The following is a 115,343-nucleotide window of genomic DNA, read 5'->3' as shown; positions in this document are numbered from 1 at the left end:
TGGGCTTGTGGCGCGAGCTGGCGCGGGCTGCCGGCCAGGAAGACCAGCGTGCAGGCGCTGGCACAGGTGCCCACGGCGCGCGCCTCGTGCCGGTGCTCCTTCATGGCGGCGGCCATGCGCTCGGCTTCGCGCACCCGGCCACCCGGCGAGGCCAGGTCCACGCGCTTGAGGCCCCGTGCCGCCTCGCTGGCCAGCAAGGTCTTCAGGCGCTGACCATCGCCCATGCCGATGACGCCGTCCAGCCGCAGGCTGCGGCCGTCAGCGGAGAAGGTGAAGGTCGCCTGGCCGATCGGGTCGATGCCCCGGGCCATCTTCCAGTACCCGCCCACCTGGGGCAGCAAGCCGAACAGCACCGACACCGCGAGCTGCAGCGTGCTGAGCGCCAACGTGACGCGCGCGAGCCAGCCCCACAGGGCGGAGCCGCCTTCGCGCAGGTAGTGGGCGGCGGAGCGCCACGCGCCGACGATGCACCAGACATCCAGCATCAGCAGCAAGGGGCAGCCGATCAGGATGACGATGGAGAGCACCTGCAGCGAGTCTCCCTTGGCGCTGATCCAGCCCATCAGCCCGGTCAGTGCGAAGGCCAGCGGCGCCGCGACGACAAAGCTGTTGACCCAGTAGCTGCGCACCAGGCTGTGCTCGCCGCGCCAGTGCGCCTTGAAATAGCCCGTCTTTCTGACCCTCGCCGGCTGCCTTGGCCGCTGCGGCGTGCGACGCGGCTGGTGTGAGGCCTGCTCCCAGCGCGCAGGCTCGGCGGGCGCGGACGGGGGCGCGGGTGCGTGGTGGTCGACCTGCGTGGGGTCGAGGTAGGGGCGGGGCGGTCGGGCGTCGTTCATCGTGGGGCCGGAAAGAACAGCCGCTGGGTCGGCCTGAGCCGGCGGCATATCGGGGCACAGTCGTGGCGTCGAGTGGAAGACCGCGCGGGCAGTTTCCACTGCGCGGCGATGTGGGCAGCGGGCGGTGCGCTCGCCGGTGCCCTGACGGCGCCGCCATCGCGGTGCTCCGTCGAGAAGATCATGCCCTGGCGACCTGCGAGATCAGAGGCCGGCGATCCACCAGCGGCCACGCGACCTCTCGAGCCTCACGTAGTGAAGAGAGTCCTTGCCATTGCGGGCCAACACGGTGGCCAGTTGCGCGCGCGTTGCATCGACTTCGAGCACATCGAAGTCCTTCTGCATGGACTTCACTTTTGACAATGCAGCGAACGCAGAAGGCGCGCCGTATTCCGATCGGAGCTGAGGCGCCAGGTAGTTGAGGGCAGCACGGTCGTTGTTCGCCGCCTTGTCGAGGAAGCCCTGCCAGGTCGACTCCACCTCCGCCAGCAGCGCATCTTCGGAGCGTGTGATGGCCTTCTGCGGACTGCCGTGTGCAGCGGCGGGCGTTGCGATGCCCGAGGCCGCCAGGAGGTAGGCGGCCAGTGCAGCGATCTTCTTGACGGTGGCGAGCATGATTCCCTGGCGTCGCTGCGCTAGCTCTTCAGTTGCGCAGACAGTTGTTGTCTCCGCAGCATCATCGGCGTTTCTGCCGGGAGGAGCCGAGCGACGCGGTGTAACTATTTCCGCATCGCTCGCAGTCGATAAGTTAGGGAATTTGTGGTCGGTGTCGTGCTGCGGCGCTGGCGCCGAGCTGGGCGATGGGTGCCCGGCGCGCGTGAGCCGGCGCCGCTGAGGTCACTGCTGCGGGCCGGGCGGGGCGGTCAGGCGCGGTAGTTGTCCTGCATCGGGTAGCGCCTGGCGACCAGCGCGAACAGCAGCGCCGCCACCAGCGCGAAGCCGGCGAAGAAAAACATCAGGCACGCCGTCTCGCTGTAGCCGGTGCTGTGGATGACCGCCATCGCGCCCGGGCTCTTGACGCTGACGTTGGACAGCAGCACCCACAGGTTGCCCACGGTCACCGACAAGTGCCACAGGCTCATGATGGTGCCCTTCATCGACTGCGGCGCCTGGCTGTACGCGAACTCCAGGCCCGTGGCGGACACCAGCACCTCGCCCAGCGTCAACAGCGCGTAGGGCAGCATCTGCCAGACGATGCTGACCGTCTCGCCACCGTCCAGCCACAGCTGCAGCGTACCGGCGACGATCCAGGCGAGGCCCGACATGGCAATGCCGGCGCCCATGCGACGCAGCGCGGTGACGCGCACACCGGCCTTCGTGATCAGCGGGTAGAGCACCAGGTTGTTGAACGGGATGAGGATGAGCACCAGCGCCGGGTTCAGCGCCTGCATCATGGACGACTGGAACCAGTCGGGCTTGGCCATCTGGTCGGCCTGCAGCACCCAGGTCGAGGCCTTTTGATCGAACAGCGACCAGAACGGCGTGACGAGTGCGAACAGCACCAGCACGCGCAGCACGGCGCGGGCGCCATCGACGGCATCGTCGGGGTGGGCGCCCCGCGCACGCTCCAGTTGCAGCCACGCGCCGACGCCGCCGAACCCCATGACCAGCACCATCGCCAGGCAGACGGCGGCAACGAAGCCCAGGTCGCCCATGCGGCTCAGGCTGTAGGCCGCGGCCAGCATGCCCACGGCTGCGACACCCAGGCCCAGGTTGCCGGCCTTCAGTGCCGTCCACACCACCTTCAGGAAGTTGTGCGGGTTGGCGCCCCGCGCCGGCTGGTGAACGTACTTCTTGCGGCCGCTCCAGAAGATCAGCGTGGCCAGCGCCATCAGCACGCCCGGCAGGCCGAAGGCGACGCTGGCGCCCCAGTGCTTGAGCACGACCGGCATCAGCAGCGAAGCGAAGAAGGAGCCGAAGTTGATGATCCAGTAGAAGGCGTCATAGACCTTCTGCGCCATCGACCTGTTGCTCTTGTCGAACTGGTCGCCCACGAACGCGCTGACCAGCGGCTTGATGCCACCCGAGCCCAGCGAGATCAGGAACAGGCCGACATAGAAGCCGCGGATGCTGTGCTCGAAGATGGCCAGGCAGGCATGGCCCACGCAGTAGACGAGGCTCAGCCAGAAGATGGTGTTGTACTTGCCGAAGAAGCGATCGGACAGCCAGCCACCCAGCAGCGGGAAGAAGTACACGCCGATGACGAAGGTGTGGAACACCTCCTTGGCCTCGGCCTTGCGCAGCGGCTCCGGAATGGCCAGCAGCAGGCTGGTCATCAGGAACACCGTCAGGATGTTGCGCATGCCGTAGAAGCTGAAGCGCTCGCATCCTTCGTTGCCGATGATGTAGGGAATCTGCGGCGGCATCTTGGCCGCGGCTGCAGCGGTGGCGGGGGGCGTCGTCATGAGGGCCTCGGGGTTGGGCTCGGGATGTGAGAACGCCGCCCGGCTTGTGGCCGAGCGGCGTTGCTTGGGGTGGGATCAGGCCGGGAAGATCAGGCTTCGAACGGCAGCTTGACCTGGCTCAGGTCCTTGCGCGTTTCGACGAGCACCAGCGGGCCTTCGTCGACGACAACGACCGGTGCCGGCTCGCGCCCCAGCGGCGCGGGGGCAGGCTCGGCGGCGATGGCGGCCTGTGCGGCGGCGATCTTGTCGGCGTCGGAGTTGACCCACTGCAGGCCCGCGCCTTCGGCGATGGCGTGCAGTTCACCCAGCGGCAGCTCGAAAGCCTGGGCGACCGGCGCAGGTGCCGGCGCCTGTGCAGGCGCTGGCGGCGGCGGGGCCACCACGTCCACGACAGGGGCTGGCGCCGGCGCCGCGCTGCTCATCGCGTCCTCGATCAGCGAGCCTTGCTGAGGCGCGGTGACCGCGGCCTCGTCGGCTGCGGTGGCCTCCTGGCCCTCGACGGCGCCTTCCTCGCGGCGGTTGCGGTTGCGGTTGCGGCCACCGCGGCGGCGGCTCTCGCGAGCCTGGCCTTCGCCGGCGTCGTCACCCTCGGCAACCGGGGCGGCTTCGGCAGGCGCGGCGTCGGGGGCGTCTGCCGTGAGGGCAGGCGCTTCGGCGCTGTCTTCCGTCGCGGTCGACTCGCCCGTCGTCACGCCGTCTTCGGCGCGGTCGCGGCCACCACGGCGGCGGCGGCGGCCACGGCCTTGGCGCTCCTCGCCGGCCGGTGTGTCACCGGTCGGGGGCAGGCCGGCCTCGGCCTGGCTGTCGACGAAAGCGGGCGGTGCGTCATGAACCGCAGCCTGTTCGGCCGTCAGCGGCAGGGCGGTCTCGACGGGCGCCTTGTCCTGGCGCTCGCCACGTGGGCGGCGCTCACCACGGTCGCCGCCGCGCTCACCACGTTCCGGACGCTCGCCGCGCTCGGCGCGTTCGGCCCGCTCGGGGCGTTGCTGCTGTTCGGGTTTGTCGCCGGTCTCGTTGCGGGGCTTGCGGTCACCGCGTTCCGGGCGTTCGCTGCGTTCGGCACGCTCGCCGCGGGCTTCCTGCGGCTTGCCGTCGCGGCGGCCGCCTTGCGAGTTGCGTTGTTCGCCGCGCTCACCGCGTTCGTTGCGCTCACCACGGCGGCCATCGCGGCCGCGGCCGTCACGGCCGCCTTCGCGCTTGGGCTTGTCGGTCGCCGCAGCGGCCGGGGCGGGGGCCTCGACGGCCGCCACCGGGGCCGGCGCGGGGGCGCCACCGCTCAGGAAGCTGAACAGGCGGCTGAAGAAGCCCTTGGGCGCGGGCGCGGCCACTTCAGGGGCCGGTGCCGGTGCAGGCGGCGGCGGGGCGACGACCGGCGCGGGCGCTGCCTTGATGGGGGCCGGCTGCTCGGGCAGGATGCCCTTGATGACCGGCTCCTGCTTGTTCTTCTTTTCGATGTCGCCGCGGCGCGTGATGCCCACCTCGTCGGTCGGCTCGTCGATCATCGTGTAGCTGGCCTGCAGGTTCTCCAGGCGCGGGTCGTCGTGGCGCAGGCGCTCCAGCTTGTAGTTGGGCGTCTCGAGGTGCTTGTTGGGCACCAGCAGCACGGTCACGCGCTGCTTGAGTTCGATCTTGGTGATCTCGGTGCGCTTCTCGTTGAGCAGGAAGGAGGTCACTTCCACCGGCACCTGCACGTGCACGGCGGCGGTGTTGTCCTTCATGGCCTCTTCCTGGACCATGCGCAGGATCTGCAGCGCCGAGCTCTCGGTGTCGCGGATGTGGCCGGTGCCGTTGCAGCGCGGGCAGGTGATGTGATTGCCTTCGCTGAGCGCCGGGCGCAGGCGCTGGCGGCTCATTTCCAGCAGGCCGAACTTGCTGATGGAGGCGAACTGCACGCGGGCGCGGTCGCTGCGCAGTGCATCGCGCAGGCGCTGTTCCACGTCGCGGCGGTTCTTGGACTCCTCCATGTCGATGAAGTCCACGACGATCAGGCCGCCGAGGTCGCGCAGGCGCATCTGGCGGGCGATCTCGTCGGCCGCTTCGAGGTTGGTGCGGGTGGCCGTTTCCTCGATGTCGCCGCCACGGGTGGCGCGCGCCGAGTTGACGTCCACCGACACCAGCGCTTCGGTGTGGTCGATGACGATGGCGCCGCCGGACGGCAGGTTCACCGTGCGGCTGTGGGCCGTCTCGATCTGGTGCTCGATCTGGAAGCGGCTGAACAGCGGCGCGTCGTCACGGTAGCGCTTCACGCGATGGCCCTGGTCGGGCATCACGTGGTTCATGAACTGGTGGGCCTGCTCGAACAGGTCGTCCGTGTCGATCAGGATCTCGCCGATGTCGGCGGTGAAGTAGTCGCGGATCGCGCGGATCACCAGGCTGGATTCCTGATAGATCAGGTAGGCGCCCTTGCCGCCCTTGGCCGCCTCATCGATGGCGGTCCACAGCTTGAGCATGTAGTTCAGGTCCCACTGCAGTTCTGCAGCAGAACGGCCGATGCCGGCGGTGCGGGCGATCAGGCTCATGCCCTTGGGGTACTCGAGCTGGTCGAGGTTTTCCTTCAGCTCTTCGCGGTCCTCGCCCTCGATGCGGCGGCTCACGCCACCGCCGCGCGGGTTGTTGGGCATCAGCACGAGGTAGCGGCCGGCGAGGCTCACGAACGTCGTCAGCGCCGCGCCCTTGTTGCCGCGCTCTTCCTTCTCGACCTGGACCAGCAGTTCCTGGCCTTCCTTGATCGCGTCCTTGATGGTCGCGTTCTTGACGTCGCAGCCTTCGCGGAAGAACTGGCGCGAGATTTCCTTGAACGGCAGGAAGCCGTGGCGGTCCTCGCCGTAGTCGACGAAGCAGGCTTCGAGCGAGGGCTCGACCCGTGTCACGACGGCCTTGTAGATGTTGCCCTTGCGCTGCTCGCGGCCTTCGATTTCGGTTTCGAAGTCCAGCAGCTTCTGGCCATCAACGATGGCGAGGCGCCGCTCTTCCGGCTGCGTCGCGTTGATCAGCATGCGTTTCATGTCATCTCCTCACGCGCCGGGCGACCCGAAGTCGCCGCGGACGCGCACGTCCATCACGCCACCAAGCTCAACACTTGGCGGCTTCCAGATGCACGGGCGATGACGGAGAACCGAGGAAGGAATCGCCCTGGACCGATGGCGTGGCCGACCGGGTAGGTCAGCGTGCCGCCGGCGTTGGCGCGTGCGCCGCCGCAGTGGCGGTGCGAGCCGAGCTGCCGGCTCCCGCGCGCACCCGCCCGGCCGAGGGCCGGGGCAGGGCGGCCACTCCGGCATCGAGCCGGGGCCGCAGGGGTGCGTTGGGGGGGAGGGGCATGCTCATCGCACGTGAACTGCTGGACGCTGGTGACAGCTTGCTCGACCTGGGCCGAAGCGCGCTATCGCCATGGAAACCTTGTTTGTCTGCGGGGGCCTGGTGCCTTGACACGATCAAAGGCAGCGGGTCTCGCGGGTTCTTGTCATCGCTCTGCCGCGTCGGGCGGCGGGCCGTTCTCTCACTCGGGGAGGGAACCTGCCGGCCATCTTTCGCGTTGCATCGCCTGTCGGCCGCCGGGCATTTGCGCCGTCGGCCCCACATCGCCGCCGCTAAAATCAAAAAAATCAAACACTTACGACAGCAACGTGGTGAAAAGGATTATAGGGGCAGGCCCTGAGGCCCCCGCCACGGGCGTGACTGCGGTCATGGGTCCGGACAAACCCGCAGTCCGGCGCGTCGTCGTGGACGAGGGATCGGCCGGCCAGCGGCTGGACAACTTCCTGCTTCGCGAGCTCAAAGGCGTGCCCAAGACCCATGTCTACCGGGTCATCCGCGCCGGCGAAGTGCGGGTCAACAAGGGCCGGGCGCAGGCCGACACGCGCCTGGAGCTCGGCGACGAGGTGCGCATCCCGCCGGTGCGGGTGCCGGAGAAGGCCGCCGCGCCGGCCGCGCCGGCCCGTGAATTTCCCGTCGTGTTCGAGGACGACCACCTGCTCGTTATCGACAAGCCCGCTGGCGTCGCGGTGCATGGCGGCTCGGGCGTCAGCTATGGCGTCATCGAGGCGCTGCGCCGCGCGCGGCCGACGGCCAAGTTCCTGGAGCTCGTCCACCGGCTCGACAAGGAGACATCGGGCCTCCTGATGATCGCCAAGAAGCGCAGCGCGCTCGTCAACCTGCAGGACCAGCTGCGCGACCGCGAGACGGGCAAGACCTACGCAGCCCTGGTCTGGGGCGACTGGCCGGCCAAGCTCAAGGTCATCGACGTGCCGCTGGTGAAGTTCGTCGGCAGCGACGGCGAGCGCTGGGTGCGGCCGGGCAAGGAGGGCGAGGAGGACGCCAAGCGGTCGATCAGCCTGGTGAAGGTGGTTCAACGGGCGAGGGACTTCAGCCTGCTGGACGTGACCATCAAGACGGGCCGCACGCACCAGATTCGCGTGCACCTGCAGCAGGCCGGGCACCCCATCGTCGGCGACCCGAAGTACGGCGACTTCGAGAAAAACCGCGAACTGGCGCGCGGCGCGGCGAAGTTCGACCGCATGTTCCTGCATGCGCGGCGGCTGTCGTTCCAGCATCCGGCGACGGGGGAGACGGTGACGTGCGAGGCGCCGTTGCCGGCAGAGTGCGCCCTGGTGTTGGACCGTCAGGCCTGAGTGCGTCGCGCTATGCTGAGGGCCATGTCTTGCCGGGTTCCTGCATTGATGCTGAGCCTGCTGGTCTGCGCGTCGGTGGCGCATGCGGCCGAGGCCGGCCTGGCGGCGTTGCGCGGCATGCGGGTCTATGTGTCGCCCGATGCGGCGCCGGTCGACGATGGTGTGGTGTTGATCGGGGGCGGCCGCATCGTGGCTGTCGGCACGAGTGCTGCGTATCCGGCAGGCGTGCCGTCGCTGAATCCGGCCTGCGATGGCGGCGTTGTGGTGGCTGGTTTCCAGAACAGCCACGTCCACCTCAATGGCGGCGCGTTCGCGGGTGCCAGGGAGGCGCCGGCCGGCCGGCTGGAGGCCGGGCTGACCTCGCTGTTGACGCGTTACGGATTCACGACGGCCTTCGACATCGCCTCCGACCGCGACAACACGCTGGCCCTGCGTGCGCGGGTCGAACGTGGCGACCTGCAAGGGCCGCGCCTGCTCACGGCGGGCATGCCGCTGTTTCCGCCGCAGGGGCTGCCCTTCTATCTGGAGCACTTCACGCCTGACTTGCTCGCCAGGCTGCCTCAGCCGGCCTCGGTGCCGGCTGCGCTCGAGACGGTGCGGTCGAACCTCGACGCGGGTGCCGAAGCGACCAAGCTGTTTCTTGTCACGCCGCAGCGCAATCAGCCGCCCAAACGCATGCCGGCAGACATCGCCAGGGCGGCGGCAGATGAGACCCATCGCCGTGGGCGGCTGGTCTTTGCGCATCCGACCGACCTGGATGGGCTGCGTGCCGCTTTGGCGGCCGGCGTGGACATCCTGGCCCATCCTCCGTTGGGCGTGCCCGGCCCCTGGCCTGACGGGCTGATGGAGTCACTGCGCGCCGCCGGCGTCTGGATGGTGCCGACGCTCAAGCTGCTCGACTACGAGCTCGCGAAGGACAAGGTGCCGCCCGAACAGGCCGATCGCATCCTGCGAGACAGCGTGCGCGAGTTCGGCCGCTTCGTCGCGGCCGGCGGCAAGGTCTTGTTCGGCACCGACGTCGACTATGTGGAAGACAGCGATCCCACCGATGAATATCGATTGCTGGCCCAGGCGGGCATGCAGCCGATGCAGATCCTCGCCGCGCTGACGACCGCGCCCGCCGAGCGCTGGCAGGAATCGCGCCGGCGCGGCCGGGTGCTCCCCGGGATGGATGCGGACCTGGTGGTCCTGCAAGACGATCCCGCACGCGCGGCGACGAACTTCGCACGGGTGAAGTGCACGGTTCGCGGCGGGCGGGTTCTCTACAGCCGTTGACCGGCGTCGCGGCTGCGGCTGCCGCGCAACGACAATCCCCCCCATGACCACCCGCCCCCAACGCTTCGACCTCATCGCCTTCGACTGGGACGGCACGCTGTTCGACTCCACCGCGCTGATCGCCCGCTGCATCCAGCGCGCCGCTGTGGACATCGGCCTGCCGGAGCCCGAGTTCTCGAAAGCCAAATTCGTCATCGGCCTCGGGCTGCGTGACGCGCTGGAGCATGTAGTGCCGGGCCTGGCGCCCGAGCGCTACAGCGAGCTGGGCCTGCGCTACCGCCATCACTACCTGGCCGCCGAGCACGAGGTGTCGCTGTTCGATGGCAGCCTGGCCATGCTGCAGGCGTTGAAGGCACGGCACCACTGGCTGGCCGTGGCCACCGGCAAGAACCGCGTGGGCCTGGACCGTGTGCTGGCGCATGCCGAGCTGACGAAGATGTTCGACGGCACCCGCACGGCCGACGAGACCCGCTCCAAGCCGCACCCGCAGATGCTGCTGGAGTTGATGCGCGAGTTCGGCGTGGAGCCCGAGCGCACGCTGATGATCGGCGACACGACGCACGACCTGCAGCTCGCTGCCAATGCGGGTACGCCTTGTGTGGCGGTCAGCTTCGGCGCGCACGACCACGAGACCTTTGCCGAGTTCGAGCCGTTGTTCGTGGCGCATTCCACGCGCGAATTGCACGACTGGCTGATCGAGCATGCCTGAGCAGGACATCGCGCCGCCGCAGCCCCTGTGCGGGTCGGCGGACCTCGCCGAGCGTGGCCAGGCGGTCAGCTTCGACGTCCTGCAATGGCGCCAGCCGGCCCGCGCGTTCGCGCTGCGCTTCGACGGGCAGCCCGTGGCCTACCTCAACCGCTGCGCGCATGTGCCCGTGGAGATGGACTGGCAGGAAGGCGAGTTCCTCGACGACGGCAAGCGCTTCATCATCTGCAGCATCCACGGCGCCGTCTATCACCCGCTGACCGGCCACTGCGTCATGGGCCCCTGCCCGCGGGGGCGGCTGACCAAGATCGAACTCACTGAACGCGACGGGCAGGTGTACTGGCACCCGACCCGCGACACCCAGCCTGCTTTCCAGGATTGATATGAACAGCGCCCCCGACGAATCCCTGCCTCCTCCCATGCCTGACCCGGTGGACGCGCCGCAGCCGCAGCAACCCGCCGCGTCGCTGTCTCATCAGCACGAGACGCTGCTGGCCCAGCTCGCGCGAGACTTCCTGCGTGAGCGGCGGCTGGAGCGGCGTTGGCGCACGGTGTTTCGGCTCTTCTGGCTGCTGCTGGCAGCGCTGCTGCTGTACGCGATGTGGCAGCAAGGCCGGCATGTGACGCAGACGTCGACGCCGCACACAGCGCTGGTCGAGGTGCGCGGCGAGATCGCGGCGGACACCGAGGCGAGCGCGGAGCTGCTGCTGGCGGCGTTGAAGGATGCGTTCAAGGACGACGGTGCCCAGGCCGTCGTGCTGCGCATCAACTCGCCCGGCGGCAGCCCGGTACAGGCCGGCATCGTCTATGACGAGATCAAGCGGCTGAAGAAGCTCTACGACAAGCCCGTCTATGCCGTCGTCGAGGAGATGTGTGCGTCCGGGGCCTACTACATCGCCGCTGCGGCGGACGAGATCTACGTCGACAAGGCTTCCATCGTCGGCTCCATCGGCGTGCTGATGGACGGCTTCGGCTTCACCGGGCTGATGGACAAGGTCGGCATCGAGCGGCGGCTGCTGACGGCCGGCGAGAACAAGGGCATGCTGGACCCGTTCAGCCCGCTGCATCCCAAGCAGCGCGCCTATGCGCAGGCCATGCTCGACCAGATCCACGAGCAATTCATCGCCGTCGTGCGCGAGGGCCGCGGCAAGCGCCTGCAGGAGACGCCGGAGACGTTCTCCGGGCTGTTCTGGAATGGCGAGCAGGCCGTGCACATGGGCCTGGCGGACCACTACGGCAACCTCGACTACGTGGCGCGTGAGGTCGTGAAGGCCGAGGACGTCATCGACTACACGCCGCGTGACAACGTCGCCGAGCGGCTGGCCAAGCGCTTTGGCGCGGCCGTCGGGGCCGGCGCCGTCAAGGCGATGAAGGAAATGGCGCCGATCCGCTGACGGCTCAGCGGCGCGCCCGGCGGCGGCACGCCAGCCCGGCCGCAGCGAGCGCCAGGCCCGTCAGCGCCAGCGGTGCAGGTTCGGGCAGCGCGCGCTTGTCGGCGCCGGTCGGCACGGGCATGGGCGCGTCGTTGACCTGCACGCTGCTGTTCCAGTCCTTCACGACGACTTGGCCGTTGATCTGGCCCCAGCCGGCGCCGACGCTGGCGTTGGTCGCCAGCAGCGAGGCGTTGATGCCGCCATTCAACGTCACGCGGGTCGCGTCCGGCAGGTTGAACAACACCTGGCCCTTGTTGAAGCCGGTGTAGCCGTGGTTGCCGAAGTCCACCGTCGAACCGTGGATGTTGATGACGATCTGCGCGCCTTCGGCGAGGCCGTCGATCTGCAGGTTTCTCATCGCGTCGGCCGCCAGGATGTCGAACACGGCCAGCGTCTGGCCGCTGGCGTTGAAATGCAGCGTGCCCCATTGGTCGATGGCTCGGCCGGTGTTGAGCAGCGCATCCAGATCGGAGGAGAGCGACGCCAGGCGGCGCTGCTCGCTGGCGAAGGAGAACGCCTGGCCGCCGACGCTGCCGCCGATCACGTTGCCGCTGCTGTTCGCTGCGTACTGGCCGCCGACGACGGCGCCGCCCCAGATCGTGCCGTTCGTGAAGACGAGGTTGCCGGCCACCGTCAGGCCGGTGCCATCGTGCAGTGCCGCGGCACCGGTCTTGGTGTTGATGGAGTAGCCGTTGATCGTTGCGTTGCCACCCACGGCGACGCGGCCTTCCACGTCGCTGCTGGCGACGTTCATGTTGCCGAAGGCGAGCAGGTTGAGGCTGGGGTCCAGGCCGAGGCTGACAGGGGCTGCGTGAGCGGTGGCGGCGGCGGAGAGGAGCGTGGCGGCGAGAGGCGCGAGTCGGCGGGCAAAAAGCATGGCCGGCAGTCTAGGAAAACGGCCGATTTGGCATCACGCCCTGTCGCGGGGGTTGGGAGCCACGTTCGCGAACCATTTCACGCGCCGCATCGACGCCCGATGAAAAAAGGCCGCAGCCGGTGAGGGCTGCGGCCTTGCGCGGAGCGCTGTCGCGCTTACTGCGTCTTGGTTTCGGTCTTGGCTTCGGCGGCCTTGTGCTTGGCGGCTTTGTGCTCGGCCTTGTGCCCTGCCTTGTGGGCCGGCTTGGCGGCGCTGGCGGCTTCGGCAGGAGCGGCGGCGGCGGGCTTCACGGCCGGTGTGGCGGGGGCCGCAGCAGGGGCCGGTGTCGTCGTCGCGGCGGGGGTGGCCGGCTGGGCCATCGCGATGCCCGAGGCAAGCGTGATGAGGGCGGTGGCGATGGTGGTCTTCAGCGTGTTCATCTTGAGTGCTCCAGGGGTTGGTTTCGGTTGTCTTGGGCTTCGCGAAAGCTTGTGTCCTCAACGACATGACTCGCACTTCGGTTGACCTTTCGCACTGGCGTTGCAAAGCCTTACACGCGCAGAATCGCGCGCCATGAACAACGCCTCCCGCTTCGACTGGACCGCTGGCTACCCGAGCCGGCGCAGCCCTTTGTTTGCTCGCAACATCGTCTCCACCTCACATCCGCTGGCGGCCCAGGCCGGCCTGCGTGTGATGCAGGCCGGTGGCAATGCGGTGGACGCCGCCATCGCCACGGCCGCCTGCATGACGCTGGTGGAACCCTGCAGCAATGGCCTCGGGTCCGACGCCTTCTGCATCCTGTGGGACGGCCAGCGCCTGCACGGCCTGAATGCGTCGGGGCCTGCACCGGCCGCTTGGACGCCCGGCTTCTTCGACGGCCCGACGATGCCGCGGCGCGGCTGGGGCTCCGTGACGGTGCCAGGTGCGGTGGGCGGCTGGGTGGCGCTGAGCGAGCGCTTCGGCCGGCTGCCGTTCGCCGACCTGATGCAGCCTGCCATCGAGATTGCCGAGCGGGGCTTTGCGGTGCCGCCCATCGTGCAGGGCAAATGGGCCATGGCGGCGGCGCTGGGCGAGATCACGTCGCAGCCGGGCTTTGCGCGCGCCTTCCTGCCGCATGGCCGTGCGCCGGCGGTGGGCGAACTGTTCCGCTTCGAGGAGGCGGCGCGCAGCCTGCGGCTGATCGCGCAGACGCGCGGCGAAGCCTTCTATCGCGGCGAGATCGCCGCGGCGCTGGCGCGTTTCGCGCGCGAGACCGGCGGCGCGTTGACGGAGGCCGACCTGGCCGCCTATCGCCCCGAGTGGGTCGCGCCGCTGGCCAAGGATTACGCGGGCCACACGCTGCATGAGATCCCGCCCAACGGTCAGGGCATCGCCGCGCAGATGGCGCTGGGCCTGCTCGAGAACTGGGACCTCACCGCGCATGCCATCGACAGCCCCGAGGCGCAGCACCTGATGATCGAGGCGATGAAGCTCGCGTTCGCCGACGTGTACCGACATGTCGCCGAGCCGGCGGCCATGCAGGTCAGCCCGGCGCAACTGCTGGACCCGGCCTACCTGGCCGAGCGAGCGAAGCTCATCGATCCGCGGCGCGCCCAGGTCTTCGGCGCGGGCAACCCGGTCAAGGGCGGCACCATCTATCTCACGGCGGCCGACGAGTCGGGCCTCATGGTCAGCTTCATCCAGAGCAACTACATGGGCTTCGGCTCGGGCCTGGTGCTGCCGGGCTACGGCATCAGCCTGCAAAACCGCGGCCACTGCTTCACGCTGGAGCCCGGGCACCCCAACCAGGTGGCGCCGGGCAAGCGGCCTTTCCACACCATCATCCCGGCGTTCCTGACCAAGGATGGCGCGCCGGTGATGAGCTTTGGCGTGATGGGCGGCAATATGCAGCCGCAAGGCCATATGCAGACGTTGGTGCGCATGCTGGCCTACGGGCAGAACCCGCAGGCCGCCTGCGACGGGCCGCGCTGGCGCTTCAACGAGGGCTTGTCGGTGAACATCGAGCCGCACATGCCGGCGGCCACGATCGAGGCGTTGCGGGCGCGCGGCCACCAGGTGGGCGACATCCACGACAGCTACCAGGACTTCGGTGCCGGCCAGTTCATCTGGCGGCTGGGTGACCCGGCGGTGCAGGGCTATGTGGCGGCCAGCGACCCGCGCCGTGACGGCGCCGCCGTCGGCTGGTGAGTCACGCCTGGATACGTGAGGCGCGGCGGCGCTGCTAGCATGCAGCGATGACCAAGCTGCTCGACCTCGACTGACGGCGCTCGCGGTTCGTCCTGCGCCGTTTTGCGCCGCCTTGGCGCGCCCTTCCGTCGAGTTCGCCAGCCGTTGTCGTCATGCTCTCCCGTCTGATTTCCTATTTCGCCCTCGCGCCGCAAGACCTGCTGCGCGACGCCGTCTACCGGCGCCTGTGGACCTCCATCCTGTGCTCCTCGCTGGGCGGCCAGATCACGCTGCTGGCGCTGCCGCTGACGGCGGCCGTCATGCTGCACGCCACCCCCACGCAGATGGGGCTGCTGCAGGCGCTGGAGGTGCTGCCGTTCGCGCTGTTCTCGCTGCCGGCCGGCGTGCTGCTGGACCGCGTGCGCAAGCTGCCGGTCTACATCGGCGGCGAGGTGACGCTGGCGGTGGCCGTGGCGTCGGTGCCCGTGGCGGCCTGGCTGGACATGCTGGGCATGGGCTGGCTCTACGTCATCGGTTTCATCATCGGCAGCGTCAACACGACGGCGGGCAGTGCCGCGCAGATCGTGCTGACGCAGGTGGTGCCGCGCGAGCGGCTGGTGGAGGCGCACGCGAAGAACGCGCTGGCGTCGTCGGGCGCCGACGTGGCGGGGCCCGGGCTCGCGGGCCTGCTCATCAAGCTGCTGGGCGCGCCGGTGGCGCTGGCCGTCAACGCGGTGATGCTGGCGCTGTCGACGGTGATCCTGCGCGGCGTGCGCGTCGACGAGCAGCTGCCGCCGCGCAAGAGCAGCGACTTCTGGGCCGAGCTGAAGGTCGGGCTGCGTTTCGTGCGCGACCGGCCGCTGCTGGTCAGCATGGCCATCACCGTCGCGGCCTGGCATCTCTTTCATAACGCGGCGCTGGTGGTGCAGATCCTGCTGGCCACGCGCGAGTTGCAACTGGCGCCGCAGACGGTGGGCTGGTCTTACGTCGCCATCGGCGTGGGCACCGTGCTGGCCAGCGTCTTCGGCCACCGCATCAGCCGGCGCCTGGGGCCCGGGCCTTGCCTGGTGCTGGGCTTTTCACTGTGCGGCGTGGCCTGGCTGCAGCTGGCGTTTGCGCCGGCGGGGGCCTGGGGTGTAGCGAGTTTTGCGCTGATGCTGTTCACCTGGGGCGTCGGCGCGGTGCTGATGTTCATCAACTTCCTGTCGCTGCGCCAGGCCGTCACGCCGGCCCCGCTGCTGGGCCGCATGACGAGCACCGTGCGCTGGCTGATCCTGTTGCCCGCGGCGCCCGGCGCGCTGCTGGGCGGCTGGCTGGGCGAGCACCTGGGCCTGCGGGCGGCGCTGGCCTTCGCGGGCATCGGCTGCGTGCTGACCGCCGCCTGGGCCTGGCGCCACCCGGTCATCCGTGGTGTGCGCGAGCTGCCCAAGCCCGTGGAGGTGGTGCCGGCGTGAGCGACCCCATCCTGCTCGATGTGCCCGAGCGGCTGGACGCGGCACGCACGCTGATGCTGGCGGCGCGCGTGGGCATGGGGGTGGAGCTGGCGGTCGTCATTGCGCAGTCGCGCGCGACACGGCGGTGTACGCGCGGCTGGCCTGAGCGCCGTCAGAACAGCGCGATCTTCAGGCCCAGCTTGTAGGTACGGCCGTACTGCTCGTACTGGTAGTTCAGCTGCGGCACACCGACATAGGTGTAGTAATGCTCGTTGTTGAGGTTCACGCCCTCGAACGTGAGCTGCACGGCCGGCGTCACCTTGTAGCTGACCGACAGATCCAGCTGACGCTGGCCGGCGACGACCTGGTCCTGTGCGGGGCTGGTCACGTCGCTGCCGAACTGCAGCAGGTATTTGGACTTGTGGTTGACGGCCAGGCGCGTGCTCAGCGGGCCGGCCTCGTAGCCCAGCATCAGGTTGACGGTCGTGTCCGACTGGCCCGGCATGCGCGAGCTGCGCACGCGCTGCGTCTGGCTGGCGGTGTCGTAGCGGGCGACGTCGGCGCGTGAGTGCGTGAAGGCCGCATTGGTGCCGACGATGAAGCCGCTCATCCAGCCGGGCAGCATGCGCAGCGGCTGCTGCCAGGACAGCTCCACACCTTGCACGCTGGCCTTGGCGCCGTTGGCGTAGCCGGTCACGCTGGTGTAGCCCGCCCAGTCGCCGGTGCCGGCGAGGTTGGTTGCGTAGGTGAAGTCCTTGATGTCCTTGTGGAACAGGTAGGCCGACACGGCGCCGTCCTCGCCGAGCAGGCGTTCGACGCCGACGTCCAGGTTGTGGGCGCGCATGGGGTTCAGCAGCGGGTTGCCGACGCTGGCTTCCGTCGTGCTGCTCAGCGTCACGGCGGGGGACAGCTGGTCGAAGTTGGGGCGCACGACGCTGTTCGTCCAGGCGGCCCGCAGGCTCGTGGCGCGGTCCAGCTTGTAGCGCGTGTGCAGGCCCGGCAGCCAGTTGGCGTAGCCCTTGTCGGACTGCGTGGCCGACAGCGCGCCGGCCACCGAACTGGCGAAGCCGGCGGCGTCAAAGCGCGTGCGCTCGTGGCGCAGGCCGGCCAGCACGTTCCACGCGGGGCTCAGGTCCAGCGAGGCCTGCACGTAGGCGGCGTCGATGTCCTCGTGCATCTCGTAGTCGGCCAGCGCCGAGGCGCCGGCCACCTTGGCGGCGTCGCGCGGCAGGGCGGCCAAGCGCGTGCGGATGGCGGCGGTGTCCATCGCGGGGCCGATGGCGCCCATCGAGAAGTCCAGCGTCTGGCCTGTGACGAAGGCGGACAGTGTCGTCGGGCCGGCGCCCCAGTAGTTGGGGCTGGTTGCGGTGCCGCTGCTGTAGGACCACTGGTCCGTGTCGTTCTTCTTCTCGCGGCGGCTGAGCTTGGCGCCGAACTTCAGGTCCAGCTTGGTGCCGCCGGCCAGGCTGATGGCGCGGCTCAGGTCCACGCGGGCGTTGTGCTCGTTGTCGTCGCTGGCACGCTTTTGCAGCGTGAAGGCGTTCAGCGTGAACTTGCTCGCGTCGTACAGCGTGCTCGGGCCGGTCACGATCGGCTTCACCGTGTCGGTGAACGACACGCCGGCGACGTTGTTCTGGCGGAAGCGGGCATCGTTGAGCTGCTCGGGCGTGCGCTCGGTGCCATTGCCCAGGCCCACGTTGGCCTGCACCGTCCAGTCGCCCCAGTCCTGCTCGGTGCCCAGCACCAGCGACGTGAGCGTGCGCGTGTACTTGCGTGCGCGCAGCCGGCGCTCGGCGCGCACGGTGGCGGTGGCACCCTCGGCAACGGAGCCGCCGGTGATGTTGCTGATCGTCAGCCGGTCGCGCTCTTCGTCGTCGCTGAAGCGGGCCAGCATGCCGCGGGCGTAGTAGCTTCGGCCCTCGCTGGGCTTGTAGTCGATGTTGGTGGCGAACGCCGCGCGGTCGCGGTTGGGGCGGTAGTGGCGCAGCTCCACGCCGGCCAGCTTGCCGGCGTTCCAGGCGCCGTCGGTCTCCACGTCCTCGGACCCGAACTTGCGCTGGTCCACGTTCAGCGCCGCGGCCACGCCCAGCGTGCCGCCCATGAGCCGCGTCGCGCCCAGCAGGCTGCCGGCGGGGCTGGTCTGGTGCGACAGCGAATCGCGGCTGGCCGACAGGCCCGCGCTCAGCAGGCTCTTGGGCAGGTCGAAGGCCGACAGCGTCTTCACGTCCACCGTGCCGCCCAGTGAGTTGGCGTCCATGTCGGGTGTGAGGGACTTGATGACCTCCAGCGAGCGGATCAGCCCCGAGGGCAGCACGTCCATGCTGACGCCGCGGCGGCTGGCCTCGGGCGAGGGCATCAGCGAGCCGTTGATGGTGATGGTGTTCATGTCGGGGCCGAGGCCACGCACGACGACGTAGCGGCCTTCGCCCTGGTCGCGCTGCACCGACACGCCCGGCAGGCGGGCGAGCGATTCGGCGGCGTTCACGTCCGGCAGCGCGCCGATGTCGTCTGCCACGACGGCGCTGACGATGTTGTCCGCGTTCTCCTGCATCTTCAGCGCCTTGCGCAGGCTGGAGGCCTGGCCGGTGACGACGACGGTCTCGACCTTCTCGGGCGGCGTCTGTGCCTGGGCCGAGGCGCTCAGCAGCAGGGCGGCCGTGGCAAGGGCGGTCAGCGGGATCGACGGGTTGTCACGGAACATGGCTAGGCTCTCGGCTTCCAAAAAACCTCGAAGCCTAGGAAGCCGATGCGAAATCCTGATGACATGAGACGCGTGTGTGTGGCGCTTGCCCTCAGCGGACTGGCGATGAGCGCCGCTGCCGGTCAGGCGCTCGGCTCCAAGACACCGTATGCACCGCGACAGGAGGCCGCCCGCTACGAGGCGCCGCCGGCGGGCTTCGCGCCGGTGGCGGTGCAGTTGGTTGCGCGCCACGGCAGCCGGGGCCTGACCAAGCCCGGCAGCGATGAAGCCGCCTTGAAGCTCTGGCGCGAGGCTGAAGCCGCCGAGGCGCTGACGCCGCTGGGGCGCCGCTTCGGGGCAGACCTGCAGCGCTTCATCGACGCCCAGCGGCGGCTGGGTTATGGCAATCTGAGCCAACTGGGCGTCGAAGAGCAGGAGCAGCTCGCGCGCCGCCTGGTGGCCCGCCTGCCGTCGCTGTTCGCGGCGGGGCCGGCCGTGGAGGTGCTCAGCTCCGGCGTGGACCGCGCCGTGGACAGCTCGCGCAGCTTCGTGGCCGAGTTGCAGCGCGCGGCGCCACGGGCGCGCGTGCCGGCGAACTGGGGCAGCGACCGCTTCCTGCTGTACTTCCACCGCCTCGACCCCTCTCGCGACCGGGCCGACACGCCGGCACGGCGCGCCACGCTACAGCGCAGCGCCGACTACCAGGCCTGGCTGCGCAGTGCCGAGCTGGCCGCGCAGCAGCGCCGCATCGAGGCCGACCCGCGCCTGCCGGCCGCCGCGCGTGAGCTGCTGGCCGGGCTGTACAGCGCGGATTTCGTGGACCGCCTGGCCGACCCGCTGCGGGCGGCCGGCCATGTGATGGATGTGCGCGGCGCGGCGGCCGGTTTGCGGCGCGAGCTGGGCGAGCCATTCCCGGCCTATGTGCCGGAGGCCGCTGCGGCGGTTTTCATGGCGGCCGATGACGCCGACGACTTCTATCGCAAGGGGCCGGGCCTCGTGGAAGCCGGGCCGGTGACGTACGCGATGGCCACGCAGCTGGTCGACGACATGCTGGGGCGGCTCGCGCAAGGTGAGGGGGCCGTGCTGCGCTTCGCGCACGCCGAGATCATTGCGCCCCTGGTGTCGGCACTGGGCATTGCCGGGGTGCACCAGCCGCAGCCGCTGGCGCAGCCCTACAGCCATGCCAACAACCCCTGGCGGGCCGAGACGGTCATCCCGATGGCGGCCAACGTGCAGTGGGAGGTGTGGCAGGCCAAGGATGGCGAGCGCGTGGTGCGCATGCTGTTCAACGAGGCCGAGGCCGACTTCAAGCCCGACTGCGACGCCGCCCGGCTGAAGGCGGGCAGCCATTTCTACCGCGTGACGGCGCTGCTGGCGTGCTACCGGCCGGCGGCAGGGGGTGGCAAGGTCGTTGAGGGGCGCTGACGGTCACTGAAGGCCGGCGCGGCCTCAGCCGCCGACGCTGCCCGTGTCCTGCCCGAGCGTGCCGTCGGCGCGCAGCCGGCCCAGCTCGAAGTCGATCCGTTTGATCGTCGAGGCAGGATCGGCCACACCCATCGTCAGGCACTGGACGAGTTCACCGTCGATCTGCAGCTGCGCCGCTGCGCGATGCCAGCTGACATTGCCGGCCGCAGCAAGGCCGCGATCAACCTGCAGCAGCCGTGCGCTCGGCTTGAGCAGCCGCAGCGACAGCCCGCCGTCGGGCGGCGCTTCCTGCAGGTCCACCAGGTCCAGCTCGAACAGCTGGCCGAGCACGACCGCCAGCGCCTGGCCGAGCAGGTCGGATGCCGTGTCGGGCTGCTGAGCCCAGGCCACGAGGCCCAGGTCGATGCGGGCGGCCCAGCGCTCCTGGTAGCCCTTCACCGCGGTCCCTCGCAGCAACGCCCGCACCGGGGCGGTCGGCGCCTGCAGCAGGTGCAGGCCCGCTGCATCGGCGACCCAGGCATCGGCCTGCGGCAACAGCCGCCCCGGGGGTGACTGCACCTCGGCAACCCGGCTGGCGGCGCCGGGCGGCAACGCGAACAGGCGGGGATCGGCAGCACTGGCGGTGAGGGTCAGCATCGTCGAGGCGTAAGCCGGCTCGCGGCCGGCAGCGTCGCTGTCGGGGGCGGCGGGGGCGCGCGTCAGCCGCGTGGCCAGCAGGGCGAGCTGGGGCTTCTGGGTGTCGGGCGGCTTGTCGCCCGCCGCGAGGACGAGCGTGGCAGCGGAGCCCAGCGCCGTCGCCAACGGCGTTTCGAGCAGCGTTTCCAGGCGGTGCAGCATGGCTCAGTGGCGCGGCGGCGTGGCGGGAGAAACCGGCGCCTGGCTCATACGACACCTGCCGTGTCGATGAACTGCAGGCGCGCTTGCAGCCATGCCGGCGCCCCCGGCTGCACCGGCATCCACGGGCCGCCCAGGGCCTGGAACAGGCCGGCGGCCGCCCCCGGCGGCGGTGTGGCGGCCTGGTACCAGAGCAGCTCGCCGGCCTCCACCTGCAGCATGGCCCACCAGGGGCTGGCCGGCGCGACCGCGGGCAGCGGCAGTTCGCAGCGCAGCCATTGCGCGGCCGCGGTGGCGTCGCCCGCGTAGTGCCACGGCTGCGGCGCCATCAGCGGCTCGGCGGCGGGACGGCCGGCATCGTCGGCGTGAAGGCTCAGGCTGCCGCGCAGCGCGGCTGGGTCGCCCAGTGGGCGCACCCACAACTCCACGGCAGACAGGCCCAGCCCTGTCGGCACGGCGGCGAAGGCCTGCGCCGCGAGGTGCTGCGGCCGGCACCAGCGGCCCTTCTGCGCCGCCGGGTCGCCGGGCGGCTGCGTGCCGGGCTGCTCCGGGCGCGGCGGCGGCGGGGGCGGTTGCGACGCGGGTGGCTGGCTGCCCGGCAGGGGGTCGAGGACGGCGTCGAAGGCGACAACCTTCAGCCGCGACGCTGCGGCCGCGCGCAGCGTCAGCGGAATCGCGGTGGCGCCGGCGTTGTCGCCGAGATAGCGGTTCAGCGCCCGGGCCAGCCCCTCCATCGCCACGGCCTGCGTGGGCAGCGGGCCGGCCACGCGGAAGAACGGCGCGTCGTCGGCCACGGCGGCGCTGACGTGGCAGGGCTGCGGCGTGGCCTGCACGCTCACCGTCACGTTGGAGATGTCGACGGCGCCTGGCACCAGCACGCCGGACCATTTGTCGTTGACCTTGTTCTCGGTCTGCAATTCCAGCATCAGGCGACTGACCGCGCAGGCCGGGAAGCGCACGCTGGCCTGGCCGTTGGCAAAGGTGAGCACGTCGCGCGGCGGCAGCGGCAGCCAGTTGCCGGCGCTGAACATGCGCACACGGGCCGCCGTGGCGGGCGCGGCAGTGCTGGCCGATGCGGCCTTCACCGTGAGGGCGACGATGGCGCGCTCGACGTCCCAGCTGACGCTCAGCCAATGGGCATTCGCGGCGTTGGCCGTGTTGACGGTTCCATTCGCGCCGACGGTGAACCCGTCGGAATCGAGCTGCGGCGCCGGTGACAGCTCGGCGCCCACAGCGCCGCTGGCCGCGATGCTGAACGCGGCTCGCTGCAGGCGCCGGCCGGCCGGCAGCTGCACCAGCAGCGACAGCCCGTTCGGCCCCACGTCCACCTCCTGTGACGGCAGCACGGCCGCGCCGGCCGCGGTCGTCAGGCGCACGGTGTCGGTCATGCGGGCCTCGCCCTCGGGCTCATGGCTGGTCCTGGGGTTGTGTGTGGGCAGCAGTCTGGCCAAGCAGTTCCTCAAGCACCTGGATGGCGCCGCCGATGCGCAGCAGCATGGCGCGCAGTTCCTCCTGCTTGCGGCCGATTTCGGCCATGGCTGCCTGGCCCGTGGCGAACTCGCCGCGCAGGTCGAGCAAGCGGGCTTCGAGCTGCTCCCTCATGGTGCGGAGCCCGGTGCGACGGCACGCTTCAATTGATCGATCATCGTTTGCTGCTCCCGAATGGCCTCGATGAGCACGCCGATGAGCCCGTTGTAGTTGACGCCCTTGAACCCGTCGGGACCGGTGTGAACCAACTGCGGCATCACGGACTCGACTTCTTGTGCGATGACGCCGGCATCTCCGCGTTCGTCGGGGGCCGCGTTCCAGTGGAACGTCACACCGCGCAAGGACAGCGCCTTTGTGAGTGCGCCGCTGATGGGGGCGACAGCGTGTTTGAGGCGCGCATCCGAGCCGGCCAGCGTCCCCTTTGACGTCCACATCTTGTCAGCCGCGAAGCCACCGTAGTAGCCATTGCCGCTGATGTTGAACAGGCGCAGCCACTCGTCGTTGGCCGAGCTGTCGCCGACGCCGGACAGTCGCCACTTGTCGCCCAGGCGCAGCATGTCGGTCTTGAAAATGCCGCTGATAGTGTCGAAATGCATCCGGATGCCGCGCGAGCTGTCACGGATGTACAGGTTGTCGTCGACATTGATGTAGACCTGTCCGTCCCAGCGGTAGAACGCACCATCGTTTGTCACGTGGGAAGACACCTGATCCTCGACGATAAGAGCGTGTGTTCGCAGGTTGCCGGAGGTGACGGTCTGATTGGCGATCAATGAGATTTGTGGCACCGGCGTGGCGTTGACCCCGGTCAGCAGCAGTTCGGCCGCACTGCCGTTGCCGGCGGTGTTGAAGGCCTCGAGATAGAGGCGGTTGTCATTGGTGTTATTGGCGAGGACCAGTTGGCCGCCGCCATTGCCAGCCAGGCTGAAGCGCATCTGGGTTCCGCGCGCCATCAGGTTGCCATTGATCGTGGTGACTCCGTTGACGGTCAGTGGTCCATTGATGTCGACTTGTGTATTCAGGCGCGATGCGCCGTTGACCTGCAGCGTGTTGGCCAACACAAGAGGGTTGTTGGTCAAGTCTTTCACCGACGCCACGATGGCATCGATCTCTTTCAGCAGCACCCGTCCGTTGACCTTCAGTGCCTTCAGAGCCACGTCGGCTTGCGGGTCGATGAGGGTGCCGTCGACGGCATTGGGCGCGATGCGGCTGCGGTCCACCGCACCGGGCGCTATACCCTCGCGCGTGATCGGTTCTGCGTCAGCCCCGCCGGTGTGGCGGTGGCCGGCAAGCGCTTCGCGGGCCTGCACCTGCATCTCGTTCCAGTCCGCGGCGAGCATGATGTCGCCGGGGTCCTTCTTCACGTAGGGGTTTGGTCGAGTTGCCATCAGAAGCTCACTTCCCAGCTGAAGGTCATTTCAAGATTGCCGGCGCGGTGGATCACCGGGAAGGTGACCCGGTTGTAGACCACCACGCTGTCGGGCAGCACGATCAGGATGCCCGCCTCCTGGATGGGTTGCGGCGTGGTGTCGCCGCTGGCCGGCAGCGTGGCGACCACGCGGGCCAGCGCGCGCTGGTCGCTGCTCGAGTCCACGATCACGCTGGCCTTGGCGTCGGCCACCTTGGTGATGGTGGCCTGCGACGCATCCAGCGCCGTGGCGTTGGTGCCCACCGCGATGCGCAGTTCGTTGGCCTGGGCTTGGCCCGCGAACAGCCGCGCCACCAGTTGGCGCCCGGCATCGGTGATCAGGTTCTTGACGTGCCGCTCGCCCACCACCCGGCCGTGTTCGGTGAGGGTGATGTGCAGGCGCCCGGACAGGCCGTGCTGTTCCTTGAGGCTCATGGCGGGTTCGCTCCAGGCAACGGGTGGGACGTGGATCCGGTGGTCATTGCAGCGTGCTCCAGTCGAAGCGCGTGGTGTCGATGATGGCGCCCAGGGTCAGCCGGCCCTCGGCGAGCGGATGGGCCTCCGTCAGCGCCTGGCGCAGCGCGAGTTGCGGGGCGTGGGCGTCGTCGGGGGCCGCGTCCTCGCGCCAGACCAGGCGGGCGTCGAAGCCGGTGAAGGCTTGCTGCTGGGGCTGCTGTTCGCGGTAGATCGGCTCGGGGAAGTCGACCCGGGCGCTGACGCCGGCCGGGCGTGCGCGCTCGATGTCGGCGCGCAGCAGGTCCACCGCGCCGCGCAGTTCGGCGGCCTGCACCCAGCCGTTCTTCGGGATGCGCAGGTTGAACAGGAAGGCGGGCCGTGCCACCCAGTGCGCGGCGAGCTTGAAGTGGGGCAGCGTGGCGGGGTCGGCCACCTGGTCGTCCGTGCGCTTGAGCCACTGGAACAGCTGGGTCGCGAAGTCGGCGCCGCCGTCGCCGATGCCGGCGTCCAGCAACGCGAAATGCGCGCCCGGGTCGTTCGGGCCTTGGGCGAAGGTCGTGGTGGGCGCATCGAAACGGTAGGCCGGCGCCGTGAAGGTCAGCAGCACCCAGTCGTTGTCGCCGGGCTCCAGCCGGGGCGTGCGCACGGCCTGCTCCAGCACGCCGCAGCGCAAGCCCTCGACGTTGACGCCGCCGAGCCGCGAGGCCGCGTCGTCGAACTGGCTGCCACGCAGGTAGAAGACCGACGCGCTCACGTCGCGGACGCGGCCGCTGGCCTTGTCCACCAGCTCCGCGCGGCCGTGCGGGCTGCGCAGCAGCCACTGGTGGCTGACCGGCCGGTCGTAGGACTGCGTGGCGGCAACCTCCTGCGGGTCGAGTTGCGGCAGCAGCCGCAGCGTGTGGCCGGGCAGCAGGTCGTCGGCGTACAGCACGATCTCGCCGGACGCCCGGCTTTGCAGCGCCGGGAACGACACCGGGCGGTCGACCTCCATCGTCAGCTCCGGCCGGTCGCCGACCAGGCTGTCATTGCGCAGCGTCAGCACGCGTTGCAGCTGTGCGTCGTTGTCCTGCCAGTCCACCGGGTGGGCGGGCTGCTCCGAGATCCAGGCGTCGAACAAGGTGGCCTGGGGGCAGGGCAGCGCCGGGTTGCCGCAGGCCTGGCAGCGGCGCTGCGCCCGCTGGGCCACGCCGCGTGCGAGCGTGGCGTCGGCGCGGCGCTGGAACTTGGGGCAGGGTGCCGCCCCCAGGTCGGCGATGGCCAGCGACAGCACGGCGCGCGGCGTGGCCAGCCCGGCCGACGTGACGGCCATCGTGATCTGCAGCCGCTGCCGGTAGGCGTCGGTCGGTTCGGGCGAGAGCAGTTCCTGCAGGCGGGCCAGCGGGCCTTGCTGCGGGTCGCCCGCGTCGTCCGGGTCGGCCGTGTCGCCCGTCTCGCTGCGGAAGACCAGCTGCGTCGGCCCCTCGATGTCCACCGCCAGGCCGGCGATGCGGGGCAGCGCGGGGCCGTCGCCGTCGGCCCGCAGCTCCAGCAGCAGCAAGGCCTCGTCGCGTTGGGCCTGCGAGACGAAAGTCACCGCCACACGGCCGTCGGCCAGCGTCTGGGCGCCGGCGTGGCGCACGGCCGCTGGCAGCCGCGCGATCTGCAGCAGCGCGCCGAGCCGGTCGAGCGCGGCGGCGGCGTCGCCGTCCCGCGCGTCGGGCACGCCGCAAGCCAGCGCCACCCAGCGGTCGTGCAGCACGCGCTGCAGGTCTTGATCGAACACCGCCAGCCGCTGGGCCATCGCTTCCACCAGCGTGCCGATGGCGCTGTCGGGCGACTGCGCCGCGTAGATGCGCGGCAGCAGGTCGAGCATGCGCGCACGGCGTTGGCTGGCGTCGGGGCTGGCGCTCATGGCTTCACCGTCACGGGGGTGTTGCGCAAGCGGGGCAGCTCGCGGTCGCCGAGCGCGTCCTCGGGCAGGTCGTCGGACAGCTCCACCACGCGGCCATCCGCCTCGTGCACGACGGTCACCCGCAAGGACACGCGCTGGTCGGCCGGGACGATGAGGTTGATCGCGTCGCGCAGCGGCTGGAACTCGATCTTGTGCGCCCTGGCCGCGTCGGCGATCAAGCGCCCCGGCCCGGCGACCAGCCGCTCGGCAATGCCGGCAGGGTTGGCGCCAGCAGGCAATTCGAGCGCGATGTCGACCAGCACGGCCGGCGCCGGCCCCAGCAGCGTCAACCGGATCGGCAACTGCGCGGGCAGCAGGCCGATGCGTGCGCGCTGGCCGACCAGGATGTCGCCGTTGCTCAGCAGGTAGCGGCTGGCTTGCGAGTGCGGCATGCCGTCGATCAGCTCGAAGGGCTCCAGCAGGCCGTCGAAGCCCGGGCTCGCGTCGCAGCCGATGACGCTGTCCTGGCCCAGCAGGATGGAGCGGATCTTGGCCTGGTGCACCGTCTCCCCGACACCGAGCTGGCCGAAGTAGGCGATCAGGTCGGACTGCAGCCGCGACTCGATGGCCTTCTTCTCCGGCTCCGTGCGTTCAACGTCCAGCGTCAGCGTGGCCGTGATCTGCACCCACACCCGCGTGGCCGCGCCGCTGCCGACCTGGATGCCGACCGGGCGGACCTGCTCGATGCGATCGGCCACCTGCTCCAGCAGTTGCGCCGACAAGTCCGGGTCGCCGACGACGACATGGATCTGGCCGGGCAGCAGCGCCGGGTCCAGCGGGTACTCGAGCACCCGCACCTCCTCGATGCCCAGCAGGCGCACGGCCTGCTCGATGGCAGCCACCGTGCCGGTGTTGGTGGAGCGGGCCTGGGCGCGGGCGCGCTGGCGCAGTTCGTCGTCGGTCTCGGCCCGCTGGCGCGGGATCAGGTCGGCGGCGTTGGCGACCTGCTCGATGCCGGCGATGGGCCGGGGCATGGTCGTCAGCAAGCCGGCCTTGACCTCCTGCACGTCACCCTCGACGACGGCTTCGAGGCTGAGCACGCCGACGCTGACCAGCCGCTCCCCCTGGGCCAGCACGGCGCTGTCGACGGTGGCGAAGGCCGGCTGCCCCCGGCCCGCCACCAGCGTGCCGGCGGGGATGTGGATGTCTTGCGGCGCCGGCTGGCCGCGCGAGAACGTGACCTGGCCCTCCAGGTGCCCCGGCGGCCGGCGCTGCAGCCCGGTCAGCGCGACGACGTAGTTCAGCGCCGCGCCGCTGGCGGTGTCGAGATAGGCGCTGCGGTAGACCAGCTCCAGCTGCTCGTAGCAGACGGCCATCTCGCGCGCGTACACCTCCATCAGCGTGCGCACGACGCTGCCGCCCGCGGCATCGGTCAGCACGGTGCGGCCGCCGCGGCCGGACGCGGCGTCCTCCAGCAGGCCGTCGACGATCTCGGCGAAGCCGCGTTTGCGGAAGGGCTGGTCAGAGGGCATCGAGCGTCACCTGCAGTTGCGCCTCGCGCTCGTCGACGGCCTTGACGACGGCGCGCACGTCCACGCTGTCGGGGGCGCGCACCGTCACCGCCACCTCCACCACCTCCAGCACGCGTTCGTCCTCCAGCAGCGCGCGGCGCACGTAGCGCCGGATGAGTTCGAGGTTGGGGCGGTCCATGCGCTCGCCGATCAGGTCTCGGATCTTGCTGCCGTAGCGCGGGTGGCCGAGGCCGGACACATCGCCGCGGTCGACCAGCAGCCGCATCGACAAGGCCTGTACGAGGTTGTCCAGGCCGCTGACGGGGCGCAGGCCGCCGGCGTCGCAGGCGAGATCGACCCGGCCGTCCTCGAACCGCAGGCACAGGTCGGCGCCCAGCAGTGCGTCCTGGGCCGGGCGGGTGGCGGCGGTGGTGGTGGTGGCCATGTCGTCTCTCCTACATGAGGCGCCCGGGCGCGGCAGAGGCGCCGGGCGGGCAGGCGATGCCGGGGCTGACCATGGCTTGCGCGGCGAACTGCATGAAGGCCAGGTCGATGGCCTGGGCCACGGCCTGGGCCAGGTGCGGCTCGTCCTCGCCGCGCAGGCCGTTCTGCTGCAGCAGGCCCGACACGATGGGCTGCAGCGTTGCCTGCAGCGGCACCGGCATCAGCAGGCCCGGCGCCACGGTGACGAAGCCGGCGATCGCCATGCCGGGCAGCACCTGGCTCTGCGCGGTGAACAGCTGCACGGCCTGGGCCAGCGCGCCGGCCAGCGCCTTGGCCAGGCCGTCGGCGTCCTCGCCGCGGATGCCCTGGCCCGCCAGAAAGCCGCTCAGCAGGCCTTCCAGCGCCGAGGCGCCCGGGCCGCCGGCGGGTGGCGGCATCAGCAGGCCGGGGCCGGCGGTGGCGCCGCTGCCGCTGATCGGGTCCACCGGCGACGGGATGCCCGGCAGCACCTGGGCTTGCGACAGCAGCAGCGTCAGCGCCTGGCCGGCACCGTCTGCGAGCGCCTTGGCCAGGCCGGGCGCGTCTTCGCCGCGCAGGCCGGCGCTGGCGACGAAACCCTTGAAGGGCGATTCGAACTGGGCGGCGGGCGGTGCGGGCATCGGGCTCACCCCTTGGCTTTGACCGTCTTGGACGGCACCAGCGCCTTGCCGGTGAAGTAGCACTTGTGGCTGGCCTCGGTGATGACGCCGGCACCGCCGTCACCGAGGTCGATGTTGCCGGACGCGTCGATCTTGCAGTCAGTGCACTTGAGCTGCACGGCCCCCTTCACCTCGATCTTCAGCTCGGCCTCGCCGGCCACCTCGATGGCGCCGTCCTTCTTGACGGTGACGATGGTCTTGCCAGCGGTCACGACGACGGATTCGTCCTTGTCGATGGCAATCGAGCTGGCGCCGGCCAGCGGCGACTCGACCCGCCATTCGTTCTCCGCGTGCTTGGGCGGGTTGGCCTTCTCGGAATAGAGCCGCCCCACCACCACGGCGCGGTTCGGGTCGCCACCGACATAGGCCAGCAGCACCAGGTCGCCGACCTGTGGCGCGCTGACCATGCCGACATGCGGTGTCGCGATCGGCACCTTGCGCAGCTCCAGGCTGCCCTCGCGCAGCTGCACATTGCACTCGTGGTTGTGGCCGTCGTCGTCACCGCTGTGCGCGAAGACGCTGGTCACCACGGCCAGGTCGGGCAGGCGCAGCGCCGCGAGCTCGTCGCGGACGATGGCGCGGATGGCGGCAGCGGCGTCGGTCATGGCGGCGTGGTGCGGCGCATGGGCGCGTCAGGCTCAGGACGCCTTGGTCGGGTCGAAGCCCGGCGGCAGCAGGTCTTCGCGGAAGGGCTTGGCGCGCTTGAGGTTCTTGGCGTCGTAGTCCAGGTGCAGCAGCCGGTTCAGCGTGGGGTTGTCCAGCTTGCCGGTGACCGGGATGTCGTTGATCTTCTGGAACGCCCGCAGCCGGGTGGCGAAGTCGGCGGCCAGCGCCTTGGGGTCGGCCACCGGGTATTTGTCGTAGCCCAGCGCGGTGAGGATGGCGTTGGCCTCGGCGATGTCCTTGCCGGCGTTGGCGCCGGAGAAGTCGAGGTCGTACACCGTCTCGATGCCGCTGCCTTCGCCGAAGGTGCCGCGGGCGCGCAGTGGCGACTTCGGCGCGCCGACATCGGGCAGCCGCCTAGAGCCCAGCGTGAACACCTCCACCGGGCCCTTGCCCTTGCCGAGGTTCTGCACGCGGAACGACTGCCAGAAGCCCCAGTGCAGCAGGCGCAGCTTGCCGGTCTTGGACACGTCGACGTGGGCGATGGTGGTGTCGTCCACGGTGCCGGTGGTCAGTTGCTCGACGGCCAGCAGCCCGTAGAGCTGGGCGCCGATCACCTTCAGGTCGTCGGGCTCGGGCACCTTGTCGGCGATGTCGACGATCTTGTCGATGATGTCGGCCACGCCGGAGATCGGCGAGCCCGAGCTGGGCTCCTGGCCGACGGCGACTTCGAGGGCGTTGATGAACTCCTTGCTGGCCACCTGCTTGACGAGGTCGGCCGAGACCTCGACCAGCGCCTTGGCCGCGTCGCCCTGCACCAGCAGGTCGGTGGCGTCCAGCGTGAAGCGCTGCATGTAGGCGATGCCGAGGGTGACGACGCCCATGGCCTTCATGACGCCGCTGGCGATGGCGTCGGCGTCGCCGGTCGTCGGGTCGACGAACTGGCGCACGCGGTCGATGCGCACCCAGCGTGGCGCCTGGTCGGGCCGCTTGCTGCCCTCCATCGAGCTGCGCACGGCGCTCAGCAGCAGGCCGACGGCGGCGAAGGGGTTGGCGTGCGTGGCGGCGGGAGCCGGGGCCGGCGCGGGCGTGGTGACAACGTCAGTCATGGCAGGGTCCTTTCAAAGTGCGCATCGCGACTTCAGTGCGCGGTCAGGCCGGCGCTGCCGGCGGTTCCTTGAGAGCCGCGAGTGCGGCCTTCAGGTGTTCGAGGCCGGCGAGCACGCCGGTCCATTGGTCGGGCGCCACCAGCGCCAGCGCGCCTTCGGCGGCGTCGACGCCCATGTCGAGCACGCCGGAGACTTCGTTCAGCGGGCCGCTGACCTGCCGGGCCGCGCCCGCGACGTCATCCAGCCCCAGGCCCAGCGTGGCCAGCCAGCTCGCCGAGCTGTCGACGGCGTCGCCGACCGACGCCACCATGCCCGGCACGAAGCCCAGCAGCGCGACCAGCGCGTCGGCGTCGAGCAGCGTGCGCCGCAACGGCACGACGACGCCCTGGATCTGGTCGAGCGCGCCGCCGATGGCGTTCAAGCCCTGCACCAGCTGGGGCCGCACGCCCAGCTCGCGTGCGATGGCGGGCGCCTCCTTGGCGGTCTTGGTTTCCAGCAGCTTGGCCAGGCTGTCGAGCAGCGCGGCCAGGTCGCGGACGAGGTCGGCCGGCGTGCTCATCGCTTGCCTCCGCGCTTGACGATGGCGTCGATCTCAGGCGGCAGCTGCAGCGACCCGATGTCGCGCACCAGCTTGGCGGCCTTGTCGGCCACGTCCTTGAGCGCCTTCAGGAACTCCAGCCCGCCGGAGAAGGCCTTCATCAGCGAGCTGAGCGGGATCTTGCGCAGCTGGTCGATGAAGCTGCTGCCCTCGGCGATGTACTTCTGCAGCATCTGGCCCATGCCGCCGGCCTTCTGGATGCCGTCGAACAGCGCCGAGGCCTTGGCCGGGTCGACCTCGCCGACCGAGGCCAGCATGCCGCCCAGCTGGCCGGTGTCCATGGCGTCCAGGTTCTGCGTCACGGCGCCGCCCAGGTCGTCCATGTCCAGCTGCTGCAGCACCTCCGGGCGCTCGGCCAGCGTGCCCGCCAGCGAGGCCGGGTCTTGCAGCGCGCCGGCCGCCGCGAGGTTGTCGTCGGCCCAGGAGGCGGCGTCCGCCTGCACGCCGCTGTCCACGGCGGCCGTTGCGGCGCCGGCGGGCTGCGGCGGCTCCACGTGCTCGCGCAGCCGCAGGCTGAACCGGAAGCGCGCGGCATAACCCGCCATCTGGCGGGCGCGGAAATCCTCGATGACGACTTCGGTCAGCTCGCTGCCTTCGGCGATGTCGGCGGCGAAGGACAGCGGCTCGGCCTTGGCCTGGGCCTGGCGCAGCTTCTCCAGCGTCTGCAGTGCCTGCTCGCCCAGCAGCAGGCCTTCCAGCATCAGCGTCACCGGGTCGCGCCCGAGGTCCTGGAACACGCTGCCCTGCTGCTCGGGCACGCGCTGCTCCACCAGCGTGCGCGACTCCTCGGTGTGCAGGCTCTGCACCGCCGTCAGCTCGATCTTGCCCAGGCGTACCGTCATGTGGCGCGCCTAGAAATGGAGCCGGGTCACCAGACCCAGTTCGCGGTCGAGCCAGTGCCGCACGCCGCGCACGCGCAGCGGCGTGCCGTCGGCCAGCAGCCGGGCCATGCCGTGGCTGGCCGGCAGCCTGTCGATGCGCACGCTGTCGCCCGGCATGACGGCCGGCGCGCCGTTCACGTCCATATGACCCGCGAGGCGCCGTGCTGCCAGCCAGGTCATGCGGGCCTTGGCCGAGTCCTGTGCCGCGCCGCCCGAGCGCAAGGCACCGTCACGCACGCGCAGCGGCCGCTTGCCGAGCTTGCCCACCGTCACCACGCCGGTGTCGTCGACGGCGGCCTTGCCGCTCACGCCCGACAGGTCGGTGCACAGCCAGTGCGATTTCTCGCTGCCCTTGGCGCTGCCCGCCCCCTCGCCCCAGACCTCCACGCTGTCCCAGGGCAACACGGCCGCGCCGATGGCCAGGCCGCGCACGTCCTCGCCGAAGCGCAGCGTGTGCCGGGCGCCGGGCTGGTCGGGCGTGGTGACCTGCACCTTGCCGTCGCCGCTCGAATAGACGTCGGCGCCGCAGGCCTGCGCCAGCCGCCAGACCTGGCCCAGCAGGCGCGGCTGCCGGTGCACGGCGTAGGCGGGCACGTCGGGGCCCTTGCAGACGCTGCCGACCTGCGCACCGCCTTGCTGCAGCAGGTCCTTGATGATGAAGTCCAGCGAGACGTTATCGTACGCGGCTTCAAGTTCCTGCAAGGCCAGGGCCGCCAGGCCGTCTTGCGCCTCGATGCACTGCGTGGTTGCCGTTTGCGCACCGCCGGTCACGGTGCCGGTGAACACGGTCACCGCGCCGGCGCCGGCGTCAAGCTCGATCTGCACCGACTCGCCCAGTGCCACGGGCGCGAACTCGGCCCCGGCCAGTTCAGCGCTGCAGCGCCCACCCACGCCGTCCATGCTCTGTTCCACGGTCAGGTTCAGCAGCAGCCGGTCGCCGTCGCGCGCCTTGTCGCGGGCTGAATAGCTGCCGAAGCGCAGCGTGTAGTGCGTGCTCATGGCAACAACCCCTGCCGGCGTACGCAAGCTCGCAGCCACTCCCCCAGGGCTTCTTCGATCTTTCGCGGCTCCAGCGCGCCCGCCGCGCCGCCCAGCGCGACGTTGACGTTGAAGGTGTTGCTGATGCGAGGCGCGGCCTGTTCCGGCATGTCGTCGTCGCCGGGTTGGAGCGCGCCGGTATCCAGGGCGCGGCTGAAGACGGGCGCCATCGCACGGTCCAGCCGGTTGGCCACCAGGCGTAGCGGGCGCGACGTGGCCATGACGGGTTCGGTCGGCTCCGGCACTTCGGGCGTGGCCGCCGCCGGCGGTGGCAGGGCCGTGGCCGCAGCCGCGGCGTGTGACCCGCCGGTGGCCATCTGGTCTGGCACCGAGCCCCATTCCGGCGAGGCGCGCGGCGCGACACGCAGCACCGGGCGGGGCGCCCGGGTCGGTGCGGCGTCCGTCGTCGCGAGCGTGGCGAGGCCGAGCCGTGTTGCGGTGCTGAGCCGTGCCGGGGCCTGACGACGGGCGGGCGTGACCGGCGCGGCCGGGCGATCGCCGGATGCCGGCTGCGGTGCGGTGCCGACATCCGGCGGCGCGACGGCGCTGTCGGCCCTGTCGGCGCCCGTTGCGGCCGCGACTGCCGCCGCAGGCATGGCGACCGCCGGCGCGTGAGGTAGCACCGCCACGCGGCGAGGCAAGGTTCGCTCGTTGGCCACGGTGTCGCGCCGCGGCGAACGCTCGGGAACGGCGCCTGAGGTGTGTGCCGTGGTGGACGGCCGCGCGACGGACGCCGGCCTGGCGTCGGCTCGCCACGCCTGTCGCGGCTCAGCGAGTTCAGCGGCGGCGCTGGGCGGCGACGGCGCCGCATCGCCCGTCGTTGCAGCGGGCGCGCTTCGCGGGGGAGCGCCGGCGGGCGAAGTGCTGACCGGCGGTACGGTCACGGCCGTTGGCGGCGCCAACGGTGGCGCGACGGCCGCCAGCGAGCCACCCACGCTCGCGGTCGGCACCGCCGGGCGCGCCAGGTCGGGGCGTGCCGCCGTCGGCGGCAGCGCACGCGCCGGCGCGATGGCCGTCAGCGGCTCGCCGGCTGCCTTCGGTGTGTCTGCCACGTGCCGTGGCGACGCGGCGATGCCGCGCGCGGCATCGTCGGCAGCTTCAAGCGCAGCGTCCGGCACGGCGGGCGGAGCGCTGACGTCGTCGTCCGGCGCAATGGCCAGGTCCAGCCGGCGCAGCGCATCGTCCGTCGCGCGGGCGAGCGGGCGCCACAGGCGCTCGACCAGCGCGTCCAGCATGGGCGATGTGGCGGTGGCGGCCATGGGCGGTCAGTGGCTGGGCGCCGGGTTCTCGGCTCAGTCCTCGATGCGGATCACGACCGCATCGGGGTGGCTGGCCAGGCCCGGCCTCTTCGTCTCATGCCGTGGCGCGGGCCGGGGTTCGGCCAGCGCGATCAGTGCCAGCAGCCGGTCCACCTCCGCCGCCGGTGCGGCCCACACTTGCGACGGCGTCCAGCCCAGCGCGCGGCACAGGCTGAGCGTCTGCGCGGCAGCCGCCTGCGCTCGTGGCCCGGTGCCCGGCAGCGGCTCTTGCTGCGGCTGCGTGACGTTCAACGCCACGACGGCATCGATCAGTGGCAAGGCCCAGCGCGCCGGCAACTCGTCGAGGGCCGGGCCCGACAGGCCCGGTGCCACGGCACACCGGACCATGGCGTCCAGGTAGGCCACGGCGTCGAAGTGGCGGGCATCCTCGGTCGCGCTGTCGTCGTCGTCAGCGTCCAGGCAGGACAGCAGGCTGGCCAGTCGCTCGCGATGGCTCCAGCGGCGCAAGGTGAATGGGCGCCCGTCGATCGTGAGCTGGCCTTGCGCGTCTGGCAAAACGGTGGGCGCGTCGTCACCGCCACCCGCCCACCACAGGGCGACCGGCAACAACTCGCGGCGGCTGGGCTCTTCCAGGTCGGCGAAGGCGGGCGAGCTTGCCAGGTAGCGGCGTGGATCGAGGTGCACGCGCGCGCTGGCGGCGTCATTGCCTGCGCGGTGCCCGGTCGTCGAGAGCCCGGCGCGCAAGGCCGTGAGATGGTCGCCATAGCGCCAGCGCGGCCAGTGCACGGTGCCGGCGTCGGCCTGGCCCACGGGCCACGACACCTCCAGCACCTGGCCCTGTTCAAGTTCTCGCACGGCCCAGCGGGTGTCGCCCAACGCCAGCCAGCGCCAGTCGCCGGATTGCAGATCGGCGGCGGTGTTCACTCTTCGCGCACACGAGTCGCCGAGAACGCGTAGGTGGTGATCACCGTGCCGCCGGCGCCGATGTTGAAGTCCTTGTTCTCGACAAAACAGTCGTCGAAGGACACGGTGCGCTTCGGGCCGTCGGCGGCCTCGTCCTTCTTGAGGTTGGCCACGATCTGGAAGGCCGACTGCGCCGTCAGGTGATCGTCGAGCTTGTAATTCGCCGAGCGGACCGCGATTTCCCCCTGCACGGTGCGCAGGCCGAAGCTGATGCCGACGCGCTCGGCGCTGCCGATGGCGCGGATGTCCTCGCGCTCCGTGACGACGCGAAAGGCCAGTGACTGCAGCCCTTCGATGGCTTCGCCGTCGACCAGGACGTTGCTGCGGTTGGCGGAAAAGATGGTTGCCATCGTCGGCCTCTCAGACTTGGACCAGGACGGTCGCGTAGATGTAGTCGATCGCGCGCACCGGCCGCACGGCCATGTCCACGCGCACGATGCCCTGGGCGAAGTCCGCCTGGCTGGAATAGACGTTGACCTTGAAGGCCGGGTCCTTGCCATCGGTGGACGGCACGATGGCGCCGTCCTTCTCCATCTGCACGAGGAAGCCGATCAGGTTCTGCTTGAGGGCGCCGCGCCCCAACTCGTTGTTCAGGCGGCCGATGAACTGCTCGCCGATGGTCTTGACGCCGCGCACCGCACGGTCGGCCACACGGCGCACGCTGACCTGATCGCCGTCGGTCGTGAGGCCGCGCACGACGATCACGCCGCGCCCGCGCTGGGCCACGATGGGCACGACGTTCTCCTTCAGCAGCTCCTGCTGCGCCTCCACACCGATGGCGGGGTTCACGCCGCCGAGCGCCAGGCGCTTGAAGGTCGGTGACTGGAAGAAGTCGAGGCTGCCGACCATGCCGGCCACCGCGCCCACGGTGTTGAAGGGGGCCACCAGCATGAGGCGGTCCGACACCAGGCTGTTGACGAGCGTGGCGCTGTTGGTGCGGATCAGCGCCTCCGTGTTGCCGGGCACGCCCGCGAAGGCCACGCGCCCCTGGCTGCGCGTGCTCATGCGATCGCAGTGGGCGATCAGGTCGGCGTAGATCTGCGCCAGCCGGGGCAGGTTGCTCAGGTCCTGCACGCTGACGAGCACCATGTCGACATCGGGCTCGTTGACGAGCTTGTCCAGCGCGGCCTGGTAGTCGGCCCGGCCGGCATCCTTGCCGCCGGCCAGCTGGTACGGCGCCTTGCTGTCGCTGGCCTTGGGGCCCTTCTTCTTGTCGATGTCGGTGACCGTGACGATCTGCGACTGCAGGCTCACCACCGTCACCACGTAACGGGGCGAGGTGGGGTCCATCGAGAGGTTGCGGAAGGTCTCGGCATCGCCGGTGCTGCCGGGGCGCTGCACCGCCAGGTCGAACACCTTGATGGGCGTGTCAGGCGTGCCGTCGTCCTTGCTGGTCGCGATTGATCGAAGCTCGATGGTCACGGTCAGGCCGTTCGCCCAGACGCCGCCGGCCCTGGCGGTCAGCGTGAAGGCCTTGCCGCTGCCGCTGTCAGAGGGAATGTCGAGGCTGGCGGCGGTGGTGGTCGAGGCGTCGACGGCACTCACCACCAGCTCGAACACGCCGTTGGCCAGCGCTTGCGTGGCCTCCGGTGCGCTGAATGCGCTGGCGGCGCCAAATGACTCGGCAAAGCTGTTCCAGCTGGCGGCGCGGCCCACGCCGCCGGGCGGCTGGACTTCGGTCACGGCGATGAGGCCGAGCACGCCGGACGGCGCCAGCTGCGGCGTCAGGACGTCTTTGACGACTTTGACTTCGACTCCGGGAACGATGAGCGTCATGGGGACTCCCGCGCTTGGCACAAGACCATGGAGGCACAGGACCCGACGGCTCGTCCCGCACTGTTTTGGCGTTACGGTAAGTCAAGACGAACGCCAGCGCGCAGGGCTGCGTCAGCAAGTTTGAGGAGGTTCGTGCCGCGTGGGGCGCACGGGCCGAAGCTCGGCCGTAACGAGGTTGTCACGCGGACGGTGCGCCAGCCTGGCGGGTCGCGCGCGGCGCCGGGCGTGCCGGGTCAGCGCGGGCCGAGCAGGTCCACTCGGTCCGTGATGATCCCGTCGATGCCGTCGGCGATGAGCCGCTCGGCGATCGGCGCGTCATTGACGGTGTAGACCAGCGCGCGCCAGCCCTTGGCGTGCAACTGCTGCACGAGCGCGCGGTCCATGAGCCGCCAGTTCGTGATGACGGCGGCGACACCCAGCGCGTCTGCCGCCTCGGGCCAGCCGGCCCACAGCTCGTCGAGCAGCAACGCGCGGGGCAGGGCGGGGGCGGCGTCACGGGCGCCTTCCAGCGCGTCGGGCTTGAAGGAGCTGAGCAGCGGTGCCACGGCGGCGCCGGCCCACAGCCGCTCGGCCTCCCGCGCGACGACTTCGCCGGTGACGCGCTCGACGCCCGGGCAGGGCTTGATCTCGATGTTCAGCACGCAGCCGTTGGCCTGGCAGAAGCCGGCGATCTGCGCCAGGCGGGGCAGTGGTTCGGCGGCGAACGGCGGGCTGTGCCAGCCACCGGCGTCCAGCCGCGCCAGGTCGGCCCAATCCACCTCGGCGGGCGAGCCCCGGCCGTCGGTCGTGCGGTCCAGCGTGTCGTCATGCAACAAAAAGGCTTCGCCGTCCCGGCTGAGCTTCACATCGCATTCGAAGGCTCGAAAGCCGAAACCCGCGCCGACGCGGAACGCCGCCAGCGTGTTCTCCGGGGCCAGCTTGCCGGCGCCGCGGTGCGCGAGCCAAAGAGGGTAGGGCCAGGGCTTCATCCCGCTGATTCTGGGGGAAACAGCGCTGCGCTACGATCCTTTCCCTCTATGAACGCCCCCCATCCCCTGATGCCGGTTGCCGCTGCTGCAGCCGACACTGACGCGCCTCGCCTGCGCGAGATTCCCTACAACTACACGTCGTTCTCGGACCGCGAGATCGTCATCCGGCTGCTGGGCTCCCGGGCCTGGTCGCTGCTGGATCAGTTGCGGCTGGAGCGGCGCACGGGCCGATCCGCGCGCATGTTGTACGAGGTGCTGGGCGACATCTGGGTGGTGCAGCGCAACCCGTATCTGCAGGACGACCTGCTGGACAACCCGGGCCGGCGGTCACTGCTGATCGAGGCCCTGCATCACCGGCTGGCCGAGGTGCAAAAGCGCCGTGACCCGGCCGCCGATGCGCAGCGCGACGCCGCCGTGGGCGAGCTGCTGACGGCCGCCCAGGCCGCCGTGGCCGAGTTCGCGGCGATGTTCGAGCGCGTGGCGGGCCTGCGCAAGCGCGCGTCCAAGACGCTGGCCCGGCACACGGCCAAGGACAACATCAAGTTCGACGGGCTGTCGCGCGTGGCCCATGTGACCGACGCGACCGACTGGCGCGTCGAGTACCCCTTCGTCGTGCTGACGCCGGACACCGAGGCCGAGATGGCCGGCCTCGTGGGCGCCTGCTTCGAGCTGGGCCTGACCGTCATCCCGCGTGGCGGCGGCACGGGCTACACGGGCGGCGCGGTGCCGTTGGTGTGGAACAGCGCCGTCATCAACACCGAGAAGCTGGAAGCGCTGCGCGGCGTCGAGATGCTGAAGCTGCCGGGCCTGGACCGCGACGTGCCGACCATCTTCAGCGAGGCCGGTGTCGTCACGCAGCGCGTGGCGGACCTGGCCGAGCAGCATGGCTTCGTCTTCGCGGTGGACCCGACCTCGGCCGAGGCCAGCTGCATCGGCGGCAACGTGGCCATGAACGCGGGCGGCAAGAAGGCGGTGCTGTGGGGCACGGCGCTGGACAACCTGGCGAGCTGGCGCATGGTCACGCCCGAGGCCAAGTGGCTGGAGGTCGTGCGCCTGAACCACAACCTCGGCAAGATCCACGACGTGGAGGTGGCGAGCTTCGAGCTGCGCTACTTCGACGCCTCGGGCAAGACGCTGGAGAAGACCGAGGTTCTCAACATCCCTGGCCGCGTGTTCCGCAAGGAAGGCCTGGGCAAGGACGTGACGGACAAGTTCCTCGCCGGCCTGCCGGGCATCCAGAAGGAAGGCTGCGACGGGCTCATCACCAGCGCGCGCTGGATCGTGCACCGCATGCCGGCGCACACGCGCACGGTCTGCCTGGAGTTCTTTGGCAACCCGAAGGACTGCGTGCCCAGCATCGTCGACATCAAGGACTACATGTTCTCGGTGGCGTCCACCGGCGTGCTGCTGGCGGGCCTGGAGCATCTGGACGACCGCTATCTGAAGGCGGTGGGCTACGCGACCAAGAGCAAGCGCGGTGGCTTCCCGAAGATGGTGCTGATCGGCGACATCGTCGGCGACGACGCTGATGCCGTGGCACGCGCCACGTCGGAAGTTGTGCGCCTGGCCAACGGCCGCTCGGGCGAGGGCTTCATCGCCGTCAGCGCCGATGCGCGCAAGAAGTTCTGGCTGGACCGCAAGCGCACCGCAGCGATCAGCAAGCACACGAACGCGTTCAAGGTGAACGAGGACGTCGTCATCCCGCTGCACCGCATGGGCGAGTACACGCTGGGCATCGAGCGCATCAACATCGAGCTCAGCTTGCGCAACAAGCTGGCGCTGGTGGCGGCGCTGCAGGCGCTGTTCACGACGGGCAAGTTGCCGCTGGGCAAGAGCGATGACGCGGGCGAGATTCCCAGCGCCGAGCTGCTGGAAGACCGCGTTCAGCAGGCCCTGGCGCTGCTGCGCGAGGTCGGCGCGCTGTGGCAGCAGTGGCTGGATGGGCTGGACAACGGCTTCTTCGAGCAGTTGCAGACCCATGATCTGCGCGCCTCGTGGAAGGCGCAGATCCTCAAGCCGCTGCAGAACCTGTTCGCCGGCGCCGCCTTCGAGCCGCTGATCGCCGAGCTCAAGCGCATCCACAAGGACGTGCTGCGCGGCCGCGTGTGGGTGGCGCTGCACATGCATGCCGGCGACGGCAATGTGCACACCAACATCCCCGTCAACAGCGACAACTACCAGATGCTGCAGACGGCCCACGAGGCCGTGGCCCGCATCATGGTGCTGGCGCGCAGCCTGGACGGTGTCATCTCCGGCGAGCACGGCATCGGCATCACAAAGATCGAGTTCCTCAGCGATGACGAACTGGCCAACTTCACGGCCTACAAGCAGCGCGTGGACCCCGAGGGCCGCTTCAACAAGGGCAAGCTGCTGAAGGACGAGTCGCTGCCGGCGGATTTGCGCAATGCCTACACGCCGTCGTTCGGCCTGATGGGGCATGAGTCGCTCATCATGCAGCAGAGCGACATCGGCGCCATCGCCAACTCGGTGAAGGACTGCCTGCGCTGCGGCAAGTGCAAGCCGGTCTGCGCCACGCATGTGCCGCGCGCCAACCTGCTCTACAGCCCGCGCAACAAGATCCTGGCCACGTCGCTGCTTGTCGAGGCCTTCCTGTACGAGGAGCAGACGCGCCGCGGCGTGTCCATCAAGCACTGGCAGGAGTTCGAGGACGTGGCCGACCACTGCACGGTCTGCCACAAGTGCCTCACGCCGTGCCCGGTCAAGATCGACTTCGGCGACGTGACGATGAACATGCGCAACCTGTTGCGCAAGATGGGCCAGAAGACCTGGCGCCCCGGCAACGCGGCGGCCATGTTCATGCTGAACGCCACCAACCCCGAGACCATCAAGCTGGCCCGCACGGCCATGGTGGGCATCGGCTTCAAGGCGCAGCGCCTGGCGGTGGACCTGTTCAAGCCCGCGGGCCGCAAGCAGACGAGTGCGCCGCCGGCCACGGTCGGCAGCGCGCCGGTCAAGGAACAGGTCATCCACTTCATCAACAAGAAGCTGCCCGGCGGCCTGCCCAAGAAGACGGCGCGCGCACTGCTGGACATCGAGGACAAGAACTACGTGCCCATCATCCGCCCGCCGGCCACGCCCAGCGAGACGGAAGCCGTGTTCTATTTCCCCGGCTGCGGCTCCGAGCGGTTGTTCAGCCAGGTGGGGCTGGCCACGCAGGCCATGCTGTGGCATGCCGGCGTGCAGACGGTGCTGCCGCCCGGCTATCTGTGCTGCGGCTACCCGCAGCGCGGCTCGGGCCAGTTCGACAAGGCCGAGAAGATGATCACCGACAACCGGGTGCTCTTCCACCGCGTCGCCAACACGCTGAACTACCTCGACATCAAGACCGTGGTGGTGAGCTGCGGCACCTGCTTCGACCAGCTGCAGGGCTACAAGTTCGAGGACATCTTCCCCGGCTGCCGCATCATCGATATCCACGAGTACCTGCTGGAGAAAGGCATCACGCTGGGCTCCAAGAGCAGCTACCTTTATCACGACCCCTGCCATTCGCCGATGAAGCAGCAGGAGCCGATGAAGACGGTGAAGGCGCTCGTGGGCGATGGCGTCGTGAAGAGCGAGCGCTGCTGCGGCGAGAGCGGCACGCTGGGCGTCACGCGGCCCGATATCTCCACGCAGGTGCGCTTCCGCAAGGAAGAGGAGCTGCGCAAGGCCGAGGCGCAACTGCGCGAGTCGGGCAAGGTCGCGGCGGACGACAACCTCAAGATCCTCACGTCCTGCCCCAGCTGCCTGCAGGGCCTGTCGCGCTACCAGGGTGACCTGCAGAACGGCCTGCTGGAGGCCGACTACATCGTCGTCGAGATGGCGCGCCAGATGCTCGGCGAGAACTGGATGCCGGACTACGTGGCCAAGGCCAACGCCGGCGGCATCGAGCGGGTGCTGGTGTGAGTTGCCCGCTGTGTACCGGTGACGGCGGCCTCGTGGTCGCCCGCACGCCGCAGTACCGCGTCGTGCGCGTCGTCGAGGGCGACGAGGCGCGGCGGTTTCCGGCGTTCTACCGCCTGATCTGGGCGGCTCACGTGGCCGAGTTCAGCGACCTGTCGGCGCCCGAACGCCACGCCTGCATGGACGCCGTCACGGCGATCGAGCAGGTGCTGCGCGCACGGCTGGCGCCCACCAAGGTCAACCTGGCGACGCTGGGCAATGTCGTGCCGCACCTGCATTGGCACGTCATCGCGCGGTTCGACTGGGACAGCCATTTCCCGGCCCCCGTGTGGGCCGCGCCGCAGCGCGACGAGGTGGCCGGCGGCGCGGCGGCGCGCCTGGCGCAGCCGCTGGCGGCGGTGGACGCCGCCATCGCCCAGGCCCTCAGCCGCTGATGCGCAGGCTGTCGTCGGCGGCGGTGCGGGTTGCGCTGTCGCTGGCCGGCCGGTCGGGGTCGACGAACTCGACGCTGAAGCGGTAGAGCTGCGCGCTGCTGTCGCCCGGCGCGCAGTCGAGCCGGCGCACGGCCTTGCGCACGTTGCGCGCGGTTTCGTAAGACAGGCCGCGGGCCTCGACGGTGGCGATGTCGCCGTTCAGGATCACCATCTTCACCTTCACTTCGCCGAAGAGGTGTTCGTCAGCCCAGGTGCGGGCCAGCGTGCGCTGCAGCTGGCGGTCGATGTTCTGGCAGGCCGCTCGCACGTTGTGGCGCGGCGTGGCCTCGACGACGCGGCCGCGGATCTCGACGCGTTCCAGGGCATCGGCCTGCGCCAGCAGCGGAGCGGCAGTGGCAGCCAGGGCCACGAGGCCGGGGATCAGATGGCGGGCGAGGGGGGATGTGGGCATGGTGGTCTCCTGTGGGGGGCGGCCGCTGACGCGAATTGCCGCGACCTGTGTTCAGGCTAGTGGCCCGGTCAGAGGACCCCAAGCCACAGGCGACGAGTTGCTGCCCGCGTGCGATGGCCCGCGGGAAAGCGCCGACGAGCTGCAACCGCCGCAGGCCTGATCACTCGCGGCGCCCCATGCCATTCGTCACCACCAGGCCATCGGGACATGCCCGCTTCGGGCCACCCCGTCCCTGCGTGGGGTGACAGCTCTGCGGCGCCGAACTGACAGACTCGAACCCGCTTCGGATGGCGCCACGCCGGCGTTGGACAACAGGGCCTACGGGAGGTCCGCCGGCAAGCCGCGAACAGGCGGCGCCCCATGGGGAGATCCCCTGTGGCCGGGCCGGCGCGCCGTCCGACACGGCGACCTTTGCGGAAACACCAAGATGAGTTTTGTCTTTGCAAACCGGAGATCCCTGATCGCGTTGGCCTGCGGGCTGCTGGCAGCCGGTGCTGGCCAGGCGGGCGTGTCGACGGCGCAGTCCGATCTCGGTATCGCGAGCCTCGTGCAGCGCGCCACGCCCCACACCGACCGCCTGATCATTGCCTACCGCGACGCGGCGGAAACCGACACGGCGGATGCTCGCGTGCTGCGTGCGCGCAGCGTCGAAACCGATGCGATGACGCAGCGCGTGGGCCGGCTCAACACGGCGCTGGGCGTGCGTGGTGCGCAGGCCCGGGTGCTGCGCCAGACCGGCACCGGCGCCCATGTCTTCAAGCTCGATCGCGCACTGCCGCACGCCGACCTGGAGCGCCTGGCGGCCGAACTCAAGGCCAGCGATGCCAACATCGCCTACGCCGAGCCGGACCGCAAGATGTACCCGATGCTCACGCCCAACGACACGAGCTACACGTCGCAATGGGACCTGTACGAGACCACCGGCGGCATCCGCGCCCCGGCGGCCTGGGACGTGGCCACCGGCACGGGCGTTGTCGTCGCCGTGCTGGACACCGGCATCCGCCCCCATGCCGACCTGTCGGGCCAGACGGTCGCCGGCTACGACATGATCATCGACACCACGGTGTCCAACGACGGCAACGGCCGTGACAGCGACCCCAGCGACCCGGGCGACTACACCGCAGCCAACGAGTGCGCGAGCGGCGAGCCGGCCTACAACTCCAGCTGGCACGGCACGCACGTGGCCGGCACCATCGCCGCCAAGACCAACAACTCGCTGGGCGTGGCGGGCATCGCCTACAACGCCAAGATCCAGCCGGTGCGCGTGCTGGGCCAGTGCGGCGGCTACACCTCCGACATCGCCGACGGCATGATCTGGGCCTCGGGCGGCACGGTGTCGGGCCTGCCGACGAACGCCACGCCGTCGCGTGTCATCAACATGTCGCTGGGCGGCAGCGGCGCCTGCGACACCACGTCGCAGAACGCCATCAACAGCGCCCGCTCGCGGGGCACGGTCGTCGTCGTCGCGGCCGGCAATGAGAGCACCAACGCCAGCAGCTCCAGCCCGGCCAACTGCTCGGGCGTCATCGCCGTCGCGGCCACCAACCGCAACGGCGGGCGCGCCTACTACTCCAACTACGGCTCTATCGTGGCGCTGGCAGCACCGGGCGGCGACACGAGCTCGTCGAGCAGCAACGGCATCCTCAGCACGCTGAACGCGGGCACCACCACGCCGGGCGCCGACAGCTACGCCTACTACCAGGGCACCTCCATGGCCACGCCGCACGTGGCTGGCGTGGCGGCGCTGATGCTCAGTGCCAAGCCCACCGCGACGCCCGACGAGATCAAGGCTGCTCTGCAGAGCAGCGCGCGCGCCTTCCCGGCGACGTGCTCGCAATGCGGCTCAGGCATCCTCGATGCGGCGGCAGCCGTGGCGGCCATCAGCGGCACGACGACACCGCCGACGACGGTCAATGAAACGGAGTCCAACAACACCATCGCCACGGCCAACACGGTGGCGTCGGCGGCGACGGTCAACGGCTCCATCAGCTCGACCAGCGACACCGACTACTTCAAGGTGGTGCTGCCAGCCGGCAAGACGCTGGCCGCGACCCTGACCATCGCCAGCAGCAGCAACGACTTCGACCTCTACGTGAAGAACGCCTCGGGCACGACGCTGGCGAAGAGCGAGAAGGCGGCAGGGCAGGTCGACAGCACGAGCTACGCCAATGGCGGGTCGGCTTCGGTGACGCTGTATGTGCAGGTGCTGCGTTACAGCGGCACGGGGGCGTATACGCTGAAGCTGCAGTGGTGAGCGGCTTGGGCTGCTGAATGGGAACGGGGCTGCGGCCCCGTTTTTTGTGGGTTGCTCTTGCGGAGGGGGCGCGTGCTCGGTGCATTGCCGGGAGTCCCGCCCGGCGGCGGGGTAACTTTCTTCTGCGGGGGGCCAGAAGAAAGTCACCAAAGAAGAGGCCCTGAACCGCACACGACCGCGGCGCCGCGATGAGCGGCGCGCGAAAACCTTCGGTCGCAAGGCGCCCCTATGCGAACCGCTGCGCTCTCGCGTCTGACTTGTGACGAGCGCGCTTGATCGCCCCGCCTGTCCGTCCGACGCGCGGCTGCACGCCGTGCTCACCAAAACAGCCCAATGCAGCGCCGCCGGCGGCGCGGCTGTTGGTATTTCGACTGCCTAGCGCCGGCGTGCAGCCGCGCGTTAAGCGGGGTGCTGGTCCGAGCTGTGTTGCTCGGCACAAGTGGTGGGCGAGAGCGCAGCGGTTCGCGTCGGGGCGCGTTCTGGTTCAAGCACTGCGAGCGCGGAGCCCCGCTCGAGTGCGGATTGCGTTCAGCGCTTCTCTTTTGGTGACTTTTCTCTGGCGCGACAGGGAAAAGTTATCCGCCCGCCGGGGCGGACTCCCGGCAACTCGGCAACGAGTCAATAAGGCTCGTCGCCAAAGCAACCAACGAACAAGCCCATCAACAACACTTCACCAGACCGTCAACGGATCCGCTGCCACCATCGCGCTCCCCGCCTTGCAGGCGAAGGCCTGGGCGAAGTAGGGCGAGTTGCTCATCGGCGTCAGCACGCGGTATTTGGCCGGCGAGTGCGGGTCGGTACGCAGCTGGTTGATGAGGTATTCCATGCGCACCTTGGAGCGCCACACCAGGGCGTTGCTGAGGAAGAAGCGCTGCGCGGGGGTGTAGCCGTCGATCTTGCGGTCGGCGCCGCCGGTGCGCTTGAGCGCGCGCTGCAGGCCCTCGTAGGCGATGGGTAGGCCCGACATGTCGGAGATGTTCTCGCCGAGCGTCAGCTGGCCGTTGATGTTGTAGCCCGGCAGCGGCGAGATCGCGCCGTAGCGCTGCGCCACCTTGTCGGCGCGGGCCTTGTAGCCGGCCGCGTCGGCCGGCGTCCACCAGTCGGCGAGCGAGCCGCCGGCGTCGAAATTGCGGCCGCTGTCGTCGAAGTGGTGCGTGATCTCGTGGCCGATGACCATGCCGATGCCGCCGTAGTTGCTGGCGTCGTCGGCCTTGGCGTCAAAGAACGGCGGCTGCAGGATGCCGGCCGGGAAGATGATCTGGTTGAGACCGCCCGCGAACGCGTTGACGATGTGCGGGCTGGTGCGCCAGCGGCCACGCTCGACCGGCGCGTCGAGGTCCTTGACCTGCTGGCCGCTGTGCCACAGCGCGGTGCGCAGCCAGTTGCCGGCATAGTCGTTGGCGGCCAGCTGCAGGCCTTCGAACTGCGGCCACTTGTCGGGGGCACCGATCATGGGCTGCATCGCCGCGAGCTTCTCGAGCGCCTTGGCCTTGGTGCCGGGCGTCATCCACTCGAGCTTCTCGATGCGCTCCTTCATGCTGGCGCGCACATCGTCCAGCAGCTGCAGCGAGCGTTTCTGCGCTTCGGGCGAGAACGCGCGGGCCACGAACAGCTCGCCCAGCGCCAGGCCCACGGGCTCGCCGCCGGTGCGCCCGCCGATCTGCAGGATGACGTCCTCGCTGCGCGGCGGCGGGGCCTGCAGGCCGGTGATGGTCTTGCCCCGATAGTCGAAGGCGGCGCTCGCGAAGGCCTTGGGCAGCCGTGGCGCTGCGGCGTCCAGCGTGCGCAGGGTCAGGTAGCGGCGCCACACGTCCAGCGGCGTCTCGGCGGCGAGCTGGGCCACGCGCGTGGCGAACTCCGGCTGGCCGACGATGAGGCGCTGCGGCGTCTTGGCGCCCGCCGTCAGCACGGCCAGGTAGCCCGCCCAGTCCAGGCCCGGCGCGGCCGCTGCCAGCTCGGTGGGGCTCATCGGGTTGTAGCTGGCGTTGGGGTCGCGCAGCTTGGCGCGCTCGCGCGTCGCGTCGGCCAGGCGGCTCTCGAAGGCCAGCAGCGCGTCGAGCTCAGCGTCGCCGGCCGGGCGCCCGGCGGCGGACAGCACCGCGGCGGCAAAGCTGCGGTAGGCGGCGGTGACGGTGCGCGTGCGCTCGTCGGTGCGGAAGTAGTCGTCACGGTCCGGCAGGCCCAGGCCCGACTGACCCAGCATCAGCACGTTGCGGCGCGTGTCCTTGCGGTCGGGCGCCACGCCCCAGCCCAGCGGCGCGGCCACGCCGCTGCGGGCCAGCAGCGCCAGCAGTGCGGGCAGGTCTTCGCGGCGCTGCAGGCCGTCGATGCGGTTGAGCAGTGGCGACACGGCGCTGAGGCCGCGCGCCTCGATGGCGGCCTCGTCCATGCCGCTGGCGTAGTAGGCGGCAATCAGCTTGAGCCCGGGCGTCGTCTGCAGGGCGGGCTTGTCGGCCAGGTCCTTCAGCGCCTTGGCCAGCAGTGCGTCGTTGTTCTGGCGCAGTTGGTCGAAGCTGCCGATGCGGGCGCGGCTGGCCGGCAGTTCGGTGGCGGCCTCCCAGCCGCCGTTGACGAAGGCGTAGAAGTCGTCGCAGGGCTGGACGTCCTTGGACAGGCCGCTCAGGTCGAGGGCCGAGGCGTGGGCGGCAAGGCCCAGCAGGGCAGCGGCGAGGGCCAGGCGATGGCGGGTCGGGCGAAGCATGGTGCAGTAGGTTCCAGGCCAATCAAAAGCGCGATTAGAGCGCTCGCCTTCGGCGGGTCCCGGAAGGCACAGGGCATGATCGTGGGTTTCCACCAAGATTTTTTCGAGCGCTGTCATGTCTGTCCTCAAACGCTTGGCCCTGGTCGTTCCGGCCTCCCTGCTGTTGGCCTTTGCCGCTGCTGCGCAGCCCGTGCAAGGGCAGGGCGCCACCTTTCCGTCCAAGGTCTACAACACCTGGGCCAAGGCCTTCGAGAAGGCCGGTGGTGGGACGGTGGCCTACAAGGGCACGGGTTCGGGCGATGGCGTCAAGCAGATCGGCGCTCGCGCCGTGGACTTTGCCGGGACCGACACGCCGCTGCCGCCGACCGGGCTGACGGGCCAGCGCCTGGTGCAGATCCCGATGCTGGTGGGTGGCGTGGTGCCGGTGGTCAACCTGCCGACGCTGGCCGTGCCGTTGCAGCTCGACGGCGAGCTGCTGGCCGACATCTTCCAGGGCCGCGTGAAGGCCTGGAACGATGCGCGCATCGTGGCGCTGAACCGGGGCGTCACGCTGCCGGCGCTGCCCATCACCCGCGTGGTGCGCGCCGAGAAGTCGGGCACGACAGACGGCTTCACCCGCTACCTCGCCGCCGTGTCGCCCACCTTCAAGACCGAGGTGGGCGCCGGCCAGGCGCCGGCCTGGCCGGGCGAGCTGGTGAAGGCCGAGGGCAACGACGGCATGGTGCAGTCGCTGCGCGCCACGCCCGGTGCCATCGCCTATGTGTCGTTCGACCGCGTGCTGCACGACAAGCTCGCCGCCGTGAAGCTGCGCAACGCCGATGGGCGCTTCGTGCTGCCGACCGAGGCGGGGTTCCGCGCGGCCATCCTGGAGAGCGACATGTACCGCCAGGGTGACGACCTCGCCACGCTGCTGAACCGCCCGGGCAGCGACGCCTGGCCGATCACGCTGACCAGCTTCGTCCTCGTCGACGCCGAGCCCGCCACGGGCGCCAAGGCTCTGGGGGCGCTCAAGTTCCTGTACTGGTGCTTCATGCACGGTGACGACCTGACCCGTGGCACCGGCTTCGCGCCGCTGCCGGTCAGCGTGCAGTCCCGGCTGGCCGCGCGCTTCACGCAGGTCCGACCCAAGGACGGGCAGTTGCCGACCTATCAGGGCTTCTGACGGCGCGCGCCGCGATAACTGAGGGAAACTCCCGGTATGCCCGCGCCCATCGACATCACTGTCCACCAGCAGTCCCGCGTACTGGAAATCGCCTTCGACGATGGCGCCCGTTTCCGCATCCCGTTCGAGCTGATGCGCGTCTACAGCCCGTCCGCCGAGGTGATGGGCCACGGCCCTGGCCAGGAAGTGCTGCAGACCGGCAAGCGCGATGTCGTCGTGACGGGGCTGGACCAGGTCGGCCATTACGCGGTGCGGCCCGAGTTCAGCGACGGCCACGCCAGCGGGCTGTTCACCTGGGACTACCTCTACAAGCTCGGCAGCGAGCAGGACGCGCTGTGGCGCGACTACGAGGCCCGCCTGGTGGCGGCCGGCAAGGGCCGCGACGACCCCATGCCCGTCAAGGCCGGCGGCTCCTGCCACTGATATGGCGCCCCTCGCCCGGTCTAGCCGGCTTGGGAGCGGCCCGGCGCGCGGCCCGCATACGAAAGAACTACTGACATGAGCCAAACCCACTTCGGTTTCAGCACCGTCGATGAGAGCGAGAAGGCCGGCAAGGTCCGCAGCGTCTTCGACTCGGTCGCCTCCAAGTACGACTTGATGAACGACCTGATGTCGGCCGGCCTGCATCGGGCCTGGAAGGCCTACACGCTGCAGGTCGCGAACCTGAAGCCCGGCGAGCGGGCGCTCGACATCGCGGGCGGCACGGGCGACCTGTCGCGTGCGTTCGCGCGCAAGGTCGGCGAGACCGGCGTGGTCGTGCACACCGACATCAACGAGGCCATGCTGCGCCAGGGCCGGGACCGGCTGCTCAATGAAGGGCTCATCCTGCCGACCAGCCTGGCCGATGCGGAGAAGCTGCCGTTCAAGAGCGAGAGCTTCGACCTCGTCAGCGTCGCGTTCGGCCTGCGCAACATGACGCACAAGGACCGCGCGCTGGCCGAGATGTGCCGGGTGCTCAAGCCCGGCGGCCGGCTGCTGGTGCTGGAGTTCTCGAAGATTGCCGAGCCGTTGCGCAAGCCCTACGACTGGTACTCCTTCAACATCCTGCCCAAGCTGGGCTCGCTGTTCGCGGGCGATGCCGAGAGCTACCGCTACCTGGCCGAGTCCATTCGCATGCACCCGGATCAGGCCACGCTCAAGGCAATGATGAAGACGGCCGGCTTCGGCCATGTGGATGTGCACAACCTCAGCGCCGGCATCGTCGCGCTGCACGCCGGCATCAAGTGCTGAGCACACCCGCCGCCGGGATGGCGGCGGTTTGAAGATCGTCTGAATTCGCAGGACTGCCCCGCAGCCGGCGCCGGTGGCGTCGCGCGGAGGGCGCTGCGTGAACGCGCGGCCCCGCAGCAGAGACAGGGCTTCTTGGGGCGACGCCCTTTGCTCCGCCCCCCCCTGCGCCGCGCAAAGCCCGTGTCATTGCGTGTCTCGCCGTCCGTCTCGTCGCCCGTCTCGCCGCACTCGCCGGGCCTGGCTGAAGCACTTCTGCCCCGCGTGCCTGGCGCATCGCCCAGCGTGGCCGGGGCCCATATCACGACCTGATCCTGTCAGCCAGCTTTTTGTGCAGAAAGCCCGTGAGACACGTCTTCGCCGCCTGCAGGCACTGTTCAGGGGGGCGCTGATTCGACAAGATTGATATTAACGATGCTCAGTGAGCGCGGTGGCCCGGGCTGCCAGCTCGGCGCGTCGCAGCCCTGATGGGAGACGGTCGAAGATGAGCTATCCATCATTTGCGCCTCGAGCAACGGGTGCCGCGCCCGCAGCGGCGGCCGCCTTCCCGCCGCGCCGCTTGCGTGTGGCGGCGGCGTCGGGATTGTGGTTGCTGGCTGGCGTGGCACTGGCGGTTGGCGGCATGGCGGCGGCCTGGGGCCTGTGGGCGCTGGCCGTGGTGGGTGTGCTGGCCATCGGCTGGCGCTGGCAGTCGCGCCGCAGCGGCGCTGCCCAGGGGGCCGGCGTGGCAGCGGCGGTGAGCGACATGCCGTCAGGCGAGTTGGCGAACCGCCTGGACGAGGCTTCGCGCACCTGGGCCACTCACATTGCCACGGCACAAGCGCAGTTGCGCGACGCAGTCGAGCAGATGCTGGGCTCGTTCGGCGACATCCTTCAGCAACTGGACGGCCTCGTGGGTTCGGCCGGCGGTGCCCAGGGCGATACGGCCGGGCTGGCCGTCCTGGCCGATTGCGACGAGCAATTGCGCGGCCTGCTGGCCAACTTCAACCGCTTCGTCCAGTCGCGCAACGAGATGCTGGGCACGGTGCGCACGCTGGGCGAGTCCTCCGGGCGCCTGCACAGCATGGCCGAGGACGTCTCCCACATCGCCCGCCACACCAACCTGCTGTCCATCAACGCAGCCATCGAGGCCGCGCGCGCGGGCGCCGCAGGGCGGGGCTTTGCGGTGGTCGCCAGCGAGGTGCGCCGGCTGTCCGCCGAATCGGGCGAAACCGGCCGACGCATCGGCGAGCAGGTGCGCGAGTTCGATCAGCACATGCAGCAGGCGCTGGCGATGGCGACAGAGTCTGCCTCGCGCGACACCGAAGCCATCCAGGCCTCCGAGCAAACCGTGGGTCAGGTCGTCTCGCAGGTCAACGCGACGGTGGCGGATCTGCAGCAGCGCAACGCCGAGCAGAGCGCTCAGGGCGAGCAGGTGAAGGCGCAGGTGGAGCAACTGCTGATGGCCTTCCAGTTCCAGGACCGCGTGCACCAGATCCTGGATCAGCTGCGCGACTCCATGACGCAGGCGAGCGCTGCCGTGCAGCAGGCGGCAGCCCGCGGCCAGGCGCCAGACGAAAGCGCCTGGCAGCAACTGCTTGCCGCCGGCTACACGACTGCGGAGCAACGCGCAGTCAGCCGCGGCGACGTCGTGCAGGCCACGCCGGCCCAGCTCACTGAGACCACCTTTTTCTGAGGACGCCAATGGCCAAGACCATTCTCATCGTCGACGACTCGACCTCGTTGCGCACCGTGGTGCGGTTGGCCCTGACCCGTGCCGGCTACGACGTCCTGGAAGCCGGTGACGGCGTGGCCGCGCTGGAAGCGCTGGCCCAGGCTCCGAAAGTCCACCTCATCGTGTGCGACGTGAACATGCCCAACATGGACGGCATCACCTTCGTGACGCAGGTCAAGCAGCACCCGCGTCACCGCTTCATCCCCGTCGTCATGCTGACGACCGAGGGCGAGGAAGACGCCAAGAACCGCGGCCGTCAGGCGGGCGCCAAGGCCTGGATCGTCAAGCCCTTCAACCCACCGCAGCTGCTGGACGCCGTGTCCAAGCTGGTGCTGCCCTGAGCGCGGAGGCTCCCATGGATGCGCTGGCCCTTCCTTCCGAACTGAGCATTTACACGGCGGCGGAGCTGCATCCGCAGTGGCTGGCGTGGGCGGGCGAGGCGGCCGCAGCCGGTGGCGAAGCACTGGTGGACGGCCAGGCCGTCGACCAGGTCGACGGCGCCGGCGTGCAGCTGCTCGTGGCCTTGCAGCGCGGCCTGGCCGCGCGCGACTGCGTGCTGCGGCTGCAGGCTCCCAGCCGGCCGCTGAGCGAGGCCTGCGCGGCCCTGGGCCTGGCCGACTGGCTGAGGGATCTCCAGCCCGCAACGACTCCGGAGGCCGCATGAGCACCGATGCCGATTTCATCGCCGAGGCGCTGCCAGCCTTCCTGAGCGAAGCGCAGGAGCAGATCGAGGGCCTGGAAGCCTTGCTGCTGCAACTGGAAGACCGCCCCGACGACACCGAGCTGCTGAACGCGCTGTTCCGCTGCGCGCACACCGTCAAGGGCTCGGCCGGGCTGTTCGGGCTGGACGACATCGTCGGTTTCACCCACCACGTGGAGACACTGCTGCAGCGGCTGCGCGAGGGGCGGGTGGTGCTGACACCGGCCTTGAGCACCTTGCTGCTGCGCTGCAACGACCAGATCCGCGCGCTCGTCGCCGAGGCGGGCGGCGAACCGGCCGATGAGGCGGCTGCCGAGCAGCGCGGCGCGCTGGTCGCCGAGCTGCAGGCCGCAGCGGGCGTGACGGCCGCGCCGAGCGCCGACGAACTGCCCGCCGAGCCACGCGGCGAGGCGCCCCTGCAGCGGCCGTGGCACGTGTCGGTGGCCTTCGGCCGCGACGTCTTTCGCAACGGCATGGACCCGCTGGCGGTGCTGAACTACGTGCGCGGCCTGGGCGACGTGACGCACATGGTGTGCGACGTCGGCGGCGTGCCCGCTCTGGACGAACTCGACCCCGAGAGTTGCCACCTGGAGTTCATCTTCAGCCTGGTGTCGGAGGCCAGCCGTGAGCAGATCGAGGATGCCTTCAGCTTCGTGCGCGAGGACTGCCAGCTCCATGTGATGAACCCGGGCGCGACGGCCGCGCAGTTCGCGGACCTGATCGACGCCATGCCGGACAACCCGCGGCTGGGCGACATCCTGGTGGCGGCCGGTGCCATCAGCCCGATGCAGCTGCAGCAGGGCTTGCGCAGCCAGCAGGCCGCGGCCGCGCTGGGCGAGCCGGCCCTGCTGGGGCAACTGCTCACCGAACAGACGGGCCTGGCGCCGCAGGTGGTGGACGCCGCGTTGCGCAAGCAGCAGGAGCGCCGCCGCGAGGCGACCGGCACGGCGGGTGCTTCGGGCAACGGCGAAGACCAGCGCTTCATCCGCGTGCAGGCGAACCGGCTGGACGCCGTCATCAACCTGCTGGGCGAACTGGTCATCGCGGGTGCCGGCGCCGAGCTGCTGGCCCGGCAGACGCAGCAGCGCCAGCTGATGGAGGCCAACGGCCAGATCAGCCGGCTCATCGAGGAAATCCGCAACGGCACGCTGCAGCTGCGCATGGTGCCCATCGGCGAAACCTTTGCGCGCTTCCGCCGTGTCGTGCGCGACACGGCCGCCGAGCTGGGCAAGTCCGTGCAGCTGGAAATCATTGGCGGCGACACCGAGCTCGACAAGAGCGTCGTCGAGCGCATCGCCGACCCGCTGATGCACCTGGTGCGCAACGGGCTCGACCATGGCCTGGAGACACCGGACCAGCGCGAGGCGGCGGGCAAGCCGGCGCAGGGGCGGCTCACGCTGTCGGCCCACCACGAGGCCGGCAGCATCGTCATCCGCATCGTCGACGACGGCCGCGGCATCCAGCGCCGCAAGGTGCTGGAGCGCGCCTGGGAGCGCGGCCTGCTGGAGCACGGCACGGTGCCGGACGACAACGCCATCCTGCGCCTCATCTTCGAGCCGGGCTTCTCCACCGCGGAGACGGTCACCAACCTCAGCGGCCGCGGCGTGGGCATGGATGTCGTGCGCAGCAACATCGAGGCGCTGCGCGGCAGCGTGCTGCTCGAGAGCGTGGAGGGGCAGGGCTCGACCATCGAGATCCGCCTGCCGTTGACGCTGGCCATCATCGACGGCTTCCTCATCGGCGTCGGTGCCTCGCGCTTCATCTTCCCGCTTGACGCGGTGGTCGAGGTCATCGAGGGCCGGGCGGGCAACGCCGTGCTCGATGCGCGCGGGCGCGGCGTCGTCGAGCTGCGCGGGCAGCTGCTGCCGGTCGTGTCGCTGCGCACGCTCTACGCGATCGACGGGCCGCAGGCCGTGCGCAGCAGCATCGTCGTGCTCAAGGCCGGCCACACCCGCTTCGGCGTGCTGGTCGATGCCTTGCTCGGCCAGCACCAGACCGTCATCAAGCCGCTGGGCTGCCTGTTCCGCCGGCTGCGCGGCATGGCGGGCTCTTCCATCCTCGGCAATGGCGAGGTGGCCCTGATCTTCGACGTACCCGCCCTCGGCCAGCTGGCGGCCGAATCCACGAGCCGGCGACACGCCAACGAGCCCGCTGCGGAACACCTCTCCGCCTGACTGACCGCACCAACGCACATCGCTGCAACGAAGGACAACTGCCATGAACAAGGCCTCCTGGATCATCCGCCTGATCGCCGGCAAGGCACTGGACGCCGCCGAGGCAGCTCGCCAGTCCGCCGAGACCGCCCGCGCCGACGCCGAGGCGCGCCTGCGCGACGCGCAGGCCGAACTGAAGGTTCGCACGGACATCATGAACGTCACGAGCATCGTCTCGGAGGCGGACAAGAAGGGCGACATCCTGTCCATCAACGAGAAGTTCCTGGAGGTGTCCAAGTACAGCCGCAGCGAACTGATCGGCCACGGGCACAACACCACGCGCCACCCCGACATGCCCAAGGAGGTGTTCAAGCAGATGTGGTCCACCATCGGGCGGGGCGAGATCTTCCGTGGCATGGTGAAGAACCGCGCGAAGGACGGCACGCCTTACTACGTGGACGCGGTCATCGCGCCCATCCTGGGCGAGAACGGCAAGCCGTTGAAGTACCTCGGCGTGCGCTACGACATCACCGAGCAGGAGATCGAGCGGCAGAACGCCCGCGGCATCCTGGCGGCGGTCGACGCGAGCTATGCGTACATCGAGTTCGACCTGACCGGTCATGTGCTGCACGCGAACGACAACTTCCTGCGCACGTTGGGCTACAGCCTGGACGATGTGAAGGGCCGGCATCACCGCATGTTCTGCGACCCCAAGCTCGCCGCCAGCCCGGAGTACGCCCAGTTCTGGCGCGACCTGAACGACGGCCGGCCGCAGAACGATTTGTTCCGGCGCATCGCCAAGTCGGGCCAGGAGGTCTGGATCCAGGCCGTCTACGCACCGGTGAAGGACGAGATGGGACGCGTGATCAAGATCGTCAAGATCGCCACCGACGTGAGTGCCCAGGTGGCGTCCGCCCGTGCGTTGGAGCAGGCAGTCGGCGAAGCGGAGCAGGTGGCCGCCGCCGCGCGCAACGGCGACCTGACGCAGCGCATCCCGATGGCGGGCAAGTCCGGGCTCGTGTCGCGCTTGTGTGAGGGCGTCAACACGCTGCTCGAGACAACGACGGTCATCTTCGGCGACGTCAGCCGCGTGCTGTCGGCGTTGTCCGAGGGCGATCTGTCGCAGCGCATCACGAGCGACTACTCGGGCGTGTTCGGGCAGCTGCGCGACGACGCCAATCGCACGAGCGAGAAGCTGTCCGCCATCATCGAGGAAGTGCGCGGCGCGGCCGATGCGCTCTCCGGTGCCGCCAACCAGGTCAGCGCGACGGCGCAGAGCCTGTCGCAGGCCGCCAGCGAGCAGGCCTCGTCGGTCGAGGAGACGACGTCGTCCATCGAGCTCATCTCCGCCAGCATCAGCCAGAACAGCGACAGTGCCCGCGTCACCGATGGCATGGCGACGAAGGCCAGCAAGGAGGCGGCCGACGGCGGCGTGGCGGTCACGCAGACGGTGGTGGCGATGAAGCAGATCGCGCAGAAGATCAGCATCGTCGACGACATCGCCTACCAGACCAACCTGCTGGCGCTGAACGCGGCCATCGAGGCCGCGCGTGCGGGTGAGCATGGCAAGGGCTTCGCGGTGGTGGCGGCCGAGGTGCGCAAGCTCGCCGAGCGCAGCCAGGAGGCGGCCAAGGAGATCGGCGATCTGGCGGGCAACAGCGTGAGCACCGCGGAGCGCGCGGGCAAGCTGCTCGACGAGATCGTGCCGAGCATCCAGAAGACCAGCGAGCTGGTGCAGGAGATCGCGGCGGCGTCGCAGGAGCAGAGCCAGTCGGTCACGCAGATCGGCGGGGCCATGGGCCAGCTCAGCAAGGCCACGCAGCAGAACGCGAGCGCCTCCGAGGAACTGGCCGCCACGTCCGAGGAACTCTCCAGCCAGGCTGCGCAGTTGCAGCAGTCGGTGGCCTTCTTCAACGCGGAACGCGAAGCCAGCCGCCGCCCAGCGCAAGGCCGGCAGGACGCGGCGGGCTTCGTCGAGCGGCGTGCGCCGAACTCGCCGATGCGAAGCATGTCCCAGGGCAGCCCGTTGCGGCCGCTCGCCACCGGCACCCACGGCAACTTCCGTCCCTTCTGACCCACCCCTCGCGAGGCCCACGCCATGAGTTCAACCGCTACTCCCTGGATCGCCCGCCTGGTTGCGGGCCCGCAGCTCAACGCCGCCGAGGCGTCCCGCCTCGCAGCCGAGCAGGCTTGCGAAACGCTGCGCCATGAGCGGGAGGCGCTGCGCGCCGAGCGCGAAGCGCTGCAGGCCGAACGAGAGGCGCTGTCGGCGCGGCTGAAGTCGGTCGAGGCCGAACTCAAGGTTCGCACGGACATCATGGACATCACGAGCATCGTCTCGGAGGCGGACAAGAAGGGCGACATCCTGTCCATCAATGAGAAGTTCCTGGAGGTGTCCAAGTACAGCCGCAATGAGCTGATCGGTCACGGCCACAACACCACGCGCCACCCCGACATGCCCAAGGAGGTGTTCAAGCAGATGTGGTCCACCATCGGGCGGGGCGAGATCTTCCGCGGCATGGTGAAGAACCGCGCGAAAGACGGCACGCCTTACTACGTGGACGCGGTCATCGCGCCCATCCTGGGAGAGAACGGCAAGCCGATGAAGTACCTCGGCGTGCGCTACGACATCACCGAGCAGGAGATCGAGCGGCAGAACGCCCGCGGCATCCTGGCGGCGGTCGACGCGAGCTATGCCTACATCGAGTTCGACCTGGCCGGCCACGTGCTGCGCGCGAACGACAACTTCCTGCGCACGCTGGGCTACAGCCTGGACGAGATCAAGGGCCGGCACCACCGCATGTTCTGCGACGCGGCCCTGGCTGCGAGCCCCGAGTACGCGCTGTTCTGGCGCGACCTGAACGATGGCCGGCCGCAGAAGGATGTGTTCCGCCGCATCGCCAAGTCGGGCCAGGAGGTCTGGATCCAGGCGGTGTATGCCCCCGTCAAGGACGAGATGGGGCGGGTCGTGAAGGTCATCAAGATCGCCACCGACGTGACGGCGCAGGTGCAGGCCTCGCGCATGCTGGACGACGCTGTCGAGCAGGCGCGTCAGGTGACCAACGCGGCCAGCGCTGGCGATCTGTCACCGCGCATCTCGATGGCGGGCAAGACCGGTCCCGTGGCTGTGCTCTGCGAAGGCGTGAACACGCTGATGGAAAACACGGCGGTCATCCTCGGCGACCTCGGGCGGATCTTCGGCGCGCTGGCGGCCGGCGACCTCTCGCAGCGCATCGACCGCGGCTACGCCGGCACCTTCGGTCAGCTCAAGGACGATGCCAATCGCACCGCCGAGAAGCTCGCCGCTGTCATCAACGACGTCGTGCGCGTGTTCGGCGGGCTGGCCGCGGGTGACCTGACGCAGCGCATGACGACCGACGTGCAAGGCCTGTTCGCCCAGGTCCGGGACGATGCCAACAGCAGCTGCGACAAGCTCGCCTCCATCATCGAAGAAGTGCGTGCAGCGGCCGACGCCTTGACCGGCGCCGCCAACCAGGTCAGCGCGACGGCGCAGAGCCTGTCGCAGGCCGCCAGCGAGCAGGCCTCGTCGGTCGAGCAAACCACCTCGTCCATCGACATGATCTCGGCCAGCATCAGCCAGAACAGCGACAACGCGCGCGTCACCGACAGCATGGCCACCAAGGCCAGCAAGGAAGCGGCCGACGGCGGCGTGGCGGTCACGCAGACGGTGGTGGCGATGAAGCAGATCGCGCAGAAGATCAGCATCGTCGACGACATCGCCTACCAGACCAACCTGCTGGCGCTGAACGCGGCTATCGAGGCCGCGCGTGCGGGTGAGCATGGCAAGGGCTTCGCGGTGGTGGCGGCCGAGGTGCGCAAGCTCGCCGAGCGCAGCCAGGAGGCGGCCAAGGAGATCGGTGACCTGGCGGGCAACAGCGTGAGCACGGCGGAGCGCGCGGGCAAGCTGCTCGACGAGATCGTGCCGAGCATCCAGAAGACCAGCGAGCTGGTGCAGGAGATCGCGGCGGCGTCGCAGGAGCAGAGCCAGTCGGTCACACAGATCGGTGGTGCCATGGGCCAGCTCAGCAAGGCCACGCAGCAGAACGCCAGCGCCTCCGAGGAACTGGCCGCCACGTCGGAGGAGCTGTCCGGCCAGGCCACGCAGCTGCAGCAGTCGGTGGCCTTCTTCAACATCGACGCCGACGGCGGCGCGGCCCAGCCGCACGGCCGCGGGGCGGTGTCGTCGGTGGTCGAGCGCCGCCCAGCGGCCTGGCCGGCTCGAGCCGTGCGCAGCAATGGCCAGCCGGCCTTCAAGGCCAACGGCACGAATGGCAGCTTCCGCCCGTTCTGAACCAGGAGTACGCGCATGAGCATTCCCGCCGATGACGTGCCTGGCAGCACGCAGCAGTTCCTGAGCTTCACGCTCGACGGCGAAGCCTTCGCCATCGATATCCGCACCGTGCGCGAGATCATCCAGCACGGCGCGGTGACACCCGTGCCGCTGATGCCCGACTTCGTGCGCGGTGTCATCAACCTGCGTGGCGCGGTCGTGCCGGTGATCGACCTGCAGGCGCGCTTCGGTCGCCCGCCCGCGACGCTCAGCAAGAAGACCTGCATCGTCATCGTCGATGCCGTGCGCGACGACGAGCGGCTGGAGCTCGGGCTGTTGGTGGACGCGGTCAGCGAGGTGATCTCGCTGGAGCCGTCGCAGATCGAACCGCCGCCGCAGTTCGGCGGCGCCACGCGGCGCGACTTCATTGCCGGCATGGGCAAGCGTGGCGACCGCTTTGTCGTGTTGCTCGACCCGGACCGCGCCTTCGACATCGGCGAAATGGCGTCGCTGTGCGAGGCCAGCCAGATGGCACTGGCCGCCTGAGCCTTGCCATGAGCATTCCGCAGCTCTGCGACGACAGCTTCAGCCGCATCGCCAGCTTGATGCACAGCGCCGTCGGCCTCTCGTTCTCTCAGAGCAAGAAGCCGTTGATGAATTCGCGGCTGGCAGGTCGTCTGCAGCAGCTGGGCCTGCGGGGCTTCGAGGACTATGCAGCCCTGCTGGAGAGCGCTGATGACGGCGGTGAGTTCCAGGTGGCGGTGGACTTGCTGACGACGAACGAAACCTACTTCTTCCGCGAGCCTGCCCATTTCGCGCTGCTGCAGAGCGAGCTGCAGCGCAGCCGGCCGCAGCGCCTGGCCGTGTGGAGCGCGGCGTCTTCGTTCGGTGACGAGGCTTACAGCACCGCCATGCTGCTGTCCGACCTGCAGGCGCAGGGCAGCATCGGCGGTGACTGGTCCATCCTCGGCACCGACATCAGCGAGCGCGTGCTGCAGAGTGCGGTGCAGGCGATCTATCCGGCTGAGCGGCTGCGCGAGGTGAGTGATCAGCGCCTCAAGCGTTATTGCCTTCGCGGCGAGGCCGAAAGCGAAGGGCTGGTGCAGATCCGCGAGTCGGTGCGAAGCCATGTGCGTTTCGGCCAGCTCAACCTGTGCATGCCGATCGACGACATCGGCACCTTCGATGTCGTCTTCCTGCGCAATGTGTTGATCTATTTCGACCCGCCCACCAAGAGCGCGGTCGTGGACCGCGTGCTGTCGCGGCTGCGCCCGGGCGGGCTGTTCTTCCTGGGTACCGCCGAGGGCCGCGTGCCCTGCAACACGCCGCTGACGGTGCTGGCACCCGGCGCCTACCGCAAAGGTCCTGCCAAATGAAGCCGCGCGCTGCGAAGTCTGGCGTTCAAACCCTGCATCCGGGCGATGTGGCCTGCGTGGACCGCGGCGAGTGCCTGGAGACGCTGCTGGGCTCCTGCGTGGCCATCCTGCTGACCGACCCGCGGCGCACCATCGGTGCGATGTGCCACGTGGTGCATGCCGGCCCGCAGCGCGGCGCGCCTGGGCGCGACACCGCCTATGGCGAGGCCGCGCTGGCCGAGATGAGCCGGCGCCTGCTGGCGCGGGGCATCGACGCGCGGCAATGCCAGGCCTGGGTGTACGGCGGCGGCAACATGTTCCCGTCGCACATCGGCAATGCGGCGGCCGAGGGCAACGTCGGCGCCGCCAACGCGCAGTGGGCGCTGGACGCCCTTCAGCGGGTGGGTGTGCGCGTGCTGGGTGCAGAGCTGGGCGGGCAGGCCTACCGCAAGCTGCACTGGACGGTGGGCGCCGAGGCCCCGCAGGTCGAGGCGTTGCCGATTGCGCCGCAGCCGGCACCGACTCGGCCGGAAAGGAAACCGACATGACGCGCGTCTTTGTGGTCGACGACTCCGCCGTCGTGCGGCAGACGATGGCAGCCCTGCTGCAGGGCGACCCGGCCATCGAGCTGGTGGGCAGCGCGCCCAACCCGCTGATCGCCGCGCCGCTGATCCGTAAGCAGCGGCCCGATGTGCTGCTGCTGGACATCGAGATGCCCGGCATGGACGGGCTGACCTTTCTGCGCCAGCAGATGGCCGAGGCGCCGATCGCCACCGTCATCTGCTCATCGCTCAGCACCGAAGGCAGCCGCATTGCGCTGGACGCGTTGGCGGCCGGCGCGGTCGCTGTGGTCGCCAAGCCGCGCCTGGGCCTGCGCCAGTTCCTGGAAGACTCCCGCCGCGAGCTGATCAGCACGCTGAAGGCGGCCGCGATGTCGCGCCCGCGCCTGGCCAAGTCGCCCCCGCGCGCGCCGGTGCCGGTGCGCCAGCCGGCCGCGGCGGGCCTGCGTGCCTTGTCGGTCAACAAGCCCATCGTCATCGGCAGCTCCACGGGCGGCACGCAGGCCATCGAGCAGATCCTGCGGGCCCTGCCCGCTGACGCGCCCGGCATGGCCATCGTGCAGCACATGCCCGAGCGTTTCACCGCCATGTATGCGCAGCGCCTGGACAGCCTGTGCGCCATGCAGGTGAAGGAAGCCTGCGACGGTGACCGGCTGGAGCGCGGCGTCGTCCTCATCGCGCCGGGCGGCAAGCACATGAAGCTGCGCATGGCCGGTGGGCAGTACTTTGCCGTCGTGCTCGACGGCCCGCCCGTCAACCGCCACAAGCCATCGGTGGACGTGCTGTTCCGCAGCCTGGCCGAGCACACCAACGGCGACGCGCTGGCCATCATGCTGACCGGCATGGGCGACGACGGTGCGCGGGGCATGAAGCAGCTGCACGAACTGGGCGTGCGCACGCTGGCCCAGGACGAGGCGAGCTGCGTCGTCTTCGGCATGCCGATGGAAGCCATCAAGCTCGGCGCCGTGGACGAGGTGCTGCCGCTGGACGCGATGGCCGACGCCGTCACGCGCTTCGACGCCCGCGGCTGACCCCCCCCTGCGCGCCGGGAAGGCGCATCCGCCACCAGCTTCTTGTTGCCCGGGCTCCGGCCGGCGCCGGACCGGTTGACGCCGCGTTGCGGGCCGCCGGTCATGCGGGCTCGCGGGGGTGCGTTGGTGATGTTCATGAGCCATCCCCCGCGAATGGTGGGGTCGAGGGAACTTCCCCCTGGAATCGGCTCTAAACCACGTCTGCGACTGCTTTTTAACGGGACAAGGCGCCCATAGAAGCGACATATCGCACCGCTACACTGATTCTCAACCCAGGGCCAGGATGCCCTCTACGCACGACAAGGACCTCGAAAAGATGGCAAAGCGAATGATCAAGGCCCGTGTGTCGCTGGCGGCCGTGGCGGTTGCCGCACTCCTCGCGGCCTGCGGCGGTGACAAGGGCGACAAGGTCTCCCAGACCGCTGCCAAGGTCAACAAGGAAGAGGTCACCGTTCACCAGATCAACTTCGTGCTGCAGCGCCAGCCCGGCCTGAAAGCCGAGCAGGCCGAAGCCGCCAGCCGCCAGGTGCTGGAACGTCTGATCGATCAGGAACTGGCGGTGCAAAAGGCCCAGGAGCAAAAGCTCGACCGCGACCCGCGCGTCGTGCAGCAGATCGAGTCGGCCAAGCGCGAGATCATCGCCCGGGCCTATGTCGAGCGCGTCGGCGAATCGGCCGCCAAGCCCACCGCCGAAGAGATCGCGAAGTACTACGTCGAGAAGCCGGCCCTCTTCAAGGAACGCCGCATCTACAGCCTGCAGGAACTGCAGATCGAGGCCAAGCCCGAGCAGTACGAACTGCTGCGCAGCAAGTTCGCTGAGTCGAAGGGCCTCAACGAATTCGCCGAGTTCCTGAAGGCCAACGACTTCCGCTTCAACGGCAACCAGGTCGTGCGCACCGCCGAGCAACTGCCGTTGGCCAGCCTGGACCGCATCTCCCGCCTGAAGGATGGCGAGTCCGATGTGGTGCCGACGCCCAACGGCAGCGGCCTGACCGTGCTGTACCTCGTCGGCTCGCGCAGCCAGCCCGTGGACGAAGAGCGCGCCCGCCCGGCGATCGAGGCCTTCCTGCTGAACCAGCGCAAGGCCGAGGTGGTGCAGAAGGACCTGAAGGCCCTGCGCGACAGCTCCAAGATCGAATACGTCGGCAAGTTCGCCGCGTCCGCGCCGGGTGCTGCCAGCGCCCCGGCCGCCACGCCGGCGCCGGTCGAACCGGCGGCAAGTGGCCTGGATTCTGCTTCCATCTCCAAGGGCATGGGTCTGAAATAAATGCTGCGTCTACCCCAACTGCTTCTCGTCGCCGCGCTGGGCTTCAGCGTGTTTGGTGCCCAGTCTCAGGCTGGCGCGGCCACCGCCACGGCGGCCGCCGCCGAATACCGGCTGGGCGCGGGTGATGTCGTCCGCGTCAACGTCTACCAAAACGCCGACCTGACGCTGGAGACGCGCGTCTCCGAAACCGGCTACATCAGCTTCCCGCTGCTGGGCAATGTGCGCATCGGCGGCCTGGGTGTCAGTGCAGCCGAGAAGCTCATCGCCGACGGCTTGAAGAACGGCAATTTCGTCAAGCAGCCGCAGGTCACACTGACGCTGCTGCAGGTCAAGGGCAACCAGGCCAGCGTGCTGGGCCAGGTCAACCGCCCGGGCCGCTATCCCATCGAGACGGCCGACATGCGGCTGACCGACCTGCTGGCCAATGCCGGCGGCGTCGCGTCCACCGGCGGCGACCAGCTCGTGCTCACCGGCACGCGCGATGGCAAGCCCTTCCGCCTGGAGATCGACCTGCCGGGCGTCTTCAGCGCCGAGCAGAACCGCGCCAACGACGTGCTTGTGCAGAACGGCGACGTGCTGTGGGTGGACCGTGCCCCCATGGTCTACATCTACGGCGAAGTGCAGCGCCCCGGCCCGATGCGCCTGGAGCGCGGCATGACGCTCATGCAAGTGCTCGCCGCAGGCGGCGGCCTGAATCAGCGCGGCACCGAACGGGGTATTCGCGTGCACCGCAAGGGTGCTGACGGCAAGGTTCAGGTGATGCAGGCGGCGATGGATGACGGCGTCAAGGATGGCGACGTCGTTTACGTCAAGGAAAGCTTGTTCTGATCAGAGGCACAGGATGTCCTTCGCACAGTTTCTTTCTATCCTGCTGGCGCGCAAGCGCCTGTTTTTCGCGGTCATGCTGGGCGTGCTGATCCCGGCGGTCGTGCTGAGCTTCGTGCTGCCGAAGAAGTACACCGCAGTGGCCAGCATCGTGGTTGATGTCAAGCCCGACCCGCTGTCGGCCATTGCCTACCAATCGCTCATGACGCCGGGCGTCATCGCCACGCAGATCGACATCCTGCAGAGCGACCGCGTGGGGCGCCGTGTGGTGCGTGCGCTGAAGCTGACAGAGTCGCCCGAGGCTCGACAACAGTTCCAGGACGAGAAGAACGGCGCCGGCGATATCGAGGGCTGGCTCGTCGACCGCCTTCAGAAGGACCTCGACGTGAAGCCCGGGCGCGAGAGCAGCGTGATCAACGTTTCTTTCAAGCACGCCGACCCGCGTCAGGCCGCAGGCCTGGCCAACGCTTTCGTGCAGGCCTATCTCGAAACGGCGGTGGAGCTCCGCACTGACCCGGCCAAGCAGTACAGCCGCTTCTTCGACGTGCGGGCCAAGGAGGCCCGTGAGACGTTGGAGAAGGCGCAGAACAAGCTCAGCGCATTCCAGAACGAACACGGCCTGATCATGACGGACGAGCGCCTCGATGTGGAGAACCAGCGCCTGAACGAACTGACCAGCCAGCTGGTCATGACTCAGTCGTTGTCGGCCGAAGCGAACAGCCGCCAAGCGCAGGCCAACGCTGGCTCGGGCGACAAGTTGCAGGAAATTTCCAGCCACCCGGTTGTGGCAGCGCTTCGTGCTGACCTGTCGCGTTCAGAGGCGCGCTTGCAGGAAATCAGCTCGCGCCTTGGCGACAAGAACCCCCAGGTCGTCGAACTGCAAGCCAACATCGCCGAATTGCGGCAGCGCCTTGATGCCGAGGTCAAGCGGCTGACCGCGGGCGTCGGCGTCAGCAGCAACATCAGCCGCGCCCGCGAAGCCCAGCTGCGCGCGGATGTGGAAGCTCAGCGCAACAAGGTGCTGCAGCTCAAGCAGGCGCGCGACGAAGGTGCAGTCATCATGCGCGACATCGAGAACGCGCAGCGCAACTACGACAACATCGTGCAGCGCCAATCCGTCACCAGCATCGAAAGCCAGGCCACCTCCAGCAATGCGGCACTGCTGACTTCGGCATCGCCGCCGCTTGATCCCTCGTTCCCGAAGATTCCACTCAACATCGTGCTCGGCCTCTTCGTGGGTGGCCTGCTGGCCGTGGGCGTGGTGACCGCTGCGGAGCTTCGCGATCGGCGCGTTCGCGAGAGTGCGGACATTGAGGAACTCCTCGGCTTGCCGTTGCTCGGCGTGTTGCCGGGGCCGGCAACAAGCAAGCGGTCCGTCGCCCTTGAGGGCGCACATCGTCAGAGGCTGTTGGGCAACCCCGCGCCGTCCAAGGCAGCCTGACGAATCGATCATGCAACACAACATGAATAGCCAATCTGCCCAAGACGCCCGTCCTGCGGCGCTGCATGACCGTTCGATCGGCAACATCATTGCCGAGGCCAACAAGCTCACGCCGGAGCAGGTCGAACGCATCCTGGCGCACCAGAAAAGCCATGGCTTGCGCTTCGGCGAGGCCGCCGTCGCGCTAGGCCTCGCGAAGGGCGAGGACGTGTTGTGGGCGCTCAGCCAGCAGTTCCACTATCCGTATGCGGCCGGCGGCAGCGCGGCCCCGAACGAAGAGCTGGTGCTGGCCGCCAAGCCTTTCAGCGACCAGGCAGAAGCTTTTCGCGTGCTGCGCAGCCAGATCAACATGAAACTGTACTCGGCGGACGGGCCTCGCAAGGCGCTGGCCGTCATCAGCCCGAATGATGGCGACGGCAAGACCTTCTTCGCAGCCAACCTCGCCATCGCCTTCAGCCAGCTGGGTGGGCGCACGTTGCTTGTCGATGCTGACATGCGCGGGCCTCGCCAGCACGAGGTGTTCGGGCTGGGCGATGGTGCAGGGCTGTCGGGCATCCTGTCCGGTCGAGCGGAGAAAAACGTCATCCGGCCGGTGCGTGACCTGCCCAGCCTGTTCGTCATGCCGGTGGGCACCTTGCCGCCCAACCCGACCGAGCTGGTGGAACGGCCCGCCTTTGCGCTCCTGATGCGCGAGTTGATGAGCAAGTTCGATCACGTCATCGTCGACACGCCGGCCGCATCGCACGGCGCCGACTGCGCGGTGATCGCTGCACGCTGCGGCGCCGCGCTGGCCTTGGCCCGCAAGGGCGAGACCCGCGTGGCCGCCCTGCAAAAGCTGGTCAGGCTGCTCGGCAACACGCCGACCGAGCTTGCCGGCGTGGTGATCAACGAGCACTGACGTGCTCGTGCTGGGGGCTCGAATGATGGCAGGTCGCGACAGTCGGGGCGCGCTGGTGCCGTGGTGGATCGCGGCAACCGGCCTGCTGCTGCTCTATGTCCCCACGCTGATCAGCCTGTTTGGCTCCATCTGGGCGTCAGATGCGCAGGGGCACGGGCCCATCGTGCTGGGCATCAGCATCTGGCTGATCTACCGGCGCTGGCCCGAGGTCATGGACACGCGTGCCTCGTCGCCCCGGCCGCTGCTGGCTTGGCCGTTGCTGCTGTTGGCGGCGGTCCTTTATGCGGTGGGCCGTTCGCAGGGCATCTGGCTGTTCGAAGTGGGCTCAGCCATCCTTGTCGTGACCGGCTTGATGTTGTTGCTGCGCGGCCCGGCACAACTGCGGGCCATCGCTTTCGCGATCTTCTTCATGCTGTTCATGATCCCGCTGCCCGGTGCGGTGGTGGACGCCCTGACGCAGCCCATGAAGATGGCTGTCTCCTACGTGGCCGAGAACCTGCTGCACAGCGTCGGTTATCCAATCAGCCGCAGTGGCGTCATTCTGCAAATCGGGCCTTACCAATTGATGGTGGCCGACGCCTGCGCTGGCCTGCACACGCTGTTCACCCTCGAGGCGCTGGGGCTGCTGTACCTGAACCTCGTGCGGCACTCGTCCCTGTTCCGCAACGTCGCCCTGGCCATCCTCATCGTGCCCATCAGCTTCACGGCCAACGTCATTCGCGTGTGCGCGCTGACGTTGATCACCTTCTACTTCGGCGATGAGGCGGGGCAGGGCTTCCTGCACGGGTTTGCCGGCATGGTGCTGTTCCTCAGCGCGCTCCTGCTGATCATCGCGACGGATGGCTTGCTTCGTGTCGGTACTCGTCGTCACCCTGCAATTCGGGAGACTTCATGATCGAAGCGGCATCGAGCGTGGACAACCCGACGTCTTTGCAAACCCGCCGAGCTGCGTTGGCGGCTTTGTTGATGGGCGGGGCAGCGCTGGCAGCCTGGCAACTCACGCCGACGCGCCCCTTGGCGACACAACACGGTGAGTTGGAACTGGAGACGCAGATCCCCAAGCAGTTCGGTGACTGGCGTGTGGATTCATCTGCTGGTGCAGCGTTGGTTAATCCCCAGCAGGACGCGTTGCTCAAGCAGATCTATACCCAGATCCTCACACGGACCTACGTGAACAGCGTCGGTCAGCGAGTGATGCTGTCCATTGCGTATGGCAACGACCAGCGCGATGGCATGCAGTTGCATTACCCCGAAGTCTGCTATCCGGCGCAGGGTTTTCAGCTTCGCTCCAACCGACCCGTCGAACTCTCGCTGGCGGGTAGCAGCGTTCCCGCCCGGAGGCTGGAGACAGTGCTGGGTGGTCAGCGCTACGAACCCGTTACCTACTGGACGGTGATTGGCGATGTCGCCGTGCGTGGTGGCATGGCCAAGAAGCTGGTTGAAATGCGCTATGGCTTTTCGGGCTTGATCCCTGACGGTCTGCTATTTAGGGTTTCGACGATTGGTCGCGAAACGCAAGCAGAGTTCGCGGTTCAACAGGCCTTTGCCGAAACATTGCTCGTTACCTTGCCCTTGCCTCTGAGGGCGAGGCTTGCTGGAAAGCCAGGCACGGCCTGACGGCATCCCATTCGCGCGGTCTACGGGCATATCGGTCCGACAGGGCGCTTGGATCAACTTTGGAGTGAATTGACATGGGTGTCTGGCGTGCACCTCGGCGCAAGACGATGGGTGAGTACGCAATTTCCGGGGTCTTGATCCTCGGGGGGGGCGTGTTCCTGTTGCTATTGGGCGCAGTTTTGGCGCTGGCGCCTGAATTCATTGCGAAGGTGTCTGCTGTTTTCCTGCTGGTAACGGCGCTCATCATTGGCGCGTTGGCCCGCACCTCACGCCCATTGAGCGACGGATTCCTGGGTAAATGGGTCACTTTGCTGCTCGCTGCATTGGCCTTCTGGCCGAGCTTCCTGCTTGTGAAGTCGGGCGGCTTGCCGGCCATCGACGGGCGCCGCATCGTGGTCGGTGGCACGCTGCTGGTGGCGATCTACCTGTTCGTCTCCCGACGTGAAGTGATGGCCCGGTTCCAGGGTGCAAGTGGTGTGTTGAGAGTGGGAGCGTGGCTGGTGGGGCTGTATGGCTTCTGGCGTTTCGCGTCCTGCTTTTCGTCGCCCGCACCCATGTTTTCTCTGGTGCAGGTGATCTGGGAAGTCTTCTACTACTACGCGTTCTATTTCCTGGGCTACCTTTTCTTTTCGTCTGACCGCATGCGCGATAGGCAGCACACCGTGTTGCTGTACCTGATGATCGTCATCGCGTTGTATGCCTGTGTGGAGCGGGTGATTGGCAAGAACATCCTGGTGTCGCTGGCCCCTCGGAATGACGAGTTCTCATCGATCGTCAACTCCATGGGCAGCTCTCGTATCCGCGACGGCCAATTCCGCGCCCAGGGGACTTTCGAACACCCGCTGTTGCTCGCCGAGTTTGCTTCTGTCGCGGCCTGTTTTGCCGTGGCGTATGTCGTCTGGCCCGGCCGATCCACCTTTCTCAGATTGGTGGCCTCCGGCGCTTTCCTGGGTGCACTGGTGTCGGCGTATCTGTCGGGGTCGCGCAGCAGCTACATCTCGCTGGTGGCTGGCATTGGTGCGGTTGTCGTGCTGCGTGTTTTCGGTGCGCAGATCGGCAAATCCCTTTCCAGCATGGTGTTCGCCCGGCGTCTCGCGATCATGCTGCTGGGGGGGCTGACCCTGTCAGGCGCGTTGATCGTTCTGCCGTACATCGCCAAGGGCAATTCGTTTGCCGATCAAGCCAGCTCCGAGGGGCGGCTCGTGATGTTGAAGACGGGCATGCCGGTCATTGCCAGCAGCCCTTTCTTTGGCGAGGGGCCGGGTACTGGAGCTTCCATCGCGGGGCTGCGGGTCCGCGATGACCTCGTGACGCTCGACAACTATCTGCTGGCCGTGACGCTGGAAAGCGGTGTTCCGGCGCTGGTTCTGTTCATTGCGATCTTCCTGTACCCCGCCTGGCGGTGCTTCATGGCCGTCACCGAAGGCGCGGGGAAGGCAGCGCCATTTCTGGCGGCAGTCACTGGGTCCATGCTGGCCGTGCTGGCCACGCGGATCATCCTGTGGATGCCTTTCAACCTCAGTTTCATTTTCCTGTTTGCGGGCGTCGCGTTGGCTCAATGCGAAGCACTGCGCAGAGGCAAGGTTTGATGGTGTCTGCTGCACGTTTTGCGATCGTCATCTTGAACTGGAGAGGTTGGCGCGACACGATCGCCTGCCTCGCCAGCGTGCAGGAACTGTCGCACGAGTCGTTCTGCGTGATCGTGGTCGACAACGATTCGCAGGACTCCTCCGTGGCCGAGCTAGAAGCCTGGCTTCGTGTCTCGGCCCGTCTGCAGTGGCGGGGCACCGTTGAAGGTGATGTGGCGCAGCCATCACCGCTGGCGCATCGGGATGTGCTGCTGATACGCGCGCCGACCAATGGTGGTTTTGCCTCGGGCAACAACTTCGGGTTGCGTCATGCGCTGCGGTGGCCGACGGAGGCCTGCTGGTTGCTGAACAACGACACCGAGGTGGATGCGGATGCTCTCGGAGCCCTGGAGCGACGGCTGAACAGCGGGCCGCAGATTGGCATGGTCGGGTCCTTGCTCTGCTACCACGACACACCTGATGTCGTGCAGGCAGTTGGCGGCGTGCAATACCAGCTGTGGCGCGCCATGGGTCATCAACTTGGCGAAGGCTTGCGTGTGAACGACCCCCGCGTCGCTGATTTGGGCGCTGCCCAGCCCACTTACATCGCAGGTGCGTCCATGCTGGTTTCGCGCGCGTTTCTCGACGATGTGGGTCTGATGGACGAGGCCAATTTCCTGTACTTCGAGGAAATTGATTGGGCCATGCGGGCCCGCGGTCGCTGGGCAACCGCCATTGCACCGGACAGCATCGTTCGCCATAAAGAGGGGGGATCGATCGGTACGTCCAGCCGACAGGTACGGTCGTTGCTTTCCCAGTACTACATGACGCGCGGACTGCTGCGGTTTTATGGCCGGCATCGGCCATGGCTGCTGGGGATCGCGCTGTTGAGGGTTTGCCGTGAGTTGTTCCGGTTCTTGCTGATGGGAGAACGACGGCATGTGGTGATCACCGCCAAAGCCGTTCTCGCGGCGGCATCCGGCGAGACGGGCCGGCGCAAGGGAGCGTTCAATTGAGTGCAGTCGGTGCGGTGCAGCCGCGCATCATGGTGGTGTCCTTCACCGGTGACTCCGGCTTGACGGACTATTCAGCGTCGTTGTGCAACGAGCTGCGGCGGCACGCGCAGGTTGAGCTGGTCACGGCACAGAGCTTTGACCGCGAGAAGTACAAGCCGGCGTACCCGGTGACGCAGCTGTTCCGGCGAACGCGGCACTTCCCCGTCGATTTCTGGCGGTTCGTATGGCATGTGGTGCGAACCCGCCCCGACGTGCTGCTGCTGCAAAGCTGGCTCAAGTACCCGGCCTTCGAGCTTCCGTGGGTGCTGTTCTTCCGCAGCCTGGGCATCACCGTCGCGCTGACGGTGCATGATCTGCTGCCACACTATCCCAAGCCCTGGAGCCGCAGCCTGCTGCGACGCTTCTATTCCAGCTTTGACGGGCTGATCGTCCATTCCGAGGCCCAGTTGCAAGGGCTTCGCGAGATGGGCGTCAATCGTGCGGCACTGGTGGTTCCGCACGGCATCTACGACATCTTCAATACCCTGAATCTGCAGCGGGATCAGGCTCGTGCGCTGCTACCCGATCTGCGCAATGACGCTTACGTCGTCCTGTTCTTCGGCCATCTGGACGAGCGCAAGGGGCTGGTCGAGTTCGTCGAGGCCGCCGAGTTGCTGCGCACCCGGGCGCCTGGCGTGCAGATGGTCATCGCCGGCAAGTCGGACGGCCGTCCTGCCGTCGAGGCCGCGCTGCAGCGCGCGCGTGAGCGCGGTGGCCTCGTTGTCCACGAGGGGCGCATCGCTCACGAGGATGTGCAGAAGTACTTCGCTGCTTGCGACCTTGTCGCGTTGCCCTATCTGGAGGGCACCACCAGCGGCGTGATGAAGCTGGCCATGGCGTTCAAGCGACCCGTGGTCTGTACCGAAATCGGTGATTTCGTGGAATCACTCAAGCACTGGCCTGGCCTGCCTATCCCGCATGCCGATCTGGCGGCGGCGCTTTGTGACGGCGTCATCGCTGCTCAAGCGTCCAAGGATCTTGCGGCCCGAACGTTGGCGGTGTCGGAGACGTTCACCTGGCCATCCATCGCCGGACAGTACGCGCAGTTCCTGCACCAGCGGCGTGGCCACTGAGCCGGTCGTGGATCGCGCCGATCCATTCGCTTCTGCAACGAGACCATCATGATTGTTGTCGTCAACCCGCAGTTCTACGGCGTCCACGGGATCGCCAGGTACCTGGACTCCTACCTGTCAAACCTGCCGGCTGCGCACATGCCCGTCACCCTGATCACCGGCGACGAGCACAAGGCCCCGCGCAGCTACGCGGGCGTGGACATCATCGACATTCCGCTGGTCAACGATAGGCTCAGCCTGACCCGCTGGGGCCTGGCGGCGCGCAAGACGATCCTGGAGATTCATCGCCGGTCACCCGTGCACTGCGTGAATTTCCATTGGCCACCGCTGATTCCGGGGCTCTTCCTGCCCAAGGAGATCCCGCTGGTACTGACGGCCCACACCACCTATCTGGGCATGTCGGGGCGGTTTTATGAGCCTCGCCGCTTCGAGGGGCAATGGGGTGCCACCTCGCTGGCGATCAAGATGTGGATGGAGCGCCGCATCTTTGCGCGCACCTCCAAGGTCATCGCGCTGACCGAGCAGGGGCGGCAGGAGGTGCTCCAGTACGGCTATTCGGGCCCGATTGCCGTCATTCCGAACGGCGCGGATACGGTGAAGTTCCAGCCCGATGCCTCGGTGGAGAAAGACATCGACGTGCTGTTCTCCGGGCGCATCGAAAAGCGCAAGGGCAGCGTGCCGATGGTGGCGCTGTGCAAGCGCTTGCTGGAGAAGCGGCCGGGCCTGCGCATCTGCATCGTCGGCTTTGGCGAAGACGATGCATGGGTGCGCGAGCAACTGGCCGGCCTGGGGGATTCGGTGCGCATGACCGGCAAGGTGCCCTTCTCGGAGATGGTGCGGTACTACGCACGCAGCCACGTCTACGCCTCCACTTCCTACTACGAAGGCCTGCCGGGCACCTGCCTTGAAGCCATGGCTATGCAGTTGCCGGCTGTCGTCTTTGACTTCCTGTTCTATCGCGGCCTCGTCGAGCCGCAGCAGACGGGCCTCGTCTTTGCTCCCAATGACATCGACGCCATGTCCGGCGGCGTGCTGCAACTGCTTGACCAGCCTGAACTGGCGGCGCGCATGGGGCGCGCGGGCCGTGCGCTGCTCGAAAAGGACTATGCGTGGAAGCGGCTCGGGGCTGACGTGCAAGGGGTCCTCGAATCATGAGTCGTCCCCTGCAATCCGTCACAGCAAGGCCGCGAGTCCTGATGCTCGGCCTGCGCGGTTTTCCTGGCGTGCAGGGCGGCGTGGAGACGCATGCCGAGAACCTCTGCCCGCACCTCGTCGATCAGGGGTGGGATGTCGAGGTCGTCACCCGCAAGCCCTATCACCCACCCACCGTGGGTCGCGATTGGCGCGGTTTGCGGCTCACGCCGGTGTGGTCGCCCCGCAAGAACGGCCTGGAGCCCATGATCCATTCCGCGCTGGCGGTCCTGCGCGCGGCCGTGACCCGGCCGGACATCGTGCACATCCAGGCCATCGGGCCGGCGTTCGTCACGCCGCTGGCGCGCTTGCTGGGCCTCAAGGTGGTGGTCACCCACCATGGCCCGGACTACGACCGGCAGAAGTGGGGCGGTTTCGCCCGCCTCGTGCTGCGCCTGGGCGAGCGCTTCGGCATGCGGTGGTCGCAGGGGCAGATCGTCATCAGCCGCACGATCTTCGAGCTCGTTCGCGCCAAGCATGGCGTCGACGCCACGATCATTCCGAACGGTGTGGTCGCGCCGGACATTCCCACCAGCCTTGGCTGCCTGGACGAATTGGGCCTCATGCCACGCCGTTATGTGCTGCTGGTCAGCCGGCTGGTGCCGGAGAAGCGGCACCTGGATCTCATGCAGGCGTTCCTGGCGGCCGACATGCCGGGCTGGAAGCTGGTGCTGGCTGGTGCCGCCGACCACGAATCCAGTTACGTGAACGAGGTCCGGGCGTTGGCTGCCCAGTCGGACCGCATCGTCATGGCCGGCTTCAGAACCGGCCTGGCACTGCGCGAGCTGTATGCGCACGCCGGGGTGTTCGTGCTCCCGTCCTCGCACGAGGGCCTGCCCATCGCCTTGCTGGAGGCGTTGAGCTACGGCCTGCCAGCGCTGGCCAGCGCCATTCCCGCCAATCTCGAGGTGGGTCTTGCCAAAGAGGCCTACTTCGAACTCGGCAACCGTGAAGAGCTGGCGCGCAAGTTGACCCTGGCTGCAACCACAGGCCGTGTGGAGGGCAGCGTCAGCACGCAGCAGGTGCTGGATCGCTACGACTGGCGCAAGGTCGCGGCGTCTACGGCTGACGTCTATCGGCGCTTGCTGGCCGGCCGGCGTTGACTCAAGGCGGCACAGGGACCTCGATGCTGCGCAGCCTTTCCTTCATGGCCGGAGCCACCCTGGCTCGACTCCTCAGCGGTGCCGTGCTGATGGTGTTCATCGCCCGCAGCCTCGGGCCCCAGGAGTTCGGTCACTTCGTGCTGGCACTGTCGCTCGCCATGGTGCTGGCCTTGATGGTGGAGTTCGGCCATTCCACCTACGTGATGCGCGAATTGGGGCGCAACCTGGAGCCGCCCGTTCTGGTGCTGGCTCGCGTGCTGCAGGCCAAGGCTTTGCTTAGCCTGCTGTTTCTCGGTGCCGTGCTGGTGGCCTGGGCGGGGGGATGGGCGCCGCCGGGCGGGGCTGGCGGTTTCCTGGCGCTGTGCCTGATGGCGCTGGTCGTGACGCTCGCCGACTTCCTGAATGTCTGCTTTCGCGGTATCCAGAAGTTCAGCCTGGAAACGCGCAACGTCGTCGCGTCGTCGGTGGTCCATGTGGCCATCGTCGTGCCGGTCGCCCTGGCGTGGCCGCACTGGACCGCAGTGGCCGCCGCCTTTCTCGTTTCTCGCTCCATCTACCTGCTGTTCAGCCTCATCAGCTTCCGGAGTGCCTTTCCGGGAGTTGGCCGAGCCTTGGTGGGCCTTGGCAGCTGGGCTGGCGGCATCCGGCACATCCGCCACTCGGTCATGTACGCCGCGGACGCCGGGCTTGTCACGGTGCGAGGCTATGCAGACGTCTTTCTCATCTCCACCTTCCTCGGCGCTGCGCCGCTGGGCCTGTATCAGGTTGGCATGAACCTCGTTCGTGCGGTGGAGAACCTCGGTCCCATCATCGCCAACGTATTTCTGCCCAAGCTGTCGGGGTTGCTGGATCGACCGGCCGACTTTGCCCGGCATGAGCGTCAACTGCTGTGGCTGATGACGGGATGCGGACTGGCATGTTTTGCAGCGCTGTTCCTGTCACCCATCTGGCTGCTGGCTGCGGTCTTCGGCGAGCGCTTCGCGCCGGCGTTTGCGTTGTTCCCCATCTTTGGGCTCTACCTGCTCGCGCGCTTTATCGCCATGGCGCTTGGCGTGCTGCTGACAGCACGTGGCTTCCAGTCAGGCCGGACGGTCGCCGGTGTCGTGTCACTCGGTGTGTTGGTGCTGACGGCCTGGCCGCTCATGCCTGCATTCGGCGTCACCGCCGTCGCCTCCGCCAGCGTGGTCGCGGCGCTCGTGCTGCTGGTCTGGTTTGCGGTGCGCTTGCGCAGCGGGCCCTGGGGGCTGAGGGACAGCATCAGTCTCGCGGCACTTGTTGGCATCGTTGCCGCGATGGCGTATCTCTTGATAACGGGGAAGTAAATGAAGATTGTTGTCAGTGGTGGCTGGGGGTACGGGAATCTTGGCGACGACGCCATCCTTGACTCCACGATCCGTCAATTGCAGATGCAATTCCCGGGCTCTGAATGCGTGGTGCTCACCTATGACCTCCGCGATTCGGCCATCCATGCTGCCGAGCGCGTGACGTTGCGACACGGCCTGCATGCCCTGACCGATGCAGGTGGTTGCGAGGTGTTCCGTCCGGCCATGAATCAGGACTACGGCCCACACCGCAAGGCTTGGGTGAAGGCAAAGTTCGCGCTGACGGAAACGCTGGCCTGGTTCAAGCATGCCAGCGCTGGCGCGGCAGTGCAGTCCCTTGCCAACGAGGTGGCTTCAGCTGATCTGTTCGTGATGTCGGGGGGCGGCTACTTCAACGAAAAGTGGCTGAACAAGACACGCGCTCAGGTGGAAGAGCTGGGCATGGCCGCACGAGCCAACGTGCCCAGCATCATCCTGGGGCCAACCATCGGGCGCTTCTCCGGCAGCCTGCGGGCGTCGATCGAGGCCTGCTTCCGCAAGGCACAGCTGATCACCGTGCGCGACGAGTTCTCGCTGGCGGAAGCTCAGCAATGGAGCGACCGGGTCAGCGTGGTGCCCGACATTGCGCTGGGCAACTGGCTGCCGCCGGTGGACGAACCCGAAGGCCTGGGCATTGTGTTCACCAGCCAGCACGCAGAGTTTCGCCGTCGTACGGCAAGCGCCATCCGGCGCTTTCAGGATCAATGTGGGCAGGCTTGGCCGGTCCGCCTGTTCCTGACCAGGCGTTGGAAGTACGACCTGTGGGCGGCGATCGCCTTCCAGGAAGATCTGCAAGCCCTGGGTGTCCCTTGCGAGCTGGTGATGCCGTCGAACTTCCGCGCGTTGGAGCAGGGATTGGCGTCGTGCCGGCTCGTCATCAGCGAGAACCTGCATGGCTTGATTCTTGCGGCGAGGAACCTGGTGCCGGTCGTGGCCATCAATGACTATCCGGTGGGTAGCCCCAACTTCAAGAAGTTCATCGCCTTCTTGTCTCAATCCAATTCGCAGGCGCTGTTCTTCAACGCACAAAGTTCGGATGAATCCATTGCGGCAATGCTGACGGGCCTTGCCGCCGCTGCTGACGCCAAGCGCCAGGATTTGCGGGCGCTGCGGGAGCTCGTTGCACGTCAGTACCGCGAAGCACTGGGCAGTCTGAAACTGAATAGCGATAGGGCATAGAAGTTGCCCCAAGCGCCGGTTCCAATGAATAACTGGTGGCCTTGTTTTTTTTGAGTGGTACGAAGGAGTGTTATGACTTCGATCGTCTCTAAAGAATCCCCGCATGGGGAGTATTTCCTTTCTGTCGATGGGCTCCGAGCCATCGCCGTCATTTCCGTGATTCTTTATCACGTAAACGAGCGGTGGATGCCGGCCGGTTTTATCGGCGTAGACATATTTTTCGCGATCTCAGGGTTTGTGGTGGCGGCCGCATCAACGGCGATCGCTCGTGGCAAGTTCTACGACTTTGTTGTCGCCTTCTATGCTCGCCGCATCCTAAGAATAGTGCCTGCATTGCTGGTGTGTCTGCTTTTGACAAGTTGGCTGGCGACACTGTTTATTCCATCTGCGTGGCTAAGTGATTTGAACTCAAAGACAGGTTTGGCTGCCTTCTTTGGGGTGAGTAATTTTTTGTTGGCGGCGGGGGCTAATGATTATTTCTCTCCAAAGACTGAGTTTAATCCGTTTACTCACACGTGGTCGCTCGGTGTTGAGGAGCAGTTTTACATCATATTTCCACTGATATATTTTCTGTGGGTTGGGAAGGCGCGACGTCTTGCGGCCGTGCTGCTGCTTTGCGCCCTAGCCGTGCTCTCAATTTGGGTTGCCTATATGTGGGGCGGCTCCGTGCGTGCGTTTTATCTGATTCCTGCCAGATTTTGGGAGTTGGCGTTTGGAGTCCTTTTGTATATGTCTATCGGCAAATGGCGGCCGTGGCTTGAGAGGCTCCCCCGGCCTGTCGCTGAGGCGGCAAGCTTAATGTTTTCTTTTGGATTGGTTGCTTCTCTGATTTTTGCGGATGCGACTAGATTTCCGTTTCCCTGGGCAATTGCGCCCGTTGTGTGCACTCTTGGGATCATTGCGTTGACTGCTGCAAGGTCTGAATTGATCGCGACACATTTTCTAAGGAGAACGGAGACTCGCTGGTTTGGGAAGGTTTCTTACTCCTTGTATTTGTGGCACTGGCCAATCATCGTGTTGATGCGGTGGACGATTGGTGTTGATCAGGTTTGGCAGCAAATCGTCGCCATCGCGCTGTCGCTGTTCTTTGCTGTTGCGTCATATCGCCTTGTGGAGACGCCATTCCGGAACTTGAAGTTGGTCTCGCACTGGCCGCGCGGGCGTGTGGTCGTTGTCGGGCTGCTCATCGCCACGGTTTGTTCTGGTGCAAGCGCGGCGATGACATTGGCTAAGAGGTCCCTGACCCTTAGCGTCACAAAAGGGCGAGATTGGAATCCTGAAAAACTGAATTTTGAAGCTGAGAAGGACAATAGATGTGGTTTGCTTGCTTCATCGACGCCTTTTGAAGGAGGTTTTTTAAACAGGTACTCGACGGAGAATTGTCCCGCGGGTGGAAAGGTTTTCGTTATCGGTGATTCTCACGCTGTCGGTTACAGCGCAATGCTGCAGTCCTTCGTTTCGCGCACAGGCATGCGGGTTGATCTACTTGGGAAAGGAGGGTGTTCGCTTTTTAATTTGCGAACGCCACACGACTCGGGCAGTAAGGAATGTAGAGAATTTTCCAAGGCTGCGTTCATGTACTTGGCTGCGGAGATCAGGCCCGGGGATATTGTTTTCCTTCCCGCTTTACGGGTTCAACGCCTTCGTGATCAGTGGGGCGGAGCAAACCCGCAGATTGATACCGAGAAGCGAGAGCGGCTGCGTCGTCAGGCTATTGACGATGCCAAAAAAGAGCTGGCTGATATCTCTCAAAAGGGGGCGTTGATTTTGTGGGAGGCGCCAAAGCCGATTTACAAGGTTCCGTTGTTTAGATGCGCTGATTGGTTTAATGAGCGTAATCCAGTTTGCTCGGGAGAGCAGGCTATGGACAGGGAGGAACTGATGAATCTTCGCAGGCCGGCTATGGAGGCGGTGGCAGAGCTGGTTGGAGATTTCAAGAATTCATTTGTCTGGGATCCGTTTCCTGTGCTGTGCCCAAATGCGAACTGTGCTCCTTACATGAAAGGGCGGCCGCTGTATTTTGATGGCGACCACTTGAGTTCTTATGGGAATTACGTTTTGGTGGATAGCTTTTCTGAAAAGATCGGGGAGATGGTTGGGGCTTCTGGGGGTGGTTTAAAAATTTCGGACAATAAAAAAGCACCCGAAGGTGCTTTTTAGTGCTCGGGTGTTAGTATTTAAATTCGGGTGGCGGTGATTTGAGAATTTTTTCTGTGCTCAAGCTTGACTTTGATACGAAGTAAGTTGCGTGTCGCCAATCGGGCGTGGCCTTGAGGAACTGTCCGAGGCCCGATGCCGGTACATAGGCAGCGTTCAAATCAGCGAGCTGCGCACCCACCCAAGGGTAATAGTCTGCTCCGACATTTAGAGTGAAGTTGGCCTTGCTGCGATCGTCCGGTAGTTCAGGGTTTTTGGGTATGAGCCTGAAACGCACCGATACGAGCAGGGCTCCTAGATCAGCTTTGCCAGTTTGGCTGTTCCATGGAGTTTCCACTTGGCCAAGACCGCCGTGAACGATGTGACTCTTTGTGGGCGCGAAGGCCGTAGTGCTTGCCGTGGCTGACTTGTAAGTTTGGAACGCTTGCGACTTGGTGGTGGCGTCAAGACCATACGAGCCATTCCAGGTTGGGTGTTGACCAGTCGCCAACTTCGACCAAGTCCTGTCCTTAAGCGAGTAAGCCCACATTTCAATGCCATTGATTTCCACGGCACTGTTCGTTGCCTGATTTCCCCCAGCGCCTTCATAAATGACGAACCAGGGCAGGACGGACTTCCAAAACGAGTACCGCGTCCCGGTCCAGTTTGAAGGGATCGACTCCGCATAGGGTTCAGTACCCATGACAATGAGTGGCTTGATTCGCCATCCAGTGCAAGGATCGCAATCGGGTTTGAGCTCGTGCTGTGAAACCTTCATGCTCTCAATTGCCGCCTTAAGGCGCTCTACGCGAGCCTGCTGAAGTGATGCAGCCTGGGCGACTGGCGCGGCGTCGCTGGTGAGGTCGCCGGCTGCTGCGGCGGTTTGTGTTGCTGCGGCGACGTCGAACGAGATCGGGCTGATGGCCGGGGCCGTGCCGGCCTCGGCTGCGAGGGGCGGTGTTGTGGTGGACGACATGGCCGCTGCCTTGTCGGCGCCGCCCCCGCAACCTACGGCGACAGCGCACGAAGCGAGGAGTGTGAACAGGGTGGGCATGGCGGGTGTTGGGGCGCGGCGGGCGGGGTGCATTCGGAGGAGGGAGTGGCGGCGACAGCACGAGCGTCGTGCAGGATTTTGTGTCGGGGGCTTGAGGCGACGCCAGCGGGAAGCGTCGCGCGATCAGGGCTCACTCAGCGATAAGAGCGTAAAGACTCGCAAAGTCCAATGCTGACTGTGTGATGAGAGGCAAGGCTGCCGGCTCGCACTACCAGTAGCAGTCGGCCTGCACGTCGACAAGGCACACGATCTGGGCCGCCTGCTGCTGCAGGTTGTGTGGCGCTGTTGGGAGCGTGCGGGTGGCCTGCTTGGCGCTACGGCGAGCTGGCGCGACGCGCCGGCCCCCGGGGATCGAGGGGCTGCGCGGCAGCTCAGGCCAACAGCGAGGGCGGTGCGCCGAAGTTGTTGAGCGTGGGCAGCACGAACTGTTGCTCTGATGCGCTCAAGCCCATCCAGCCAGCCAGGCTCGCCGCCAGTTGTGTGACCGCCATGCTGGGCAGTAGCCGGCCGGAACCGATGTCATCGGAGGTGCCCAGTGCGGTGACGGGGAAGTTGCCGAAAATCTGTCGCCCCTTGACGGCGCCACCGACGACGAAGTGATGGCTACCCCAGCCGTGGTCGCTACCGGAGCCGTTGCTAATGAGCGTGCGCCCGAAGTCGGATGCGGTAAACAGTGTCACGTTGTTCTGCAATCCGAGCGTGGTCAGCGCGTTCATGAAGTAGCCGATGGACTGCGCCACTTGCGCCATCTGTATGGGTTGGTCGCGCATCTGGGCGTTGTGAGTGTCGAACCCACTCATCTGCACCATGAAAACCTGGCGACGCATGCCCAAGGCCTGATTGGCCGCGATGATCTGCAGGACCATGCGCAGTTGCTTGGTGATGCTGAGCTGGTTGAGCGTCGTGGCGGCGGCATTGACTTGCGCGATGGCTGTGGTGGGGATGGCAGGCACGTTGACGCCAGCGATGGCGGCTTGCAAGGCACTGTTGGCACCCATGCCGCGCTGCATCACCCGCGCGTATTCGGATTGCAGGCGCTCGGTGGTTGCGTTGGCAGCGTAGGCTTTTTGCAGCGCGGCAGAGACGCTGGTTGACCCGAACACGCTGGCGGCGGACATGGAGCCGGCCAGCACAGGGCCTTCCGGCCCAACCTGGTACTGGCTGACGTTGCCGCCGGAGAGGAAGACGGCGTTGCCGCTGGTCGAGATCGCGGTGAACACGGGTTGCGCGTTGGCTGACATGAGGATGTCACCCATGCGGCCGCCCCAGCCTGATGCCGCGCCTTCCGGCGCGAGGCTTTGCCAGGTGGAGGCCTGGTCGTTATGGGAAAACAGTTTCGCCGGCAGGCCGACGCCGGCGGCGTAGTCGGCCTTGGTGACGGGGCGCACGAGGGGGCCGACGTTGGCGACGATGGCCGCCTGGCCGGCCTCATAACAGTCGCGCAGCGGCGCCAGTTCCAGAGGCATGCCGAAGCTGCGGCCGCTGGCCTGCCCGGTCGCTGTGATTTGCTGCAGCCGGTTGGAAGCCCAGGCCAGATCACCGCGCGCGCCGGCGTAATCGGCATAACCGCTTGTGTCCATGGGCACGACCCAGTTGTGGGTGTCGCTGCCGCCGTTCATGTAGAAGCACACCAGGGCCTTGTAGCCGCTGGTCGTGGCAGCCTGGCTGTTGGTGGCCAGCGCGGCCATGCCGGCCAGGCTGGTGGCGAGCGTGAGCGCGCGGTGCGGTACGGCGGAGCTGGCCGCCAAGCCCCCCAAAGCGCGGATGAAGCTGCGGCGCGACGCGCCAGTGTGGCTGAATCGTGTCATGGTTGCACCAGATATTCGGGTGAGGCCAGTGCCAGGAAAACGGCAGCACGGGCGCGGTTGAGGTGGCTGGCGGCATCGTTGCCGCTGACGTTGAGCATGGCGTCCATCAAGTCTTGCTTGAGCGTGGCGCTCATGCGGCCGGCGTGGAGGAGCAGGTTCAGTCGATCGACCACGGTACCCAGCTGGCCGGCAGCGACGAGATCGGCCAGCGGTTGCAGCTGGGCAATCACGTCACTTTGGGTGCCCGTCCAGCCTGCACCAGAGCCCGCCATCCGCTCTGCCAGGTTCACCCATTGCGCGGTGGTGGCTTCGCTGACGATCTGCATCGTGGGAACGGTGATGTTGCTGGCGGAGAACACGGTGTTGGGCGGGATGTAGCCGGGCCGGAAATACCCGAACACCGAGGGGGCGAACAGCGGCCGTTGGTTGAGTGCCGTGAGGTCGCTGTCGAGTTGGTATTCACCGGTCGTGGACGTGGCACTCAGGCTGCGCATCCAGTGGCTGACCCGCATCACGGGCTCACGTAGCTTGCTCACGCTACCCGCGCTGGGTGAGACCGCTTCGGTGTCCAGCAGGATGGCCCGCGCCACTGCGGCCAGGTCGCCGCGCACGCCGCTGCCGTTGTTGTCGAAAACGGCGGCGACACGCGAGATGTAGGCCCCGCTCGGGTTGCTCGTCACGAGATGCTGGATCAGCTGGCGGCTGATGAACGGCCCGACGTTGGGGTGATTGAACAAGGCGTCGAGCGCCACCTTCACGCTGTTTTGGGCGTTGGTGCCCGCCGGTATCACGACTGCCTGGGATTTGCCGCTGAACAGTCGAATCTCGCTGGTCGAGTGCTGCCCTGGATAGGCCTTCATGGGCAGGATGTCGATGCGTTGGTCGTTCGCGGCGCTGAGGTCGGGCTTTCCGTAGCGGAAGTTCTGCTCGGTGAGCTGAGAGTCAGGAAACGCCCAGCTCCATCCGGTGAAGACCTTGGAGAGGGCCATCACGTCGTCGTTGGTATACGTTTCGATCGGCTGGCCGTTGCCATTGAGTTTGGCGCTGCCGTCGCTGTTGAGCTCGCGCAGACCGATGGTGAACAGCTGCATCACCTCGCGCGCGAAGTTCTCGTCGGGCATGCGACCCGAAGCGCTGTCTTCCGGCCGGTTGCGTATGTGTGACAGGTAGATGCCCATCGCCGGGCTGAGCGCGACCTCCTGAAGCAAGTCGCGGTAGTTGCCCAGCGCGTTGCGATTCAACGCGTCGACATAGGCTGCGTAGGCGCGCGCATGGTCATGCAGGTTGGTATCCGCCTGCGACACCATCAGAATCTGGTGAAGCGCAAAACCCATACGACGGCGAAGCTGGTCAGGGCTGTTGGCGGCCGCAGCCCAGAAGCGTTGGCCAACCCACCGGCTGGTGTAGTTGGCGCCGCCAGGGCGGTAGGCGTCGCCGAGATCGTAGCGCGACTGCACGGCCGAGACCATGTCGGGAACGAAGGGCAGGGCGATCTGTTCGTTAATCCAGGCTGCCTGGCCGATCTGTGCCACACGCTCGATGTCGGCCATCGTGGGGCCGAACGTCGCCTGTTGCAGCAATCGAGAGGCAGCGTGGTAAGCGGCGCTCGGCGTCGGCGCGGCAGTCGGCACCGTGAATCGCAGTGCGCCGTTCAGGTACATGGCGCCCGTGCTGGCGCTGGTACTCGTGCCGTCCACGGCGTCCTCGCCCGAACCGGCGTCGAACACGACGTTGCTGGCGAACGGGGCGAGGGTGGCGATGCTGGTGCGCACGTACTGCACAAACAGATTGCGGTCGACGCCGTTGACCTTTTCATCGTTGGTATAGACCACATCCACGCGGCTGCCGGCGTTCAGCTTGGGCACGGAGAAGACGTAGTCGGCCGGCGTGGTGCTGCGCACCTCAACGCTGCCGACGATCATCCCGTCCACGCGCAACTGCAGCGTGGCGCCGACGCCGCCTGCCATTTGGGCATAGGCGCGCACCGTGACGGAATCGTTGAGGTTGGCCGCAGGCCAGATGGTGGACAGGTTGCCGGCGACATAGCTGACACCGGCGGACGATGGCGTCACGTAGGTGGTGCCGGCAATGAGGTACTGCACGTTGAGCTGGCGCGTGACGCCGCTGACAGTGCCGGGGTTGGAGAAGGTGACGGCCACCTTGCTGCCGGGCTTGAGGGCGGTGGTGGGCATGACGAAGTCGGCCACGGTGGCGCTGGTGACCTCGGCGGCGCTGACAGCGACACCGTCGACCCACAGCGTCATGAGGGCGCCCATGCCGCCGGCGGACACCGCGCTGGCGCGGATGGTGACGGTGCTGGTGATGTTCGGCGTGGGCCAGGTGGTGCGCAGCGCGCCACTCCAGAACATCTCGCCAGTGCCTGCGACGATGTCCGCGCCGTCGAAGGCGGCAACACCATTGCCTTTGTCATAGGTGTTGCCGGCATCGCCCGGCAGCCAGACGGTGTTGCGGGTGGTGGCGTAGGCGACGAAGAGGTCGCGGTCGGCCGTGTCGTTGGTGTAGACGATGTCGAGCTTGCGGCCGGCGGTCATGGGCGGCACGGCGAAGCGGTAGTCGGCGTTGTCGGTGGACTTGACCTCGGCGCTGCCGACGAGCACGCCGTCGACGAGCACCTGCATGATGGGGCCCACCCCGCCGTCCAGCGTGCCGCGGGCACGCACGATGAGCGAGTCGGTGAGGTTGGCTTCGGGCCAGGCGGCGGCGAGCGTGTTGTCGCTGGCCAGCAGCACGGTCTTGCCGGAGATGGCGTAGGCCAGTTGCAGGCTACGCCCGGCGGCGGGGTTGGTGTAGACGACCTCCACGCGCTGGCCGACCTTGATGGGCAGCGAGGGTAGGGTGACGTCGGTCGGGGTGGTGGAGCGGATCTCGACGGTGCCGATGACAACGCCATCGACGAGCACCTGCGCGATCGGGCCGACGTTGTCGCTCAGGGTGGCGCTGGCGCGCAGCGTGAGCGAGTCGGTCATGTTGGCGGCCGGCCACTTTCCGCGCAGCGCGCCGTTGGTGGTGAGCAGGTTCTGCGTGGTGGCCTGGAAGTTGGTGCTGGTGTAGGCAGCCAGGCCGTTGCCGGCGGCGAAGAACATGGTGCCGGCGCTGGGTTGGAGCACGGTGGTGCCAGACAGAAGGTAGTGCACGCGCAGGCCACGGGCGGTGCCGTCGACGGTGCCGGCGTTGAGCAGGGCGACGTCGACGCGGCTGTCTACCGCCAGCGGGGGCGCTGCGAAGACGTAGTCGACCGGCGTGGCCGAACCGACCTCGATGTCACCGACGACCACACCGTCCACGCGGGCGACCATGCGCGCATCAATACCCCCGGCGCTGATTGCGCTCGCACGCACGGTGAGGCGCTCGGTGAGGTTGGCGGCTGGCCAAACCATGCGCAACGCGCCACCGTTGTAGAGATCGCCTAGGCCGGCGCGGACGTTCTGGCCGTCGAAAGCGGCGTCGCCATTGCCCGCGTCGAAGGTGACGATGGCGGCGGTGGGCAGCACGGCGGTGTCAGCGGTGCTGATCTGCTGCACGTGCAGGTTGCGATCCACGCCGTTGACGACGGCGTCGTTGGTGTAGACCACGTCGACCTGGCTGCCGGACTTGAGCGTGGGCACGGCCAGGCGGTAGTCGGTGGGCGCGGTGGCCCGCACTTCGACGCTGTCGGTGACGACACCGTCCACGCGGACCGACACCATCGCTCCCACATTGCCCGCCAGGTCAGCGTAGGCGCGCACCGTCAGTTTGTCCGTGACGTTGACCGAGGGCCAGTCTGCGTTCAGATTGCCATTGCTGTATGTCGATCCTGCGGCCGTCGGCGTGACGAAGGTGGCGTTGGCGATGAGGTACTGGATATTGAGCTGGCGCGTGACGCCGCTGACGGTGCCGGGGTTGGAGAACGTGACGGCCACTTTGCTGCCTGGCTTGAGTGCCGTGGTTGGCATGACGATGTCGGTGGGCGTGCTGCTGGTGACTTCGGCGGCACTGACGGCGACACCGTCGACCCACAGCGTCATGAGGGCGCCCACACCACCGGCGGACACGGCGCTGGCACGCACGATGACGGTGCTGGTGATGTTGGGCTCGGGCCAGGTGGTGCGCAGTGCGCCGCTCCATAACATGTTGCTGGAGCCGGGCACGACGTCAGCGCCGTCGAAGGCGGCGGCACCATTGCCCTTGTCGTAGGTGTTGCCGGCGTTGCCGGGCAGCCAGGCGGTGTTGCGGGTGGTGGCGTAGGCGACGAAGAGGTCGCGGTCGGCCGTGTCGTTGGTGTAGACGATGTCGAGCTTGCGGCCGGCGGTCATGGGTGGCACGGCGAAGCGGTAGTCGGCGTTGTCGGTGGACTTGACCTCGACGCTGCCGACGAGCACGCCGTCGACGAGCACCTGCATGATGGGGCCCACCCCGCCATCCAGCGTGCCGCGGGCACGCACGATGAGCGAGTCGGTGAGGTTGGCTTCGGGCCAGGCGGCGGCGAGCGTGTTGTCGCTGGCCAGCAGCACGGTCTTGCCGGAGATGGCGTAGGCCAGTTGCAGGCTACGCCCGGCGGCGGGGTTGGTGTAAACGACCTCGATGCGCTGACCGACCTTGATGGGCAGCGAGGGCAGGGTGATGTCGGTCGGCGTGGTGGAGCGGATCTCGACGGTGCCGATGACAACGCCATCGACGAGCACCTGCGCGATCGGGCCGACGTTGTCGCTCAGGGTGGCGCTGGCGCGCAGCGTGAGCGAGTCGGTCATGTTGGCGGCCGGCCACTTTCCGCGCAGCGCGCCGTTGGTGGTGAGCAGGTTCTGCGTGGTGGCCTGGAAGTTGGTGCTGGTGTAGGCAGCCAGGCCGTTGCCGGCGGCGAAGAACATGGTGCCGGCGCTGGGTTGGAGCACGGTGGTGCCAGACAGAAGGTAGTGCACGCGCAGGCCACGGGCGGTGCCGTCGACGGTGCCGGCGTTGAGCAGGGCGACGTCGACGCGGCTGTCTACCGCCAGCGGGGGCGCTGCGAAGACGTAGTCGACTGGTGTGACCGATGTCACTTCCGGCGCGCCGACGACCACGCCGTCGACGCGAACCACCATCTGCGCGCCTTGCCCGCCTGCGCTGATGGCGCTGGCCCGTACGGTGAGTCGTTCGGTAAGGTTGGCGGCGGGCCAGACCATGCGCAACGCGCCACCGTTGTAGAGATCTCCGAGGCCGGCGCGGACGTTCTGGCCGTCGAAAGCGGCGTCGCCATTGCCCGCGTCGAAGGTGACGATGGCGGCGGTGGGCAGCACGGCGGTGTTTGCGCTGCTGATCTGCTGCACGTGCAGGTTGCGGTCCACGCCGTTGACGACCGCGTCGTTGGTGTAGACCACGTCGACCTGGCTGCCGGGCTTGAGCGTGGGCGCGGCCAGTTGGTAGTCGGTGGGCGCGGTGGCCCGCACTTCGACGCTGTCGGTGACGACACCGTCCACGCGTACCGACACCATCGCGCCCACGTCACCCGCCAGGTCAGCGTAGGCGCGCAGGGTCAGGGTGGGCGTTGCGGCGTTGGTGGTCGTTGGCGCGGCCTGGATGACGCGGTGGGCGGGTTGCTCGACGGCCTGCGCCGTGGCGACGTTTGTGCTGTTGCCCGCACCGCCTCCTCCGCACGCGCTCAGTACGAGGGCGCTCGCGATGGCGGCGATAACCGGGCGTGAAATTTTTCGGAGGAGTTGCATGGTTGTTGGGGCACGTTGAACTGCGATGTGCGCCACAAGAAGCGGAGCGGCTGGTTGGGGCGTTAGCCTTGACCTCAATGTAGGCCGCCGACCTGGTTTGAAAAGGGCGCTTCAGACCCTGCGTGTGGATGCGTTCACGGCTGAAATACTCGTTACACCAGGACACGCTGGCCCCATCAGTGATGCTTTTCTCGGATGGCTAAAACACGTGCATTTGTTGGCGTGTAGGAGAATGCTCGACCGACTGCAGCAAGCACAGGGATTCAGCGTGAAGGTTCTCGTCACCGGCGCCGCCGGCTTCATCGGCATGCATGTCAGCCAGCTCTTGCTGGCGCGGGGCGATCAGGTCGTGGGCCTGGACAACCTGAACGACTACTACAGCCCTCAGCTCAAGCACGACCGCCTCGCCCGCCTGACCGACAAGCCGGGCTTCAGCTTCGTGAAGATGGATGTGGCCGACCGCGAAGGCATGGTCCGGCTGTTCGCTGAAGCGCGCTTCGACCGGGTCGTGCATCTGGCTGCCCAGGCCGGTGTGCGGTATTCCATCGAGAACCCGCACGCCTACATCGACAGCAACATCGTGGGCTTCACGAACATCCTGGAAGGCTGCCGCCACAACGGCGTGCAGCACCTGGCCTATGCGTCCAGCTCCAGCGTGTACGGTGGCAACACGCTGATGCCGTTCTCGGAGCACCACAGCGTCGACCATCCCATCAGCCTGTACGCCGCCACGAAGAAGGCCAACGAGCTGATGGCGCATACGTACTCGCACCTGTTCGGCCTGCCGACGACGGGCTTGCGTTTCTTCACGGTCTACGGCCCGTGGGGGCGGCCGGACATGGCGCTCTTCCTGTTCACGAAGGCCATCATCGAAGGCCGGCCCATCAACGTGTTCAACCACGGTCAGATGATTCGCGACTTCACCTACATCGACGACATCGCCGAAGGCGTGGTGCGTGTGCTGGACCGCACGGCCACGGCCGACCCGGCCTACGACCCCGCGCAGGCCGACCCGGCCCGCTCCAGTGCGCCTTACCGGGTCTTCAACATCGGCAACCACGCGCCCATCCAGTTGATGAGCTTCATCGAGGCCATCGAGCAGTCGGTGGGGCAGGAGGCCGTCAAGAACTTCATGCCGCTGCAGGACGGCGATGTGCCGGCCACGCACGCGGATGTGGAGGAGTTGGCTGCCTGGACCGACTTCCGCCCGGCGATGCCGGTGCCTGAAGGCATTCGGCGGTTCGTGGCCTGGTACCGCGATTACTACAAGGTCTGATCCCCATCGACGCGTCATGTGCGTGCGTTAAAACGCCGCGACCGTTTTTGATGCTTTGAAGAAGGACAAGCAATGAAAGTCACCGCCATTGGCACTGGCTATGTGGGCCTGGTCACCGGTGCCTGCCTGGCCGAGATGGGCAACCATGTCGTCTGCCTGGATGTGAACCCCGAGAAGATCCGCATCCTCAACGACGGCGGCATCCCGATCCACGAGCCCGGGCTGGACGAGGTGGTGAAGCGCAATGTGGCTGCGGGCCGGCTGCAGTTCACGACCGATGTCGACATGGCCGTGCAGCACGGCACGCTGCTGTTCATCGGCGTGGGCACGCCGCCCGATGAAGACGGCTCGGCCGACCTGCAGTACGTCGTCGCAGCGGCCCGCTCCATCGGCCAGCGCATGACCGACTACAAGGTCATCGTCGACAAGAGCACGGTGCCGGTCGGCACGGCCGACAAGGTGCGCGCGGCGGTCAAGGAAGAACTGGTCAAGCGCGGCCTGGGCGACATGGCTTATGCCGTGGTCTCCAACCCCGAGTTCCTGAAGGAAGGCGCGGCGGTCGAGGACTTCATGAAGCCGGACCGCATCATCGTCGGCTCCGACGACGATCAGGCCACGCTGCTGATGCGTGCGCTGTATGCACCGTTCAACCGCACCCAGGACCGCATGCTGGTGATGGACGTGCGCAGTGCCGAATTCACGAAGTACGCGGCCAACGCGATGCTGGCCACGCGCATCAGCTTCATGAACGAGCTGGCGCTGCTGGCCGAGAAGGTCGGCGCCGACATCGAGCTGGTGCGCCGCGGCATCGGCTCCGACCCGCGCATCGGCTATCAGTTTCTGTATGCCGGCGCGGGCTACGGCGGCTCCTGCTTCCCGAAGGACGTGAAGGCGCTGGTGAAGGCCGCCGCCGACAGCCAGATCCCGCTGCGCGTGCTGACGGCCGTGGAAGAGGCCAACGAGCGCCAGAAGCGTGTGCTGGTGGACAAGGTCGTCGCGCGTTTCGGCAAGGACCTGAAGGGCCGCCGCTTCGCGATCTGGGGCCTGGCCTTCAAGCCCAACACCGACGACATGCGCGAGGCGCCGTCGCTGGTCATCATCGATGAGCTGACGAAGCGCGGCGCGACGGTGGCGGCTTACGACCCGGTGTCCATGACCGAGACGGCCCGCGTGCTGGGCCAGCGCGACGATGTGACGCTGGTGGAGCGCGCCGAGGCGGCCTTGCAGGGCGCCGACGCGCTGCTGATCGTGACGGAGTGGAAGGAGTTCCGCACGCCGGATTTCGACGGCATCAAGGCCGCACTGAAGGCGCCGGTCGTGTTCGACGGCCGCAACCTCTACGACCCCAAGCTGATGAAGGCGATGGGCATCGAGTACAGCGGCATCGGCCGCGGCTGACACTCGCACTCGCAGCCATCAAGCGCAACGCCCTCCGGTGGAGGGCGTTGTTCATGGTGGGGCGCCCGACAGGTGCGCCGTACCGGCCGGGTGAGCGTCAGGCGAAGGTCTTGGCGTCGGCCAGCAGCGGCGCGGCGAGGTCCTTGGCCGACAGCTGCGGCGTGATGCCGTCCAGCGGCCACTGGATGCCGATGGTGGGGTCGTCCCAGCGCACGGCGCCTTCGCATTCCGGCGCGTAGCGGCCGCTGGTCTTGTAGAGGAAATCCGCCGTTTCGCTGATGACGACGAAGCCATGCGCGAAGCCGGGCGGAATCCACAGCTGGCGGTGGTTGTCGGCGGTCAGCTCCACGCCGACCCACTTGCCGAAGTTGGGGCTGGCGCGGCGCACGTCGACCGCCACGTCGAACACGGCGCCCGAGGTGCAGCGCACCAGCTTGCCCTGGGCATGCGGGTCCAGCTGGTAGTGCAGGCCGCGCAGCACGCCGCGCGACGAGCGGGAATGGTTGTCCTGCACGAAGTGGATGTCCTGGCCCAGGGCGGCGTTGAAGCGCGCCTCGTTCCAGCTCTCCGTGAAGAAGCCGCGTGCATCGCCGAACACCTTGGGCTCGACGATGAGCACCTCGGGCAGGGCGGTGGGCGTGACGGTCAGCAGCGATGCGGTGGACATCAGAAGGCCTTCTCGGTCAGCAGCTTCTGCAGGTACTGGCCGTAGCCGTTCTTGGCCAGCGGCTTGGCGAGGGCTTCGAGCTGGGCGGCGTCGATCCAGCCGGCGCGGAAGGCGATTTCCTCCGGGCAGGCGACCTTCAGGCCCTGGCGTTTCTCGAGCGTCGCGATGAACTGGCCGGCCTCCAGCAGGCTGTCGTGCGTGCCGGTGTCCAGCCAGGCGTAGCCGCGGCCCATGATCTCGACGTTGAGCTGACCGCGCTTGAGGTATTCCGCGTTGACGTCGGTGATCTCCAGCTCGCCGCGCGCGCTGGGCTTGATGGCCGCGGCGATGTCGCACACCTGCTCGTCGTAGAAGTAGAGGCCCGTGACCGCGTAGTTACTCTTCGGGGCCTTGGGCTTTTCTTCGATGGACAGCGCACGCTTGGCGGCATCGAACTCGACGACGCCATAGCGCTCGGGGTCGTGCACGTGATAGGCGAACACGCTGGCGCCGGTGGCCTGGCTCGTCGCGCTGTCCAGCAGCCCGGCGAAGTCGTGGCCGTAGAAGATGTTGTCGCCCAGCACGAGGGCACTGGGTGCGCCGCCGACGAAGTCACGGCCCAGGATGAAGGCCTGGGCCAGGCCGTCCGGGCTGGGCTGCACGCAGTAGCTGATGTTCAGGCCCCAGCGCGAGCCGTCGCCGAGCAGCGACTCGAAACGCGGCGTGTCCTGCGGCGTGCTGATGAGCAGGATGTCGCGGATGCCCGCCAGCATCAGCGTGCTGAGCGGGTAATACACCATGGGCTTGTCGTAGACCGGCAGCAACTGCTTGCTGACGGCCAGTGTGGCCGGATGCAGGCGGGTGCCGGAGCCACCGGCCAGGATGATGCCTTTGCGGTTCTTGGTCATCGTTGGGGCCTCACTTCCTTTCAATTCGTTTGTAGGGCCGAGCGCCGGGCCGCTCCCAAGCCGGCCTGTTTGCCGATGTGCTCGCGGCTCAACGCCGCAGGCATCGGCGTCCCCTCGGGGGCTGAGGCCGGACACAGACAGTCCAGTGGACTGTCTGTGCCTGCCGAAGGGCTGGGGCGCAAGCCCCGGCGCGGTCTGCAAGACCGACTGGGCGTGCCCGCGTTCAGCGAGGCAAGACCGGGCGAGGGGCTCATAGGATCTCAGTCAGCATGCGGGCCACGCCCTGCTGCCAGTGCGGCAGTCGCAGGCCGAAGCGCTGCTGAAGCTTGGCCGTGGACAGGCGCGAGTTCAGCGGGCGTTTGGCCGGGGTGGGGTAGTCGCTGGTCGGGATGGGCAGGATCTGGTCCGGCGCAACCTTGATGGCTTTGCCCTGCTCGCGCGCGAACTCGATGACGAAGCGGGCGTACTCGTGCCAGCTGGTCTCGCCGCCGGCCACGGCGTGGTAAGTGCCCGTTAGCGCCGGGTTCACGCGGGCCGCGCGCAGCATGTGGGCCGTCAGGTCGGCCAGCACGTCGGCACCGGTCGGCGCACCGATCTGGTCGGCGATGACCTTGAGCTGATCCCGCTCGGACGCCAGCCGCAGCATGGTCTTGGCGAAATTGCCGCCGCGCGCCGCATAGACCCAGCTGGTGCGCAGGATCAGGTGCTGGCAGCCGCTGGCGCGGATGGCCTCTTCACCCTCGGCCTTGGTGGCGCCGTAGACGCTCAGCGGCGCGATGGGCGCGTCTTCGTCGCGGGCGTGGCTGCCGCTGCCGTCGAAGACGTAGTCCGTCGAGTAGTGCACCAGCAGCGCGCCCAACCGCTTGGCCTCGATGGCCAGCAGCGCCGGCGTGCCGGCATTGATCTGACGCGCCAGCTCGGGCTCGCTTTCCGCCTTGTCGACGGCCGTGTGCGCCGCCGCATTGACGATGACTTGCGGTGCCAGCGCCTGCACGCGGGCCAGCAGTTGGTTGGGCTGGGTGAAGTCACCGCCGTCATCGTGGTCCAGCGCCACGACGTCGCCGACGACCGCCAGCGAGCGCTGCAGTTCCCAGCCGACCTGGCCGCCCTTGCCGAGCAGAAGGATCTTCATCGCTCAGCCGCCGTACTGTGTGGCAACCCAGTCGCGGTAGGCGCCGCTCTGCACGCGGGCGACCCATTCCGGGTGGTCCAGGTACCACTGCACCGTCTTGCGAATGCCGGTCTCGAACGTCTCGGCCGGCCGCCAGCCGAGTTCGCGCTCGATCTTGCGGGCGTCGATGGCGTAGCGGCGATCGTGGCCGGGGCGGTCCTTCACGTAGGTGATGAGCCGCGCATAGGGGCCGTCGGCCGAGGGGCGCAGCTCGTCGAGCAGCGCGCAGACCGTCTTGACGATGTCGATGTTGGCCTTCTCGTTCCAGCCGCCGATGTTGTAGGTCTCGCCCAGCTTGCCGCCCGCCAGCACGGCGCGGATGCCGCTGCAGTGGTCGGTGACAAACAGCCAGTCACGGATCTGTTGGCCGTCGCCGTACACGGGCAGGGGCTTGCCCGCCAACGCGTTGACGATCATCAGCGGGATCAGCTTCTCGGGGAAGTGATAGGGGCCGTAGTTGTTGGAGCAGTTCGTCGTGACGACGGGCAGGCCGTAGGTGTGGTGCCAGGCGCGCACGAGGTGGTCGCTGGCGGCCTTGCTGGCCGAGTACGGGCTGTTGGGCTCGTAGGGGTTGGTCTCGGTGAACGGCGGGTCGGTGGGCTTGAGCGTGCCGTAGACCTCGTCGGTCGACACATGGTGGAAGCGGAACGCTGCCTTGGCGTCGCCGGCCAGGCCGCCCCAGTAGGCGCGCGCGGCTTCCAGCAACGTGAACGTGCCGTCCACATTGGTCTTCATGAAGGCGCCCGGGCCGCTGATGGAGCGGTCCACATGGCTCTCCGCCGCGAAATGCACGATGGCGCGCGGCTGGTGCTGGGCGAGCAGGCTGTCGATCAGCGCGCGGTCGCAGATGTCGCCCTTGACGAAGATGTGCCGCGCATCGCCGTCGAGTGACGCCAGGTTCTCGACGTTGCCCGCGTAGGTCAGCGCGTCGAGGTTGACGACAGGCTCGTCGCTCTGCCGCAGCCAGTCGAGCACGAAGTTGCTGCCGATGAAGCCGGCACCGCCGGTGACGAGGATGGTCATGTCAGTTCCTATGGTTGAAGGCTAATGTCTTCCCAAGCAGCACCCATGGAACTGGCTTGGCCAGGCCATCGGGTGCGCCCCCTTGAGGGGGCCGGCGAAGCCGGTAGGGGGTGGGCTCATGTCCTTCCGTAGGTGTCCTCGAAACGCACGATGTCGTCCTCGCCGAGATAGGAACCGGACTGGACTTCGATGATCTCCAGCGGCACCTTGCCCGGATTGGCGAGGCGGTGGGTCTGGCCCAGCGGGATGTAGGTGGACTGGTTTTCCGTCAGCAGGATGGTCTTGTCGCCGTTGACGATCTCGGCGGTGCCGCTGACGACGATCCAGTGCTCGGCGCGGTGGTGGTGCATCTGCAGGCTCAAAGACGCGCCTGGCTTGACCATGATGCGCTTGACCTGGTGGCGCGGGCCGTTGTCGATGCTGTCGTACCAGCCCCAGGGGCGGTGCACCTTGCGATGCAGCGCCTGCTCGCCGCGCTGCTCGGCGCCCAGGCGGTTGACGATCTGCTTGACCTCCTGGCTGCGCGCGCGGTCGCTGACGAGCACGGCGTCGGGTGTCTCGACGACGACGATGTCGGTCAGCCCGACGACGCCCACCAGGCGGCTGGTGGCATGCACCAGCGTGTTCTTGCTGTCGGCGATCAGCGCGTCGCCGACAAAGGCGTTGCCGGCTTCGTCCTTGTCCGCGACTTGCCAGACCGCTTCCCAGGCGCCCAGGTCGTTCCAGCCGGCATCCAGCGCCACCATGCGCAGCGGGATGTCGGTGCCCGGGCAGCGCTCCATGACGGCGTAGTCGACAGACTCACTCGGCACGGCAGCGAACTCCGCCTTGCCCGGCCGCACGAACTTGGCGTCGGTCTTGCGGGCGGCCCAGGCGGCACGGGTGGCTGCGAGGATGTCAGGGCGGAAGCGCTCCAGCGCCTTCACCCAGGCGCTGGCGCGCAGCACGAACATGCCGCTGTTCCAGTAGTAGCCGCCTTCGGCGAGATAACGCTGGGCGGTCTCGAGGTTGGGCTTTTCGACGAACTGCGCCACCGCCAGGCCGGCAGCATCGGCCTGCGTGCGGATGTAGCCGTAGCCGGTCTCGGGGCGGTCCGGCGTGATGCCCAGGATGGTGATGCCGCCGTCCGCAGCAGTGCGGACGGCGCTCTGCAGCGCCGCGGTGAAGGCGGCACCGTTCGTGACGGTCTGGTCGGCCGGTGTGACGACGAGGACGGGGTCGTCGCCGCCTTCCAGCGCCGCCAGGGCGGCCAGCGTCAGTGCCGGCGCGGTGTTGCGGCCCAGCGGTTCCAGCAGCACGCTGCTGGGCTCCAGGCCGGTCTCGCGCAACTGGTCCAGCACGAGGAAGCGGTGCTCGTCGTTGCCGACGATGCAGGGGCCGGCCAGGTCGAACTCCGCCGAGGCGAGTGCCGCCAGCCGACGCGCGGCCAGCTGGAACAGGCTTTCATTGCCTGACAGCACCAGGAATTGCTTGGGGTAGCCCGCACGCGACAGCGGCCACAGCCGCGTGCCGGAGCCGCCGGCCATGATGACGGGGAGAACAGAAATCTTGGAAGCCATGGTGCTTTGCATCTCGTTATTCGAAACCCTGGGGATTGCTGTGCTGCCAGCGCCAGCTGTCCTCGCACATGCGGGCGAGGTCAAGCTTGGCGGACCAGCCGAGCAGCTCGCGCGCCAGCGCCGGATCGGCCCAGCAGGCCGCCACGTCGCCCGCGCGGCGCGCGACTATGTCATAGGGCACGGGGCGGCCGCTGGCTGCCTCGTAGGCGCGCACGAGATCCAGCACGCTGTAGCCCTGGCCGGTGCCGAGATTGACCGTCAGCGAGCCGGGGTGGTCCAGCAGGCGGCGCAGCGCGGCGACATGGCCTTCGGCCAGGTCGGTGACGTGGATGTAGTCGCGCACGCCGGTGCCGTCGGGCGTGGGGTAGTCGTTGCCGAACACCGAGAGCTTCTCGCGCCGGCCGACGGCCACCTGGGCGACGTAGGGCATCAGGTTGTTGGGCGTGCCGCGGGGGTCTTCGCCGATGCGGCCGCTCTCATGGGCGCCGACCGGGTTGAAATAGCGCAGGCAAGCCGTCTGCCAAGCCGGGTCGGCCACGCCGACGTCGCGCAGGATCTGCTCGCCCATCAGCTTGGTGGCGCCGTAAGGGTTGGTCGCCGACGTGGGGGCGTCTTCGCGCAGTGGCAACTGCTCGGGTGCGCCGTAGACGGTCGCGCTGGAGCTGAAGACGATGCGCCGGCAGCTGTGGCGCTTCATCGTCTCGCAGGTGTTGACGAGGCCGCCAAGGTTGTTGCGGTAGTAGGCGAGCGGCTGGCTGACGGACTCGCCGACGGCCTTGTAGGCGGCGAAGTGCACGACGGCCTCTGGCCGGTAGCGGTCGAAGATTTCGTCCAGCTGGGCCGCGTCACCCACATCGCCGCGCTCGAATTCGATGGGCGCCGTGGCCAGCTCGGCCAGGCGCTCGAGCACGCGCGGCGAGCTGTTGCTGAAGTTGTCGACGCCCACGACGCGATACCCGGCCTGCTGCAGGGCGAGCCAGGTGTGGGAGGCGATGTAGCCGGCCGCGCCGGTGAGCAGGACGGTGGTCATCGGATGGTCCGAAGAAGAGGGTCAGAAAAAGATCGCCTGGCCCGTGCAGCCATAGCTGCTGGCGGTGTAGACGTAGGTCGACAGGCTGTTGTCGCGATTGACGTGGTCGTACTGGCAGCTGAGGCTGAGGCCGCGCGAGAAGGCCCAGCGCAGGCCCAGCGTGTAGCTGCGGGTGTCGTCCAGGGCGTCGCTGGGTGCGTTGCCGGCGTCGCGGCTGCGCGTCGCGCGGTTGTTGCTTGCCTTGGCGTTGAGGCTGAGCTTGCCCGTCAGTGCATAGGTCGTGCTCAGCTGCCACGTGGTGTAGACGCGGTTGAGTTCCGAGTTCTGCACCATGGTTTCCTGCCCGGTGTCTCGGGCGTACTGGGCATTGACCTGCAGCTTGGCCGTAGGCCGCCAGTCCCAACCGATGGAGCCGGTCGTGCTGGTGAAATCACGCAGCAGATCCAGGCTGTTGCGCTTGCGGCTGCGGCTGATGCGGGTGTTGACCGTGCTGTACCCGCCGACGCTCCAGCGCGTGGTGAAGTCGAGGTCGTCGCGGGTGTAGTCGTTGGGTGACGTGGTCGGCCGGATCTCGCCATCGATGAGCTGCAGGCCTTGGCCGTCCGGGTAGCGCGGGTTGCTGCCGGTCGTGTGGCGGCCCACCAGGCCCAGCCGCACATTGCCGGCCGGCGTGGCGTAGACGCCCAGCTGGGCGGTGTTCTGGCTGAACACCAGTTGCTCGTACTGCCAAGCGGTGTAGTCGCGGTTCTGATGGGTCCAGCCGGCCTCCAGCGTGTAGCGGGTGGCGACGCCCAGCCGCGCCAGCGCCTGGTACTCGTCGTTGGTCACGATGTTCTTATTGAACACCTGCGCGACGCTGCTGGTGTTGAACTCGGCCATCGTGCGGTCGGACTTCGCACTGAGCACGCCCGACAAATTGCCCACCGTTTGCCAGTCCAGTGCGGCGCGCACGTTGTAGGCGCGGTAATTGAGATCGCTGTTGGTGCTGTAGCGGTTGTCCTGCAGCGAGCCGTCCAGCGTCACGTGCTGGCGGCCCAGTCGCTGGTCGATGCCGCCGAGCAGCGCGGCGGTCGTGACCGTGTCGCTGTTGGGGGCGTTGCTGGTGCGGTAGACGTTGGCGACGTGGGTGAGACCCAGCGAACCGCCCACATAGAACGGCGTCGTGTCGTCGGTTTGCGCGTGACTGGCCGGCGCCCAGGTCGCGAGCAGCGACGCGATGAGGAGGGAGAGTCGACGGAGGGGGAGGGAGGTCTCAGTAGGCATGACGGTCGAACACCACCAGCCTGACCGTGCGCAGGATGATCTGCAGGTCGAGGGCCAGCGACCAGTTGCGCAGGTATTCCAGATCGTATTCAACGCGTGCGGCCATCTTCTCGATGGTTTCGGTCTCGCCCCGCAGGCCGTTGACCTGGGCCCAGCCGGTGATCCCCGGCTTGACCTTGTGGCGCACCATGTAGGCCTTGATGAGCTGGCGGTATTGCTCGTTGTGAGCGACGGCGTGCGGGCGCGGCCCGACGATGCTCATGCGGCCCTGCAGCACGTTGACGAACTGCGGCAGCTCGTCGAGCGACGTGCGGCGGATGAACGCGCCGAACGGCGTGATGCGTGAGTCGCCCTTGGTGGCCTGCTTGACGACGGCGCCGTTGTCCTGCGCGCGCATCGAGCGGAACTTGTAGACGATGATCTCTTCGCCATCCAGCCCGTTGCGGCGTTGCTTGAAGATGACGGGCCCCGGCGAGCTGAGCTTCACGCCGATGGCCAGCATCAGCAGGATGGGCGAGATCAGCACCAGGATGATGGATGCGAGCACGATGTCGCTGATGCGCTTCATCAGCTGATTGGTGCCGGTGAACGGGGTTTCGCAGATGCCCACGACCGGCACGCCGCTGAGGTCCTGTAGGCGGCCCTGGATGATGCTGATGCCGAACACGTCGGGCACGAAGAACAGCGAGGCGGTGGTGCCCTGCACCTGCTCGAGCAGCTCGACGATGCGTGGTTGCGAGCCGAGCGGCAGCGTGATGTAGACCTCGCGCACGCCCTTCTCGCGCACGAACTCGCTGAGCTTGTGCAGCGGCCCCAGCAGCTCCGTGCCGGCATCGGGGTGCAGGCGCTCCTGGCTGCGGTCGTCGAAATAGCCCAGGCAGATGACGCCCTGGCCGTCGCGCAGCGCGCGTGTCACCTTGTGGCCGAGCGGGCCGGCGCCGACGATGACGGCCGTTCGCCGTGCGCTGGGGTCGCTGGCGCGCCAGCGCTGCACGCGGCGGCCGAGCTCGATGGCGGCGATCTGGGCGACGGGCGTGATGACGGCCCACCAGATCAGCACCTCGTTTTCGAAGTAGTGCAGGCTCGTCGTGGCGTAGCCGCACAGCAGCAGGATGCCCAGCAGCATCAGCCAGGAGGAGATCACGTCCACCAGCGCACTGGCCGGGTGGTCGTTGAACCGGTTCCGGCCCGGGAAGGTGAGCGCGAAGATGAGCAGGCACAAGGTCAGCGTCGGGCGCATGACCTGCTCTTCGAAATGGCCGTTCACGAGCAGGAAGCTCAGAACGATGATGCCGGGTTCCAGGAAGGCGGCAATCAGCGACTCGACAGACTGCGGCGCGCTGTAGAACGTCCTTTTGTAGCTGCGATCCTCGAACATCTTGATTGTGGGTGGCCTGGGTAGGCAGTGACTTGCAAAAAGCGAACCGGATTCTCCATCAACAAATTTGACAGCTGATGAGCAGGGGTCCCCTGTTCAAGGTCCCCTGCCTACAATCAAGCGCATGTCTGCCCCCTGGCCTTTGCCCTCCCTGTCGCCGCTGTTGATGCCGGCCCTGCAAGATCGACTGGTGTTGCTGATCAACCATGTCGTTTCGAGAGAACCCATCGCCGCGCAGCGGCTGAAACTCCAGGCGGGGCGGGGGCTGGTGGTGCATCTGGCGGGCTGGCCGGCGCTGTTGCCGCCGGTGCCGGACCTGATCCTGGGCGTCACGCCTGCCGGTCTGTTCGAACGGCTGGAAGTGCCGCCGCCCGGCGCGGGCGGCATGCGCATCGAGATCGACGCCAGCAACCCGGCTCGCCTGGCCTTGGGCGCCTTGAGTGGCGAGCCGCCGGCCGTCAGCGTGCAGGGAGATGCCGCTTTCGCCGGCGAGGTCCACTGGTTGATGGACAACCTGCGCTGGGACATCGAGGACGACCTGGCCGGCGTCGTCGGCCCGCTGCCGGCGCGTCAGCTGGCGCAGTTCGGCCGTGCGGTGCGGCAGGCGCTGTCGGGCACGGTGGCACGGTTTGCGCCCAAGATGGCCGGTAGCGGCGCATGAGGTTTGTCTCCCGGCTGCTGTTCATTCTGTGGACGTTCTGGCGCTTCGGGCTCGATGACCTGGCCCTCTCCGGGTTACGGCGTCGCCGTTTTCAGGTTCTGAGGCGTTTCACGCGGCTCGGGCGCCGTTGGCAGGAGCCCCGTGGCGTGCGTCTGCGCCTCGCTTTGGAGCGTCTGGGCCCCATCTTCGTGAAATTCGGGCAGGTGCTGTCGACGCGGCGCGACCTGCTGCCGGCCGATGTCGCGCAGGAGCTGGCCAAGCTGCAGGACCGCGTGCCGCCGTTTTCGGCGGCCCTGTCTCGTCAACTGGTCGAACGGGCGTTCGGCCGGCCGCTGGAAGAGCTGTTCGCCAGCTTCGACGCCGAGCCGGTCGCCAGCGCGAGCATTGCGCAGGTGCATTTCGCTACGCTGAAAGATGGCCGCGAGGTGGCGGTCAAGGTGCTGCGCCCGGGCATGCTCGACGTCATCGACGATGACCTCGCGCTGATGCGGCGCGTGGCCATCTGGGTGGAGCGTGCGTCCGTCGACGGCCGGCGGCTGAAGCCGCGCGAGGTGGTGGCCGAGTTCGACATGTACCTGCACGACGAGCTGGATCTCGTCCGCGAGGCTGCCAACGCCGCCCAGCTGCGCCGCAACATGGCCAGCCTGGACCTCATCATGGTGCCCGAGATGCACTGGGACTTGTGCAGCCCCGAGGTCATCGTCATGGAGCGCATGAAGGGCGTGCCCATCTCGCACCGCCCTGCGCTGGAGGCGGCCGGCATCGACATCAAGAAGCTGGCCCGCGACGGCGTGACCATCTTCTTCACGCAGGTCTTCCGCGACGGCTTCTTCCACGCCGACATGCACCCCGGCAACATCCAGGTGAGCCTGGCGCCGGAGACGTTCGGGCGCTACATCGCGCTGGACTTCGGCATCATCGGCACGCTGACCGAGGTGGACAAGGACTACCTGGCGCAGAACTTCATTGCCTTCTTCCAGCGTGATTACAAGCGCGTCGCCGAGCTGCACATCGCCTCCGGCTGGGTGCCGCCCGAGACGCGCGTCGATGCGCTGGAGAGTGCCGTTCGCGCCGTCTGCGAGCCTCATTTCGACCGGCCGCTGAAGGACATCTCGCTGGGCCAGGTGCTGATGCGGCTGTTCCAGACCTCGCGCCGCTTCAACGTCGAGATCCAGCCGCAGCTGGTGCTGCTGCAAAAGACGCTGCTCAACGTGGAAGGCCTGGGCCGCCAGCTGGACCCGGAGCTGGACCTCTGGGCCACGGCCAAGCCCTTCCTGGAGCGCTGGATGAACGAGCAGGTCGGCTGGCCCGCGCTGACCAAGCAGCTGCAGAAGGAGGCGCCGCGTTTTGCGCAGCTGCTGCCCGAGCTGCCGCGCCTGCTGCACGACGCACTGAAGGCCCAGGCGCAGCGAGGTGGCGATGCCGACATGCGCGCGCTGGTGCGCGAGCTGCGCAGCACCAACCGGCTGCTGTCGGGCTTGCTGTGGGGCGCGGCGGGCTTTGCGCTGGGCATCGGTCTTGCGTCGCTGGCGCTGCGCTTTTTCGGTTCCGCCCTCTAGCGAGGGCTGGCCGGGGCGCCTTCATAATCCGCGCCAATTTTTCTGGTCTCACCCGTTCTGACGTCCATGAACACCACGCTGATCGTTTTCGTCGTGCTCTACCTGCTCGGCACGCTGGGCATCGGTGTGTGGGCGGGCACACGGGTCAAGAACACCTCGGACTTCGCCGTGGCCGGCCGCAGCCTGCCGCTGATCATGGTCGTCACGACGACGTTCGCGACCTGGTTCGGCGCCGAGACCGTCATGGGCCTGCCGGCCAAGTTCGTGCAGGGCGGCCTGGGCGCTGTCGTTGAAGACCCGTTCGGCGCCGGCCTGTGTCTGGTGCTGGTGGGCGCGTTCTTTGCGGCGCGGCTCTATCAGAAGAACCTGCTGACCATCGGCGACTTCTATCGCCAGCGCTTCGGCAAGGGCGTCGAGATCTTCTGCTCGCTGGCCATCATCCTGAGCTACCTGGGCTGGGTGGCCGCGCAGGTCACTGCGCTGGGGCTGGTGTTCAACATCCTGACCGACGGCGCCATGAGCCCGCAGACCGGCATGATCGTTGGCCTGCTGGCGGTGCTGGTGTATGTCGTCATCGGCGGCTTTCTGGCGGTGGCCTGGACGGACTTCATCCAGATGATCGTGCTGGTGCTGGGCCTGGGCGTCATCGCGGTCTTTGCCGCCGACCTCGCCGGCGGGACCGACAAGGTGCTCGCGCTGGCGCAAAGCCGCGACCTGGGGCGCTTCCTGCCCAACCCCAGCTTCACCGAACTGGCCATGTTCATCGGCTCGGGCCTGACGATGATGCTGGGCTCCATCCCGCAGCAGGACGTGTTCCAGCGCGTCATGTCCGCCAAGGATGCCAAGACGGCGCGGCGTGGCGCCATGATCGGCGGCTTCAGCTACATCGCGTTCGCCTTCGTGCCCATGTTCATCGTGCTGGCGGCCGTGGCCGTGATGGGTGACAAGGCGCTGGAGCTGGCCCAGAACGACTACCAGCGCGTGCTGCCCAGCTTCGTCATGGGCCACATGCCGCTGTTCATGCAGATCCTGTTCTTCGGTGCGCTGCTGTCGGCCATCAAGAGCACGTCGTCGGCCACGCTGCTCGCGCCGACGACCAGCTTTGTCGAGAACATCCTCAAGCAGATCCGCCCCGGCATGAGCGACAAGCAGTCGCTCGTGGCCATGCGCGTGACGCTGGTGATCTTCGCCTTCGCGGTGCTGGCCTACGCCATCGCGCTGCAGGGCACGTCCATCTACGACCTCGTCAGCGCGGCCTACCAGGTCACGCTGGTGGCGGCCTTCGTGCCGCTGGTGTTCGGCCTGTACTGGCAGCGCGCCACGACGCAGGGCGCCATTTTCTCGATCTTTGCCGGCATCGCCGTCTGGGTGGCCTTCTTCCCGCAGGTCACGACCTGGGGCGAGCTGTTCCCGGGCCAGCTCGCCGGGCTGTTGGCGGCGCTGGTTGGCATGGTGGTGGGGTCGCTCGCGCCGCAGCTGCTGACCAACCGCCACGAGCATGTCAGCCACCACCTGCAGCCCCATCGCTGAGCGGGCGTCCTTGAACTTGGCCCGGTGGGCCTAAAATCTCGGGCTTTGCCCCCACTTTTGCACCACCATGCCGATCTATGCCTATCGCTGCAGCGCCTGTGGCCACGCCAAGGACGTGCTGCAAAAGCTCTCTGACGCCCCTTTGACCACCTGCCCGTCCTGCGGTGCCGAGGCCTTCGGCAAGCAGGTCACGGCGGCAGGCTTTCAGCTCAAGGGCTCGGGCTGGTACGCCACCGACTTCCGCGGCGGCAGCGGCAGCACGGCGGCGGCGCCGGCATCGGCCCCTGCGGCTGAACCTGCCAAGGCCGAGTCGTCCGGCAGCACGACGCAAGCGTCGTCGTCCACCTCGGGCGGCAGCTGCGGCGGCTCCTGCGCCTGCCACTGAACCGGGATCTTCGTGGCTCCTTCCCTTCGCAAATACCTCGTCGCCGGCCTGCTGGTCTGGCTGCCGCTGGCCATCACCATCTGGGTGCTGGCGCAGGTGCTGGACGTCGTCAACAGCGTCTTCGGCTCCTTGCTGGCGGCGCTCGCGCTGGTGCTGCCGGCTTCCGTGCGCGACGCCGTGCTGGAGCTGCGCCATGTGCCGGGGCTGGGCCTGGTCATCCTCGCGGCTGGCTTGCTGGTCACGGGCGTCTTCGTGGCCAACATCTTCGGCCAGTGGCTGCTGACGCAGTGGGACCGCCTGATGTCCCACATCCCCATCGTCAAGAGCATCTACAGCTCGGTCAAGCAGGTGTCGGACACGCTGTTCTCCAGCAGCGGCAACGCCTTCCGCGAGGCCGTGCTGGTGCAATACCCGCGCGAAGGCAGCTGGACGATCGCCTTCGTCACCGGCACCCCCAGCGGCGAGGTGGCCTGCCACCTGGACGGCGAGCACACCAGCGTCTACGTGCCCACGACGCCCAACCCCACGTCCGGCTTCTTCCTCATCGTGCCCACGTCCGACATCAAGCCGCTGCAGATGACGGTGGACGAGGCGCTGAAATACATCATCTCCATGGGCACGGTGGCGCCACTGCCCCATGCCGGCGCCCAGCCCTGCGACGCGCCCCATCGAAATCAGCCGGGTTGAACGCCCCGGCCGGCGTTCAATCCTGAGGGCCGCCCGCGCCCAACAGCGCCTCCACAGAACACCCCCAAGCAAAGAATTCGGAGAACCTCATGCGTACCTGCTATGCCGGCCAAGTCAGCGAAAAGCTGCTCGACCAGACCGTGACCCTGATGGGCTGGGCCCACCGTCGCCGCGACCACGGCGGCGTCATCTTCATCGACCTGCGTGACCGCGAAGGCCTGGTCCAGGTCGTCTGCGACCCCGACCGCGCCGACAGTTTCAAGATCGCCGAAGACGTCCGCAGCGAGTACTGCCTGAAGATCGTCGGCAAGGTGCGCTCGCGCCCGGCCGGCACCGAGAACGCCAACCTCGTCTCCGGCAAGGTCGAGGTGCTGTGCCACGAGATCGAGGTGCTGAACGCGTCGGTGCCCATCCCGTTCCAGATCGACGAGGACAACCTGTCCGAGACGACGCGCCTCACGCACCGCGTGCTGGACCTGCGCCGCCCGTACATGCAGAACAACCTCATGCTGCGCTACAAGGTGGCGATGGAGGTGCGCAAGTTCCTGGACGAGCACGGCTTCGTCGACATCGAAACGCCGATGCTGACCAAGTCCACGCCGGAAGGCGCGCGCGACTACCTCGTGCCCAGCCGCGTGCACGACGGCCACTTCTTCGCGCTGCCGCAGTCGCCCCAGCTGTTCAAGCAGCTGCTGATGGTCGCCGGCTTCGACCGCTACTACCAGATCACCAAGTGCTTCCGTGACGAAGACCTGCGCGCCGACCGCCAGCCCGAATTCACGCAGATCGATATCGAGACCTCGTTCCTGACGGAAGAGGAAATCCGCTCGATGTTCGAGGGCATGATCCGCCACGTCTTCCGCAAGGCGCTGAACGTCGAGCTGGGCGACTACCCGGTCATGAAGTACGCGGAAGCCATGCACCGCTTCGGCTCCGACAAGCCGGACCTGCGCGTCAAGCTCGAGTTCACCGAACTGACCGACGCGATGACCACGGTGGACTTCAAGGTCTTCAGCGGCCCCGCCACCACGCCGGGCGGCCGCGTCGTCGCGCTGCGCGTGCCCAAGGGCGCCGCGATGAGCCGTGGCGAGATCGACGCCTACACCGAGTTCGTCAAGATCTACGGCGCCAAGGGCCTGGCCTGGATCAAGGTCAACGAAGTCGCCAAGGGCCGTGAAGGCCTGCAGTCGCCCATCGTCAAGAACCTGCACGACGAAGCCGTCGCCGAGATCCTCAAGCGCACCGGCGCGCAGGACGGCGACCTGCTGTTCTTCGGCGCCGACAAGGCCAAGGTCGTCAACGACGCCATCGGCGCGCTGCGCCTGAAGGTGGGTCACAGCGAGTTCGGCAAGACCAACGGCCTGTTCAACGACGTCTGGGCGCCGCTGTGGGTCGTCGACTTCCCGATGTTCGAGCACGATGAGGAGAACAACCGCTGGGCGGCCGTTCACCACCCGTTCACGGCCCCGAAGGATGGTCACGAAGACCTGATGGTCAGCGACCCGGGCAAGTGCATCGCCAAGGCCTACGACATGGTGCTCAACGGCTGGGAACTGGGCGGCGGCTCGGTGCGTATCCACCGCGCCGACGTGCAGGCCAAGGTCTTCGAGGCGCTGAACATCAGCGAGGAAGACCAGCGCATCAAGTTCGGCTTCCTGCTGGACGCGCTGCAATACGGCGCGCCCCCGCACGGCGGCCTGGCCTTCGGTCTGGACCGCATCGTCACGATGATGACCAAGGCCGAGTCCATCCGCGACGTGATCGCCTTCCCCAAGACCCAGCGCGCCCAGTGCCTGCTGACCGGCGCACCGTCGCTGGTCGACGAAAAGCAGCTGCGCGAACTGCACATCCGCCTGCGCAACGCCCAGCCTGCAGCCTGATTGCGCGGCGCCTGCTGCACGTGAAGAGGCACCGTGCTGGCGGTGCCCAGTCGTTCAATCGGCGTGTTGAACGCATGACAAGAGCCCCTCTGCGCAGGGGCTCTTTTTTTTGCCGTGAGCCGGGTGGCCGTCGGCTACCTGCGTTAGCGCCACAGGTTGCGTGAGCGCGTTGCAGCAGCGTTGAACTGCCGTACTTCATGAACTATTGCCGTCGTTGACACGAGCTCGACATCTATAGTGATCCGTTGAATTGACGCGTCAGAAGAGCGCGCTTTCAAGGGAGTGCATGGTTGCAGGTGCGGCAGCCAAGGCGTAGCTGCTCCCGTGAGGTTGAGACGGGAGGGAGAAGGCTTTGGTTTTGCACGACTGGATCTATACGCGTCGGGCGCGCCCAGCAGCTTGGTGGGGGCTCGCCGTGTTGGTGCTCGCGTTGGCGCCGTCATTGAGCCTGGCGCAGTCGCCGCCGCTCGGGGCCTCCGATGCCGACGCGTTGCGGCAGTTGCAGCGGCAGCGAGAGGCTGACCAGCGGCGCACCTTGGAGCAAAGCCCTGACGTTCGTTTGCCGGCGGCACCTGCGGCGGTCAACGAGCGGCTTCGTGACGATGAATCGCCGTGTTTCGTCGTGCGGGAAGTGCGTTTGGCCGGCGTGCGTGACTGGCCTGAGCTCGCCGGCCGTGTCTGGGCGTTCAGCGGTCCGACGGGCGATGACGCGCCAATCGGTCGTTGCCTGGGTGCCGCCAGCATTGGTACGTTGGCGGCCCGGCTTCAGTCGGCGCTGGTCGACGGCGGATTCATCACCACACGAGTGCTGGTGCCGGCGCAAGACCTCTCCACCGGTGTGCTGAACCTGATGGTCGTCCCCGGCCGTGTGCACGCGGTCCGGCTTCGCGAGGGCAGCTCGCCACAGGTGCGCCTGATCAATGCGTTGCCGTTGCGACCCGGCGATCTGCTGAACCTGCGCGGCATGGAGCAGGCGCTTGAAAACCTGCAGCGCGTGCCTGGCGTCAAGGTCGACATTCAGGTGGAGCCCGCGCGCGACTCGACAGATCCTGGCATGAGTGACCTTGTCGTTAGCTACGCGGGCGGGCGCCAGGCCAGGATGCAGTTTCAGGTCGATGACAGCGGGAGTGCGGCAACCGGCCGCTACCCGCTGTCCGCAACGCTGTCGCTGGATCACGCGCTCCTGCTCAACGACTTGTTCTACGTGACGGTCAACCGGGATGTCGACTGGCTGCGGGGCAGCGTTCGGGATCGGCCTCAGCCGCATCCCAGCATCGGTGGCCAGGTCTTCCATTACTCGCTCCCTTGGGGCTATAGCCAGGTCGGCGTCACGTTCAGCCGCAATGGCTATCGCCAGGTCGTTGCTGGGGCGACGCGCGACTATGTCTATCGCGGCACCAGCAGCAATGGGGAACTCAAGCTCTCGCACACGCTGTGGCGCACGCAGCAGCTCAAGGTGCAGGCCTGGGCCAAGCTTTTCGGTCGTGGTTCGCGCAATTTCATCGACGACACGGAAGTCGAAGTGCAACGTCGGCGTGTCGGCGGCTGGGAGGCGGGCCTCAACGTGAAGCGCGTCGGCGGCGATGTGAACGGCGAGGCCGAGGTCAGCGTCAAGCGCGGCACGGGTGTCTTTCATGCCCTGCAGGCGCCGGAGGAGGCATTCGGCGAAGGCACCTCTCATGTGCGTCTGGCGCAGGGAACGGCCAGCCTCAGCGGCGCACTGCCACTCGGCGCCCGCCGGCTTCAGCTCAGCACGCAGTGGCGCGGCCAGGTGGCGCTGCAGCCTTTGACGCCGCAGGACCGCTTTTCCATCGGTGGCCGCTACACGGTGCGCGGTTTCGACAGTGACCGCACCCTGACGGCAGACCATGGCCTTTTGATCCGCAACGAGGCCGAGTTGCCCCTGCTCGAGCAGCTCAGCACCTACGTCGGCATCGATACCGGCTGGGTGGCGGGGCGTGGTGTCGAGCGCCTGGCCGGTCGGCATCTGGCCGGGGCGGTGCTGGGGGCACGCTGGCGCTACGGTGGCGCGCAGCTGGATGTTTTCGCGGGCACTGCCTTGCAGGCGCCTTCCAACTTTCCTTCCGGTCATTGGGTGACCGGTTTCAGCTTGAGTTATTCGCCATGAATCGTCAGCAATTCCGCATCGTCTTCAACCGTCGGCGCGGGTTGCTGATGGCAGTGGCGGAGATCGCCCGTGGGCAGGGGAAGGGCACGGGCGAGACGCGTCGCAGCACGCGAAAGCGCGCCCGTCAGCGTGCCGCCGCCAGCCATGCCGGCTCGACGGGCGGCCAGGCGCAGGCCTGGCGGTCCTGGGCGGCAACGTTCGGGCTGCTGCTGTCGCCCCTGTTCGCGCCGTTGGCAACGGCCCAGGTCCGGGCGGATGCACAGGCGCCGAAGAACCAGCAGCCCACTGTGCTGACGACGGCCAATGGCACGACGCAGGTCAACATCCAGACGCCCAGTGCGGCGGGTGTGTCGCGCAACACCTACAGCCAGTTCGACGTCACCTCACAAGGCGTAGTGCTGAACAACTCGCGAACCGACGTCAGCACGCAGATCGGCGGTTGGGTGCAGGGCAACCCGTGGCTGGCTCAAGGCAGCGCGCGCCTGATCCTCAACGAGGTCAACAGCAGCGCAGCCAGCCAGCTCAAGGGTTTTGTGGAGGTCGCAGGCCAGCGGGCCGAACTCGTCATTGCGAACCCCAGCGGTATCCAGGTCGACGGGGCCGGTTTCATCAACGCCCGCAGTGTCACGCTGACCACCGGTCAACCGCAGCTCAGTGGCGGCGCCTTGACGGGCTATGACGTCCGCAACGGGACCATCAGCGTCAACGGCGCGGGCCTGAATGCAGGCGATGCCGATTACGCCGCCATCCTTGGCCGTGCTGTGGAGCTGAATGCCGGCATTTGGGCGCAGCAACTGCAGGTTGTGACCGGCGCCAACATGGTCGCCTCGGTTGAGGCAAGCGCCACCGGTGTCGAAGGCGTGACGCCCACCACGCCGGCCGGCTCGGACGCCGCGCCCCGCTTCGCCCTGGATGTTTCCGCGTTGGGGGGCATGTATGCGGGCAAGATCACGCTCGTCGGCACCGAAGCCGGCGTCGGCGTGCGTCAGGATGGCCAGTTGATCGCCAGCTCGGGCAACCTGACGCTGGACCACAACGGCTGGCTCAGCGGCAGCGGGCGGCTGCAAGCCAGTGACAGCCTGCAGCTGAAAACGACGGCAGACGCGGCCTTGAGCGGCGTGGTGACGGGGCAGGTTGTCCAACTGCAGAGCGACGCGGCGCTGCAGTTGTCTGGCACGGTGGCGGCAGGGCAAGACCTTCAGGTGCAAGCGAGGAGCCAACAGCTCGGTGGCAGCTTGCAGGCCGGGCGAGACATCCAGTTGCGCGCCGCTGAACAGCTGACGAACAGCGGCAGCGTGACCGCAGCGCGTGTGGTGTCCGTCCAAGCTGGCAGCCTGCTCGACAACCAAGGTGGCAGCCTGCAGGGGGCACGTCTGGAACTGACGGCGCCAAGTATCGATAGCCGTCGGGGGCGCATCGAGCAGACCGGTAGCCAGGCGCTGTCATTGGCGGTTGAACGATGGGACAACGCTGATGGACAGGTGCTGCAACGCGCTGGCCAGGCGGCTGCAACGTTAGGTGGAGCTGGCGCACCGGTGGCAGGCGATGGCGGTGCCTCGTCCGCAACCCCGGCCCCGAGCCCGGGCACTGGTGGCAGCGTGCCGGGCAACGACGCCGGTACTTCGGCTGGGGGCAGTACGTCGGTGCCCGCCGCACCGTCGGTGTTGGCGGATGGCCTGATCGATACGCGTCAATTCGCCAATGCCGGTGGCGTGCTGCGCACGGCGGGTGATCTCGTCGCCGACGTGAGTGGCAGTCTCGACAACCAGGGGGATATCCGCCTCCAGTCCATGCGCCTGGACGGCGCTCGCTTCAGCAACCGTGGCAGTCTCAGTGCCGAGCGTCTGAGCGGCAATACCACGTCCTTCGCCAACAGCGGGCAATTGCTGACGCAGGGCATCCTTCAACTGCGAACACCCACTCTCGACAACAGCGGGTTGATGTTCAGCGCCGCCGGCGTGCAGATCGACGCGGATGATTTGCAGCAAACGGCAGCGGGCACCTTGGCGACGGCTGGCACCAACCTGTTGAGGGCCGGTCAGCTGTCCAACCAGGGCCTGATTGCCGCCGGCATGGCCAGCGATGGGCGGTTGCAGGGAGCTGCCTCGCTGCAGATCTCGTCGGACGGCGTCGCGCAGAGCGCCGGAAAACTCTGGGCGTCTGGTGATCTGCTGCTCGCGGCGGCGTCGCTCAATCTGGATGGTGCAGCCGTCCAGGCGAACAACATCTCGCTCGTTGCGGGGCAGGGCAGAGGAGATTTGAGCGCCGCGGGCGCCCAAGTCCTGGCACAAGGCCAACTCAGCGCGACGGGCCAGAGCCTGAACAACGCGGGGGGCCAACTCAGCGCGCAGCAACTGGCGCTGCAAGTCAGAGAGCTGGACAACCGGGGCGGCAGCCTGGTGCACAGCGGCAGCCAAGCGCTGAGCCTGGAACTCACGAGCCTGGACAACCGGGGCGGCGTGATGGCGACCAACGCCAGCGACGTCACGCTCAAAGCACAAAGCGTGAACAGCGACGGCGGGCAACTGCAGCACGCGGGGAGCGGGAAGTTCCTGCTGCAAGCGGGCCAACTCAGCGCACAAAGCGCCAACGGCAAGAGTGCCGAAGTGCTCAGCGCGGGCCAACTGATCGTGCAAGCCGACGCGGCGCAACTCGGTGGCGTGCAACTCGTCGGAGAAAGCCTGAGCGTGAGCGCGGGGCAACTCAGCGCGGCGGGAGGGCAACTGGCAGCGCGCAGTGGCGCGCTGCAACTCAGCACCACGGCAGCACAAGCCACCGACCTCAGCGGGGCGATGGTGCAAGCCGGGGGAAGCAGCCAGATCACGACGGCGGGAGACCTGCTCACGCGAGGCGCCACACTGAGCGCCGGGGGCGACCTGAGCGTGCAAGTGGGAGGCAGCCTGCAACACCGAGACGGCGCCCAAGCCGTGGCGGCAGGCCAGCTCACGGTGATCGCGGGGCAACTCGACGTGAGCGGCAGCAAGACCGTCACGACAGACACGACAAGCCGGGAGCAATACAGCGGCTTCACGGCGCTGGGCGGGGCGCTGAACGCCCAGATTGCGGGGGCGCTGAACGGGCAAGACAGCCAATGGACGGCGGGGCAAGGCCTGAGCGTGAGCGCGCAGAGCGTGAGCCTGAGCGGCAGCCACAGCCAACTCGCGGCGGGGCAGGCCACGGGGCAAGCGAGTGCAAACGTGGCCGGGCTGAGCCTGAGCGCCAGCCAGAACCTGAGCGCCAGCGACACCCTGCTCGTGGCGCCGGGCGCGGTGAACCTGAGCGCACAGCAAGTCAGCCTCACCCGCAGCCAACTCGGCGGACAAGACATCGAAGTGCAAGCCAGCGGGGCGGACGGCGCCCAAGCCGCACTGCAACTCACGAACAGCCAACTCATCGCCAGCGGGGACACGCAAGTGAAGGCCACGGCGGGGCAAGCGAGCCTGCAAGCCAGCGTCGTGCAAGGCGGCAGCGACGTCACGCTGCAAGGCGCAGGCGGCGCCCGCGTGGACGCGGGCAGCACCGTGCTGGCCCAAGGCAGCGCCAGCGTCAGCGGGGCGAGCCTGGACAACGCGGGCACCGTGCAAGCGGCGGGCACGCTGAGCCTCACCAGCACCGACATCGTCAACCGAGGCAGCCTCATCGGCGGCACGGACCTGCAACTGCAAGGGCGCCAACTCGACAACCGGGCCAGCCTGTACAGCGGCGGATCGGCGCAAGTCACCACCCAGACCCTGATCAACAGCGGCACCCTCGCGGCCGCAGGCGCCCTCACGGTGGATGCGGGCCAAGTCAGCAACAGCGGCAGCCCCGAAAAGCGCCAACAGGCGCAGGCGCTGCTGGAAGCGTCCAACGCCGTCCTGAATGACCCGCAAGCCAAGGCGGACTACGACAACTGGAAGGAAGGCGGCGCCTACCGCGTCGCTGCTCACGCGGTGGTGGGTGGGCTCACCGGCAACGTACAAGGGGCGCTCGGCGCCGGCACGGCGGCGAGCCTGGCGCCCCAGCTCGACAAGCTCCAGGGCAACCTGCAAGACGGCCTGGTGGCGCTGGGCGTGTCTGGCGACAAACCCACCGACCAACAGAACAGTCCGGCTGAGGCCTTGTCCAAGCTGCTCACGGGCGCCATCGCCAGCGCGGCTGGCGGCGTGGTGGGCGGCGCGGCAGGCGCGGCTGCCGGGTTGAACGAGGACTTCAACAACCGGCAGTTGCATCCCTCTGAGCGCGACCTCATTGCAAAGCTCGCCAAGGGCAAGGCTGCACAGATGTGCAACGGCGACATGCAATGCGTCAGCACTGAAACTCGTTACTGGACTGACGCCCTTGAGCGCGTGGCAAGTGGCCTTGTCGACGATCAGGCCGCTGATGAAAACAAGGCCTACCTCACCCAGCTGGCCAAGGCATCAAGCAATCCGTACAGCGCAGGAGCACGCGGCGGCTTACAGGGCTACCTTTACGAGCTGCAGACTGCTCAGGAGATGCTGACGCCGTACATGGGCAAGACCATCACGGTGAACGGCCAGCCGCAGGTGAACTACGGCAGTGCGCAAACTTACTTCAGTGCAACGGCAGCACAGAAAGATGATCCTTACCTTAACAGCCAACTCGGCTCGAAGCGTGATTCGATCGAACCGCTGAAAAACCTGCGCGATGAAGAGCGTGTGGAGCGGTTTGGTGCCCTCAACGGCGCAGCAACGCCGATCTATCCGGTTGAAGAACTGGTGCTGGGCACCTCGGTTACCAACAAAGTACTGGGGGCGCTGGGGCGGCTTATCGGCGTCGAGAGCGAAGTGGCTGTCGTGAAGGGGTCAGCTGAAGGTAAGTCGGCTGCGGTGGCGGATAGCTCTGTGACAAGTTCTCAAGGCACACCTGTGTCGGCTAGCCCTTCAAAGGCTGTGCCTGGAAAAGACTCTGCGACGATGAACGGGGAACTAGTCACGCCGCAGAGTTACGGCGAAGTCTTTCACGGGACCAATCGAGAAGTGCTTGAACTTGGCAAGCTTTCGCTAGATGAAGCGGCAGCGTATGTCAAACGGAACGGACTGCCAGCTAGAGGTGGCAATATTGAGTTGACTGATCACATTAGCGGCTTGCCGGACACAGCGTTCCGCGGCACGACGAATGCTCTCGGTTCTCCCACTAAAGATGCCGGCGCACTATATTGGGCTGGCGATGACGGACTCGTCGTAGAAATCGTGGGGGTGAAGGGCTACGATCTCAATGCAATCCGCGATACCAGCAGTAAGGGCATCGGCCTTAGTGGCATAGCGCAGGGCAAGGCTACAGGTGGTGAATTGGAGATATCAATTCCTGCTCAGATCCCGCCGCAGAATATCGGTCGGATTGGGAAGGTGTGGGTTGACGAGAATGGTAAGAAACAGTTCAAGTGGATAACGCTGCCATGACTAATCCTCTTATGTCGCGATGGGGTGATGAAGAAATTTATCGTTTCATACTGTCCAATGTTGTTTTGTCTAAAGTTGAGCCCGATGGAATGAGTTGGCGTGAGTGGTTTGATTCGACTGCTCCTCGCACGCCGCACTACAAGACCGGCGAGGCGATTCTGGACTGTCGATTTGTCAATATAGACGGATATCGATTTCCTGAGCAGTGGTTAAACTATGTGCTTGACAACGGATCTGCACGAGCATGCCTGTTTTTTAGAACAGGACTTCAAGAAGCAAGTGCTGTGCAAGTGGACTTTAGTCGCAGTCGTTTCGTCATGGCGCAGATGTCTCCTTTTTTTGCTGCTGGCGCGAATTTCTCTTTTTGCACATTTTTGGATAGCTTTGCTACCGGGCACGGTTCGCGAGATCCGGACACGGGGGTCTGGTCCTATTCGCACGCGTTGAGCGATTTTTCAAAATGCAACTTGAGCCAAGTTGTTGCGCGCAGCACCTATTTTGATAGATGTGATTTTCGTGGTGCCAATTTCAGTGGTGCAATTTTTAACGACTGTCATTTTAATTTTAGCGATTTGCGTGACGTGAATTTAGAGGGCTCGGAGTTTACTAATTGCAATTTTGACCGTGCATCGCTTACGGATAATATTTTAAATCGGCGCGTTGTCGAGTTTTTTGGTCAAAACAAAAACCTCGATCAAATCCGCTGGGAGCCTGCAGGATTAAGCGAGGGCACTTGAGGGCACTTGTCCCGTCCACCTGTCCAACGCACCTTTCCGAAGCGCCGGGATGGCACTTTTGAGATGAAGCCCCGCCGCCCAAGCGCCTGATGCAGGCAGTTTTGACGGCTGGCGCGTCCACCTGTCCAACACACCTTTCCGAAGCGCCGGGATGGCACTTTTGAGATGAAACCCCGCCGCCCAAGCGCCTGATGCGCGCGCGGAATTCGGGGTCAGGTCTCAAATTTAAACCCCCTCATTCCAAACCAAGCCATATTTCTCGCCAAGGTCAACAGAATTCGTGGTTGGCCATAAATTTATGTTGCTGAATCTGTGAAATCAATTTGAGATGCGAATTTTGATGCCGCAGTGCCTAAGCCCCGAGCAAGTCCGATGGTGAGCCGCTCGCAGCCTATATCAAGAACTTGTTTCTGCTTGCGTCGCCCGATGAGTGATCTCAAATTTTTGGACTTCATTGTTTTTCAACGCGCTCACCTTATGAAATTCATTGCATCATTTTTCTGCTCAGCATTTTTTTGTGCTCATTCATTTGCCCAGGCGCTCCAAGAGCCCCAGGCCATTGAGGTTCCTGCAACGGCAGAGACAACCGCGTCGGCGCCCATGCCGGACGCACCCAAACCCACCGAACCTTTTCGATACTCCGGTGTGTTGACCATGACCGGGGACACGCAAACGGCGGATGGTCAGATGCTCCCAGATGCTGTTTTGCGGATCGTCAGCCCCGCCGAGCGCAAAAAAGACGTGGCGCTGATGGTGGTGGGCGCGCTTTTGGGCGGTTTTCGCACGGCAGTGCCCAAGGAGGATTACAAAGGGGACAAGGTGGGGGCGATGCCCCATCCGGCCGGCGCCGATCTCACCCAGAAGTTGGAGCCTCTGGTGGATGGCTGGACACAGCTTCACGCGCCCAAACAGACGTTCAAGAACGTGCTGTGGGTTCGCAAGGACAGGTTTCAACTGGTCTATGGCGAGGGTTCGGACGAGGACCTCGGCTACGACCTGAAGATTGAAGCCACGTTGAGCCGCAAACCCGACAGCGCCGGCTTTTTCAGCCAGGCTCGAACGGTCAAGTGTGCGTATCAGGACGCGGGCACGAAGACGACATTGGCGCAGTGGCAAGCGGATGACTACGCGAAGGTGAGGGCCGCAGAAGCGGCCTTTGTGGAGTCCTGTGCGAAGTCGTTCCAAGACAATTTGGAAGTGCTGTTGAGCCAGTAGAGCGCCGCGGCTGAGTCACCGCTCGCAACAGCCAGTTCACGGCCGGCATCGTCTGCGGCGCTTCGGTGAAGCGCGACGCCGGCAAGACCGCACGCACATTGCGCGGCGAAATCACTGTCGCACCTGGGCTTGGTGCGCTTGCAAGCCTTGGGGCTGGCTTGCGAAGTGCATCGGCGGAGATTTGTGCCTCATTGGGCAAATTTAAAGCCCCGGGCGCCATAGAACCTGGTGGCTCGGCGAGGCCGAAATTCCGATCTTCGACTTCCCGAGCAACGCGCCTGGCTTCCAAGTTCATGGAAATTCAGGGGTACCCATGGGCCGATCTCGCCACGTGGCGTCGCCCTCAGGCCCGGGCGGCCATGCTTTGCAATAGCTTGTCGTGAATGCCGCCCTTCGGGCCTTCAGGCCCGGGCGGCCAAGCTTTGCGATAGCTTGTCGTGAATGCCGCCCTTCGGGCCTTCAGGCCCGGGCGGCCAAGCTTTGCGATAGCTTGTCGTGAATGCCGCCCTTCGGGCCTTCAGGCCCGGGCGGCCAAGCTTTGCGATAGCTTGTCGT

General features: G+C 67.5%; 90 protein-coding genes (1 of these 90 running past the window's edge). 51 read left to right on the top strand and 39 right to left on the bottom strand.

Going from position 1 to position 115,343, the window contains the following annotated elements; genetic code table 11:
* The 4 genes from ACG00X_RS08555 to ACG00X_RS08540 all read right to left on the bottom strand — a co-directional run.
* Positions 1 to 836, bottom strand: partial view of a COG3904 family protein gene (locus ACG00X_RS08555; RefSeq protein WP_394487677.1) — the start only. It extends 862 nt beyond the left edge of the window; the window shows 836 of its 1,698 coding nt (coding positions 1–836); its start codon is at positions 834 to 836; its stop codon lies off the left edge, out of view.
* A 201-nt stretch (positions 837 to 1,037) separates the two neighbouring features.
* The gene (locus tag ACG00X_RS08550; protein WP_394487675.1) at positions 1,038 to 1,448 is read right to left on the bottom strand and encodes a hypothetical protein; all 411 of its coding nucleotides are present in this window, start codon (positions 1,446 to 1,448) and stop codon (positions 1,038 to 1,040) included.
* 248 nt (positions 1,449 to 1,696) lie between these two features.
* Positions 1,697 to 3,238 (bottom strand): POT-type proton-dependent oligopeptide transporter, encoded by a 1,542-nt coding sequence (locus tag ACG00X_RS08545; protein ID WP_394487673.1) that lies wholly within the window; start codon positions 3,236 to 3,238, stop codon positions 1,697 to 1,699.
* Positions 3,239 to 3,327: 89 nt separating this feature from the next.
* A complete protein-coding gene (locus tag ACG00X_RS08540; protein WP_394487671.1) occupies positions 3,328 to 6,243 on the bottom strand; it encodes an Rne/Rng family ribonuclease in 2,916 nt (971 codons plus the stop codon).
* Positions 6,244 to 6,921: 678 nt separating this feature from the next.
* Here ACG00X_RS08540 and ACG00X_RS08535 point away from each other — a divergent pair.
* From ACG00X_RS08535 to ACG00X_RS08515, 5 genes are read left to right on the top strand one after another with little or no spacing between them, the layout of a single operon-like run.
* Positions 6,922 to 7,866 (top strand): RluA family pseudouridine synthase, encoded by a 945-nt coding sequence (locus ACG00X_RS08535; protein ID WP_394487670.1) that lies wholly within the window; start codon positions 6,922 to 6,924, stop codon positions 7,864 to 7,866.
* Between the two features lie 48 nt (positions 7,867 to 7,914).
* Positions 7,915 to 9,141, top strand: coding sequence for an amidohydrolase family protein (locus ACG00X_RS08530; protein WP_394487668.1), 1,227 nt, complete (start codon positions 7,915 to 7,917; stop codon positions 9,139 to 9,141).
* Between the two features lie 43 nt (positions 9,142 to 9,184).
* Positions 9,185 to 9,850: an HAD family hydrolase gene (locus ACG00X_RS08525; RefSeq protein ID WP_394487666.1), complete on the top strand. Its 666-nt coding sequence runs from the start codon at positions 9,185 to 9,187 to the stop codon at positions 9,848 to 9,850.
* On the top strand, positions 9,843 to 10,229 hold the full coding sequence (locus tag ACG00X_RS08520; RefSeq protein WP_394487664.1) for a Rieske (2Fe-2S) protein: 387 nt from the start codon (positions 9,843 to 9,845) through the stop codon (positions 10,227 to 10,229). Before ACG00X_RS08525 ends, ACG00X_RS08520 begins: the two co-directional genes overlap by 8 nt.
* Before the next feature lies 1 nt (position 10,230).
* Complete coding sequence (locus ACG00X_RS08515; RefSeq protein ID WP_394487662.1) at positions 10,231 to 11,241, top strand: S49 family peptidase; 1,011 nt, start codon at positions 10,231 to 10,233, stop codon at positions 11,239 to 11,241.
* Between the two features lie 4 nt (positions 11,242 to 11,245).
* Here the strand turns inward: ACG00X_RS08515 and ACG00X_RS08510 are convergent, their stop codons facing one another.
* Complete coding sequence (locus ACG00X_RS08510) at positions 11,246 to 12,157, bottom strand: choice-of-anchor A family protein (protein WP_394487660.1); 912 nt, start codon at positions 12,155 to 12,157, stop codon at positions 11,246 to 11,248.
* Positions 12,158 to 12,312: 155 nt separating this feature from the next.
* The gene (locus ACG00X_RS08505; RefSeq protein WP_394487659.1) at positions 12,313 to 12,576 is read right to left on the bottom strand and encodes a hypothetical protein; all 264 of its coding nucleotides are present in this window, start codon (positions 12,574 to 12,576) and stop codon (positions 12,313 to 12,315) included.
* A 133-nt stretch (positions 12,577 to 12,709) separates the two neighbouring features.
* On the opposite strand from ACG00X_RS08505, the gene ACG00X_RS08500 reads away from it, so the two are divergent.
* From ACG00X_RS08500 to ACG00X_RS08490, 3 genes are all read left to right on the top strand, one after another.
* A complete protein-coding gene (locus ACG00X_RS08500; protein WP_394487657.1) occupies positions 12,710 to 14,323 on the top strand; it encodes a gamma-glutamyltransferase family protein in 1,614 nt (537 codons plus the stop codon).
* A 152-nt stretch (positions 14,324 to 14,475) separates the two neighbouring features.
* Positions 14,476 to 15,756 carry an MFS transporter gene (locus tag ACG00X_RS08495; protein ID WP_394487655.1) on the top strand — a complete coding sequence of 427 codons (1,281 nt, stop codon included), beginning with the start codon at positions 14,476 to 14,478 and terminating at the stop codon, positions 15,754 to 15,756.
* Complete coding sequence (locus ACG00X_RS08490; protein WP_394487653.1) at positions 15,753 to 15,941, top strand: hypothetical protein; 189 nt, start codon at positions 15,753 to 15,755, stop codon at positions 15,939 to 15,941. The genes ACG00X_RS08495 and ACG00X_RS08490 overlap by 4 nt, the downstream gene beginning before the upstream one ends.
* Here the strand turns inward: ACG00X_RS08490 and ACG00X_RS08485 are convergent.
* Positions 15,908 to 18,436 (bottom strand): TonB-dependent receptor, encoded by a 2,529-nt coding sequence (locus ACG00X_RS08485; protein ID WP_394487652.1) that lies wholly within the window; start codon positions 18,434 to 18,436, stop codon positions 15,908 to 15,910. The two genes, ACG00X_RS08490 and ACG00X_RS08485, sit on opposite strands and share 34 nt — an antisense overlap.
* 63 nt (positions 18,437 to 18,499) lie before the next feature.
* Here ACG00X_RS08485 and ACG00X_RS08480 point away from each other — a divergent pair, with 63 nt between their 5' ends.
* A complete protein-coding gene (locus ACG00X_RS08480) occupies positions 18,500 to 19,840 on the top strand; it encodes a histidine-type phosphatase (protein WP_394487651.1) in 1,341 nt (446 codons plus the stop codon).
* Positions 19,841 to 19,864: 24 nt separating this feature from the next.
* Here ACG00X_RS08480 and ACG00X_RS08475 read toward each other — a convergent pair whose 3' ends face one another.
* The 19 genes from ACG00X_RS08475 to ugpQ form a co-directional block, all read right to left on the bottom strand.
* Entirely contained in the window at positions 19,865 to 20,677 is an 813-nt protein-coding gene (locus ACG00X_RS08475) for a hypothetical protein (RefSeq protein ID WP_394487649.1), read from the bottom strand.
* A 44-nt stretch (positions 20,678 to 20,721) separates the two neighbouring features.
* On the bottom strand, positions 20,722 to 22,062 hold the full coding sequence (locus tag ACG00X_RS08470) for a hypothetical protein (protein WP_394487648.1): 1,341 nt from the start codon (positions 22,060 to 22,062) through the stop codon (positions 20,722 to 20,724).
* 19 nt (positions 22,063 to 22,081) lie between these two features.
* Positions 22,082 to 22,276, bottom strand: a complete 195-nt coding sequence (locus ACG00X_RS08465; protein ID WP_394487646.1) for a hypothetical protein — start codon at positions 22,274 to 22,276, stop codon at positions 22,082 to 22,084.
* Entirely contained in the window at positions 22,273 to 23,523 is a 1,251-nt protein-coding gene (locus ACG00X_RS08460; protein ID WP_394487645.1) for a tail fiber domain-containing protein, read from the bottom strand. The genes ACG00X_RS08465 and ACG00X_RS08460 overlap by 4 nt, the downstream gene beginning before the upstream one ends.
* Positions 23,524 to 23,546: 23 nt before the next feature.
* A complete protein-coding gene (locus ACG00X_RS08455; protein WP_394487643.1) occupies positions 23,547 to 24,002 on the bottom strand; it encodes a hypothetical protein in 456 nt (151 codons plus the stop codon).
* Between the two features lie 43 nt (positions 24,003 to 24,045).
* A complete protein-coding gene (locus tag ACG00X_RS08450) occupies positions 24,046 to 25,914 on the bottom strand; it encodes a hypothetical protein (protein WP_394487641.1) in 1,869 nt (622 codons plus the stop codon).
* Positions 25,911 to 27,425, bottom strand: coding sequence for a baseplate J/gp47 family protein (locus tag ACG00X_RS08445; RefSeq protein WP_394487639.1), 1,515 nt, complete (start codon positions 27,423 to 27,425; stop codon positions 25,911 to 25,913). Before ACG00X_RS08445 ends, ACG00X_RS08450 begins: the two co-directional genes overlap by 4 nt.
* Positions 27,415 to 27,849, bottom strand: a complete 435-nt coding sequence (locus tag ACG00X_RS08440; RefSeq protein WP_394487638.1) for a contractile injection system sheath initiator — start codon at positions 27,847 to 27,849, stop codon at positions 27,415 to 27,417. Before ACG00X_RS08440 ends, ACG00X_RS08445 begins: the two co-directional genes overlap by 11 nt.
* Before the next feature lie 10 nt (positions 27,850 to 27,859).
* Positions 27,860 to 28,507: a hypothetical protein gene (locus ACG00X_RS08435; RefSeq protein ID WP_394487636.1), complete on the bottom strand. Its 648-nt coding sequence runs from the start codon at positions 28,505 to 28,507 to the stop codon at positions 27,860 to 27,862.
* Between the two features lie 5 nt (positions 28,508 to 28,512).
* Positions 28,513 to 29,151: a phage baseplate assembly protein V gene (locus tag ACG00X_RS08430; RefSeq protein WP_394487635.1), complete on the bottom strand. Its 639-nt coding sequence runs from the start codon at positions 29,149 to 29,151 to the stop codon at positions 28,513 to 28,515.
* A 33-nt stretch (positions 29,152 to 29,184) separates the two neighbouring features.
* Complete coding sequence (locus ACG00X_RS08425) at positions 29,185 to 30,258, bottom strand: peptidoglycan-binding domain-containing protein (RefSeq protein ID WP_394487634.1); 1,074 nt, start codon at positions 30,256 to 30,258, stop codon at positions 29,185 to 29,187.
* 43 nt (positions 30,259 to 30,301) lie between these two features.
* Complete coding sequence (locus ACG00X_RS08420) at positions 30,302 to 30,817, bottom strand: hypothetical protein (RefSeq protein WP_394487633.1); 516 nt, start codon at positions 30,815 to 30,817, stop codon at positions 30,302 to 30,304.
* A complete protein-coding gene (locus ACG00X_RS08415) occupies positions 30,814 to 31,698 on the bottom strand; it encodes a DUF6046 domain-containing protein (RefSeq protein ID WP_394487632.1) in 885 nt (294 codons plus the stop codon). Before ACG00X_RS08415 ends, ACG00X_RS08420 begins: the two co-directional genes overlap by 4 nt.
* A 9-nt stretch (positions 31,699 to 31,707) precedes the next feature.
* Positions 31,708 to 32,736: a hypothetical protein gene (locus tag ACG00X_RS08410; RefSeq protein WP_394487631.1), complete on the bottom strand. Its 1,029-nt coding sequence runs from the start codon at positions 32,734 to 32,736 to the stop codon at positions 31,708 to 31,710.
* Positions 32,733 to 34,034, bottom strand: coding sequence for a hypothetical protein (locus ACG00X_RS08405; RefSeq protein ID WP_394487630.1), 1,302 nt, complete (start codon positions 34,032 to 34,034; stop codon positions 32,733 to 32,735). The genes ACG00X_RS08410 and ACG00X_RS08405 overlap by 4 nt, the downstream gene beginning before the upstream one ends.
* A gap of 33 nt (positions 34,035 to 34,067) precedes the next feature.
* Complete coding sequence (locus ACG00X_RS08400; protein ID WP_394487629.1) at positions 34,068 to 34,958, bottom strand: hypothetical protein; 891 nt, start codon at positions 34,956 to 34,958, stop codon at positions 34,068 to 34,070.
* Entirely contained in the window at positions 34,955 to 35,347 is a 393-nt protein-coding gene (locus ACG00X_RS08395) for a hypothetical protein (protein WP_394487628.1), read from the bottom strand. The genes ACG00X_RS08400 and ACG00X_RS08395 overlap by 4 nt, the downstream gene beginning before the upstream one ends.
* 10 nt (positions 35,348 to 35,357) lie before the next feature.
* Complete coding sequence (locus ACG00X_RS08390) at positions 35,358 to 36,773, bottom strand: phage tail sheath subtilisin-like domain-containing protein (protein WP_394487627.1); 1,416 nt, start codon at positions 36,771 to 36,773, stop codon at positions 35,358 to 35,360.
* A 233-nt stretch (positions 36,774 to 37,006) separates the two neighbouring features.
* Positions 37,007 to 37,741: a glycerophosphodiester phosphodiesterase gene (gene ugpQ / locus ACG00X_RS08385; protein WP_394487626.1), complete on the bottom strand. Its 735-nt coding sequence runs from the start codon at positions 37,739 to 37,741 to the stop codon at positions 37,007 to 37,009.
* Between the two features lie 48 nt (positions 37,742 to 37,789).
* Between ugpQ and ACG00X_RS08380 the strand changes: the two genes are divergently transcribed.
* Positions 37,790 to 41,647, top strand: a complete 3,858-nt coding sequence (locus tag ACG00X_RS08380; protein WP_394487625.1) for a DUF3683 domain-containing protein — start codon at positions 37,790 to 37,792, stop codon at positions 41,645 to 41,647.
* Positions 41,644 to 42,078: an HIT family protein gene (locus tag ACG00X_RS08375; RefSeq protein ID WP_394487624.1), complete on the top strand. Its 435-nt coding sequence runs from the start codon at positions 41,644 to 41,646 to the stop codon at positions 42,076 to 42,078. Before ACG00X_RS08380 ends, ACG00X_RS08375 begins: the two co-directional genes overlap by 4 nt.
* Here the strand turns inward: ACG00X_RS08375 and ACG00X_RS08370 are convergent.
* Positions 42,068 to 42,529, bottom strand: a complete 462-nt coding sequence (locus ACG00X_RS08370; protein WP_394487623.1) for a hypothetical protein — start codon at positions 42,527 to 42,529, stop codon at positions 42,068 to 42,070. The two genes, ACG00X_RS08375 and ACG00X_RS08370, sit on opposite strands and share 11 nt — an antisense overlap.
* 427 nt (positions 42,530 to 42,956) lie before the next feature.
* On the opposite strand from ACG00X_RS08370, the gene ACG00X_RS08365 reads away from it, so the two are divergent.
* Entirely contained in the window at positions 42,957 to 44,783 is a 1,827-nt protein-coding gene (locus ACG00X_RS08365) for a S8 family peptidase (RefSeq protein ID WP_394487622.1), read from the top strand.
* 670 nt (positions 44,784 to 45,453) lie between these two features.
* On the opposite strand, the gene ACG00X_RS08360 is transcribed toward ACG00X_RS08365, so the two are convergent.
* On the bottom strand, positions 45,454 to 47,484 hold the full coding sequence (locus ACG00X_RS08360) for a M13 family metallopeptidase (RefSeq protein ID WP_394487621.1): 2,031 nt from the start codon (positions 47,482 to 47,484) through the stop codon (positions 45,454 to 45,456).
* 115 nt (positions 47,485 to 47,599) lie between these two features.
* Here ACG00X_RS08360 and pstS point away from each other — a divergent pair, with 115 nt between their 5' ends.
* From pstS to ACG00X_RS08220, 27 genes are all read left to right on the top strand, one after another.
* Complete coding sequence (gene pstS / locus ACG00X_RS08355; RefSeq protein ID WP_394487620.1) at positions 47,600 to 48,646, top strand: phosphate ABC transporter substrate-binding protein PstS; 1,047 nt, start codon at positions 47,600 to 47,602, stop codon at positions 48,644 to 48,646.
* A gap of 36 nt (positions 48,647 to 48,682) precedes the next feature.
* Positions 48,683 to 49,069 (top strand): gamma-butyrobetaine hydroxylase family protein, encoded by a 387-nt coding sequence (locus ACG00X_RS08350; protein ID WP_394487619.1) that lies wholly within the window; start codon positions 48,683 to 48,685, stop codon positions 49,067 to 49,069.
* A 75-nt stretch (positions 49,070 to 49,144) separates the two neighbouring features.
* The gene (gene ubiE, locus ACG00X_RS08345; protein WP_394487618.1) at positions 49,145 to 49,876 is read left to right on the top strand and encodes a bifunctional demethylmenaquinone methyltransferase/2-methoxy-6-polyprenyl-1,4-benzoquinol methylase UbiE; all 732 of its coding nucleotides are present in this window, start codon (positions 49,145 to 49,147) and stop codon (positions 49,874 to 49,876) included.
* A 481-nt stretch (positions 49,877 to 50,357) separates the two neighbouring features.
* Positions 50,358 to 51,548, top strand: a complete 1,191-nt coding sequence (locus tag ACG00X_RS08340; protein ID WP_394487617.1) for a methyl-accepting chemotaxis protein — start codon at positions 50,358 to 50,360, stop codon at positions 51,546 to 51,548.
* Positions 51,549 to 51,556: 8 nt separating this feature from the next.
* Positions 51,557 to 51,928, top strand: coding sequence for a response regulator (locus ACG00X_RS08335; RefSeq protein WP_394487616.1), 372 nt, complete (start codon positions 51,557 to 51,559; stop codon positions 51,926 to 51,928).
* 14 nt (positions 51,929 to 51,942) lie between these two features.
* Positions 51,943 to 52,251: an STAS domain-containing protein gene (locus tag ACG00X_RS08330; RefSeq protein WP_394487615.1), complete on the top strand. Its 309-nt coding sequence runs from the start codon at positions 51,943 to 51,945 to the stop codon at positions 52,249 to 52,251.
* On the top strand, positions 52,248 to 54,461 hold the full coding sequence (locus ACG00X_RS08325) for a chemotaxis protein CheA (RefSeq protein ID WP_394487614.1): 2,214 nt from the start codon (positions 52,248 to 52,250) through the stop codon (positions 54,459 to 54,461). The genes ACG00X_RS08330 and ACG00X_RS08325 overlap by 4 nt, the downstream gene beginning before the upstream one ends.
* Positions 54,462 to 54,504: 43 nt before the next feature.
* A complete protein-coding gene (locus tag ACG00X_RS08320) occupies positions 54,505 to 56,514 on the top strand; it encodes a methyl-accepting chemotaxis protein (protein WP_394487613.1) in 2,010 nt (669 codons plus the stop codon).
* 24 nt (positions 56,515 to 56,538) lie between these two features.
* Entirely contained in the window at positions 56,539 to 58,752 is a 2,214-nt protein-coding gene (locus ACG00X_RS24210) for a methyl-accepting chemotaxis protein (RefSeq protein WP_474102988.1), read from the top strand.
* A gap of 15 nt (positions 58,753 to 58,767) precedes the next feature.
* Positions 58,768 to 59,277 (top strand): chemotaxis protein CheW, encoded by a 510-nt coding sequence (locus ACG00X_RS08305; RefSeq protein WP_394487612.1) that lies wholly within the window; start codon positions 58,768 to 58,770, stop codon positions 59,275 to 59,277.
* Between the two features lie 8 nt (positions 59,278 to 59,285).
* On the top strand, positions 59,286 to 60,107 hold the full coding sequence (locus ACG00X_RS08300; protein WP_394487611.1) for a CheR family methyltransferase: 822 nt from the start codon (positions 59,286 to 59,288) through the stop codon (positions 60,105 to 60,107).
* Positions 60,104 to 60,634: a chemotaxis protein CheD gene (locus ACG00X_RS08295; protein ID WP_394487610.1), complete on the top strand. Its 531-nt coding sequence runs from the start codon at positions 60,104 to 60,106 to the stop codon at positions 60,632 to 60,634. The genes ACG00X_RS08300 and ACG00X_RS08295 overlap by 4 nt, the downstream gene beginning before the upstream one ends.
* A complete protein-coding gene (locus tag ACG00X_RS08290) occupies positions 60,631 to 61,677 on the top strand; it encodes a protein-glutamate methylesterase/protein-glutamine glutaminase (RefSeq protein ID WP_394487609.1) in 1,047 nt (348 codons plus the stop codon). The genes ACG00X_RS08295 and ACG00X_RS08290 overlap by 4 nt, the downstream gene beginning before the upstream one ends.
* A 328-nt stretch (positions 61,678 to 62,005) precedes the next feature.
* The gene (locus ACG00X_RS08285) at positions 62,006 to 62,944 is read left to right on the top strand and encodes an EpsD family peptidyl-prolyl cis-trans isomerase (protein ID WP_394487608.1); all 939 of its coding nucleotides are present in this window, start codon (positions 62,006 to 62,008) and stop codon (positions 62,942 to 62,944) included.
* Positions 62,945 to 63,772 carry a polysaccharide export protein EpsE gene (gene epsE, locus ACG00X_RS08280; protein ID WP_394487607.1) on the top strand — a complete coding sequence of 276 codons (828 nt, stop codon included), beginning with the start codon at positions 62,945 to 62,947 and terminating at the stop codon, positions 63,770 to 63,772. It abuts the gene before it with no gap.
* A complete protein-coding gene (epsF, locus tag ACG00X_RS08275) occupies positions 63,735 to 65,210 on the top strand; it encodes a chain length determinant protein EpsF (RefSeq protein WP_394487606.1) in 1,476 nt (491 codons plus the stop codon). The genes epsE and epsF overlap by 38 nt, the downstream gene beginning before the upstream one ends.
* Positions 65,211 to 65,232: 22 nt before the next feature.
* Complete coding sequence (locus ACG00X_RS08270; protein ID WP_394487605.1) at positions 65,233 to 66,108, top strand: polysaccharide biosynthesis tyrosine autokinase; 876 nt, start codon at positions 65,233 to 65,235, stop codon at positions 66,106 to 66,108.
* A 1-nt stretch (position 66,109) separates the two neighbouring features.
* Positions 66,110 to 67,003 (top strand): exosortase B, encoded by an 894-nt coding sequence (gene xrtB / locus ACG00X_RS08265; protein WP_394487603.1) that lies wholly within the window; start codon positions 66,110 to 66,112, stop codon positions 67,001 to 67,003.
* Positions 67,000 to 67,725: an exosortase-associated protein EpsI, B-type gene (gene epsI / locus ACG00X_RS08260; RefSeq protein ID WP_394487602.1), complete on the top strand. Its 726-nt coding sequence runs from the start codon at positions 67,000 to 67,002 to the stop codon at positions 67,723 to 67,725. Before xrtB ends, epsI begins: the two co-directional genes overlap by 4 nt.
* A 74-nt stretch (positions 67,726 to 67,799) precedes the next feature.
* Positions 67,800 to 69,314: an O-antigen ligase family protein gene (locus tag ACG00X_RS08255; protein WP_394487601.1), complete on the top strand. Its 1,515-nt coding sequence runs from the start codon at positions 67,800 to 67,802 to the stop codon at positions 69,312 to 69,314.
* Positions 69,315 to 69,316: 2 nt separating this feature from the next.
* Entirely contained in the window at positions 69,317 to 70,309 is a 993-nt protein-coding gene (locus ACG00X_RS08250) for a glycosyltransferase family 2 protein (RefSeq protein ID WP_394487600.1), read from the top strand.
* Positions 70,306 to 71,421 carry a glycosyltransferase gene (locus tag ACG00X_RS08245; RefSeq protein WP_394487599.1) on the top strand — a complete coding sequence of 372 codons (1,116 nt, stop codon included), beginning with the start codon at positions 70,306 to 70,308 and terminating at the stop codon, positions 71,419 to 71,421. The genes ACG00X_RS08250 and ACG00X_RS08245 overlap by 4 nt, the downstream gene beginning before the upstream one ends.
* 48 nt (positions 71,422 to 71,469) lie before the next feature.
* A complete protein-coding gene (locus ACG00X_RS08240) occupies positions 71,470 to 72,576 on the top strand; it encodes a glycosyltransferase family 4 protein (protein WP_394487598.1) in 1,107 nt (368 codons plus the stop codon).
* Positions 72,577 to 72,617: 41 nt separating this feature from the next.
* The gene (locus ACG00X_RS08235; RefSeq protein WP_394487597.1) at positions 72,618 to 73,715 is read left to right on the top strand and encodes a glycosyltransferase family 4 protein; all 1,098 of its coding nucleotides are present in this window, start codon (positions 72,618 to 72,620) and stop codon (positions 73,713 to 73,715) included.
* Between the two features lie 23 nt (positions 73,716 to 73,738).
* Positions 73,739 to 75,037: an oligosaccharide flippase family protein gene (locus tag ACG00X_RS08230; protein ID WP_394487596.1), complete on the top strand. Its 1,299-nt coding sequence runs from the start codon at positions 73,739 to 73,741 to the stop codon at positions 75,035 to 75,037.
* Positions 75,038 to 76,255: a polysaccharide pyruvyl transferase family protein gene (locus ACG00X_RS08225; RefSeq protein WP_394487595.1), complete on the top strand. Its 1,218-nt coding sequence runs from the start codon at positions 75,038 to 75,040 to the stop codon at positions 76,253 to 76,255.
* 72 nt (positions 76,256 to 76,327) lie between these two features.
* Positions 76,328 to 78,415, top strand: a complete 2,088-nt coding sequence (locus ACG00X_RS08220) for an acyltransferase family protein (protein WP_394487594.1) — start codon at positions 76,328 to 76,330, stop codon at positions 78,413 to 78,415.
* A gap of 10 nt (positions 78,416 to 78,425) precedes the next feature.
* Here ACG00X_RS08220 and ACG00X_RS08215 read toward each other — a convergent pair whose 3' ends face one another.
* From ACG00X_RS08215 to ACG00X_RS08205, 3 genes are all read right to left on the bottom strand, one after another.
* Positions 78,426 to 79,445, bottom strand: a complete 1,020-nt coding sequence (locus ACG00X_RS08215) for a hypothetical protein (protein WP_394487593.1) — start codon at positions 79,443 to 79,445, stop codon at positions 78,426 to 78,428.
* A gap of 371 nt (positions 79,446 to 79,816) precedes the next feature.
* Entirely contained in the window at positions 79,817 to 81,133 is a 1,317-nt protein-coding gene (locus ACG00X_RS08210) for a DUF1501 domain-containing protein (protein ID WP_394487592.1), read from the bottom strand.
* A 116-nt stretch (positions 81,134 to 81,249) separates the two neighbouring features.
* Complete coding sequence (locus ACG00X_RS08205) at positions 81,250 to 86,952, bottom strand: DUF1800 family protein (protein ID WP_394487591.1); 5,703 nt, start codon at positions 86,950 to 86,952, stop codon at positions 81,250 to 81,252.
* Between the two features lie 268 nt (positions 86,953 to 87,220).
* Between ACG00X_RS08205 and ACG00X_RS08200 the strand changes: the two genes are divergently transcribed.
* Both ACG00X_RS08200 and ACG00X_RS08195 read left to right on the top strand, forming a co-directional pair.
* Positions 87,221 to 88,228, top strand: a complete 1,008-nt coding sequence (locus ACG00X_RS08200; protein WP_394487590.1) for an NAD-dependent epimerase — start codon at positions 87,221 to 87,223, stop codon at positions 88,226 to 88,228.
* Between the two features lie 72 nt (positions 88,229 to 88,300).
* Positions 88,301 to 89,626 carry a UDP-glucose dehydrogenase family protein gene (locus ACG00X_RS08195; protein ID WP_394487589.1) on the top strand — a complete coding sequence of 442 codons (1,326 nt, stop codon included), beginning with the start codon at positions 88,301 to 88,303 and terminating at the stop codon, positions 89,624 to 89,626.
* A 97-nt stretch (positions 89,627 to 89,723) separates the two neighbouring features.
* On the opposite strand, the gene rfbC is transcribed toward ACG00X_RS08195, so the two are convergent.
* From rfbC to ACG00X_RS08155, 8 genes are all read right to left on the bottom strand, one after another.
* Positions 89,724 to 90,293, bottom strand: coding sequence for a dTDP-4-dehydrorhamnose 3,5-epimerase (rfbC, locus tag ACG00X_RS08190; RefSeq protein ID WP_394487588.1), 570 nt, complete (start codon positions 90,291 to 90,293; stop codon positions 89,724 to 89,726).
* The gene (gene rfbA, locus ACG00X_RS08185) at positions 90,293 to 91,180 is read right to left on the bottom strand and encodes a glucose-1-phosphate thymidylyltransferase RfbA (protein ID WP_394487587.1); all 888 of its coding nucleotides are present in this window, start codon (positions 91,178 to 91,180) and stop codon (positions 90,293 to 90,295) included. Before rfbA ends, rfbC begins: the two co-directional genes overlap by 1 nt.
* A 250-nt stretch (positions 91,181 to 91,430) precedes the next feature.
* Entirely contained in the window at positions 91,431 to 92,312 is an 882-nt protein-coding gene (gene rfbD / locus ACG00X_RS08180; protein ID WP_394487586.1) for a dTDP-4-dehydrorhamnose reductase, read from the bottom strand.
* A gap of 3 nt (positions 92,313 to 92,315) precedes the next feature.
* Positions 92,316 to 93,374, bottom strand: a complete 1,059-nt coding sequence (gene rfbB, locus ACG00X_RS08175; RefSeq protein ID WP_394487585.1) for a dTDP-glucose 4,6-dehydratase — start codon at positions 93,372 to 93,374, stop codon at positions 92,316 to 92,318.
* Between the two features lie 116 nt (positions 93,375 to 93,490).
* Complete coding sequence (locus tag ACG00X_RS08170; RefSeq protein WP_394487584.1) at positions 93,491 to 94,933, bottom strand: mannose-1-phosphate guanylyltransferase/mannose-6-phosphate isomerase; 1,443 nt, start codon at positions 94,931 to 94,933, stop codon at positions 93,491 to 93,493.
* Positions 94,934 to 94,949: 16 nt separating this feature from the next.
* Positions 94,950 to 95,963: a UDP-glucose 4-epimerase GalE gene (gene galE / locus ACG00X_RS08165; protein ID WP_394487583.1), complete on the bottom strand. Its 1,014-nt coding sequence runs from the start codon at positions 95,961 to 95,963 to the stop codon at positions 94,950 to 94,952.
* Positions 95,964 to 95,984: 21 nt separating this feature from the next.
* On the bottom strand, positions 95,985 to 97,226 hold the full coding sequence (locus tag ACG00X_RS08160; protein WP_394487582.1) for a hypothetical protein: 1,242 nt from the start codon (positions 97,224 to 97,226) through the stop codon (positions 95,985 to 95,987).
* Complete coding sequence (locus tag ACG00X_RS08155; RefSeq protein WP_394487581.1) at positions 97,216 to 98,604, bottom strand: undecaprenyl-phosphate glucose phosphotransferase; 1,389 nt, start codon at positions 98,602 to 98,604, stop codon at positions 97,216 to 97,218. The genes ACG00X_RS08160 and ACG00X_RS08155 overlap by 11 nt, the downstream gene beginning before the upstream one ends.
* Before the next feature lie 124 nt (positions 98,605 to 98,728).
* On the opposite strand from ACG00X_RS08155, the gene ACG00X_RS08150 reads away from it, so the two are divergent.
* The 10 genes from ACG00X_RS08150 to ACG00X_RS08105 all read left to right on the top strand — a co-directional run bounded on the left by ACG00X_RS08150 (position 98,729) and on the right by ACG00X_RS08105 (position 114,788).
* Positions 98,729 to 99,265, top strand: coding sequence for a hypothetical protein (locus ACG00X_RS08150; protein WP_394487580.1), 537 nt, complete (start codon positions 98,729 to 98,731; stop codon positions 99,263 to 99,265).
* Positions 99,262 to 100,824: a ubiquinone biosynthesis regulatory protein kinase UbiB gene (gene ubiB, locus ACG00X_RS08145; protein WP_394487579.1), complete on the top strand. Its 1,563-nt coding sequence runs from the start codon at positions 99,262 to 99,264 to the stop codon at positions 100,822 to 100,824. Before ACG00X_RS08150 ends, ubiB begins: the two co-directional genes overlap by 4 nt.
* A gap of 66 nt (positions 100,825 to 100,890) precedes the next feature.
* Positions 100,891 to 102,354 carry a high affinity choline transporter 1 gene (locus ACG00X_RS08140; RefSeq protein ID WP_394487577.1) on the top strand — a complete coding sequence of 488 codons (1,464 nt, stop codon included), beginning with the start codon at positions 100,891 to 100,893 and terminating at the stop codon, positions 102,352 to 102,354.
* Between the two features lie 67 nt (positions 102,355 to 102,421).
* Positions 102,422 to 102,739 carry an FmdB family zinc ribbon protein gene (locus tag ACG00X_RS08135; protein ID WP_394487576.1) on the top strand — a complete coding sequence of 106 codons (318 nt, stop codon included), beginning with the start codon at positions 102,422 to 102,424 and terminating at the stop codon, positions 102,737 to 102,739.
* A gap of 12 nt (positions 102,740 to 102,751) precedes the next feature.
* On the top strand, positions 102,752 to 103,426 hold the full coding sequence (locus ACG00X_RS08130) for a DUF502 domain-containing protein (RefSeq protein ID WP_394487575.1): 675 nt from the start codon (positions 102,752 to 102,754) through the stop codon (positions 103,424 to 103,426).
* An 89-nt stretch (positions 103,427 to 103,515) separates the two neighbouring features.
* Positions 103,516 to 105,306, top strand: a complete 1,791-nt coding sequence (gene aspS / locus ACG00X_RS08125) for an aspartate--tRNA ligase (RefSeq protein ID WP_394487574.1) — start codon at positions 103,516 to 103,518, stop codon at positions 105,304 to 105,306.
* 352 nt (positions 105,307 to 105,658) lie between these two features.
* Positions 105,659 to 107,434, top strand: a complete 1,776-nt coding sequence (locus tag ACG00X_RS08120; RefSeq protein WP_394487573.1) for a ShlB/FhaC/HecB family hemolysin secretion/activation protein — start codon at positions 105,659 to 105,661, stop codon at positions 107,432 to 107,434.
* Positions 107,431 to 112,836, top strand: coding sequence for a two-partner secretion domain-containing protein (locus ACG00X_RS08115; RefSeq protein WP_394487572.1), 5,406 nt, complete (start codon positions 107,431 to 107,433; stop codon positions 112,834 to 112,836). The genes ACG00X_RS08120 and ACG00X_RS08115 overlap by 4 nt, the downstream gene beginning before the upstream one ends.
* Positions 112,833 to 113,573: a pentapeptide repeat-containing protein gene (locus tag ACG00X_RS08110; protein ID WP_394487571.1), complete on the top strand. Its 741-nt coding sequence runs from the start codon at positions 112,833 to 112,835 to the stop codon at positions 113,571 to 113,573. Before ACG00X_RS08115 ends, ACG00X_RS08110 begins: the two co-directional genes overlap by 4 nt.
* 426 nt (positions 113,574 to 113,999) lie before the next feature.
* Positions 114,000 to 114,788: a hypothetical protein gene (locus ACG00X_RS08105; protein ID WP_394487570.1), complete on the top strand. Its 789-nt coding sequence runs from the start codon at positions 114,000 to 114,002 to the stop codon at positions 114,786 to 114,788.
* The last annotated feature ends 555 nt before the right edge of the window (positions 114,789 to 115,343 follow it).

It is taken from the genome of Pelomonas nitida, assembly GCF_043555975.1.
Classification (GTDB): domain Bacteria; phylum Pseudomonadota; class Gammaproteobacteria; order Burkholderiales; family Burkholderiaceae_C; genus Pelomonas; species Pelomonas nitida.
Note: the sequence above shows the minus strand (reverse complement) of the source record. Positions and strands in the feature narration are given on the sequence as shown.

Excerpts from the sequence above, each read along its gene's own strand:
- ACG00X_RS08550 (WP_394487675.1), bottom strand. The coding sequence starts at position 1,448 with ATGCTCGCCACCGTCAAGAAGATCGCTGCACTGGCCGCCTACCTCCTG.
- ACG00X_RS08545 (WP_394487673.1), bottom strand. The coding sequence starts at position 3,238 with ATGACGACGCCCCCCGCCACCGCTGCAGCCGCGGCCAAGATGCCGCCG.
- ACG00X_RS08540 (WP_394487671.1), bottom strand. The coding sequence starts at position 6,243 with ATGAAACGCATGCTGATCAACGCGACGCAGCCGGAAGAGCGGCGCCTC.
- ACG00X_RS08535 (WP_394487670.1), top strand. The coding sequence starts at position 6,922 with ATGGGTCCGGACAAACCCGCAGTCCGGCGCGTCGTCGTGGACGAGGGA.
- ACG00X_RS08530 (WP_394487668.1), top strand. The coding sequence starts at position 7,915 with ATGCTGAGCCTGCTGGTCTGCGCGTCGGTGGCGCATGCGGCCGAGGCC.
- ACG00X_RS08525 (WP_394487666.1), top strand. The coding sequence starts at position 9,185 with ATGACCACCCGCCCCCAACGCTTCGACCTCATCGCCTTCGACTGGGAC.
- ACG00X_RS08520 (WP_394487664.1), top strand. The coding sequence starts at position 9,843 with ATGCCTGAGCAGGACATCGCGCCGCCGCAGCCCCTGTGCGGGTCGGCG.
- ACG00X_RS08515 (WP_394487662.1), top strand. The coding sequence starts at position 10,231 with ATGAACAGCGCCCCCGACGAATCCCTGCCTCCTCCCATGCCTGACCCG.
- ACG00X_RS08510 (WP_394487660.1), bottom strand. The coding sequence starts at position 12,157 with ATGCTTTTTGCCCGCCGACTCGCGCCTCTCGCCGCCACGCTCCTCTCC.
- ACG00X_RS08505 (WP_394487659.1), bottom strand. The coding sequence starts at position 12,576 with ATGAACACGCTGAAGACCACCATCGCCACCGCCCTCATCACGCTTGCC.
- ACG00X_RS08500 (WP_394487657.1), top strand. The coding sequence starts at position 12,710 with ATGAACAACGCCTCCCGCTTCGACTGGACCGCTGGCTACCCGAGCCGG.
- ACG00X_RS08495 (WP_394487655.1), top strand. The coding sequence starts at position 14,476 with ATGCTCTCCCGTCTGATTTCCTATTTCGCCCTCGCGCCGCAAGACCTG.
- ACG00X_RS08485 (WP_394487652.1), bottom strand. The coding sequence starts at position 18,436 with ATGTTCCGTGACAACCCGTCGATCCCGCTGACCGCCCTTGCCACGGCC.
- ACG00X_RS08480 (WP_394487651.1), top strand. The coding sequence starts at position 18,500 with ATGAGACGCGTGTGTGTGGCGCTTGCCCTCAGCGGACTGGCGATGAGC.
- ACG00X_RS08475 (WP_394487649.1), bottom strand. The coding sequence starts at position 20,677 with ATGCTGCACCGCCTGGAAACGCTGCTCGAAACGCCGTTGGCGACGGCG.
- ACG00X_RS08470 (WP_394487648.1), bottom strand. The coding sequence starts at position 22,062 with ATGACCGACACCGTGCGCCTGACGACCGCGGCCGGCGCGGCCGTGCTG.
- ACG00X_RS08465 (WP_394487646.1), bottom strand. The coding sequence starts at position 22,276 with ATGAGGGAGCAGCTCGAAGCCCGCTTGCTCGACCTGCGCGGCGAGTTC.
- ACG00X_RS08455 (WP_394487643.1), bottom strand. The coding sequence starts at position 24,002 with ATGAGCCTCAAGGAACAGCACGGCCTGTCCGGGCGCCTGCACATCACC.
- ACG00X_RS08450 (WP_394487641.1), bottom strand. The coding sequence starts at position 25,914 with ATGAGCGCCAGCCCCGACGCCAGCCAACGCCGTGCGCGCATGCTCGAC.
- ACG00X_RS08445 (WP_394487639.1), bottom strand. The coding sequence starts at position 27,425 with ATGCCCTCTGACCAGCCCTTCCGCAAACGCGGCTTCGCCGAGATCGTC.
- ACG00X_RS08440 (WP_394487638.1), bottom strand. The coding sequence starts at position 27,849 with ATGGCCACCACCACCACCGCCGCCACCCGCCCGGCCCAGGACGCACTG.
- ACG00X_RS08435 (WP_394487636.1), bottom strand. The coding sequence starts at position 28,507 with ATGCCCGCACCGCCCGCCGCCCAGTTCGAATCGCCCTTCAAGGGTTTC.
- ACG00X_RS08430 (WP_394487635.1), bottom strand. The coding sequence starts at position 29,151 with ATGACCGACGCCGCTGCCGCCATCCGCGCCATCGTCCGCGACGAGCTC.
- ACG00X_RS08425 (WP_394487634.1), bottom strand. The coding sequence starts at position 30,258 with ATGACTGACGTTGTCACCACGCCCGCGCCGGCCCCGGCTCCCGCCGCC.
- ACG00X_RS08420 (WP_394487633.1), bottom strand. The coding sequence starts at position 30,817 with ATGAGCACGCCGGCCGACCTCGTCCGCGACCTGGCCGCGCTGCTCGAC.
- ACG00X_RS08415 (WP_394487632.1), bottom strand. The coding sequence starts at position 31,698 with ATGACGGTACGCCTGGGCAAGATCGAGCTGACGGCGGTGCAGAGCCTG.
- ACG00X_RS08410 (WP_394487631.1), bottom strand. The coding sequence starts at position 32,736 with ATGAGCACGCACTACACGCTGCGCTTCGGCAGCTATTCAGCCCGCGAC.
- ACG00X_RS08405 (WP_394487630.1), bottom strand. The coding sequence starts at position 34,034 with ATGGCCGCCACCGCCACATCGCCCATGCTGGACGCGCTGGTCGAGCGC.
- ACG00X_RS08395 (WP_394487628.1), bottom strand. The coding sequence starts at position 35,347 with ATGGCAACCATCTTTTCCGCCAACCGCAGCAACGTCCTGGTCGACGGC.
- ACG00X_RS08390 (WP_394487627.1), bottom strand. The coding sequence starts at position 36,773 with ATGACGCTCATCGTTCCCGGAGTCGAAGTCAAAGTCGTCAAAGACGTC.
- ugpQ (WP_394487626.1), bottom strand. The coding sequence starts at position 37,741 with ATGAAGCCCTGGCCCTACCCTCTTTGGCTCGCGCACCGCGGCGCCGGC.
- ACG00X_RS08380 (WP_394487625.1), top strand. The coding sequence starts at position 37,790 with ATGAACGCCCCCCATCCCCTGATGCCGGTTGCCGCTGCTGCAGCCGAC.
- ACG00X_RS08370 (WP_394487623.1), bottom strand. The coding sequence starts at position 42,529 with ATGCCCACATCCCCCCTCGCCCGCCATCTGATCCCCGGCCTCGTGGCC.
- ACG00X_RS08365 (WP_394487622.1), top strand. The coding sequence starts at position 42,957 with ATGAGTTTTGTCTTTGCAAACCGGAGATCCCTGATCGCGTTGGCCTGC.
- ACG00X_RS08360 (WP_394487621.1), bottom strand. The coding sequence starts at position 47,484 with ATGCTTCGCCCGACCCGCCATCGCCTGGCCCTCGCCGCTGCCCTGCTG.
- pstS (WP_394487620.1), top strand. The coding sequence starts at position 47,600 with ATGTCTGTCCTCAAACGCTTGGCCCTGGTCGTTCCGGCCTCCCTGCTG.
- ACG00X_RS08350 (WP_394487619.1), top strand. The coding sequence starts at position 48,683 with ATGCCCGCGCCCATCGACATCACTGTCCACCAGCAGTCCCGCGTACTG.
- ubiE (WP_394487618.1), top strand. The coding sequence starts at position 49,145 with ATGAGCCAAACCCACTTCGGTTTCAGCACCGTCGATGAGAGCGAGAAG.
- ACG00X_RS08340 (WP_394487617.1), top strand. The coding sequence starts at position 50,358 with ATGAGCTATCCATCATTTGCGCCTCGAGCAACGGGTGCCGCGCCCGCA.
- ACG00X_RS08335 (WP_394487616.1), top strand. The coding sequence starts at position 51,557 with ATGGCCAAGACCATTCTCATCGTCGACGACTCGACCTCGTTGCGCACC.
- ACG00X_RS08330 (WP_394487615.1), top strand. The coding sequence starts at position 51,943 with ATGGATGCGCTGGCCCTTCCTTCCGAACTGAGCATTTACACGGCGGCG.
- ACG00X_RS08325 (WP_394487614.1), top strand. The coding sequence starts at position 52,248 with ATGAGCACCGATGCCGATTTCATCGCCGAGGCGCTGCCAGCCTTCCTG.
- ACG00X_RS08320 (WP_394487613.1), top strand. The coding sequence starts at position 54,505 with ATGAACAAGGCCTCCTGGATCATCCGCCTGATCGCCGGCAAGGCACTG.
- ACG00X_RS24210 (WP_474102988.1), top strand. The coding sequence starts at position 56,539 with ATGAGTTCAACCGCTACTCCCTGGATCGCCCGCCTGGTTGCGGGCCCG.
- ACG00X_RS08305 (WP_394487612.1), top strand. The coding sequence starts at position 58,768 with ATGAGCATTCCCGCCGATGACGTGCCTGGCAGCACGCAGCAGTTCCTG.
- ACG00X_RS08300 (WP_394487611.1), top strand. The coding sequence starts at position 59,286 with ATGAGCATTCCGCAGCTCTGCGACGACAGCTTCAGCCGCATCGCCAGC.
- ACG00X_RS08295 (WP_394487610.1), top strand. The coding sequence starts at position 60,104 with ATGAAGCCGCGCGCTGCGAAGTCTGGCGTTCAAACCCTGCATCCGGGC.
- ACG00X_RS08290 (WP_394487609.1), top strand. The coding sequence starts at position 60,631 with ATGACGCGCGTCTTTGTGGTCGACGACTCCGCCGTCGTGCGGCAGACG.
- ACG00X_RS08285 (WP_394487608.1), top strand. The coding sequence starts at position 62,006 with ATGATCAAGGCCCGTGTGTCGCTGGCGGCCGTGGCGGTTGCCGCACTC.
- epsE (WP_394487607.1), top strand. The coding sequence starts at position 62,945 with ATGCTGCGTCTACCCCAACTGCTTCTCGTCGCCGCGCTGGGCTTCAGC.
- epsF (WP_394487606.1), top strand. The coding sequence starts at position 63,735 with ATGGCGACGTCGTTTACGTCAAGGAAAGCTTGTTCTGATCAGAGGCAC.
- ACG00X_RS08270 (WP_394487605.1), top strand. The coding sequence starts at position 65,233 with ATGAATAGCCAATCTGCCCAAGACGCCCGTCCTGCGGCGCTGCATGAC.
- epsI (WP_394487602.1), top strand. The coding sequence starts at position 67,000 with ATGATCGAAGCGGCATCGAGCGTGGACAACCCGACGTCTTTGCAAACC.
- ACG00X_RS08255 (WP_394487601.1), top strand. The coding sequence starts at position 67,800 with ATGGGTGTCTGGCGTGCACCTCGGCGCAAGACGATGGGTGAGTACGCA.
- ACG00X_RS08240 (WP_394487598.1), top strand. The coding sequence starts at position 71,470 with ATGATTGTTGTCGTCAACCCGCAGTTCTACGGCGTCCACGGGATCGCC.
- ACG00X_RS08235 (WP_394487597.1), top strand. The coding sequence starts at position 72,618 with ATGCTCGGCCTGCGCGGTTTTCCTGGCGTGCAGGGCGGCGTGGAGACG.
- ACG00X_RS08230 (WP_394487596.1), top strand. The coding sequence starts at position 73,739 with ATGCTGCGCAGCCTTTCCTTCATGGCCGGAGCCACCCTGGCTCGACTC.
- ACG00X_RS08225 (WP_394487595.1), top strand. The coding sequence starts at position 75,038 with ATGAAGATTGTTGTCAGTGGTGGCTGGGGGTACGGGAATCTTGGCGAC.
- ACG00X_RS08220 (WP_394487594.1), top strand. The coding sequence starts at position 76,328 with ATGACTTCGATCGTCTCTAAAGAATCCCCGCATGGGGAGTATTTCCTT.
- ACG00X_RS08215 (WP_394487593.1), bottom strand. The coding sequence starts at position 79,445 with ATGCCCACCCTGTTCACACTCCTCGCTTCGTGCGCTGTCGCCGTAGGT.
- ACG00X_RS08210 (WP_394487592.1), bottom strand. The coding sequence starts at position 81,133 with ATGGCCGCGCTGGCCACCAACAGCCAGGCTGCCACGACCAGCGGCTAC.
- ACG00X_RS08205 (WP_394487591.1), bottom strand. The coding sequence starts at position 86,952 with ATGCAACTCCTCCGAAAAATTTCACGCCCGGTTATCGCCGCCATCGCG.
- ACG00X_RS08195 (WP_394487589.1), top strand. The coding sequence starts at position 88,301 with ATGAAAGTCACCGCCATTGGCACTGGCTATGTGGGCCTGGTCACCGGT.
- rfbC (WP_394487588.1), bottom strand. The coding sequence starts at position 90,293 with ATGTCCACCGCATCGCTGCTGACCGTCACGCCCACCGCCCTGCCCGAG.
- rfbA (WP_394487587.1), bottom strand. The coding sequence starts at position 91,180 with ATGACCAAGAACCGCAAAGGCATCATCCTGGCCGGTGGCTCCGGCACC.
- rfbD (WP_394487586.1), bottom strand. The coding sequence starts at position 92,312 with ATGAAGATCCTTCTGCTCGGCAAGGGCGGCCAGGTCGGCTGGGAACTG.
- rfbB (WP_394487585.1), bottom strand. The coding sequence starts at position 93,374 with ATGACCATCCTCGTCACCGGCGGTGCCGGCTTCATCGGCAGCAACTTC.
- ACG00X_RS08170 (WP_394487584.1), bottom strand. The coding sequence starts at position 94,933 with ATGGCTTCCAAGATTTCTGTTCTCCCCGTCATCATGGCCGGCGGCTCC.
- galE (WP_394487583.1), bottom strand. The coding sequence starts at position 95,963 with ATGACCACCGTCCTGCTCACCGGCGCGGCCGGCTACATCGCCTCCCAC.
- ACG00X_RS08160 (WP_394487582.1), bottom strand. The coding sequence starts at position 97,226 with ATGCCTACTGAGACCTCCCTCCCCCTCCGTCGACTCTCCCTCCTCATC.
- ACG00X_RS08155 (WP_394487581.1), bottom strand. The coding sequence starts at position 98,604 with ATGTTCGAGGATCGCAGCTACAAAAGGACGTTCTACAGCGCGCCGCAG.
- ACG00X_RS08150 (WP_394487580.1), top strand. The coding sequence starts at position 98,729 with ATGTCTGCCCCCTGGCCTTTGCCCTCCCTGTCGCCGCTGTTGATGCCG.
- ubiB (WP_394487579.1), top strand. The coding sequence starts at position 99,262 with ATGAGGTTTGTCTCCCGGCTGCTGTTCATTCTGTGGACGTTCTGGCGC.
- ACG00X_RS08140 (WP_394487577.1), top strand. The coding sequence starts at position 100,891 with ATGAACACCACGCTGATCGTTTTCGTCGTGCTCTACCTGCTCGGCACG.
- ACG00X_RS08135 (WP_394487576.1), top strand. The coding sequence starts at position 102,422 with ATGCCGATCTATGCCTATCGCTGCAGCGCCTGTGGCCACGCCAAGGAC.
- aspS (WP_394487574.1), top strand. The coding sequence starts at position 103,516 with ATGCGTACCTGCTATGCCGGCCAAGTCAGCGAAAAGCTGCTCGACCAG.
- ACG00X_RS08115 (WP_394487572.1), top strand. The coding sequence starts at position 107,431 with ATGAATCGTCAGCAATTCCGCATCGTCTTCAACCGTCGGCGCGGGTTG.
- ACG00X_RS08110 (WP_394487571.1), top strand. The coding sequence starts at position 112,833 with ATGACTAATCCTCTTATGTCGCGATGGGGTGATGAAGAAATTTATCGT.
- ACG00X_RS08105 (WP_394487570.1), top strand. The coding sequence starts at position 114,000 with ATGAGTGATCTCAAATTTTTGGACTTCATTGTTTTTCAACGCGCTCAC.